This is a genomic window from Streptomyces sp. CG 926 (genome assembly GCF_003148825.1).
In the GTDB taxonomy this organism is placed as follows: Bacteria; Actinomycetota; Actinomycetes; order Streptomycetales; family Streptomycetaceae; genus Streptomyces.
The window spans coordinates 917,387-1,032,729 of the sequence record NZ_QGGZ01000001.1 but is presented as its reverse complement, the minus strand read 5'-3'; the positions used below and the strand labels follow the sequence as shown (position 1 = coordinate 1,032,729).

Genomic DNA, 115,343 nt, shown 5'->3' with positions numbered 1-115,343 from the left:
GGAGGCCGGAGCCATGACCGGGGGCCGTCCCGGTGAGCCGGCCTCGGGCGAACTGACCCTGGCCGCCACGCCGGCCGTGTTCGCCTCCCTGCAGCCGCTGCTGGAGGAGTACGGAGCCTGGCACGACTGAAAAAACACGTGGACCCCGGCCGCCCACTGGGGCGTCCGGGGTCCACGTCGTGCAGAGGCCGTGCAGAGGTCGTGCAGAAGCTCGGTTCGTGCAGAGTCGTGCAGGATTCGTGCAGAGTCGTGCGGGTGGGCGGGCCGGCCGATCGGGGGATCAGCAGGCGGGTACGGCGGCCGTGACGGGAACGCCGTGCTCGGCGGCCAGGCGCTGGAGATCCTCCAGCTCCGCCAGTTCCACTTCCGCGAGGAAGTCGTCGCCCGTCTCGCGGGCGTGCCTGAGGTCCGACTGCGTGTTCCTGATGCGCTGCAGGAGACCCGCGGTGAATGCGTCCATGGTGGGTTCGCCCCCTCTTCGTGGGTCGGCGGCGGCGTGGCTGTCCGCCGTCAGGGAGTGGATGGGGTGTGATCTCGTCCTCCCCTGCGCTCAGGGCCCAGAAACCTCGTAAGGCGAGGGAATCCTCACTTCCGCCCCGGCAGCCCCTCCACGAGCCGCCTTACAGCCGGTTTACGGCCGAAACGTGCAGGATGGGCGACGCAATACACGTGTGCCCTTCTGGGCTCGGAGGAAGGAAACGACGTGCGCGTACTCGTCGTCGAGGACGAGCAGCTGCTCGCCGATGCGGTGGCCACCGGACTACGCCGGGAGGCCATGGCCGTGGACGTCGTGTACGACGGCGCCGCCGCCCTGGAGCGGGTCGGCGTGAACGACTACGACGTGGTCGTGCTCGACCGGGACCTCCCGCTCGTGCACGGTGACGACGTGTGCCGGAAGATCGTCGAGCTCGGCATGCCCACCCGCGTGCTGATGCTGACCGCCTCCGGCGACGTCAGCGACCGGGTGGAGGGCCTGGAGCTCGGCGCGGACGACTACCTGCCCAAGCCCTTCGCCTTCACCGAGCTGACCGCCCGCGTGCGGGCGCTCGGGCGACGCACCACGGTCGCGCTGCCGCCCGTACTGGAGCGGGCCGGCATCAAGCTGGACCCGAACCGCCGGGAGGTGTTCCGCGAGGGCAAGGAGGTCCAGCTGGCGCCCAAGGAGTTCGCGGTGCTGGAGGTGCTCATGCGCAGCGAGGGGACCGTCGTCTCCGCCGAGCAGCTGCTGGAGAAGGCCTGGGACGAGAACACGGACCCCTTCACCAACGTCGTGCGGGTGACCGTGATGACCCTGCGCCGCAAACTGGGCGAACCGCCCGTCATCGTGACCGTGCCCGGCTCCGGATACCGGATCTGATGCGCGTGGCAACCACCCCGGCGCCACCGGCCGCGCCACCGAAACCGACATGGGACCCCGGCCAGCCCGAGGGTCCCTTCCCGTGGCTGCGGCCGACCATCCGGATACGCCTCACGCTGCTGTACGGCGGGATGTTCCTGATCGCCGGGATCCTGCTGCTGTCGATCATCTACCTGCTCGCGGCGCAGGCCCTGCGGCAGGGCAACGCGATCCCGTTCACGATCGTCCGCGGTCAGAACATCGAGGTCACCAGCACCACCTGCTCCGGCGTGAGCGGCACCAACCAGCCCTTCGACCAGTTCACCGCGGCGATCAACCAGTGCGTCCTGGAACAGCGCCGACACGCCCTGGACGACCTGCTGAGCCGGTCGCTGATGGCCCTCCTGGGCCTGAGCATCATCGCCTTCGCCTTCGGCTACGCGATGGCCGGCCGCGTGCTCTCGCCGCTCGGCAAGATCACCCGCACCGCCCGCCGGGTCGTGGGCTCCGACCTGACCCGGCGGATCGAGCTGGACGGGCCGGACGACGAGCTCAAGGAGCTCGCCGACACCTTCGACGACATGCTCGACCGACTGGAACGGGCCTTCACGGCCCAGCAGCGGTTCGTCGCGAACGCCTCGCACGAGCTGCGGACCCCGCTCGCGATCAACCGGACCCTGCTGGAGGTGCACCTCTCCGATCCGGGGGCGCCGATCGAGCTCCAGCAGCTCGGGAAGACCCTGCTCGCCACCAACGAGCGCAGCGAGCAGCTGGTCGAGGGCCTGCTGCTGCTGGCCCGCAGCGAGAACCAGATCGTCGAGCGCAAACCGGTGGACCTGGCGGAGGTCGCCTCGCGCGCCGTCGACCAGGTGCGCGGCGAGGCCGAGGCGAAGGGCGTGGAGATTCGCGGCGAGCGCGCGCCGGCCGTCGTGCAGGGCAACGGGGTGCTGCTGGAGCGGATCGCTCTCAACCTGGTGCAGAACGCCGTCCGGTACAACGTGCCGGAGAGCGGTTGGGTGGAGGTCGTGACCGAGGCCCAGCACGATCAGGCGGTCCTCCTGGTATCGAACACAGGTCCCGTTGTTCCCGCGTACGAGGTGGACAACCTCTTCGAGCCCTTCAGGCGGCTGCGTACGGAGCGCACAGGCAGCGACAAGGGTGTCGGACTGGGTCTGTCGATCGCGCGCTCCGTGGCGCGCGCACACGGCGGCAGGATCCAGGCGATGCCTCGGGAAGGCGGTGGCCTCGTGATGCGTGTCACTCTTCCCTTGTGAGACCCCGGCCCCGTGTTCGCTTTTGGCTGAATGCTTGCCCTGTGAAAACAACCGGCCCTGTGTGATCGATCACAGTGGTCGGTGTCGGGTCATGTGCGTTCAGTGACCCCGGCGCGGCCGGAAAGCCCGGGAAGTCCGGGTTTCCGGCCCCTCGGATGGCGGGAAATACACGGGGTGGCGTTTGTGCATGACGGCCCTCGGACCGTGTACGGTCCCGCTCGTCATCCCAGCCAATCGTCCTTCGGGCGGGCGGCTGGGTGTCGATTGAGTAACAGACCTTGATGTGAGGCAAAATCTCCGCCTCAGGTCGGGCACAAGTCCGGCCTCTCGTGCGTTACGTGCGCTGAGACACCGCTAACACCCAGAGGGGGAGAGCGAACAATGGCAACGGACTACGACACCCCGCGCAAGACCGACGATGACGTCGACAACGACAGCATCGAAGAGCTGAAGGCTCGGCGCAACGAGAAGTCGACCTCGTCCGCGGACATGGACGAATTCGACTCTGTCGAAAGCATGGAGCTTCCCGGCGCGGACCTCTCCAACGAGGAGCTGGCCGTCCGGGTCCTGCCCAAGCAGGCCGATGAGTTCACCTGCATGAGCTGCTTCCTGGTCCACCACCGCAGCCAGCTGGCACGTGAGAAGAACGGTCAGCCGATCTGTCGCGACTGCGACTGATAGGCGTCGGCCGTGGCTGGCTCCACACCCTTTCGGAAGCGACGCTTCCGGAAATCTGGTGATCCGGCGGAGACGCAGGTGGCATCCATGGATCCGGAAACGGCTCCTGGGGCTTCCGGCGGCTCCGCCAGTGCGGCGATCGCCATACCTTCCGACACCGCCTCGGCGGTGCCGTCGGAAACCGATCCCGACGAGGGGTCCCGGTACGGCTCCGGGGCTCGTCGGATGCAAGCCGTCAGAAAAGGTGTGCGCAAGGGCGGCGAAAGCGTCAAGGACGCCGTCCAGTACGTCACCGACAGGATCATCGAGAACGCACCGCGCGTTCCGGTTCGGGACCTCGCGACGCTGCGCGCGCAGTTCCCGGGCCTCGGCCCCGAGCAACTCGCCGAAAAGCTCGTCACGGGCGCCTGCGCCGCCACCTCGACCGTGGGCGCGGGAATCGGCGCCGCGGCCATGCTGCCCGTACCGCCCGCCATGCCGGCGGAACTGGCCGCCGAGATCACCGCGGTCGCGGCCATCGAACTCAAACTCATCGCCGAACTCCACGAGGTCTACGGCCGACGCCCCCAGGGCGGCGTCAAGGAGCGCAGCCTCGCCTACCTGACCGCCTGGACGGAGGAGCGCGGGGTCGACCTGACCAAGCCGACCACGCTGAACGCGGCGCTCGGCGGGCAGATGAAGCGCGAACTGCGCCAGCAGATCATGAAGCGGATGTTCCGCAGCCTGCCGAACCTCATGCCGTTCATGGTGGGCGCCGCCGTCGGCGCGGTCATGAACCGGCGGGACACCCGCAAGCTCGCCGAGAAGGTCCGTGGTGACCTGCGGAGGCGGGCCGTGGACTGGGAGACCCTGAACTCCCTGCCGCCCCTGGAGCGCCCCGTACAGCCCCTTCCCGAGGCCACCAGGATCGCACTGGAGGCCTCGGATCCCTCCGCGCACGGCTGAGGCCCCGCGCGGGGCGATCCGCCCGGACCGGGCCACCGGTCGCACCGGCCGGTCAGGCCGCCTGGTCGCGAGCGGCGAGCAGCGCCGCCACCAAGGCCTTCGGCTCGCGGGTGGAGACGTAGACGTAAGGGGTCGGGTCGGTCGGATCGGTGACCTCGACGCGGACCGCGGTCGGCACGTAGCTGCGCATCAGCATGAAGGCGCGCGTGTCCGCCTTGTACGTGCGCCAGGCACGCGACTCCTCGGCGTCCAGGATCTCGGGCTCGCCCAGGGCCGTCACCGGGATCCGCGCGTCCCCGGCCGCCAGCGCGCCGCCCACCACGCGCACGCGCGCGGACCCGTACGAGCTCACCACCAGCCCGGCCAGCGCCGTGCCCCCGACCAGCCCGACCAACAGCGGCATCGTGCCCAGCGGCAGCAGCATCAAGGCGCAGGCGAGGCCGACCAGTACGGCGATGCCCCACCAGGAGCGGGGGGCGGTCAGACGTTCGTCGTGGTGCGCGGTGGAGAGCTGCATACGGCCAAGCCTCCCACGAGGCGACCGGTGGGTAGCCGCGCGGGTAAGGTCTGCGGCTGTGAGTGGACGAAACACAGCGTTGACGCCCCCGGCCGACGCCGCCGCGCCGGTCAGGCACCCTGACGCGCCCGCCCCCGGCGAGCTCCTCGGCGCGCACTACGAGCACTGTTTCGGGTGCGGCGGGGGCCAGCCCCACGGACTGCACCTGGAGGCCCGGGCGGGCGAGGGTGTGAGCGTCACCGCCGAGTTCACCGTCAAGCCCGCGCACCAGGGCGCACCCGGTCTCGCCCACGGCGGGGTGCTCGCCACCGCGCTCGACGAGACGCTGGGTTCCCTGAACTGGCTGCTGCGCGTCATCGCCGTGACGGGGCGGCTGGAGACCGACTTCGTGCGGCCCGTGCCGGTGGACACCGTGCTGTACCTGGAGGCCGAGGTCACCGCGGTCGCCGGGCGGAAGATCTACTGCACGGCCGTCGGCCGGATAGGCGGACCGCAGGGCCCGGTCGCCGTACGTGCCGACGCCCTCTTCATCGAGGTGAAGGTCGACCACTTCATCGACAACGGACGGCCCGAGGAGATCCAGGCGGCGATGGCCGACCCGGACCAGGTCAGGCGCGCACGCGCCTTTGAGGTGAACCCCTGATGTCCCAGAGCAACCACGACTCCCACCGGCCGGTCGACGTGCTGATCCGCCGCGTCGACCCGGAGGTGCCGATTCCGGCGTACGGGCATCCCGGCGACGCCGGCTGCGACCTCGTCACCACGGAGGCCGCCGAGCTGGAGCCCGGCGAGCGCGCCGTACTGCCCACCGGAGTCTCGATCGCCCTGCCCGACGGGTACGCGGCCTTCGTGCACCCGCGGTCCGGCCTGGCCGCACGCTGCGGGCTCGCGCTCGTGAATGCCCCGGGGACGGTGGATGCCGGGTACCGTGGGGAGATCAAGGTGATCGTGGTCAATCTCGACCCTCGCGAGAGCGTCCGGTTCGAGCGTTTCGACCGCATTGCCCAGCTGGTTGTCCAGCGGGTCGAGAAGGTGCGCTTCCACGAGGTGGCGGAACTTCCCGGCTCGGCCCGGGCCGAGGGGGGCTTCGGCTCCACCGGCGGGCATGCGGCCGTGGCCGGATCCGGGGCTGGTCAGCAGGGTGGGAATGGCTACGCTTCGGTCGTTACCGACCGGGAAGGACAGTGACGTGTTCGGACGTCGCAAGAAGAACGACTCCGCCCATGACGGCGGCGCGACCGAGCAGGTCGTGGACGGCGTCGCCGAGCAGGACGACGCGGGCGAGCAGGAGAGCGCTGCCCCGCGCCGGGTGAACCTGCCGCCGGCCCCGCGGCCCGACGGCCCCTGGGACGTCTCCGAGGTGCTCGGGAACCCGGCCGACGGCCGGGTCGACCTGGGCGGCATCCTCGTACCCGGCGTCGAGGGCATGGAACTGCGCGTCGAGGTCGCCGGTGACGCGATCGTGGCCGCGACCGTGGTCCTGGGCGACAGCGCCGTGCAGCTGCAGGCCTTCGCCGCGCCCAAGAAGGAGGGCATCTGGGGCGAGGTCCGCGAGGAGATCGCCGCAGGTATCACCCAGCAGGGCGGCATCATCGACGAGGCCCAGGGCTCGCTGGGCTGGGAGCTGCGCGCACAGGTGCCCGTACCGCTCCCGGACGGGCAGACCGGCGCCCAGCTGGTCCGCTTCGTCGGCGTCGACGGCCCGCGCTGGTTCCTGCGGGGCGTCATCTCCGGCCAGGGCGCGGTGCGCCCCGAGTCGGCGGGTGTGCTGGAGCAGATCTTCCGGGACACCGTCGTCGTCCGCGGTGACGGCCCGATGGCTCCGCGCGACCCGATCGTCCTGAAGCTGCCGAACGACGCCCAGATGGTGCCGGACGGCGTGCAGACGGACGACCAGGAAGGCTCCCGCTTCGGCGGCGGCATGGGGCAGCTCGACCGCGGCCCGGAGATCACCGAGGTCCGCTGACCTCGGACGGCCCCCGCGCACAGGGGGGCTCGTCATGCGTTTCGGCCGGTGGGCCCTACTCCTTCGGGGTGGGGCCCACCGGCTTGTCGGCGCCGGCCGCGTGCCGCGTCAGGGATCCGTCAGGGATCGGCGCCGGAGCCCCGATCGGTGCGTGCGCGACGCGCACGTCCCGGAGAATGGGGCGCATGGGACGCGGCAAGCTCAGGATCTACCTCGGCGCGGCACCCGGTGTGGGCAAGACCTACGCGATGCTCTCCGAGGGGCACCGTCGGGTGGAGCGGGGCGCGGACTGCGTCGTCGGCTTCGTCGAGCATCACGACCGGCCGCGCACGGAGGTCATGCTCCACGGCCTCGAACAGGTCGAGCGCAAGGCCCTGACGTACCGCGGGGCCGCCTTCACAGAGATGGACGTGGACGCGCTCCTCGCCCGCAGGCCCGCCATGGCGCTGGTGGACGAGCTCGCGCACACCAATGTGCCCGGCTCGCGCAACGCCAAGCGCTGGCAGGACGTGGAGGAGTTGCTGCGGGCCGGCATCGACGTCGTGTCCACCGTGAACATCCAGCACCTGGAGTCGCTGGGGGACGTGGTCGAGTCGATCACCGGGGTGCGGCAGCGGGAGACCGTGCCGGACGAGGTGGTCCGCCGGGCCGACCAGGTCGAGCTGGTCGACATGTCCCCGCAGGCCCTGCGCCGGCGGATGGCGCACGGGAACATATACAAGCCCGAGAAGGTCGACGCGGCCCTGTCCAACTACTTCCGGCCGGGCAACCTCACCGCACTGCGCGAGCTCGCGCTGCTGTGGGTGGCCGACCGGGCGGACGAGTACCTCCAGCAGTACCGGGGCGAGCACGGGATCCGCTCGACCTGGCAGGCGCGGGAGCGGATCGTCGTCGGGCTCACCGGCGGGCCGGAAGGGCGCACGCTCGTCCGGCGGGCCTCGCGGATCGCCGCCAAGGGCTCGGGCAGCGAGATCCTGGCCGTCTACATCGCCCGCAGCGACGGGCTGACCGCCGCCTCGCCGAAGGAGCTCGCGGTCCAGCGGACTCTGGTCGAGGACCTGGGCGGAACGTTCCATCATGTGATCGGCGACAACATTCCCGACGCCCTCCTCGCTTTCGCCCGCGGGGTCAACGCCACCCAGATCGTGCTCGGCTCCAGCCGCCGCCCCTCGTGGCAGTACGTCCTCGGGCCCGGCGTCGGCGCGAGCGTCGCCCGCGACTCGGGGCCCGACCTCGACGTCCACATCGTCACGCACGAGCACGTCGCCAAGGGCCGGGGCCTGCCTGTGGCGCGCTCGGCGGCCCGGCTGGGGCGGACCCGGATCATCGCCGGCTGGGCGGTGGGGACGATCCTCCCCGTCCTGCTGTGCCTGCTGCTCACGCACGTCGACGCGGACCTCGGCCTCGCCAACGACATGCTGCTCTTCCTGTCGCTGACGGTGGCGGCCGCGCTGCTCGGCGGGCTCTGGCCGGCCCTGGCCTCCGCCGCCCTCGGCTCGCTGCTGCTGAACTACTTCTTCGCGCCGCCGCTGCACCGCTTCACGGTGTCCGATCCCAAGAACATCGTCGCCATCGCCGTCTTCTTCGGGGTCGCCGTCTCGGTGGCCTCCGTGGTGGACCTGGCCGCCCGACGCACCCACCAAGCCGCCCGGCTGCGCGCGGAGTCCGAGATCCTCTCCTTCCTGGCCGGCAGCGTGCTGCGTGGCGAGACCGCGCTGGACGCCCTGTTGGAGCGGGTGCGCGAGACCTTCGCCATGGAGTCCGTCGCCCTGCTGGAGCGGGCGAGCGACGTGGAGCCGTGGAAACCGGCCTGCAGCGTGGGCCCGAGCCCCGTCGCCCGGCCCGAGGACGCGGACGTGGACATGCCCATCGGGGACCACCTGGCCCTGGCCCTGTCCGGGCGCGTGCTGCCCGCCGAGGACCGCCGGGTCCTCGGCGCCTTCGCGGCGCAGGCGGCCGTGGTCCTGGACCGCCGGCGGTTGGTCGACGAGGCCGAGGAGGCCCGCCGCATGGCCGAGGGCAACCGCATCCGCACCGCACTGCTGGCCGCCGTCAGCCATGACCTCCGTACGCCGCTGGCCTCCATCAAGGCGTCCGTGAGCTCCCTGCGCTCCGCCGACGTGGAGTGGAGCGAGGAGGACCGCGCCGAGCTCCTCGAAGGCATCGAGGACGGCGCCGACCGCCTCGACCACCTGGTGGGCAACCTGCTCGACATGTCCCGGCTGCAGACCGGCACCGTCACCCCGCTGATCCGGGAGATCGACCTCGACGAGGTGGTCCCGATGGCGCTGGGCGGCGTACCGGAGGACAGCGTGCTGCTGGACGTGCCCGAGACGCTGCCGATGGTGGCGGTGGATCCGGGGCTGCTGGAGCGGACCGTGGCCAACGTGGTGGAGAACGCCGTCAAGTACAGCCCGGCCGGGGAGCCCGTCCTGGTGGCGGCCAGCTGCCTCGGCGACCGGGTCGAGGTCCGGGTCGTCGACCGCGGGCGAGGCGTGCCCGACGAGGCCAAGGAGCGGATCTTCGCCCCCTTCCAGCGGTACGGGGACGCCCCGCGCGGGGCCGGCGTGGGCCTCGGGCTGGCCGTCGCCCGCGGGTTCGCCGAGGCCATGGACGGCACCCTGACGGCCGAGGACACCCCCGGGGGCGGGCTGACCATGGTGCTGACCCTGCGCGCGGTGCCAGGCGCCCGGGCGGTGGAGCGTGCGACGGTGGGCGCGGGCGCGGGTACGACGGCGCGACCGACGGAGCCGACGGGACCTACGGAGCCGATGGGACCGGCAGGACCGACAGAACCGACGGGACCGACGGGATCGACGGGACCGACAGAACTTGATCACGACCGTGATCGGATGACGCGACAGAAGGCAGGACCTCGATGACCCGGGTGCTCGTGGTGGAAGACGAGCCGCAGATCGTCCGAGCCCTTGTGATCAACCTGAAGGCGCGCAGGTACGAGGTCGACGCCGCGGCCGACGGCGCGACCGCACTGGAGCTGGCGGCCGCCCGCCACCCCGACGTGGTCGTCCTCGATCTCGGACTGCCCGACATGGACGGCGTCGAGGTGATCAAGGGCCTGCGCGGCTGGACCCGGGTACCGATCCTGGTCCTCTCCGCCCGGCACAGCTCCGACGAGAAGGTCGAGGCGCTGGACGCGGGCGCAGACGACTACGTCACCAAGCCCTTCGGCATGGACGAGCTGCTGGCGCGGCTGCGCGCCGCCGTCCGGCGGGCGGAGCCGGCCGCCGGCTCCGGCGAGGACGAGGTGATCGTGGAGACGGCCGACTTCACGGTGGACCTGGCCGCCAAGAAGGCCGCGCGCGAGGGCCGCGACGTACGGCTGACACCGACCGAGTGGCACCTGCTGGAGGTGCTGGTCCGCAACCGCGGCAAGCTGGTCAGCCAGAAGCAATTGCTCCAGGAGGTCTGGGGGCCCTCGTACGGCACCGAGACGAACTACCTGCGGGTCTACATGGCCCAACTGCGGCGCAAACTGGAGGCGGACCCCTCGCACCCGCGGCACTTCATCACCGAGCCGGGCATGGGATACCGCTTCGAGCGGTAGTGGGCACGCCGGTAGGCTTCCTGTATGAGTGCTGAACCGCGTCCCGAGAAGCCCGCGAAGCCGGCCAGGCCTGCGGGCCGGTTCCGCCGGATGATTGAGCGGCTGTCCACCTCCCAGGAGGAGCTGCATTCGGCGGAGCTGCAGGAGGACGCAGAAGCCGCGGGGTGTACGCGGATCTGCGACTGCCACGACCGTCAGATAGTCAAGGTGACCGGAACCCTGCGTACGGTCACCCTGCGGCCGCGTGCGGGCGTCCCCGCCCTGGAGGCCGAGCTCTTCGACGGCTCGGCCGCGCTGGACGTGGTCTGGCTCGGGCGTCGCTCGATCGTGGGAATCGAGCCCGGCCGGCGCATGATCGCCTCGGGGCGCATCTCCATGACCCACGGCCGTCGGGTGCTCTTCAACCCGAAGTACGAACTCCGCCCGCTCGGACAGGAGCACTGACCGGTGACGTCATTCGACAAACCGACCACCCCGGAACCGGCCGGACCGCGCCATGCGGCCGCCCCTTCGGAGGACCAGAAGGCCGTGACCCAGGCGGCGCTCTTCGATGCCTTCGGCGGCATCCGGGGCACCGTGGAGACGATGCTCCCGGGCCTGCTGTTCGTGATGATCTACACGATCAACAAGAACGTGCAGATGTCCGCGATCGCCGCGGGAGCCGTCGCGGTCCTGTTGGTGATCGTGCGGCTCGTCCGCAGGGACACCGTCAAGCACGCCTTCAGCGGTGTCTTCGGCGTGGGCGTGGGCGTGGCCTTCGCCCTCTTCTCGGGCAACCCGAAGGGCTTCTACCTGCCCGGCATGATCTACGGCGCGGGTCTGGGCGTGGTCTTCACGCTCTCGGCGTTGGTGGGCTTCCCCCTGCTCGGCGTGATCCTGGGGCCGGTGTTCAAGGAGAACCTGTCCTGGCGCACCCGCAACCCCGGACGCAAGCAGGCGTACGTCAAGGCCAGCCTGGCCTGGGGCCTGATCTTCCTCGCCAAGTACGCGATCCTCTTCCCGCTGTACTTCTGGGGTGACGCGACGCAGCTGGGCTGGGTGCTGATCGCACTGAAGCTCCCGCCGATGGTGCTCGCGGTGTACTTCACCTGGGTCTTCCTGGCGAAGGCACCGCCGCCGATCAACGTGATCGCGGAGTGGGAGGCCAAGGAGGCCGCCGAGGCCGCCGCGAAGGCGCCCAAGGCCTGACGGCCACAGCTTGACGAGAGGGGCGGGACCGACCCAGGAGGCCGGTCCCGCCCCTTCGCGCTGCCGCGCGTGCGCAGCGGGTACGTCGTGCAGGGGCCCAGGGCCGTCCGGCAGTCCGGCGGTCGGGTCGTCCGACCGTGGGGTCCTCCGGCCGTCCGGCCGGCGAGGTGGCGAGGTGGCAGGCCGTAGAGCCGGGGAGCGGGTGCCGACGGTCACGCAGGCGGCCGGCCGTAGGGCCGACGGGCCGGGGCCTCGGCCACGCTCGTCGCGGGGAAGGCCGAAGGGGGCGCCCCGGCCGGGGCGCCCCCTTCGTCGTCGAGCAGGCCCGCAGGGCGGCCGGCCGCTAGCGACGGGCCTGGAGGAGGTCCTCCAGCTGCTCCTCACGGGCCTGGGCGGCCACGAAGAGCAGTTCGTCGCCCGGCTCCAAGGTCTCCTCCCCGTGCGGGGTGAGGACCCGGTTGCCCCGGATGATCGTGACCAGCGAGGTGTCCTCGGGCCAGGAGATGTCGCCGATCTGGGTGCCCGCGACCGAGGAGTCGGCCGGCAGGGTCAGCTCGACCAGGTTGGCGTCGCCGTGGCTGAAGCGCAGCAGCCGTACCAGGTCGCCGACGCTCACCGCCTCCTCGACCAGGGCCGACATCAGGCGCGGCGTGGAGACGGCGACGTCGACACCCCAGGACTCGTTGAAGAGCCACTCGTTCTTCGGGTTGTTGACGCGGGCCACCACGCGCGGGACCCCGTACTCGGTCTTGGCCAGCAGCGAGACGACGAGGTTGACCTTGTCGTCTCCGGTGGCCGCGATGACCACGTTGCAGCGCTGCAACGCGGCCTCGTCCAGCGAGGTGATCTCGCAGGCGTCGGCCAGCAGCCACTCGGCCTGCGGCACCCGCTCGACCGAGATGGCCGTCGGGGCCTTGTCGACCAGGAGCACCTCGTGGCCGTTCTCCAGCAGTTCGCCCGCGATGGATCGGCCCACCGCTCCCGCACCGGCGATCGCGACCCTCATGCGTGTGCCTCCTCAGGCCCCTCGGCGAACGCCGCCTCGACCTTGTCGATCTCGTCCGTGCGCATCATCACGTGGACGAGGTCGCCCTCCTGCAGGACCGTCGCCGACGTGGGCAGCATCGCCTCGCCCAGGCGGGTGAGGAACGCCACGCGGACGCCCGTCTCCTCCTGGAGCTTGCTGACCTTGTGGCCGATCCACGCGGCGGAGGTGTGCACCTCGGCGAGCTGCACCCCACCGCTCGGGTCGCGCCACAGCGGCTCGGCGCCCGAGGGGAGCAGCCGGCGCAGCATCTGGTCGGCGGTCCACCGCACGGTGGCGACGGTGGGGATGCCGAGGCGCTGGTAGACCTCGGCGCGCTTGGGGTCGTAGATGCGGGCCGCGACGTTCTCGACGCCGAACATCTCGCGGGCCACGCGGGCGGCGATGATGTTGGAATTGTCACCGCTGCTGACGGCGGCGAAGGCGCCCGCGTCCTCGATTCCCGCCTCCCGCAGGGTGTCCTGGTCGAAGCCGACACCGGTGACACGGCGGCCGCCGAATCCGGCGCCGAGCCGGCGGAATGCGGTGGGGTCCTGGTCGACGACGGCGACCGTATGCCCCTGCTGTTCCAGGGTTTGCGCGAGGGCGGAGCCCACCCTTCCGCAACCCATGATGACGATGTGCACGGCCGTCCTTCCGGCTGTCAGCGACTCGCTGGTTCCCAGCCTCATTGCATGCTCTGGTTTAACAGGGTCTCAGACCATGGCCCAAGCTACACACGGGTGGTCACCCATGGGACCTCTTGGGTCGCAGTGGTGGTGCGGGTGGGGAGGAATTGCGGCGGGATTGCGGTATGAGGGGGTGGGGGGTTCGTCAGTCTGATTTCGAACGCTTACGATCCTCTGCGTGTCCAAACTGACCGACGTGCCCAAACGGATCCTGATCGGCCGGGCGCTACGCAGCGACCGCCTCGGAGAAACACTCCTTCCCAAGCGGATCGCCCTTCCCGTCTTCGCCTCCGACCCGCTCTCGTCCGTGGCATATGCCCCTGGCGAGGTCCTGCTGGTCCTGTCGATCGCGGGCGTGTCGGCGTACCAGTACAGCCCCTGGATCGCGCTCGCGGTCGTCGTGCTGATGTTCACCGTCGTGGCGTCCTACCGCCAGAACGTCCATGCCTACCCGAGCGGTGGCGGCGACTACGAGGTGGCCAACACGAACCTCGGCCCCAAGGCCGGCCTCACCGTGGCGAGCGCCCTGCTCGTCGATTACGTCCTGACCGTCGCCGTGTCGATCTCCTCCGGGGTCGAGAATCTCGGCTCCGCGGTGGATTTCGTGATCGAGCACAAGGTGCTCTCGGCGATGGTCATGATCCTTCTCCTCACACTCATGAACCTCCGTGGTGTGAAGGAATCCGGGAAACTCTTCGCGATCCCGACCTATGTCTTCGTCGCCGCCGTCTTCGTCATGATCGGCTGGGGTGCCTGGAAGGGCATCGTCCTCGACGAGACCATGACGGCTCCCACCGCGGATCTGGAGATCAAGCCCGAGCAGCAGGGCCTTGCCGGCTTCGCGATGGTGTTCCTGCTGCTGAGGGCCTTCTCCTCCGGCTGTGCCGCCCTGACCGGTGTCGAGGCCATCAGCAACGGCGTGCCCGCCTTCCGCAAGCCCAAGAGCAAGAACGCGGCCAGCACCCTCGCCCTCATGGGCGGCCTGGCCGTCACCATGTTCTGCGGGATCATCGCCCTGGCCATGGCCACCGACGTCCGGATGGCCGAGGACCCCGCCGAGGACCTGCTCAAGGGCGGCGTCCCGGTCGGACCCGGGTACGTCCAGCACCCGGTCATCTCCCAGGTCGCCGAGGCCGTCTTCGGTAACGGCAGCTTCCTGTTCATCCTGCTGGCAGCCGCCACCGCGCTGGTGCTCTTCCTGGCCGCGAACACCGCGTACAACGGCTTCCCGCTGCTCGGCTCGATCCTCGCCCAGGACCGCTACCTGCCGCGCCAGCTGCACACCCGCGGCGACCGGCTCGCCTTCTCCAACGGCATCGTGCTGCTGGCGGGCGCGGCCATGCTGCTCGTGTGGATCTACGACGCCGACTCCACCAAGCTGATCCAGCTCTACATCGTCGGCGTGTTCGTCTCCTTCACCCTGAGCCAGATCGGCATGGTCCGGCACTGGAACCGGCACCTGAAGTCCGAGCACGACGTCGCCGCCCGCCGCCGGATGCACCGCAGCCGGGCCATCAACACCTTCGGCGCCTTCTTCACCGGCATGGTGCTGGTCGTCGTCCTCGCCACCAAGTTCACCCACGGCGCCTGGGTCGCGCTGCTCGGCATGGTGATCTTCTACGGCACGATGAGCGCGATCCGTAAGCACTACGACCGCGTCTCCGCGGAGATCGCCGCCGCCGAGGGCCCCAGCGAGGACAGCGTGCGGCCCTCCCGGGTCCACTCGATCGTCCTGGTCTCCAAGGTCCACAAGCCCACGCTGCGCGCCCTGGCGTTCGCCAAGCTGACCCGCTCGGACACCCTGGAAGCGCTCAGCATCAGCGTCGACCCGGCCGAGACCAAGGCCCTGCGCGAGGAATGGGACCGGCGCGGGATCAACGTCCCGCTCAAGATCCTCGACTCGCCGTACCGCGAGATCACCCGCCCGGTGGTCGAGTACGTCAAGGGCCTGCGCAGCGAGAACCCGCGCGACGCGGTCAGCGTCTACATCCCCGAGTACGTCGTCGGCCGCTGGTACGAACACCTCCTGCACAACCAGAGCGCGCTGCGCCTCAAGGGCCGGCTGCTCTTCACCCCCGGCGTGATGGTCACCTCGGTGCCCTACCAGCTGGAGTCCTCCGAGCTCGCCAAGCGGCGGGCGAAGAAGCGCCAGGACTGGAACGCCCCGGGCGCGGTGCGCCGCGGCCCGGTGGACACCCCGCGACCCCCGAAGGCGCCCTCCACCAAGGGCTGACCCGGCGGCAGGTTGGTGAACGGCCGGACGAGATCCACGTAAACTGGTGGGTCGGTCGTCCGGCCGTTTTCCGTTTTCGGTTTTTTGGAGTCTCCCCACCATGACGAGCGTCGAGCAGAACGAGAAGCAGTCACTGGTCGGGGAGGAGTACGAGGTCGAGGTCGGCCCCGTGGCGCACGGCGGGCACTGCATCGCCCGGACCGAGGACGGCCGCGTCCTGTTCGTCCGCCACACCCTGCCCGGCGAGAAGGTCGTCGCCAAGGTCACCGAGGGCGACGTCGACTCCCGCTACCTGCGCGCCGACGCGATCACCGTGCTCGACGCCTCCAAGGACCGTGTCGCGGCCCCCTGCCCGTACGCCGGCCCCGGCAAGTGCGGCGGCTGCGACTGGCAGCACGCCAAGCCCGGCGCCCAGCGCCGGCTCAAGGGCGAGGTCGTCGCCGAGCAGCTGAAGCGGCTCGCCGGGCTCACCCCGGAGGAAGCCGGCTGGGACGGCACCGTGATGCCCGCCGAGGGCGACAAGCTGCCGGCCGGGCAGGTGCCGCAGTGGCGCACCCGCGTGCAGTTCGCCATCGACGAGGACGGCAACGCCGGCCTGCGCAAGCACCGCTCGCACGACATCGAACTGATCGACCACTGCATGATCGCCGCCCCGGGCGTCTCGGAGCTCGGCATCGAGCAGCAGGACTGGCCGCAGATGGCCACGGTCGAGGCGATCGCGGCGACCGGCTCCCAGGACCGCCAGGTCGTCCTGACCCCGCGCCCCGGCGGCCGCCTCCCCCTGGTGGAGCTGGACAAGCCGGTCTCCGTCCTGCGCGTGGAGGAGAAGGACGGCGGGGTCCACCGGGTCCACGGCCGCCCCTTCGTACGGGAGCGCGCGGACGGCCGTACGTACCGCGTGGGCATGGGCGGCTTCTGGCAGGTCCACCCGCAGGCCGCCGACACCCTGATCAAGGCCGTCATGCAGGGCCTGATGCCGCGCAAGGGCGAGATGGCCCTCGACCTCTTCTGCGGCGTCGGCATCTTCGCGGGCGCGCTCGCGGAACGCCTGGGCGAGACGGGCGCGGTGCTCGGCATCGAGTCGACGAAGCGCGCGGTGGAGGACGCCCGCCACAACCTGGCGGACTTCCCGCGGGTCCGCATCGAGCAGGGCAAGGTCGAGCAGATCCTCCCGAAGACCGGCATCACGGAATGCGACCTGGTCGTCCTGGACCCGCCGCGCGCGGGCGCGGGCAAGCAGACGGTCCGCCACATCGCGGGCCTCTCGGCCCGCCGCATCGCGTACGTGGCCTGCGACCCGGCAGCCCTGGCCCGCGACCTCGGCTACTTCAAGGAGAACGGCTACAAGGTCCGCACCCTCCGCGTCTTCGACCTCTTCCCGATGACGCACCACGTGGAGTGCGTGGCGATCCTGGAGCCTGCTGAAAAGGGTCGCTGACCTGATGTTTCTCCGAGTGCCCGGTATCAGCTTCATATGCGTCAGGCGCGATATCTTGACGCATATTCGACACGCGTGACGCACGGACGGGGCTAATTCTGATGTGCTGGCATGCATGCTCCGCGACCGCCGAGTGAAACGCTCAGTGCTGGTCCTCGGCACCTAGAGGCGGCTGGGGCAGGGGCTGCCGAGCTATTGGCAGCCCCTCCCCATCCGCTTCTCAATAGTGACGTTTCGTGACCTTAGGTTGGTGTCCGTTGGGTGCTGCGTCAGGGGACGTAGGGACTCCAGCGCCCGAGAAAGGACCTGAGATCGTCGGCTCGTGGATGTGGGCAGCCGGGGCGGTGTGTTCAGCGGGTCGAGGCGCTCCACACGTGCTGCCGCCCATTCGGTCCATGCTTCGGCTGCGGTCCTGGCCTGACCTGGGGGCATGACTTCGACCCGGGTGCGTACGGCGCTCATGTACTCCGTGAGTCGGATGGCGTCGCGCCTTGCCGCTTCCTGCGCCTCGAAGTACCTGACGCGGTATGCCTCGGTGTACTGGACACATGCTTTCTCCATGGCGGCTTCCCACCGGATGCGCTTCTGACGGGCCACTTCTCCAAGTCCGGAACGCCTCCGCTCTTGACGATCCGGCCGCCCGCCTCCGCGAGTTCTTGCAGCAGCTGCTCCCTGAACGTCGCACGATGCTGTGAAGGAGAGCTTGGCTTTCGTGCGGAGGCCGGAGCCTCCTGTGCTCCGATGGACGTTGCGGCGCACCAGCCCGGCTCTTCCGCGGGCGCGACCCACGGGGAGGGTACGTGTGCGAACTTGTCTGGCAGACGCTGGCAGGACTCCCTGCTGCCACCCACTCAAGTACCGCAAGCTGACGTTTCGTTGACCGGCCGTTCCAGGGGTTCGCCCTCGACTTATGACTTACCTGACCTGGCGGATGATGTCAGTGATCGTGGTGCAGAGCGGGTGCTGCGAGGAGGTTCACCAGCAGGAGTGGCCAGTGACTCCATTGCGAGCGATCTGCCTGACGGAAGGGTATGTGAAGAGGTCCATGCACGGCATGAAGGTCTCGCCTTCGCGGACGCGGCTCAGGCGCTGGTGTCCACGGACGGAATGCCGACCACGGACACGTCGATGCCCTGGGCACGCAGCGCACGGGCTGCCTGCAGCAGGGAAACCTGGGCGAAGGTGAACAGGTTCGCCGTCGTCAGGTCCTTCCCGCTCTTGAGCGAGATGGCGTAGACGAGCTTCTTCGGGGTGAAGTCCTCCCCGACGGGGTGCCCCGGGCGCCGTTCCCGTACGCGCCGGACGAACTCGGCGCGCGCCTCCGCATCGAAGCGCAGGGCGTCGGCGGAGATCCTGCCCTGGGCGAAGAGGTGGCTGAGCGGAGCCGAGGAGGCGGCCCTCTTGACGTGGATGAGGGTCCCGTCCTCGGAGAGCAGGTCCGCGGCCTCGAAACCGTGCGGATGCAGGGCGGTCCGGATGAGCCGACGATCCAGGCAGAGGTAACCGTGCTTCGCCGCTTCCAGGTTGTATGCCTCCTCCGTCGCGAGGTCAGTCGTCCAGGCCGGCAGCGGACAGCCGGCCGGTGCGGTGAGCAGGATGTCGACCTCGCTCCGGATGCCCTCCAGGTACTGGTCCCCGATCTCGAACCAGCGCCCCTCGTGGTGGAAGTAGCGGCTGGAGCCGAGCGGGATCTCGGCCGTGATCCATTTGTGCGCCTTCACCTGGGAGCTCACCGGATCGGCGCCCTCCTCGTCCCGGTGCATCTGGATGTAGCCCGTGGACAGGGCTTCCAGGCGCCTGCCGGACGGGAGTCCGTCGAGCAGTCCCAGGATGTCGTCGATCGCCGGAGAGGGCATGAGGCGGCGGACGGGCCCGACCTTCACCTGGTAAGAGAGCGCGGCGTCCTCCTGGTCGAGGCAGGTCGTGGGGACGGCCAGAGCCAGCGATCCGGTATCCGTCGAGGCGCCCAGCAGATCGTCGAGACGGGCCTCCAGAACGCTGCGTCGCGGGTCTCCGCTCTTGAGCGGCCGGACACGGGCGATGGCCTCGAATTCCGGCGCGGGAGACCGGCGGGCGAGGATCGACCGAACCTGTGTGAGGTCGTGGAGCAGGTCCTCGGGCTGCGCACCGAGATGGATCTTCAGGGCGTCCGTGCCGGCGACCTGAGCCGTTCGCTTGCTGTGCTTCCCGATCGTGAGCTCAGTCGAACTCATGGTGCCGACCAGCCGGCTCACCACCTCTCCATACTCCTCGATGGGGAACGCGCGGATGTGCTGGCCCTGGGCGGCCGAGCTCCGGTCCGTGCGTCCTCTGGCGTCCATCAGGCTGTGCGTGACCTGGCGGATGGCGTCGGGCTGCGCGGCGCGCAGGACGAAGTCGAAGCCGAAGCCGGGGGAGATCCTGCTCTGGTCGAGCAGGAGGTGCCCCATGCCGAAGGTGAGAGCGAAGACGTCGTCGGCGACGGGGAGGAGCAGGGCGCACGCCGATGTGCGGTTCTCCACGGGCGGCTTCAGCCCGGTGAGGGTGTGCACCGCAGAGGTCCAGTCGGGCGGCCGGTGGTGGCCGATCACACCGTGGCACAGGAGCGCGCGGGTATCCCCGGTTGTCACGTCCTCGATGACGAAGGAGTGATCGCGTTCGTACCTGGCGTTGAGCGCGGCGCGCAGGTCCGAGGGGCACGTGCCCGTGTCGCGGAGCAGGTAGAGGGTGCTGCGCCGGGTCTTGGGGGCGGTGACACGGCTGTGGGTGATGGTCGGGTCGAGCGGCATTGAGACTCCAGGGCGGTGAGGTTAAGGCTGCGCTGCTAACGACATCCAGTAGATGTCTTCGTGAAAGCGCTGTCAAACATATATTGCCGTTCGGCTTATGGTGTATGGTGTGAGCTGTCCGCCCCGAGGAGAGGTGCCGTCCGGTCATGCCCGAGACAACAGCCCACGTGACAGCCGCGGAGATCTCCCGCATCGCCGGTGTCACTCGGGCCACCGTCAGCAACTGGCGCCGACGGCACGCCGACTTCCCCGCTCCGTCCGGCGGCACGGAGACCAGTCCGCTCTACGACCTCGGAGCAGTCCAGGTATGGCTCGGCTCACGCGGTCACACGCAGGTCGCCGACCCCCGCGAGGAACTGCGCACCGCGGTCCGCTTCCAGGCGTCCGACCCGGACCTGACGGCCAGCCGCATCGGTTTCGTCCTCACGCTTGCCCGCCGTTCCCCGGACGCGACGGCGGCACTCGCCGACCTCACGGATGCCGAGCTCGTCGTTCGCGCCGATGAGGAGGTGGCCGAGCTCCTGGCTTCGCTCCCCGGCCCGACGCCCGCGAGTCCGTTGTTCTCCGTGTCCGACGGCCCCACTTTGCGCGCCCTCCTTCGATGCGTACGGGAGGCAGGCGGTCCAGCCGCGCTCGCGGTGCTAGCGGAAAGGGAACTGGAGGACAGCGCCGCGACCGGCGTCTACGGAACCCCCGAGCCCTTGGCGCAGCTGGTCGCGGAATTGCTCCCTGCCGGGGTCGTGCGCGTGCTGGACCCGGCCTGCGGCAGCGGCGCGCTTCTGGAAGCCGTCGCGGGGCGTGGTGCCACCACCCTCCTCGGCCAGGACTCCGTACCGGTTCAGGCTCAGCGCGCCACGGTCGCGCTGAGCCTCGCAGCGCCACGGGCCGAGGTCACCGTGCGCGTCGGGGACAGCCTGCGCGCGGACGCCTTCGTCGGCCTGACGGCGGATGCCGTGGTGTGCAACCCGCCGTACGGAGATCGCGACTGGGGCCACGAAGAGCTCGCCTACGACCCGCGCTGGGCGTACGGCGTACCTGGCCGGTCCGAATCCGAGCTCGCCTGGGTGCAGCACTGCCTCGCCCACCTCGCCCCCGGCGGCTGGGCCGTGCTGATCCTGCCGCCCGCCACCGCCTCCCGCCCCTCCGGGCGCCGGGTGCGGGCGGAGCTGGTGCGCGGCGGCGCCGTGCGGGCCGTACTGGCTCTTCCGGCCGGGGCCGCACCTCCGCTACACGTGGGCTTGCAGCTCTGGGTGCTGCGCCGGCCCGAGCCGGGCGGCCCGGAGCGGGGGTCCGTGCTGTTCGTCGACGCGGCTGGGCCGGCGACGCCGGCCACCGGGGAACAGACGGCGGGCTCGCCGCGTACGGGTTCCTCCCGCGCCCCGATCGACTGGGCCGGCCTGACGGCCCGGACGCTCGCCCACTGGGAGGCCTTCACCGCCGACCCGGACGGATTCGCCGCTGAGCCCGGCGCCGCGCGGGCGGTCCCCGTCGTCGACCTCCTCGACGATCTCGTCGACCTCACCCCCGCCCGCCAGGTCCGCGTCGCCCCGGCGGACGTCGACCCGGCCGAGCTGTCCGCCCGTACGGACACCGGCCGCCGCGAGCTGACCGAAGCCGCCCGCTCCCTCCTCGACGCGGCGAACCTGACCGGCTGGAGCGAACCCGGCACATCGGCCCGGGACTGGCGTACGGCCACTGCCTCCGACCTCGTCCGGGGCGGAGCCCTGACCCTGCTCCGTGCGGTGCCGGACCCGAAGGGCGCGGAGACGAACGGTGCCCCGTCCGCCGCCATGGCCATCGCGGTCCTCACGGGCGCGGACATCGCACGCGGCACGGGACCGACCGGAGCCGTGGCGGAACTCCGCTCCGAGACCGCACCGGTGATCGCCGTCGGCGACGTCCTCGTACGGGGCATCGCGGGCGGCGGCGGTCCGATGTGCCGGGTCGCCGACGAGGGCGACGCGGGCGCGCTCCTCGGCCCCCACATCCACCTGCTCCGGCCGGACCCGGCCCGCCTGGATTCCTGGTTCCTGGCCGGATTCATCGATGCGGCGGACAACATCGCGGGGGCCTCGACGGGCAGCACGGTCCTGCACGTCGTACCGGGTCGGCTACGTATCCCCCTCCTGCCGCTGGAGGAGCAACGCCGCTACGGCGAGGCGTTTCGGCACGTCCACGAACTGCGCGCGCGGGCCCGGCGGGCGGCACGGCTCGCGGAAGAGACGGCCGCTCTGCTGACCGGCGGCCTCACGGGCGGCGCGCTGATCCCTGCCGAGGCCCTGCCCCCTGCCGACACCGGTCCGGCCTGAACCACACCTGAACTTCGCACGCATCCACCACACTTGTCCGCACCCGCGCCGGTTGGGCGGCGGGACGGTCCGGAAGGAAACCGGGGAACCCCTTGAACAGCAGTAAGCACACGGAACTGGCGAACCACGCCTGGTCCGTCGCCGACCTCCTGCGCGGCGACTACAAGCAGTCCGACTACGGCAAGGTCATCCTGCCGTTCACGGTGCTGCGCCGCCTGGAATGCGTCCTGGAACTGACCCGGGGGAAGGTCACGGAGACCGTGGCCCGCTTCGAGGGCCAGGACATCGACGCAGCCCACTTCCTGCGCAAGGCCTCGGGACACTCCTTCTACAACAGGAGCGACCTGACCCTGAAGAAGATCGCTGCCGACCCTCTGAATGCGGCGAAGAATCTTCAGATCTACGTGGCTGCCTTCTCGGAGAACGCCCGGGAGGTCCTCGAAAAGTACGAGTTCTCCCAGCAGATCAAGCGACTTGACGGCGCCGACCTCCTCTACAAGGTCATCGGCAAGTTCACCGACCTGGACCTGCACCCGGATGTCGTGCCCAACCACAACATGGGCTACATCTTCGAGGAACTGATCCGCCGCTTCGCAGAGCAGTCCAACGAGACGGCGGGTGAGCACTTCACCCCGCGTGAGGTCATCAAGCTGATGGTCAACCTGCTGATCGCGCCCGACGGGGACGCGCTCACCGTCCCGGGAGCGGTCCGCACGGTCATGGACCCGGCGTGCGGCACCGGTGGCATGCTGTCAGCGGCGGAAGAGTACATCCGGTCCCTGAACCCGGACGCCACGGTGGAGGTCTATGGTCAGGAGCTCAACCCGGAGTCCTGGGCCATCTGTCGGTCCGACCTGATGATCAAGGGACAGGATCCGGAGCACATCGCCTTCGGTAACTCCTTCAGTGATCCCGGCCACGGCCGCGAGAAGTTCGACTATCTCCTTGCCAACCCGCCGTTCGGCGTGGAGTGGAAGAAGGTCAAGGACGAGGTCGAGTACGAGCACAAGCAATTGGGCGAGGCCGGCCGCTTCGCCGCGGGCCTGCCGCGCATCAACGACGGCTCGCTCCTCTTCCTCCAGCACATGATCTCGATGATGAAGCCGGTGGACGTCAAGGGCGGTGGAGGCTCCCGTATCGCGATCGTCTTCAACGGCTCGCCGCTGTTCACGGGCGCGGCGGGTTCGGGTGAGTCGGAGATCCGCCGCTGGATCCTGGAGAACGACTGGCTGGAGGCGGTCGTCGCCCTGCCGGACCAGCTCTTCTACAACACCGGCATCTCCACGTACTTCTGGATCCTCACCAACCGGAAGGCCCCGGACCACAAGGGCAAGGTCGTGTTGCTGGACGCGCGCGACCAGTGGCAGAAGATGCGCAAGTCGCTGGGCGACAAACGCAAGGAGCTGGGCAAGCAGCACATCGCGGACGTGACGCAGCTGTACGCGGAGGCGGTTCAGGTCGCGGCCGACCCCGCCCACTCTCTTCACACCAAGGTCAAGGTCTTCGGCAACGAGACCTTCGGCTACCAGCGGATCACGGTCGAACGCCCGCTGAAGCTCCGCTTCGAGGTCACGGAGGAGACCGCGATGGCCTTGGCCGCCGCGAAGCCGATCCAGAGGCTCGCGGATGCCGACTCTTTCGTGGCTGCGGTCCGTACCCTGTTGGGCTCGTCGTGGTCCAAGAAGTCGGATGCTCTGGTCGCTTTGAAGGACGCGGTCGTCGCGGCTGGCCTCCTCTGGCCGACGGGCGCCCCCATTGCTAAGGCGGTCCGCGACACCATCGGCGTCCGCCACCCCGAAGGTGAAGTCCAGAAGATCAAGGGAGAGTCGGAACCGGACGCGGAGCTCCGTGACTACGAGAACGTCCCGTTGGGCGAGGACGTCGCGGAGTACCTGAAGCGCGAAGTCCACCCGCACGTTCCCGACGCGTGGATCGACCACACGAAGACGAAGATCGGCTACGAGATCCCGGTTACCCGGCACTTCTACGTGTATGAGCCGCCGAGGCCGCTGGCGGAGATTGACGCGGAGCTAAAGGCCCTCGAAGCGGAGATCCAGACGCTGCTGGGGGAGGTTACCGAATGACGCGTACGGTTCCACTGAAGCGCTTGGCGCGGATTCGATACGGCTTGGGCCAGCCGCCCCCGACGTCGGATGAGGGGGTTCCGATCCTGCGAGCCACCAATATTAGCCGAGGCAAAATCAGCTCGGACAATCTGATGCGCGCCCACTTGTCTGATTTGCCTCTCGATCGCGCTCCGCTTCTTGTTGAGGGTGAGATCTTGGTAGTGCGCAGTGGGGCGTATACGGGTGACTCGGCGCGCGTCCCCAGAGAGTGGGCTGGAAGTGCCCCTGGTTACGACCTCAGGGTCACGCCGCACTCGGCGGACTCCCGCTACCTTGCCTACTCTCTCCTCGGCGACGCGGCCCATGATCGGATGATCTTGGTCAGTACTCGGGCGGCTCAACCGCACCTGAATGCCGAGGAGCTTGGTGAAGTGGGCGTTTGGCAGCCTTCGGTGGAAGACCAGCGGGGCATCGCCGACTTCCTCGACGCCGAGACCGCCCGGATCGACAAGCTCAGCGCCCTTCAGCGGAGTGCCATGCACAAGCTTGACGAGCGTGAATCGGCTCAGCTTGATCTGGAAATTGATGAGCTAGTCGAGCGCCACGGTGTTGTGCCGCTTCGCCGATTCCTCTTGGGGGTTGATCAAGGCGCTAGTCCTCAATGTGATGTGGTACCGGCTGCTGATGGCGAATGGGGGGTTCTCAAAGTCAGCTCCCTAAGGCCCGGCCTGTTCAATCCTGCGGAGAACAAGAGACTTCCGGCGGAAGTTGAACCCGATCAGGCAAGCGAGGTACGTGAAGGAGACCTACTAGTTGTTCGGGCAAATACCCCCCAGCTCGTTGGTTCAACTGCTGTAGTACCCCAGGTTCGCCGGAAGCTGCTCCTCTCGGACAAAATCTTCCGCGTCCGCTTGGACGGTCGACTTGCTGCCAATTTCGTGGCAACCGTGGCGCGAGGGCGTCGCATTCGCACCCTTTGCGCGGCTGGCTCGAACGGTGCTTCCCAGTCCATGGCGAACATTCGATTTGAAGAGGTGAAGGCATGGCCGATCCCAGCGGCGAGTCTGGATATGCAAGCCGGGTTCGTGGCGCGGGTGGCGGATGGCCGAGCTGCTCTGGACAGGTTGCGCCCACGGATTGAACGCCAGCTTGTCCTCCTTGCCGAGCGCCGCCAAGCCCTCATCACCGCCGCCGTCACCGGTCAGTTCGACGTATCCACCGCCAGCGGGCGCAACGTAACGGAGGGAATCACCGCATGAGCCCCGTCCACGACGAGTCCGCCTTCGGCTCCGCCATAGTCGCCGCGCTCACCGAGCGGGGCTGGCGCGAAGCCAGCCCCGCCGGCTACCAGGCCGACCTCGGCCTGGACACCCAAGAACTCTTCGAGTTCATCGGCAAGACCCAGGCCGAGGAGTGGCACGAGCTCCGGACCATCTATGGCGACGCCAACGAGGCCCAGCGCGGCTTCGCCCGGCGCCTCGATCAGGCCATCGCCAATGACGGCCTGCTCCACGTCCTCCGTAACGGCGTCAAGGACCGCGGCGTACTCCTCCGAGTGGCTTACTTCAAGCCAAACCTGGTCCCGGACGACTCCGCCCTCGACGGCTACCGCGCCAACCGCCTCACCGTGGTCCGCGAGCTGGTCTACGCCACGAAGCAGCTCGACTGGAACCACCGCCTCGACCTCACCCTGTTCCTCAACGGCATCCCCGTCGCCACCGCCGAGCTCAAGAACCCGCTCACCGGGCAGGGCGTCGAACACGCCAAGGAGCAGTACCGCACCGACCGCGACCCCACCGAGCTGATCTTCACCCGCCGGGTCATCGCGAACTTCGCCGTAGACCCCGACCTGGTCTTCGTCGCCACCCACCTCAAGGGCAAGAACACCCGCTTCCTCCCCTTCAACACCGGCTCCGAAGGCCCCGGCCGCCCCGGCGGCGCCGGCAATCCCGCCCCCACCGCCTTCGGACAGTACGCGACCTCCTACCTCTGGGAGCAGGTCTGGGCCCGCGACAACTGGCTTGACCTCCTCCAGCGCTTCGTCCACCAGGCCAAGCCGAAGGCCAAGACCGCCGGAGGCGGCGCCGCCACCCGCACCACGATCTTCCCGCGCTACCACCAGTGGGACGTGGTCAAGAAGATCACCGCCCACGCCGCCACTCACGGCGCCGGGCAGGACTACCTGATCATGGCCTCGGCCGGCTCTGGTAAGTCCAACACCATCGGATGGCTGGCCCACCGCCTCTCCGACCTCCACGCCGACACCGACCCGCGCACCCTCAACACCGAGGCCCTGACCGCCGGACTGATCAAGCCCGGCGAGCCCGTCTTCGACAAGGTCATCGTCATTACCGACCGCCGGAACCTGGACGCCCAGCTCCGCGAAACGGTCGGCAGCTTCTCTCAGACGGACGGTCTGGTCGTCAAGATCGACGAGAGGTACGGCGCCAAGAGCGAACAGCTCGCCCGCGCCCTCTCCCGCGACACCGGCAAGATCGTCACGGTCACCCTGCACTCGTTCCCTGCGCTGCTCGACTACATTCAGCGCAACCCGACCGAGATCAAGGGCACCACATTCGCGATCATCGTGGACGAGGCCCACTCTTCCCAGTCCGGAGAAGCGGCCACCTCCGTACGCGCCGCCCTCCGCGACCTCGGCCTGGACTCCGACTCCGAGGACGCCGGCGCGACCACCCTCACCGTCACCGAACAGCTCAAGAAGAAGGCCGAAGACCGGTCGAAGGCCGCCAACCTCTCCTACTTCGCCTTCACCGCCACCCCCAAGGCCAAGACCCTCGAACTCTTCGGCACCCCCGACCAGGTCGACGGCAAGGCCGCTTACCGCCCCTTCCACACGTACTCCATGCGCCAGGCCATCGAGGAAGGGTTCATCCTCGACCCGCTGCGCAACTACGTCACGTACGGCACGTACTGGAAGCTGGTCAACCAGAACCGCGACGAGCTGGAGGTCGACCCCTCCAAGGCGAACTCCCTCCTTGCCCGGTACGCGCTCACCCACGACTCGACCGTCTCCCAGCACGCCCAGGTGATCGTCGAGCACTTCGTCGCCCACACTCGGGGCCGGCTCGGCGGGCGCGCCAAGTCCATGGTCGTGACCGCCTCCCGGCACTCCGCCGTTCAGATGGCACGCGCCATCAAGAGCTACATCCAGGACCGCGACTACCACACCAGGTATCCGGACCTGGGGGTCCTCGTCGCCTTCTCCGGCTCGCTCACCATCGACGGGGATGAGACCACCGAGCCGAAGGAGAACGGCGGAATCGCCGAGAGTGCACTGCCCAAGGCGTTCGGCTACACGCGCGCCGACGACAAGGCGGTGAAGGCCGGAGCGAAGGGGCAGCAGGAGTACAAGATCCTGGTGGTCGCCGAGAAGTACCAGACCGGCTTCGACCAGCCCCTGTTGACGACGATGTACGTCAACAAGAAGCTGACCGGCATCTCGGCCGTCCAGACCCTCTCCCGCCTGAACCGCACCGCCGAACGCAAAACGCAGGCCGACCTCGCCGTCCTGGACTTCACCAACGACGCCGAGGACATCAAGGAAGCCTTCCGCCCGTACTTCGAACAGACGGAAACCCTTCCCTCGGACCCCAACCTGCTCTACACCGCCCAGAGCCGGGTCATGTCGGCGCCGGTCATCTCCGAGGCGGAGATGGACCAGTTCGCCGCCGCCTACTTCGAGGCGAAGGAGAAGGCCGCAGGGTCCCAGGCCAAGTGGGAGAAGCTGCACGCCGAGCTGTACCGGCTCCTCTCGCCGGCCGTCACCCGCTACGAGGCCCTCCGCGACAACGACGAGGACGAGGACGACGTCAAGACGGCCGAGGACTTCCGCGCCGACCTCAACGACTACGTACGCAAGTACGGCTTCCTCGCCCAGATCGTGCCCTACCACGACCCCGACCTTGAGCGGCTGCACCTCTACGGCCGCTACCTCCTCACCAGGCTCCGCGGCCGTACCGACGGCGGCGTGGACATCGGCGAGGTGGACCTCAGTCACCTGCGGGTACAGAAGACCGGCGAGCATGACGTCTCCCTCACCCCCGAGGGGTCCGCGACGCTGCCGGGCTTCGCCGAGGGCGAAGGCGGGGCCAAGGAGGCGGAGAAGTCGCTCCTGTCGGAACTGATCGAGAAGTTCAACGCCAAGTTCGGCACGGACTTCACCGAACAGGACGTCATCCAGCCCTTCGAAGAGGCCAAGGCCGACGCGAAGGTACGGGCCGCGGCGGTCGTCAACGACGAGGACAACTTCGGGAAGGTGTTCGACAAGGTCTTCGCTGACAAGATGGCCGACCACATCGACACCATCGCCGGTCTCGGCCGCCAGTACTTCGGCGCCGACCGGAACTTTAAGTCCAGCCTCGACCGCAGCGCCCGCCGCGCCGCGTGGCGGATGATCCGCCGCGAGGAGGGCGTGGACGACGCCGCCTGACGCACGAGCCCGGGCCCGCGTACACCGTGGCGGTGTACGCGGGCCTCGTGCCGTGCTTGGCTACGCCTGGTGCCCGGCCGCCAGCTCCACGAACCCGGCCCACGCGGCCAGGCCGATGGTCAGTACGGGGCCGGTGAGCTGCTTGGAGTCCCGGACGTGCACAGCGCCGGATGCGGGGGCCACCTCGACGCACTCGCCACCACCGCCGCCGCTGTAGCTGCTTTTGAACCATGTCGATTCCGGCACCGTGGGTGCGGTGCGATGCACGCTCATCTCTCTCCCAGCAGTTTCTCGACGAAGGCCATCGACTCGCTCGGTGTTAGGGCCTGTGAGCGCAGGATGCCATAGCGGGCCTCCAGCTCACGGACCTTGCCCGTCCCGGTGTACAGGCGACTGTCGTCCTGGACCTCGGTGTAGGCGATGCGCTGGCCGTTCGCGGCGTCGATCAGATTGAACGGCCCACCCAACCCGGCGTGGTCCTCGCGCTCGGTCGGCATGACCTGGATCTCGACGTTTCGTTCTTGGCCAACGAGAAGGATCTGCTCCAGTTGGCTACGCAGCACATCCCAGCCGCCGATCGGCTTACGAAGCACCACTTCTTCGATGATGAAGCTCAACAGCGGAGCGGGGCGCCGACCGAAGATCTGCTGTCGTGCGAGGCGCGATTCAAGGCGCTGCTCAATAACGGCATCGTCGAGCAGGGGCCGTTGCATCCGGAAGACCGCCCGCGCGTACTCCTCCGTCTGAAGGAGGCCAGGGACTGCGTGCGCGGCATACACGTACATGGCCAGAGCCGACGCCTCAAGCCGCGCCGCGTCGCGGAAGAACGCTGGGTACTGCGCCCGTGCGACCTCCTCCTTCAGTACCTTCAGCATGCCGCCCGCGTCCAGTACGTCATCCGCCTTGTCGATGAACCGGGGCGGTGGAATCCGTCGCCCCTGCTCGAATGACGCCACCGACTGTGCCGCGTACCCCACCAGCTTCCCGAACTCCGGCCGCTCCAGCCCGGCCCGTGTCCGCAACAGCTTCAACTGACGCCCGAACGCCGTCACCACACCCTGACCCGGTTCGTCCTCCGGGCGCTGCCCCACAGGCTCCCGTTCGGCCTCGTCATCGTCGGTCATCGCCGTCACCCTTCAGCGCAAGTACATCGCGCCGACTCCCGCGTACAAGCCGAACGCGACGGCGCGTTACCCATGGTCACGCTACGCCACCGCAGCCCACCGTGGAGCCATGACGACCAACCCCGCCGACGCCGAGCCCACCACCCAACCCCCGCACCCCACCCACCACTTCGAGATGCGTTTCAGCTCCACCCCGCGCGGAGCCCGCCTCGCCCGCCGCCTGTGTGGCGAGCGGCTGCACGCCTGGGGCATCCCGTACGGCACCGAGACCCACGACACCCTCACCCTCCTCGTGGCTGAGCTCGCCGCGAACGCCGTCCGCCACGGCCGCGTCCCCGGCCGGGACTTCCACGTGAGGGTGACCACCACCAGCCCCACGACCGTACGCATCGAGGTCACCGACACCCGCGGCGAATGCCTCCCCGAGCCCGTCACCCGCCCGCCGGGTGCGGACCGCACCGACGGCCGGGGCTTGCTCCTGGTGGCGGCCCTCGCCAGCCGGTGGGGCTGGCACTTCCGCCTCTGCGGGGCACCGGGCAAGTGCGTCTGGGCCGAGTACGCACACGACGGCCTGAACCGAGAGGTCAAGGGCCTTTCTCGGCCATAGCCGCCAAACCTGGCCAACCTCACTGGACGGAAGATCGCCACACGCCCCAGACTGGTCCCGGCATGTCGGGCCGGCCGACACCACCCGTGTACGTACGCCGGCGCACGGACGCGCAACGGGGGCGGGGCAAGGTGTCGCAGCAGGTGATCGCCGGGAGGTACGAACTCCTGGAGGAACTCAGTCACGGTGGCATGGGCGATGTCTGGCGCGGCTACGACGCCGTGCTGGACCGGCCCGTCGCCGTGAAGCTGATCCGGCAGCAATCCGTCACCTCCCCGCAATTGGGGGAGGAGTTCGCCAAGCGGTTCCGGCGCGAGGCCCGGATCACCGCCCGGATCCAGCACCCCGGCGTCCCGCAGGTGTACGACGCGGTCCTCGACGACGCCCACGAGCGGCTGTTCCTCGTCATGGAGCTGGTCGAGGGCGTCCAACTGTCCGGCTATGTGGACCAGGCGCGGCCGTTGCCCGTCAGCTGGGCCGCAGCCGTGGCCGCCCAGGTGGCAACCGTGCTGTCGCACGCCCACGAGGTGCCGGCCATTCACCGGGACCTGAAGCCGGGCAACATCCTCGTCGCCCGAGACGGCACCGTGAAGGTCCTCGACTTCGGCATCGCGGCCATCCTGCGCACCGACGCCACCAAGCTGACCGCGACCGGCACGCCCATCGGGACCTCGCAGTACATGGCGCCCGAGCAGGTCCGCGGGGGCCGGATCACCCCGCAGACGGACCTGTACGCGCTCGGGTGCGTGCTGCACGAGCTGCTCAGCGGGCGGGTGCTATTCCAGGCGGACAGCGAGTTCCTGCTCATGTACCAGCACGTCAGCGCCGCCCCCACCCCGCTCCGGCAGCTGCGCCCCGAGGTGCCGACCGCGCTGGAGGAACTCGTCCTGCATCTGCTGCGCAAGGCCCCCGAGGCCCGGCCCGCCGACATCCAGGAGGTGTACGAGCGGCTGCGGCCCTTCCTGCCGGGAGCCGGGCAGGCACAGGCGCCAGACGAGGCCGGGCCGGCCGGCGTGCCCGACCCGACCGGGCTGTTCCGTGACCCGTACGCTCCCCGCGCCCGGGCCCGGAGCACGCGCGACGTGCAGGGCGCGCCCGCTTCGGACATCCCGGCCGCCGGGCCCCTGCCCGTCCCGGCCGAGCTGCGGGCGGACATCAAGGAGGCGTACGCGCATTCCGACGCCCTCCTGGAAGAGGAGCGGTTCGCCCAGGCCGCCGAGGTGCTGAGCGAGGTCATCGAACCGGCCGCCCGCCTGCTCGGCCCGGAAAGCCGGTCGGTGCTGGAACTGCGCACGCAGCGGGCCGCCATCCAGCTGCTCGGCGGCGACTACCGGGCCGCGCTGCCCGAATTCACCGCGCTCGCCGACGCGTACGGCCGCATCACCGGCCCCACCAGCGAACAGGCCCGCGCCTGCCGCGCTCAGGCCGCCCGATGCCGCGCCGAACTCGGTCAGGTGACCGAGGCGCTCGCCGCGCTCCGAGCGGTACTGGGCGTCGTACGGTCCGTCGACAGCGACGCGAGCGAGGAAGCCCTCGAACTGCGCCGCGACATCGGCATGCTGCTGCTCGCACAGGGCAGGGCGGCGGACGCCCGCGCCATCCTCGAACCGCTTCACGCCGACCTCGTCCTGGTCTACGGGCCCGAGGACGAGCTGACCGCGGAGATCGCCGAGGCGCTGGCCCTGATCCGCCTCGACCTCGACGGCTCCCAGGAGTCCTGATCCAGGCCAGACAGGGACGATCGTACGGAGAGTGGCCATCAGCCGCGTCAGGCTGCGGCAGATGCTGAGGGAAGGGCATGCGATGAGCGGGAAGAAGGCCGCAGGCGTCAGCGAGAGCGTTGCGCTCCAGGTACGTCAGGTGGAGCAGGCACTCCGGAGCGTGTACGTGGACGGGGGCCTTCTGCACGTGGGCGACCTGGAGGACAAGTCGCTTCAGGAACGGGAGCCGCGCCTCCTGTCGCGGGCGCTGACGGCGCAGGCCGTGCGCATGGTCACGGGCTTCAGCCCGCAGGAAGCCGCGGACACCGTCATAGACGGCATCGCCGACCAAGGGATCGACGCGATCGCCGTGGTGGACGGCCCCGATCCGCACATCTACCTCGTGCAGGCGAAGTGGAGCCAGTTCGGAAAGGCCAAGAGCGAGCGGGAGGCCGTCCTCGAACTGCTGGCGGGTCTGCGGCTCATCGACGATGAGGACTTCGCGCCGTTCAACCCGCGGGGGCGCCAGCTGGCCGAGCAGGCGAAGGCCGTCATGTCGAAGGGGCCCGTACCCGTCACGCAGGTCGTCGTACTCATGCGCACGGACGAGGTCATCGAGGGATTCCGCCATGCGCTGATCAACGGCGAGAAGGAGTTCAACCGGTTCGGCGAACTCCTGGACCACCAGATCATCCTGGCCCCCGACGTGTGGGCCTCGGTCCGCAACGACCTGGCTCCCAAGCCCGTCGAGCTCACCACGGTCCTCTTTCCCTGGTTCGCGGTCAACACCCCCTACGATTCCTACCAGGGGGTCGTCTCGGCGGAGCTGGTCGCGGAGTGGGCCGCGCACGGTTCCAACCTCTTCAACCTCAACATCCGCAACCCGCTGGGCAGGACCTCGATCAACAACGAGCTGATCGAGACGCTCACGGAGGAGCCGGCCCACTTCCTGTACTTCAACAACGGCATCACCGTCCTGTGTGAATCGGTGGAGAAGACGTACGCGTCGATGCGGACACCCCACGCCTCCCCGCTCACGCTCACGCTGCACAACGCCAGCGTCGTCAACGGTGCCCAGACGGTCCGGTCCGTGGCGGACGCGATCGCCGCGGACGAAGCGGCGGCATCCGCGCAGGTTCCCGTACGGATCATCGTGACGGGCAAGGCCGTCGACTTCGCCAAGCGGACAACCCAGGCCACCAACCGGCAGAACAGGGTGGAAGCACGCGACTTCATCACGCTCGACCCCGTCCAGGCCGCCATCCTGGAAGAGATGCGGGCCGAACTCGGACTCGACTACAGCGTCCGGCGCGGTGAACTGGAACCGCCGGAGGCCACCGGTTGCTCGGTGGTCGAGGCAGCGTGCGCCCTGGCCTGCGCGCACCCCGACAGCCAGTACGCGGCCCGTATGTCCACCACCCTCGACGTACTGTGGGAACGCGGCTCCCAGGGCATCTACGACGTGCTCTTCCGGCCCCAGCCCGGTGTGTACCTCCTGTGGAACAGCGTGCGGGTCCTGCGCGCTGTCCGCAGTGCCCTGCATGCCCTGCGCCTGCGCTACGAGGGACGGGGTGCCGCCCTTATCGACAACGGCGTGTACCTGCTCGCCCACCTGGTCTTCCAGCGCCTGGACACCGAATCGATCGACGAGCCGGATCCCCAGCTGGAATGGTCGGCCGATGCCCTCGCACGCGTGCCGGACCTGATCAAAGAGCTGCTTCCGGCCGTCGCCGCCGTCATCGACGACCTGTACGGCGAACGATCGCAGATCCGTGGCGTGTGCGCGGACGTCACCCGCTGCCGAGTGGTCGTCGGCCGGGTACTCGTCGGTGCCGCAGACCCGCAGGACCCGATCGTGCGGGACAAGTACCGGCGCGTCCCCGCGCAGCGCAAGCCCCGACGCCCCAACGCCGTCCACGTGCTCATCGATCAGGGGGTGCTGGAGGAGGGCGACCCGCTCACCCTGACCACCGCCTACCCGATGGAGGCGGAGGCCCTCCGGGACTGGCTCGCCCAGGACGAGAAGCGCTCCCGTGCGACCTGGGTGAAGCACCGGACCAAGCCCGTCCTCTGGGCGGCCGACGGCAAGCGGTACTCGCCCTCCGGACTGATCACCCACATGTGGAAGCTCGCGGAATGGGCGGAACAGCCCGTGGCGAACCAGGGCACCGCCCGATGGGTGGCTCCCACCGGCGAGACCCTCGCCGACCTGGCCTGGCGAGTCCTCAACGGGCTCGAAGAGCCGGTACCGGGCTCCGAAGACGACTGACAGACGCGGGGCGAGACTGGCCGCTCCTGCGCCCCCTCGCATCCGGTGAGGAGAACCACCGACCATGCCACACCTCGCCTTCGACATCGCCTTCTGCGCGCAGCTCCCCAAACTCCAGGGGACCGTCCGGCAGGGGGTGTTCGATGCCTGGGAGAAGTTCGAACGGCTCACCCTGGACCAGCTGTTCAAGGACCCCGGTTTGAAGCTGGAGTCCCTCGAAGGGGCTCGTGACCGGCACATCCGGACCATCCGGATCGACAGGGGCACCCGTGGCGTCGTGCTAGCGCCCGACAGCGGGGACACGTATGTCCTGTTGCGGGTGCTGCCGCACGACAAGGCCAACGCCTGGGCGGTCAAGCAGAAAGCGAGCATCAACACAGTCACCCGGGCCGTCGAGATCCGGGACATCGCCGTCCTGGAGGAACTCACCCCCGCCTACGAGCGGGTGGCGCCCGAACCCGCGCAGCGCCTCTTTGCCGCGTTCTCGGACGGGGACCTGGCCGCCCTGGGTATCGATGAGACCACCCTGCGCCAGGCGCGGGTCCTTACCACCCTTGAACAGTTGGAGGCGTTCGCGCCCTTCTTCCCCCAGGACCAACGCGAGGTCCTGGAGTACCTTGCCGCCGGATTCACGGTGGAGGACGTGTGGCGGGACGTGGTGGCCGTCAACCTGGCCGCTGCCGACAGTGAGCCTGTGAACCCGGCCGACTACGAGACCGCCATCCGCCACACCCGTACCCGCATCGCGCTGGTCACCGGCTCCGAGGAGCTCCGCGAGATCCTCGACAAGCCCTTCGACGCGTGGCGGGTCTTCCTGCACCCCTCCCAGCACAAGGTGGCCTACCGGCCCTCTTACTCGGGTCCGGCCCAGGTGACCGGGGGCCCTGGGACGGGGAAGACGGTAGTCGCCCTCCACCGCGTACGGCACCTGCTCGGCCACCTCCGCGACGGCGACCGCATCCTGCTCACCACCTACACCAACGCCCTGGTGGCGGCACTGCGTTCCGGACTCGCCGACCTGGTCGACGACGAGACGCTCCGGGACCGGGTGGACGTTCTGACCGTCGACGCGTTCGCCGGGCGCGTGGTGTCCACCTCCCGCAGGCCGTTGCGCGCCGACGAGGAAGCGAGCCGCTGGCAGCAGGCGGCCCAGGCCGCCGGCTTCACCGGCAGCCCGCAGTTCCTGGCCCAGGAGTACAGGCACGTCGTGCTCGCCCAGAACCTCCGCACGTACGAGCAGTACGAAGCCGCCGAGCGGAGAGGACGCGGCAGTGCACTGCCCCCTTCCGCCCGGCCTCCGCTGTGGCGGGGCGTGGAAGAGTTCACAGGCCGGCTCGCCGCCGACGGCCTGCGGACCTACCTCGGGACCTGTGCCGAGGCCGCAGAGCTGTTGGAGCAGTCCGGGCCGCGCTACCGTCACGTCGTCGTCGACGAGGCCCAGGACCTGCATCCTGCCCAGTGGCGGCTCCTGCGCGCCGCCGCACCGGCCCGCCCCGACGATCTGTTCATCGCCGGCGACCCGCATCAGCGGATCTACGACAGCAAGGTTTCCCTGAAGGCTGTCGGGATCAAGGTCGCGGGCCGGTCGACGAAGATGCGGAAGAACTACCGCTCCACCCACGAGATCCTGAGCTGGTCCACGGCCCTCCTGACCGGCCGGCCCTTCGCCGAGCTGGCGGACGACGCTCGCAACGAAACCCTGCTCGGCTACCGGTCCGTCCTCCACGGGAGCGGCCCCGAGACACACGCCGCCACCTCTGTGGAAGACGAACTGGACGCACTCGTCGGACGAGTCAAGGGGTGGCTGGACGAGGGCGTCGCCCCTGAGGACATCGGTGTGAGTACCCGCTTCAACCGCACCTGCGACCGGGCGGCCGAGCGACTGACCGCCGCAGGTATCCCTGCGCAGCGGCTGCGGGCCGACCGCCCCGCGGTGCCCGCCGCGGTGAACGTGGGCACCATGCACGCGTTCAAAGGCCTGGAGTACCGCTGCGTGGCAGTGGTTGGCGTCCACGACGGCGCCCTCCCCTACCCCAAGGCGGTGACGCCCGAGGAGGTCGACCGCCTCCAGCACGAGGCCGACCTCCTCGCCGAACGATGCCTGCTCTTCGTCGCCTGCACCCGGGCGCGCGACGGCCTGTATGTGTCCTGGGCGGGGGAGCCCAGCCCCTTCCTGCTTGCGGCCGAGATGTGAGGGACGTCCTGGACCGGCCCCATAGACAGTCACACGTGGTGTGCACGACAACATTGAGGAGAAAAGATGGGCGAGCTCGCGGACCGCGTGGCCCGGTTGGAACGTGAGGTCGCGGAGGCCCAAGAGGCGCTGCGAGTCATGGAGAAGGTCGACGAAGAGATCGAATGCGCCATGGAAGAGGTCGAGAGCGTGTGCGAGGCGCTCCTTAACCTCTCAGGGGAACTCGACGGAGAGATCGCCGATCACAACTATCCAGCCGTCGAACGGTGCGCCTACGAGCTATGGGGTCTGGTCGATAGCGAACAGGTTCGGCGGGCCGTCGATACAGTGGCGCTGCTGACAGCGGTTCGGGACGGAAGTTCTCTCCCCGCCGCGTCCGTAGACACACTCATCAGCCGCCTGAAGGACGTCAAGGCGTCGCATCCCACACTGCCTCAAGTGGCACTCGACCAGGAGCTTCAGGCGGCGATGGATCGGGCCGCCGGCATACGGAACGAAATCTACGACGATGGCTCATGGGACAGTGAGGACGAACGCAAGGTTCATCTTGCTGACCATCAGCGTGAGGCGAGGGAGGAAGCGATCTCCGACCGTGCCGTTCGGGCGGGCCGCTTCTTGATGGAACTCTGCGATCACCTCGCGGAGACCGTGTGGCCGGAGGTTACGGATGGCCTCCGCGGAACGGACCTCGAAAGGGTGGCGCGGGCCCTGAAGGAGGCATCCTTGGCGGGGGAGACGGCTCCGGCGGTATACAAGCTCTACGAAGTAAATCTGTCGGTGCAGTACGAGTCTGCTCCGGGTCGGGGCCGGTGCCGGGCCGGGCCCGCGCGAGGACCTCCAGCTCCGCCATGTCCGCGGCCCGCTCCGGCGCGACCTGCCCCAGGTACGAGCCGAGCGCCGCGACCGAGTCGGCGCTCAGCTGCGGATCGATGCCCACGAATCGCACGCGCCGGTCGGCGGGCACGCCGAGGTTGTGGGTGCGCATCCACTCGACGATGTCGAGCATCTCCTCGGTGCGCCACGTCCAGAAGCCCAGCCGGGCGACGAGCCGGGTCGGATCCCCGACGCCGTGGCACACGTACGCGTCCACCGCGCGGGCCGCCGACTCGCCGGCTTCCATGGCGAGCACGGTGCATCCCATGTCCCGTACCAGGAACTCCAGGACGCGGTGCTTGAGCCGGAAGAACTCCCGGGTGCCGTGGGTGGATTCACCCAGCCCCACGATCTTCACGTCCCGGAGCACCCCGCGCAGCGGTTCGAGGTCCGCGTAGGGGGCGCCCGGGTCCAGGGTGTCCAGGGTCCGGGCGTGAGCTGCTAACCACCGGTCGGCGGTGTCCGACATCGTGATGTACCCCTCTGTGCGTGTGCGTGTGCCCTACTCCTGCCCCTGCCCCTGCCACGCGGCGAGGAACGGGCTGGGCTCCCCGCTCCAGGAGACCCGCAAGGTCTCGCGCGCCCGGGTGCAGGCGACGAACAGGAGGCTCAACTCGCCCAGTCGGTCCTCCTGGTGTTGCTGAGCGTCCACCTCGACGGGTGTCAGGGCGGAAGTCAGCGGGACGACGCCGTCGCTCACACCGGCGACGGCGACGCAGCGGAACTCCAGGCCCTTCATCCGGTGCATGGTCCCGATGCTGATGCCGTCGCCCGCAACCTGCGTGCCACCGAGGAGCTTGACGGGCAGATCGGCCTGTTCCAGCGCGTGCGCGATCTCCTTGCCCAGCTGCAGGTAGCGGACGGCCACCCCGATGTCGCCCGCTTCCACACCGTCGGCCGTCCACGCGGCGATGTGCTTCGTGAGTTCCGCGATCTCCTCGGCCTTGGTGCCCGCCGCCCGCAGTTCGGGGTGCGCGCCGTTCAGTACGGATCGGTAGCCCGCCAGCGACTCGGTCCCGCCGTCCATGTCGTCCGGGTTCTCCCGGTCGAGCAGGGACGTCGACCACCGCAGGATCTCGTGCGTGGTGCGGTAGTTGATGCGCAGCCGATGGGACCTGCCGGTCACGTTCACGCCGAGGCCGCGCAGCGACACCTTGTTCCCGTAGATGCGCTGGTGCGTGTCACCGGCGATGAACAGGTCGTCCGGACCGGGCGCGACCGATGCCCGCAGCAGACGCCACTGCGCCGGATGGAGATCCTGCGCCTCGTCGATCACCACATGGCGGAACGGGCGGTCGGTACGCGGCTCCAGCAGCCTGGTGGCCTCCGCGCACACCTGGAGGAAGGTCCACTCGTCGGCCTGGCGCAGTTCCCGCGTGAACGCCTCGACGGCACGCCAGACCTGGGCCCGCCGCAGCGGGCTCAGCGCCGTTCCCCGACCGCTGCGGGACGCCTTGAGGTAGGCCTCGGGGGAGCGCAGGTCCTGGGCCAGGATCACCTGCCGCCACTCCTGGTCGAGGAAGACGTCGCCGTAGTCGAGACCGAGCCTGCGGGCGAGGGCGTTCCAGCGGGAGTTGATGTCCTTCTGGCCGGTCAGAATGGTCAGCGGCCCGCCCCGGTCCTCGCGTACGAGCTGATTCGCGAGGGCGTCGACGTTGACGACGCGGATCTTCGCGCGCAGCGCCTCGTCCGGGATGAGCAGTTCGAGTCCGTGGCGCAGGTCGGCGGCGAGGTTCCTGGTGTAGGTGGTGAGCAGCACCGATCCGTCGGGCGCGTCCTCGGGCAGCTGCCGCGCCAGATGGAGCGCGCGGTGCAGGGCCACCACGGTCTTGCCGGTGCCGGGGCCGCCGGTCACCCGGGCCGGCCCGCTGTAGGAGGGGTGGTAGGCGATGCGCCGCTGGCTGGGGTGCAGGAACACCCGCCAGGCGTCGAACGGCCGGGACAGGACCTCCAGCAACTCCTCGGGCCCGGAGAGCACGGCGATCCGGCCCTGCGAGCGGGCCATCGCGGCGGCGAGTTCGTCCCCGGCGGGTGCCTGCCGGGCCGCGGTGGCGGCGCGTTCGGCCTGAGCGGCCACGGACTCGCGCCAGACGTCCTCCGGGCTCAGCCCCGCGGCCAGCCCGGCGAGTACGTCGTACTGCTGCTCCGGAAGGATCTTGCGGAGGGCGTCGAGGTGGGCCTCGGTACTGAGGTTCCGTACCAGGGGCAGCAGATCGGGGTCGATGCCGAGGCGGGTGAGCTCCTTGTCGGCGACCTCGGCGAAGAGCCGCGCCTCCGCCACCGGCGAGGCGTGGCGCACATCGGCGGCGGCGCGCTCCAGGGCGATGTCGTCGCGCAGTTCGATGCCCTGGGTCGCCGAGTTCACCGTCGCCCGGTGGCTCAGCGCCCACGCGATGGCGTCGTCGTGCGCCATGACCTTCAGGAGGAGGAAGCTGTCGCCGGACTCCGGAGCGAGAACGACCCCGCGCATGAACTTGTTGACGCGGATGGTGCGGATCCGCGGGTCGCGGGGGTTCTCCAACTTCTCCAGGTGGAGCCCGGCATGGCGGTGCTCGCGGAACTTGTCGAAGACCTCGTGGACCCGCTTCTGGACCGTCTTCTCCAGCCGGGCGAACTCCAGGAGGAAGTCCTTGTGGATTCCCAGCGTCGCCATCTGTGCCCCCGGGTCGTACGCGTGTCGACGTTTCGACTGATCACCGTACGGCACGGGGCGACAATGGCTCGTCGGTACCGAGGGTTTGGGGAGAGGACGGGCGTGCACGCTCAGGAGACGACGTTCAGCAAGCTGGTTCAGGGGGAGCAGCAGTTCCAGGTACCGCTCTACCAGCGCACTTACAGCTGGCAGCGCGACGAACTGCGGCAGTTGTGGGACGACGTGCAGGAGCTGGTCGAGGACCGACAGGAAGGCCGCTCCGGATCAGGCCACTTCCTCGGATCGGTGGTGCTGGCGCCCGAGCGCGTCGCCGCGGGCGGGATGCGGCGTTGGCTCGTCGTCGACGGGCAGCAGCGCATGACCACCCTGATGCTCGCCTTCACCGCGCTGCGGGACCACCACCGCGGCCGGGGCTCGGCGAAGAAGGCCGCCCGCATCAACGACCTGATCCTGGTCAACTCCTACCAGGACGGGCACGACGGATACCGGCTGCTGCCGACGCAGGCGGACCGCGAGGCGTACACCGCCTGCGTGGACAGCCTCCCGAAGGCCGGCGGCGCCGGAAACGTGGGCGCCGCCTACCGCTTCTTCGTCGCCGCTCTGGCCGAGGGGACGGAGAACGGCGGGGAGCCCTGGGTGGACGCGGTCGAGTCCGTCCTCGGCGAATGCCTCTCGATCGTCGCGATCACCGCCGCCGAGGGCGACAACGTCTACCGCATCTTCGAGTCCATCAACAACACCGGAGTGGGGCTCAGCCAGAGCGACCTGCTGCGCAACTACCTCTTCATGTACCTGCCCACCAGGGGCGAGGACGTCTACCGCAAGCGGTGGCTCCCCATGCAGGAGTTGCTCGGCCCCGACCGCCTGGAGCTGCTGGTGTGGCTGGACCTCGTCGTCGGAGGGAACAGTCGGGCGCGGCAGAGCGAGATCTACCGGGACCAGAAGAAGCGCCTGGAGCCGCTCACCGGGGACGAGGCGGCACTGGAGGCCGAGATCGCCCGGTTCTCCCTGCGCGCCGACCGGCTCATGCGGATCATGGAACCCGAGCGGGAGAACGACCCCGCGCTGCGGGCGGTACTGGAGCGCCTGTCGCGCTGGGGCGGCCAGACCCACTACCCGCTGGCCCTGCACCTCCTCGACCTCGTGGACGGGGCCGTGACCACGGCCGCTGAAGCGGCGGCCGCCCTCGCGTTCGCGGAGAGCTACATGGTGCGGCGCCTCTTCGCCGGCCTGTCCACGACGGGCAGCAACCGGGTGTTCATGGAACTCCCCAAGGAGTTGGACAAGGACGGCTCCCCGGCCGAGGCCGTACGCCGCTTCCTCTCGCGCCCCCGCACCGGCGCCCGTGTCTGGCCGGGCGACGACGCGGTCCGGGAAGCCGTCCGCACCCGTCCCTTCTACAAGACCGGCCGCAGCAACCAGCGCTTCCAGATCCTGCGCCGGTTGGAGGAGAGCTACGGGTCGAGCGAGCCCGTCGACTACGACAAGGCCCCGCTCACCGTGGAACACGTGCTGCCGCAGCGCCCGGCCCAGCAGTGGTTCGACCTGCTGGCCGAGGAGGTCGCGGACGGGGAGAGCCCCGAGGAGATCCACCACCTGCTCGTGCACACCCTCGGTAACCTCACGCTCTCCGGCGAGAACGCTCGACTCTCCAACCACCCCTTCCACCGCAAGCAGGAACTGCTCGACTCCAGCGCGCTGCGGATGAACCAGCACATCGCCGCACAGGAGCGCTGGGGCCGCACCGAGATCCTCGCCCGGGCCGGGGAACTGGCCGACCGGGCCGTGCGGCTGTGGCCCGGACCCCTGGAAGGGGTCGTGCGGGCGGACGACGAATGGGCCGGCTGGCGGGAGCTGCGGGAGACCCTGCTCGCCGTACCGGCCGGGACCTGGACCTCGTACGGCGAACTCGCCGCACTGATCGGCACCAGCGCCATCGCCGTGGGCAACCACATGGCGGCCAAGAAGGGCCTGCACTGCGCGTACCGCGTGCTGACCGCCGACGGACGGATCGCCGGTGGCTTCCGGTGGACGGACGACCGGCATTCCGGTGACCCCAAGGTCGTTCTGGAGGCGGAGGGCGTGCCTTTCGACGAGAACGGCCGCGCCTCGAAGGCCCACCGCCTGAGCAGCACCGACCTCGCGGTCCTGGTCGGCCGGGAGATCCCGGAGAGTCCGGCGGGGCCACCGGCATCGCCGTCGGCCGGCGGTGACGAGGCGGCCACCCGCTTCGAGACGCTGCTGCGCGGGAACCAGACGCCGCAGGTCGTCGAGGGTGTTCTGGGCGTGCTCCGGTTCTGGGAGGAGCAGGGCGGCTACCGGGTCTACGGCAAGGCGAACGAGACCAGCTGCTTCCCGACCCTGGACGCCGGCGGCCCGAACGCGCCGCGGGCACTGTGGCCGATCGGCGTCTACCCGGTGAGCGGCACGGCGGAGGTCGTCTTCCAGTACCTCAAGCGGCGCCCGCCGTTCGACGACGAGCCGCTGCGCCGCGGCCTGATGGAGCGGTTCAACGCCATCGACGGCATCGACCTGGCGGAGGCGAAGCTCGACCTGCGCCCGTCCTTCCCGCTGGAGGTCTTCGCCGAGCACGGCGAGGAGCTCCGCTGCGTACTGGAGTGGTTCGTCCACGAGGTCGCGTTGGCGGAGGCCCGCCGCCCGATCGACGACGCTGATCCGACGCCGTTCTGACGCTGTTCTGACCCGTGCGGCCCGGCGTCTCGGCGTGCCCTTGGCGGGGGCTGCGCGCGCCGCCGGCATCGAGGGCCCGGTGCGGTTCGGACGGCGCCGAGCCCCATTCCGCGGCCTTCTTAGGTCGTGCGCGGTCAGCTCACGCGGAGCCGACGCGGGCCGGGTCCGCGGTCGAAGCGTCGCGCAGACTCTTCGGCCGCAGATCGGTCCAGTTCGCCTCGACGTGTGCCAGGCACCGCTCGCGGCTCTCCTCGCCGAACACGACGCGCCAGCCGACGGGAACCTCGGTGAAGGACGGCCACAGCGAGTGCTGTTCCTCGTCGTTCACCACGACGTAGAACCGACCGTCGGCGTCGTCGAACGGGTTGTTGCTCATGCGCTCACTCCACTTCGAACGTCAAGCCGTTCACGATGCGATTCCCGGCCGTCGATGTGCCCTCCCCGCCGTCCTGTTGACGGGGCAGCGGTACACACTGCCCTGAATCCGCGCCGCCCCGCACCGAGTTCGCAGGAATGGGCTCCCCCTCCTCCGTCACCGTGGGCGGCCTCGCGGTCGCCGTCCTCTTCGAGGCGCACATCCCGAGCTGATGACCCACCGAGCGGAAAGCCCGTACCCCGACGGCCACGAGCCGCCGGCGTGCGGGCCTTCCCGCGCTCGCGCCGCCCTACTGCGTCGGCACGGCGATCAGCACGCGCTCCTCGCGGGCGTAGAGCTGTTTCCCGTCCGGGTCCGGAGCCAGCAGATAGGCGTCCGTCTCGTAACGCCAGACCGCGCGGTGGAAGCGGGAGTCGACGGCCCGCAGACCGGCCGCGTCCATGCTGTAGACGTGCGTGGCGGTCACCACCGGGGCGATCTCGCGATTCGGATCCATCCCGTCCGGGGCGATCTCCTCCCAGCGCAGCACGCCGAAGTCGGCGCCGACGGCGATCACGCCCCGGGTGCCTTCCACGGCGTACACGACACCGTCCCGGACCGTCGGCAGGCCGTACCGGCGCTGGGCCACCACCTTGCCGACGTCGCGGTCGTTCCCGAAGGACCACGCCACCGTCCCGTCGGTGAGCCGCAGCGCCTGCAGCCGCTCCGCGCCGACATAGACGTGCTCGTGGTCCGTGACCGGTTCGTGCGGGGTCGCGCCCGGCGCCGACAGCGACACGGTCCAGCGCTCGGCGCCGCCGGCGGCGTCGTGCAGGGACACCCGCAGGGCGTCCCCCTGCTCCGCCCGCTGCCACAACAGCACCCCGCCGGCTACCGCCTTGACCCGGACCAGGGTCGGACGCCGCCGCTCGATCGAGTTCGCGGAGGGCCCGGCCGTCGGCTGCCGCCACAGCTCCTTGCCGGTCTTCAGATGGGCCGCCACCACGAACCACTGCCCGCTCCCGGCCGCCTGGGCGCAGAGGAAGACGGTGTCCTCGGCCACGCCGAGGATCTGGGAGAGCACCTGCGTACCGTCGAAGGCCGGCAGCCGCAGGAGCGGCGCCTGCTCACGGCCCGTATCCAAGGACAGCGGCACCACGGCGAGAGCCCTGTCCGCGGAGTCCGGCTTTCGGAGGCCGTACAGCATCGTGCCGTCGGTGGCCGTGCGCCAGGCGTCCGCGTACCCCTGGAAGTCCGTCAGGTACGTGCCGTTCTTCGGGGAGACTCCGGTGGTCGTGACCCTGGTGGCCATCACCACCGTGCCACTGACCCGCATCGGCACGCCGCCCACCAAGGGCCGTGCGACGTCGACCTGCCACAGGGCGCCCGGTGGCGGCTTCAAGGCGAGCGGTCCGGACTCCACCGCCTCCTCCCCCTTGCCGCGGCCGCCGAGCCAGGCCCACAGCCCGCCTCCCGCCGCGAGTGCCACCGCGCCGGCCACGCCACCACCGACGACCAGCAGCCTGCGGCGCGACACGTCACCGCTGCCGCCGCTGCCGCCACCGGCGACGACGGTGGTCGCCTCCCCGGCGGGCGCGGGCAGCCGGGGAGGCGGCTCCTGCCACACCGCCGCGGCCCGCCGGGCGATGTCCGCGAGCACCGGCTGCGGCAGCCCGTCCGCGAACGGGCCGTCACCGGGAGCCAACAGTTCGGCCAGCTCAGCCGTCGTGGGCCGGCGCGTCGGGTCCTTGTCCAGGCAGCGGGCGAGTACGGATACCAGCGCCGCCGGTACGCCGCCCAGGTCGGGCTCCGCGTACCGCACCCGGTACAGCAGGTCCGCGGCCCGGCCCCCGCCGAAGGGGCCGTGTCCGCAGGCCGCGAAGACCAGTACGCCGGCCAGCGCGAACACATCACCGGCGGGGGAGTGTTCGAGACCACCGGCCTGCTCGGGCGACATGAAGGCGGGCGTGCCCGCCGCGGCCCCGGTGCGGGTCAACCGTTCGTCGCCGAGGGCTCGCGCGATCCCGAAGTCGATGACCTTGGGCCCGGTGGCCGTGACCATGACGTTGGAGGGCTTGAGGTCGCGGTGCACCACGTCCGAGCGGTGCAACTGGCCCAGCGCCCGCGAGAGGTCCGCGCCCAAGGCGCGGACGCACGGCTCGGGCAGCGGGCCGGCGAGCCCGACCGCCTCGTCGAGCTGCGGCCCGATGACGTACTCGGTGGCCAGCCACGGCGTCGAGGCCAAGGCGTCCGCGGCGAAGACCCGGGCCCCGTAGCGGTCACCGATGACCCGCGCGGCGTCCGCCTCCAGCCGGAACCGGGTACGGAAGGTGGCGTCGGCGGCGATCTTGGCGTGCACGGTCTTGAGTGCGACCGTCCGGCCGGACGCCGATCGGGCCAGATAGACCGTGCCCATGCCACCGCTGCCGATCCGGGCGAGCAGCCCGAATCCGCCGAGCTGCTCCGGATCCTCGTGCGTGAGGGGCGAGAGCGGGGCGCGTGGGGCATGAGAGGAGCGTGGTGCGCTTGGAGCGTGCTGGGCCGGGACGGACATCGAGTCAGTGCACCTTCTGGGCCGGGGCGAACGGCCTTTGCGGGGAGGGGAGTTCGGTGGCGAGCAGCGCGGCGGACTGGGCCGCGAGCGCCGCGACGACCCGGCCCGGCAGCGGGACGGTCGCGTGGTCGAGGACCGTGCCGGCCACCGGGTGGGCGTCCTGCGGCGAGGTCGCGTCCGAACCGGGGGACACCAGCGCGCGCAGCACGTCCTGCGCCGACTGCGGGCGGGCCGTCGGATCGGACGACAGACAGGATCCGACCAGCGTCCGCAGCCCCGGCGGCAGTTCGCTCCGCTCGGGCACGGTGTGACCGGTCGACGCGTAGGCCAGGACGGCCCCCAGCGCGAAGACGTCTCCGAGCGGCCGCGGCGGTCCGCCCGCCATCAGCTCCCCGGCCAGGCACCCCGGATCGAGCCCGGGCAGCCCGGCCCGCCCCACGCCGTCGGGGGCCGCGGCCCGTACGGCACCGACGCAGGTCAGCAGCGGTCCGCCCGCGGTGACCAGGACGGCGGCCGGCGACAGCCCGGCGTGCGTCACCCCTTGCGTGTGCGCGGCGGCCAGCGCCTGCGCCAGCGCGGCGCCGAGCCTACGGACGGTCTCCTCGGGCAGCGGCCGGCCGTACGCGGCGAGCACAGCCGGCAGCGGCAGCGCCGGGGTGTACGGGGCGGCGTACCAGGGGAACCCGGCCGTGCCGCCCACCTCCGCGATGCCCAGGAACCGGGGCACGGACAGCCGCCGGGCCCCCTCGGCCTCGATCGCCCACCGGGAGGGGTCGGCGCCGATCCGCGGCACGCAGACGAGGACGGTGCGTTGCCCGTCGGCGGTGCGCCCGAGGTAGCGGCGTTCGGGAACGGTGCGCTCGGTGGAGTCGGCGTCGAGCCGCGCCAGGATGACGTACGGCCCGATGTGCGACGGGTCGTCCTGCCGAAGGCGTTCCATGCGCGGGCTCTCCCGGGTCGGTTGCTGGGCCCGAGCCTAGGCCGTGCAGGTCCGGGCGGGGGAACCGGGTGGAACCTGTGGTCCGGGCGGGGAACCGGTGGGCCGGGCGGGGAGTCGGGCGGGGAGTCTCCGCGGGTCGCCCGGCAGCCGACCTTCCGGCGCGTGCCGGAACCCCCGTGAGCGCAGGCTCATTCGATGGTGGGCATGGCCGTCAGCTTCCCGTCGTTGACGAGGAAGACGCGGTTCCCCGCGCCGGACATGCCCCACGGCCCCCGCGACTCGGCCGACCAGGTCCAGTACCGCCGGCCGCTGACGACGCCGTGGGCCGAGACGCCCCGACCGTCCCCCTGGACGACCCACAGCGTGCGGGCCTCCACGTGCGGGGGATTGTGCGGCACCGGGCCGTTCGGGCTCCGGTCCATCGCAAGTGCCCCACCGGTTTCCGTGTACACCTGGCACAGCGCCGCACCGTCCATCGCGAACACCCGCCCGCTCCACGAGGTCGCCGGGCCCCAGCCGCCCGTCCCCTTCCGCAGGGCGCCGGTGGCTTCGGTCTCCTCGTCCTTCCACACAGAGGTGCCCGTCCTGATGTCCAGGGCCGTCAGCTTCCGACCGCCGAGGTACACGCGGTCCTCCAGGACGAGCGGCCGCAGGGCGGACCTCGCCTGGTCGTCGAGCCGCCAGACCGTGGCCCCGGACGCGGTGTCGACCGCGACGACGTCGCCGTCGGCGCCGAAGACGACGAGCCGGCCGCTACCGACCGCGGCCCGCGGCCCGGGTGCCTCGACGGCCGCCGCCGTGAGCGGCACCGTCCAGCGGATCTTGCGTGCGGTGGTGTCCACCGCGCGCAGCTTCCCGCCGCGCGTCACCAGGTAGACCGCCGACTCGTCCGCGGCCAGGATGCGCCCGGTGTCGGCATCGCCCACCGACCACTCCTGCCGGCTGGTGGAAGCCTCGAAGCCGAGCAGCGCCCCGCCCGGGCCGGCGGTCGCGAACCGGTGGTCGGGAAGTCCGACGAGGCCGGCGGCCGGCCGGACGTCGGGCAGCCGCCACTTCTCCTTGCCGTCGGTCGTCAGCCGGGCCGCGAGTCCGCCACCGGCGGCGGCGAAGACGACCACGTCGAGCACGGGCAGCGGGTCGGTGACCACTCCGTCCACCGCCTTGGCCGCCACGGGCAGCGGGCCCCACAGCTCGCCGGGGGCCGTGCCGTGGCTCCCCGCGGTGATGGGGAGCGGTGCCGCATTCTCGGCCAGTCCGGCCGCCGGGATCTTGCGCGGCTCCTCGCGCAGCAGCCACCAGGCGCCCGTGGCCCCGCCCGAGGCGGCCAGTACGCCCCCGGCCGCGAGCGCGGTGCGCAGCACGCGCCTGCGGGACGGATCCGTGCCGGACCCCTGCGCGACCACGGTGGCCTGCCGGTCGGCCTCGGCCCCCCGGCGCTCGATGTCCTTGGACAGCTCCCCGGTGCGCCAGATCCGGTCCGCTCCCGGTGGTGGGGCGAAAGCGCCCGCGATCTGCTCCGGGGTCGGCCGGTGCGCGGGGTCCTTGGCGAGGCAGGGCGCGATCAGCTGCCGCAACTCGGGCGGTACGGAGTCCAGTCGCGGCTCCCCGTGCACCACCTCGTACTGAACGGCGGCCACATGGGTTCCGTCGAAGGTGCGCTGTCCGGTGGCCGCGTACGCCAGGACCGCGCCCAACGAGAAGACGTCAGCGGCCGGGCCGACGCGCTGGCCGAGCACCTGTTCGGGGGCGCCGTACCCGGGGGTGACCGGCACCTGGCCCGTGGTCGTGAGCGTCAGCCCGTGCTCGGGCCGCGCGATACCGAAGTCGATGACGCGCGGTCCCGCCGAGGTGAGCACGATGTTCGCGGGCTTGAGGTCGCGGTGGACGAGCCCGGCCGCGTGGATGTCCCCGAGGGTGGCGGCGAGCGAGGCGGCGAGCGCGCGTACGCCGTCGGCGCCGAACGGGCCGTAGCGGCGTACGGCGTCGTCGAGGGTGGGTCCGGACAGGAACTCGGTGGCGATCCAGGGCCGGCCGTCGTGGTCGTCGACCCGCGCGTTCAGCACCCGGGCGACGCCCCCGCCGGTGACCGCCTGGGCGGTCCGCGCCTCGCGCAGGAAGCGCTGGACCAGATGCGGGTCGTGCGCGAGCTCGGGCAGCAGCACCTTGACGGCCGCGGTGCGGCCACCGTCCTCCCGGCCGAAGTACACCTTGCCCATGCCGCCTTCGCCGAGGACGCCGAGTACGCGGTACGGACCGAGCCGGATCGGATCACCGATGCCGAGGGGTTCCATGTGGTGCTGCTTCCTGTTCCTGTCGTCCCGAACTCCGCCGCTCGCGGGTTCGCCCATGTCAGGGACCGACGGGCAGGCCGTTCGGTTCCTTGATGCGCTTCATGATGATCTGCGAGTTGACCTCGGTGATGCCGGTGAGGGCCGTCAGCTTCTCGATCCACAGGCGCTCGTACGCCCGCAGGTCGGCGACGGCGATCCGCAGCAGGCAGCCGGGGCTGCCGAAGAGGCGGTAGGCCTCGATGACGTCGGGGATGTCCTGGAGGGCCGCCTCGAAGGCCTCGACCGCTTCCCGGTCGCGCCGCACCTCGACCGAGACGAGCACCTCGAAGCCGCGATCCACCGCCTCGGGGGAGATCACCGCGCGGTAACCCTGGATCACCCCGTCCTGCTCCAGCTGGCGCACCCGACGCATGCAGGGGGAGGGGGTCAGTCCCACGCGTTGGGCGAGTTCCTGGTTGCTCAGGCGGCCATCGGCCTGGAGCTCGCGCAAGATATCTCGGTCAATGGCATCCATGACGCAATTATCACCCGGCGTTTATGAACGGGCTTGAGGGAAAACGCAATCACATTGCGCGTAGATCGCTCTATCATTGCTGCTTTGAGTACATATGTACGAGTGACGTACGAGTGACACGAGTGACACGAGTGACATGAGTGAAGGGCGGCCACGGCCGATGGGACGGATCGTCGTGATCAGCACCGGCGGGACCATAGCCAGCCGCTGGCAGGGTTCCGGCTTCGCAGCGGACGCCGACGGGAACGAGGTGATCGCCACCGCACCACTCCCCGAGGGCATCACCGTCGAACTCGTCGACCTGTTCAGCGTGAACAGCCCGCGTCTGACCACCGCACACCAGCTCACCCTGCTGCGCACCGTGCACGAGGTGCTCGCCGACCCCGGCGTGGACGGCATCGTCGTCACGCACGGCACCGACACCCTGGAGGAGTCGGCGTTCCTCCTCGACCTCCACCACCACGACCCGCGCCCGGTGGTCTTCACCGGCTCGCAGCGCCCCATGGGCACCGCCGACGGCGACGGCCCGGGGAACCTCTACGACGCCCTGCTCACCGCCGCGCACACGCGCGGGCTCGGCGTGCTGATCGCCTTCGCCGGGCGGGTGCACGCCGCCCGCGGCACCGTGAAGACGCAGGCCGTGGAGCTGGACGCGTTCGCCGACCCCTCGAAGGAACTCTTCGGGAAGATCGGCTTCGGCAAGGTCACCATCCTGCGCACCCCGCAGCGCCCGGCTCCGCTCCCGCTGCCCGCCATGCCGGAACTCCCGCCGCGCGTGGACGTGGTGGTGCACCACGCCGACGGCGACCCGGTCCTGCTGAACGCCGCCGTCGAGGCGGGCGCGCGCGGCATCGTCCTCGTCGGAACCGGTGCGGGCAACGCCACCCCGGAGATCGTGGAGGCCGTCCGGGCCGCCGTCGGCCGCGGGATCCTCGTCGCGCTGACCACCCGGGTCATGGCCGGGCCGGTCACCGAGATCTACACGCACGGCGGCGCGGTCGACCTCGTGGCCGCCGGAGCCGTCCCCACCGGAACCCTGCGCGCGGGACAGGCCCGTATCGCGGTCCTCTCCGCGCTGCTCGCCACGGACAACAAGGTCGAGCAGGACCGCATCCTGCGCGAGGCGCTGGGCGCGGACGGCTCGGTACTCGTCGGGGCATGACCTTCCGGGCGGCGGCGCATCGACCGCGCCGCCGCCCGGCCCGTCCTCAGTTCCCCGCGTTCCCGAACGCCGCCAGGATGCGGTCCGCCGCCGAGGTCGGGGTCACCGTGCCCGCCCGGACCGCGGATTCCAGCTCCGGCGCGAGCCCCCGTACCGCCGGGTCCGCCCGCAGGCGTTCCAGGAGCTCGTCGCGCACCATCGACCAGGTCCACTCCACCTGCTGCGCCGCCCGCTTCGCCGTCAGCCGGCCCCCCGCCTCCAGCAGGGTGCGGTGCTGCTCCAGCCGGCTCCACACCTCGTCCAGGCCGGTCGACTCCCGCGCGCTGCACGTCAGCACCGGCGGGGTCCAGGCCGCGTCCACCGGGTGCATCAGCCGCAGCGCGCCCGACAGTTCCCGGGCCGCGGCTTTCGCGTCGCGTTCGTGCGGGCCGTCCGCCTTGTTCACCGCCAGGACGTCGGCCAGCTCCAGGACACCCTTCTTGATGCCCTGCAGCTGGTCGCCCGTACGGGCCAGGGAGAGCAGCAGGAAGGAGTCCACCATCCCCGCCACCGTGGTCTCCGACTGGCCCACGCCGACCGTCTCGACGAGGACCACGTCGTAGCCCGCCGCCTCCATCACGATCATCGACTCGCGGGTGGCCTTGGCGACCCCGCCCAGCGTGCCCGCCGACGGCGACGGCCGCACGAACGCCGCCGGGTCCACCGACAGCCGCTCCATCCGGGTCTTGTCACCCAGGATGGAGCCGCCCGTGCGCGTCGACGACGGGTCCACCGCGAGCACCGCCACCCGGTGGCCGAGCCCCGTCAGCATCGTGCCGAACGCGTCGATGAAGGTGGACTTGCCCACCCCCGGCACCCCGCTGATGCCGATCCGGCGGGCCCGGCCCGCATGCGGCAGCAGTTCCGTCAACAGGCCCTGCGCGAGCGCCCGGTGAGCGGGCAGGGTGGACTCGACGAGGGTGATCGCACGCGCGATGAACGCGCGCTTCCCGTCGAGCACCCCCTTCGCGTACGCCTCGATGTCGATCTTCGGCACCGGCGCCCGCCTACAGCTCGTGGCCCAGGTCCGCGGCCAGCCGCGTCACCAGGTCGTGGGCCGCGTCCGGGATCACCGTGCCGGGCGGGAAGACCGCCGTGGCGCCCATCTCCAGCAGCGTCGGGACATCGGCGGGAGGGATCACCCCACCCACGACGATCATGATGTCCTCGCGGCCCTCCTCCGCCAGCTGCTCGCGCAGCGCCGGTACGAGGGTCAGGTGACCGGCCGCCAGCGACGAGACGCCCACCACGTGGACGTCCGCCTCGACGGCCTGGCGGGCCACCTCCGCCGGGGTCTGGAACAGCGGGCCGACGTCCACGTCGAAGCCCAGGTCGGCGAACGCGGTCGCGATCACCTTCTGGCCGCGGTCGTGCCCGTCCTGGCCCATCTTGGCGACCAGGATGCGCGGACGACGGCCCTCCGCCTCCTCGAACCGGTCCACCAGCGCACGGGTGCGCTCCACCGACGGCGACTCTCCCGCTTCGTTCCGGTACACGCCCGCGATCGTACGGATCTGGCTCGCGTGCCGCCCGTACACCTTCTCCAGCGCGTCCGAGATCTCACCGACGGTGGCCTTGGCGCGCGCCGCGTCCACCGCGAGGGCCAGCAGGTTGCCGTCGCCGCGCTCGGCGGCGTTGGTCAGCGCCCGCAGGGTGTCCTGGGTGACCGCCTCGTCGCGCTCCTCGCGCAGCCGCCGCAGCTTGGCGATCTGCTGCGAGCGCACCGAGGAGTTGTCGACCTTGAGGACGTCGATCGCCTCGTCGTTCTCCACCCGGTACTTGTTGACGCCGATCACCGGCTGTCGGCCCGAGTCGATCCGCGCCTGCGTACGGGCCGCGGCCTCCTCGACGCGCAGCTTCGGGATGCCCGCGTCGATGGCCTGCGCCATACCGCCGGCCGCCTCGACCTCCTCGATGTGCTGCCAGGCCCGGCGCGCCAGGTCGTACGTCAGCTTCTCGACGTACGCGCTTCCGCCCCACGGGTCGATCGACCGGCAGGTCCCCGACTCCTGCTGCAGCAGCAGCTGGGTGTTGCGGGCGATGCGCGCCGAGAAGTCCGTCGGCAGCGCGAGCGCCTCGTCCAGGGCGTTGGTGTGCAGCGACTGGGTGTGGCCCTGGGTCGCTGCCATCGCCTCGATGCAGGTGCGCGTCACGTTGTTGAACACGTCCTGCGCGGTCAGCGACCAGCCCGAGGTCTGCGAATGCGTGCGCAGCGAAAGCGACTTGGCGTTCTTCGGGTCGAACTGCTTGACCAGGCGCGCCCACAGCAGGCGGGCGGCGCGCAGCTTCGCGACCTCCATGAAGAAGTTCATGCCGATCGCCCAGAAGAACGACAGCCGCGGCGCGAACGCGTCCACGTCGAGCCCGACCGCCTGCCCGGCGCGCAGGTACTCCACACCGTCGGCGAGGGTGTACGCCAGCTCCAGGTCGGCCGTGGCCCCGGCCTCCTGGATGTGGTAGCCGGAGATGGAGATCGAGTTGTACCGCGGCATCTTCTGCGAGGTGAACGCGAAGATGTCGGAGATGATCCGCATCGAGGGCCCCGGCGGATAGATGTAGGTGTTGCGGACCATGAACTCCTTGAGGATGTCGTTCTGGATGGTCCCGGCGAGCTTGTCGGGGGAGACGCCCTGCTCCTCCGCCGCCACGATGTAGAGCGCGAGGACCGGCAGCACCGCGCCGTTCATCGTCATCGACACCGACATCTTGTCCAGCGGGATCCCGTCGAACAGCTGCCGCATGTCGTAGATCGAGTCGATCGCCACGCCCGCCATGCCGACGTCGCCCGTCACGCGCGGGTGGTCGCTGTCGTAGCCGCGGTGCGTCGGCAGGTCGAAGGCCACCGACAGGCCCTTCTGGCCGGACGCCAGATTGCGCCGGTAGAAGGCGTTCGACTCCTCGGCCGTGGAGAAACCGGCGTACTGCCGGATCGTCCAGGGCTGGTTGACGTACATCGTCGGGTACGGGCCGCGCAGGTACGGGGCCACACCCGGGTACGTCCGCAGGAAGTCCAGGCCCTCCAGGTCCCGACCGGTGTAGAGCGGCTTGACGCCGATGCCCTCGGGCGTCTCCCACAAGAGGTCGGCGGCCGCGGTGCCGGTGGACTCCTTCACCGAGGCCCGCCACTGCTCCTCGCTCACCCCGGCGGCGGCGGAGGCGGGGTCGAGCGCCAGCTCGGAGAAATCGGGGATGCTCAAGACGGCACTCCCATCCGGTCGAGTACGGAGGACAGTACGGCGACGGCGTCACAGCCGGCGAAGACGTACTCGTCCACGGAAGCCTCAGCGGTGCCCGGCCGGCCGGCGAGGAAGACGGTCGTGGCACCCGCCGCGCGCAGCGCCTCGGACACCGCCGCGGCCTGCTCCTCGTACAGCGCGTCGCTGGAGCAGAGCACGGCCATGCCGTCCGCCCCGCTCGCGGCGTAGGCCTCGGCGGCCGTCGCCGGATCCACCGACACCGGATCGTGCACGGGCTCGATGCCGCCCGCCTGGAACAGGTTCGAGGCGAAGGTGGCGCGCGCGGTGTGCGCGGCCGCCGGGCCCAGCGCGGCGAGGAAGATCCTCGGCCGGGCGCCGGTCGCCGCGAGGTGCGCGTCGCTGCGGGCCCGCAGGGCCTCGTAGGCCTCGTCACGCCGTACGCGCGGCAGTCCGCCGGTGGGTACGGCGGGCGCGGGCTCGCGGACGACCGGCTTCTCCGAGAGCAGCGGGAACTCGCTGACGCCCGTGATCGGCTCGCGCCGCTTCGCCAGCTTCTTGGAGCGCGCGGCCCAGGTGGCGGCGAGCCGCTCGGCGACCAGCCCGGACCGCAGGGCGGCGGCCTGGCCGCCGGCCTTCTCCAGGGTCTGGAAGAACCCCCAGGCGGCGTGGGCCAGTTCGTCGGTGAGGCGCTCCACGTAGTACGAGCCGCCGGCCGGGTCGATCACCCGGGCCAGGTGCGACTCCTCCAGCAGGATGGTGGAGGTGTTGCGGGAGATCCGGCGCGCGAAGGCGTCGGGCAGGCCGAGCTCGCTGTCGAAGGGGAGCACGGTCACCGAGTCCGCACCGCCCACACCGGCGGCCATGCAGGCCACGGTGGTGCGCAGCATGTTCACCCAGGGGTCTCGGCGGGTCATCATCACCGGCGAGGTCACCGCGTGCTGGAGCTGGGCACCCGCCTCCGGGGCCCCCGAGGCCTCGGCGATACGGGCCCACAGTCGGCGCGCGGCGCGCAGCTTGGCGATGGTGAGGAACTGGTCCGCGGTGGCGGCGTAGCGGAACTCCAGCTGTCCGAGCGCCGCTTCGGTGCTCAGCCCCGCCTCGGTGAGGGCGCGCAGATAAGCGACACCGGTGGCCAGGGACAGGCCCAGCTCCTCGGCGGCGCTGCCACCGGCCTCGTGGTACGGCAGCGCGTCCACGGTCAGGGCGCGCACCCCGGGCCAGCCGGCGGCGGCCTCCACGGCCAGCTCGACAGCACCGGCCGCGTCCAGTGCCTCACCCGTGCGGGCCTCGTGGCCCAGCGGGTCGGCGCCCAGCGAGGCCCGAGCGGCCTCGGGGGCCACCGCGCTCTCGGTGAACAGACGCAGCAACGCGCGCGCGGCCTCGGCGTATTGGGCTCCGGCGTCCAAGGTGATGGCGGCGAGGTCCAGGTAGACCCCGTCCAGCGCCCGGGCGAGGCCCTCGATCGGGAGACCGTTCCGGCCCACGGTGAGCCAGAGGGAGGTGACCCCGTTCTCCAGATCGGCGAGGGCCGCCTCGTTCACGCGTACCGGGTCGGTACCCGCGAGGCGCTGGCGCACGTCCCAGCCGTTCGCGGTGGTGCCTTCCGGCCTGCCCCCGCGGACGAACGGGGCGAAGCCGGGGAAACCGGTGTCGGGTGCCGCCCCGTCGGGCGGCGCGGTGTACAGCGGGCGCGTGGTGAGCCCGTCCTCGATTGGGGTGGACAACGCGTCTTCTGCGGCCTCGCCGGAGACTTCCTTGCCCGACTTGCGCAGTACGCCTTCTACAAGGCGCTGCCACTGCTCATGCGTCGCGTCAGGGAACTCGGCGGCCAGGGAGAGCCCGTCGTCAGGCAGGACCGTCATGGCTCGAATGTAGGGGAGCACGCTCAAGTGGCACCATACCGATGGGTGTGATCTCCCCCTCTCGGGCCCCACCGAAGGGGTCCTGGAACACCCGGCTGAGCAGCACGGTTGCCGCCGCCTCGGGAAGGACGGCCGGACCCGCGTGCGGTACGACGATCCGCTCGGGGTCGTCGCAGACGTGCGAGAGCTCCATCGCGGCGTCCCGGATCTCCTCCAGGTACGCCTCGTCCAGGACGCTCGCCGACTCGGTCACGACCATCACCGCCGGATTGAAGACATCCAACAGAAGAGCCGCCGCGCGGCCCACCGCGCGGGCGCGCTCGCGCAGCAGCCGGTCGGCGCGCGGATCGCCGGCGGCGGCCGCGTCCACCAGCAGGTTCACCGAAGGGTCCGGCACGATGCCCCGCCGCACGGCCTCGGCGCCGAGCGCGGTGTCGGACGCGGTCGCCTCCAGGCAGCCGGTACGGCCGCACGCGCACGGGGCCTGCGAACGCGGCACCGGCAGATGAGCCACGTCACCGGCCGCAGCGCCCGGCCCTTGGTGCACGGTCCCCTCGATCCCGAAGGCGGCGTCGACGACCCGGCCGACGAACAGGTGCACCAGGCTCCGGCGGGCCTCGGGGCGGCCGAAGAGGATCTCGGCCCGTGCGACGGCCCGGGCGTGGTTGTCGACCCGCACCGGCAGCCCGAGCGCGGCGGACAGTTCGGCGGCGAGCGGCTTGCGGGTCCAGCCGAGCGCGGGGTGCCGTACGACGATTCCCTCGTCCGGGTCGACCCAGCCCCCGAGGGCCACGCCGACACCGAGGAGCGGCCGCCCGGAGTCGTACGCGTCGAGGAAGCGGCGCAGTTCGGTGGCGATCTCGGTGGACAGCCCGCGCGTCGGGCGCCCCTCGTGCGAGAAGGCCCGCCGGGCGAGCAGCTGCCCGCGCAGGTCGACGAGGCTGAACGTCGAACGCGGCACCCCGATGTGCAGTCCGGCGGCGACCGGCCCGCCGACGGCCCCGGTGTGCAGATCCAGCGGGATCCGCGGCCGCCCCACCCCGCCGCCGGGCCCGGGCAGCTCGCGCAGCAGCCCACCACGGAGCAGCCCGGTGGTCTGCCGGGACACGGCGGCGGGACTCAGCCCGCACAGCGGCGCGATCGCGCTGCGCGCGACCGGCCCGTGGTCGAGCACCGTCCGCAGCACGGTGGCGGCATTGGCGGCGGCCCGGCTGTCACCGGCCATACGCGTCACGCGGTCTCCTCGGGGGCTGGGTGTGTGCCCCCGATCATGCCGGGTCCCCTGCGGGGGGCTCGGTGGGGAGCCCCGGCCCGGGCTGGCCCCGGGCCGTCCCCGGCCGTCCCCGGCTGGATCCGGCAGGGGGCGGCCCGGGTGGGGTGGCTCCTGGCTGTGTGCCGATCGGCGAGACGAGCCACGGTGTGTCGGGGCGCAGGAGCGTGCCTGCCGGCCGGATCCGGCAGACCGTGACCTTGGGACACGCCCCAGGCGGCGCGGGCCTGCGCGGGCGGCCGTCGAAGCGCCGCAGGCCGCAGCCGGGGTCGACGCGCCGTAGGTGCGGGGCGCCCGGGCCGAGCCGGCCGCCGGTAGGTCGGGAGCTTCGTGCGGTGCGGGCCTGCGGGGGCGGCGGCCGAGGCCGACGTGCCGTAGGCGCAGGCCGCTCCTCAGGCCGCCGAGGCTGAGCCGGCCTGCCGGAGGCTGGGGCTTTGGGGCACCCCGGGTGGCTGCGGCCTGCGTCGGCCGTCGCCGGGACGGAGTCGGCCCCCGGAGGCCGGGCCTCTCGGGCACGCTCCGGGTGTGCGGGCGCGGGGCGGCGGGGTTGGGTCGGCCCCTCGGGCGGTGGGGGTGGATCCCGGCGAACGCGTGGCGGCCGCGTTGCGGGGCCATGAAATCCGGCCACGCTTTTCGGCCGTCCGGGTGGGTCGGTGGGCGGGTCCGGGTGTGGAGGAAACCGCAGGTCGTACGTGGTCCGCGGGGTGGACGTCGAGGCGGTCGAGGGGTGCACTCGGTGGCCGCGGTCGGGGGTTGACCCCCGCCGGGGCCGCTGACACGCTCCGGGACATGTCCGCGAACGCACTCCTCGCCCCGCGGCTCCACACCACCGGCCTCTGTACCGAGCCGGGCGCGTGTCCGGGCCGCTGTCCGGCCCTCGGCCGAGTCTGACCCGCCGCGCCTGACCCCGTCGAACCGGCGCCCCGGCCGACTGGTCCACCCGGTCCCGGCCTCCGTCGGTGACGTGGGTCCCGCCGGGCCACGCCTGCCCGACCCCCTCCCGTCCGGTGGTGCACCCCCAGGGGTGGTGCACCACCGGGACGCCTGAGGGGCCTCCACGGCCTCGGGCGCCCGGCTCCGCGCCACCTCGTACCCACACCGCCGTGCATCCGTACCCGCACCACCGTGCATCCGTACCCGTACCCGCACCCGTATCCGCTCGGCGCAGCGCAGCGCCCGGCTGCTCCGTCGCCATTTCTTCCGCTGCGGAAATAATCCCGCGGCCCCGACCCAGGGAGCCCTCATGGCCACTGCCACCACGACCGCCGCCACCACCACTGTCACCAAGATCGGCGGCCGCATCGGAGCCGAGATCGGCGGCGTACGGCTCGGCGGCGACCTGCCCGCCGGCACCGTCGCCGAGATCCGGGCCGCCCTCCTCGCCCACAAGGTCGTCTTCTTCCGCGGCCAGGACCACCTCGACGAAGCCGCCCATGAGGCATTCGCCCGACTGCTCGGCGCCCCCGTCGCGCACCCCACCGTCCCCTCCGCGGACGGCCGCTACGCCCTCGGCATCGACTCCCACCACGGCGCCCGCGCCAACCAGTGGCACACCGACGTCACCTTCGTCCCCGCCTACCCCGCCTTCTCCATCCTCCGCGCCGTCACCATCCCGCCGTACGGCGGCGACACCCTCTGGGCCAACACCGCCGCCGCCTACAGCCACCTCCCCGCACCGCTGCGCACCCTCGCCGACAGCCTGCGGGCCGTCCACTCCAACGAGTACGACTACGCCGCCCTCAAGCCCGACGCCCTGCCCGAGGCCTTGGCCCAGTACCGCGAGGTGTTCACCTCCACGAAGTTCCTCACCGAGCACCCCGTCGTCCGCGTCCATCCCGAGACCGGCGAACGCACCCTGCTCCTCGGCAACTTCGTCCAGCGGATCAACGGCCTGACCGGGCAGGACTCCCGTGCCCTGCTCGACCTCTTCCAGTCGCACATCGAGCGCCCCGAGAACACCGTCCGGTGGCAGTGGCGGGCCGGCGACGTCGCGATCTGGGACAACCGCGCCACCCAGCACTACGGAGTGGACGACTCCGACGACCACGAGCGCACCCTGCGCCGGGTCACCGTCGACGGCGACATCCCGGTCGGCCCCGACGGTGAGCCCTCCCGCCTGATCAGCCCGGAGGTCGTCCCGAACCCGGCCTTCGGCATCGCCTCCGGCTCCTCCACCTCCGCGACCTCCGCCTGACCCCACCCGCTCCCCGTACGAGTCCCAAGGAGCCCCCGTGCCCCACCTGCTCGCCATCACCGGCAGCCCCTCCGCCCACTCCCGTACCGCCGTCGTCGCCGACCACGTCGTGCGCCGCCTGTCCCACTCAGGCTTCGAGACCGCCCACCTGTCCGTACGCGAGCTTCCCGCCGCCGACCTCCTCGCCGCCCGCCGCGGCGAACCCGAGATCCGCCGCGCGCTCGAAGCCGTCGCCGAGGCCGACGGCCTGATCATCGCGACCCCGGTCTACAAGGCCTCGTACACCGGACTGCTCAAGGCCTTCCTCGACCTGCTCCCGCAGGACGGCCTCGACGGCAAGACCGTCCTGCCGCTCGCCACCGGCGGCAGCCTCGCCCATGTCCTGACCATCGACTACGCGCTGCGCCCCGTGCTCGCCGCCCTCGGCGCCCGGCACGTCACCGCCGGCCGGTTCGTCCTGGACTCCTCCGTCGAGCGCGGATCCGGCCCCGACCGGCTGCGGCCCGAGGCCGAACTGGACCTCTACCAGGCCGTCGACGAGTTCGCCGCGGCGCTGCGCTCCGCGCCCCCGGCCGATGTCACCTCCGCCGACGTCACCCCCTCCGCCGTCTCCGCTGCCGCCCTCACCGCCACCCCGTAACCCCCGCCACCACGCGACCGAACCGCACCGACAAGGAACCGTCATGCCCGCAGCGTTCACCACGACCACCACCTCCCGACGCCAGTTCCTCGCCCTGCTCGGCATCTCGGCGGCCGCGGTGAGCTGCGGCACGGCCACCGCGGGCGGCGGCGGCCTCGGCGCGCAGATCAAGACCCTGAAGTACCAGGGCTCGGTCGGCGCCGTCACGCTTCCCGAACTCGCCGCCGACCTCGGCTATTTGGAGGACCTGAAGCTGGAGTGGGTCGGCAACACCATCAGCGGCCCGCAGGACATCCAGTCCGCCGCCACCGGACAGACCCACTTCGGCGGAGCCTTCAACGGCGCGATCGTCAAACTCGCCTCCGGCAAGGCCCCCATCAAGGCCGTCATCTCCTACTACGGCGTCGACGAGCAGTCGTACAGCGGCTACTACGTCCTGGAGGACAGCCCGATCCGCTCCGCCCGCGACCTCCTCGGCAAGAAGGTCGGCATGAACACCCTGGGCGCGCACTCCCAGGCCGTCCTCGACATCTACCTGAGCCGCAACGGCCTCGCCAAGGCCGACTCCGCCAAGGTCGAGTCGCTCGTCGTGCCGCCGGTCAACACCGACCAGGTGCTGCGCCAGAAGCAGATCGACGTGGGCGTGCTGGGCGGGATCCTGCGCGACAAGGCCGTGGCGGCCGGCGGGATCAGACCGCTGTTCAGCGACTTCGATCTGCTCGGCAAGTTCAGCGCCGGCTCCTACGTCATGACCGAGCGCTTCATCAAGCAGAACCCGGACACCGCACGGACCTTCGTCACCGGCGTGGCCAAGGCCATCGAATGGGCGCGCACCACCCCGCGCGAGGAGGTCATCGCCCGGCAGACCGAGATCGTCAAGAAGCGCGGCCGCAACGAGGACACCGCGACCCTGCAGTACTGGCGCTCGTACGGGGTCGCCGAGCAGGGCGGCCGGATCGAGGACAAGGAGTTCCAGCTCTGGCTGGACTGGCTCGGCGAGCGCGGCGACATCAAGCAGGGACAGCTGAAGCCGGCCGACCTCTACACGAACGAGTTCAACGGCTTCGGGAAGGGCTGATCCGCCATGGCGAAGATCGTGTTCGAGGAAGTGACCAAGACCTTCCCGACGAAAGACAGGAAGAACAGGAGGAACAGGAGGAACAAGGAGCAGTTCACCGCACTCGACGGCATCGACCTGGAGATCGAGGCGGGGGAGTTCGTGGTGGTCGTCGGCCCCAGCGGCTGCGGCAAGTCCACCCTCCTGGACCTGCTCGGCGGGCTGACCCGGCCGTCGTCCGGACGGATCCTGCTCGACGGGAAGCCGATCACCGGGCCGGGCCTGGACCGAGGCATCGTATTCCAGCAGTACGCCCTGCTGCCCTGGCGCACAGCGCTCGGCAACGTCGAGTTCGGACTGGAGGCGACCGGCGTCCCGCGCCGTGAACGGAGTTCGAGGGCGCGGGAGTTCCTGGACCTCGTCGGCCTCACCGGCTTCGAGGACCGGCACCCGCACGAACTCTCCGGCGGTATGCGCCAGCGCGTGGCCATCGCCCGCTCGCTGGCCTACGACCCGGACGTACTGCTGATGGACGAGCCGTTCGCCGCCCTCGACGCGCAGACCCGCGAGTCCCTCCAGGACGAGCTGCGACGCATCTGGCAGCGCACCGGAAAGACCGTCGTCTTCATCACGCACGGCATCGAGGAGGCGGTCTACCTCGGCCAGAAGGTGGCCGTCATGACCTCTCGCCCCGGTCGCGTCAAGGAGATCGTCCCGGTCTCCTTCGGCGCCCGCGGCGACGGTTTCCAGGGCGAGGACCTGCGCTCCAGCCCCGAGTTCGCCCGCTATCGCCACGAGATCTGGACCCTGCTCCACGACGAGGTGGCCCGCGCCCAGCAACTGGAGAAGGAGGAGGCCACCGTATGACCACCGACATCACCACCCCCGCCGACGCCCCGGCCGACCGGCAGACGGTACGCGAAGCGGTACGGCAGGACACGGCGCCCGCGGCTGCGGAGGTCGCCGGCCGGGAGCCCCGCCGGACGCGGTCCGGTGTCCCGTCGCTGCTGGTACGCCGGCTGCGCGGGGCCGGCCGGGCCGCCTCGGCAACGGCATCCGCCCCCACCGAGGCGGCCGAAGCCCCTGCGACTTCCCGGGACCCGGAAGCCGCGCAGGCCACGCGGGCCGCGGCCGCGCCACAGGTTCCCGCAGTTCCCGCAGCTCCCGCGGCTCCCGCCTCCGTCGACCGGCGCGGGACGCGGACCGTCACCGGAGCGGATGCCGCGCTCGCGCCGCAGGTTCCCGCCTTCCCGGGCGCCGGTCGGGGCACCGCCCACGGCCGCCGACACGCCCCGTCCCCCCTCCGGAAGGCCGCCGGGGCGCTCGGCCGGGGGCTGCGCGCCACCGTCCTGCGCTCGGCGGCCCTCGTCGCCCTGCTCGTCCTCTGGGAGACCGCACCCCGCCTCGGCCTGGTCGACGCCACCTTCCTGCCGCCGGTCAGCGAGGTCGCCACGGCCTGGTGGGACCTCCTGGGCAACGGCCAGCTCGGGCAGCACACCCGGGCCAGCCTCGCCCGCTCCTTCGGCGGCTTCGCCATCGCCGTCGTCGTCGCGGTGCCGCTCGGCCTGCTCATCGGCTGGTACCGGCCGGTCGCCGCGTTCCTCGGCCCGCTGCTGGAGGTGTTCCGCAACACCGCCGCGCTGGCCCTGCTCCCGGTCTTCGTGCTGCTGCTCGGCATCGGCGAGACCTCGAAGGTCTCGATCGTCGTCTACGCCTGCCTCTGGCCGGTCCTGCTGAACACCATCAGCGCGGTGGGCAACGCCGATCCCACCCTCGTCAGGCTGGCCCGCTCGATGGACCTGTCCACCCCGAGGCTGTTCCAGAAGGTGATCCTGCCCTCCTCCGTACCGGCCGTCTTCACCGGCATCCGGCTGGCCGGCGCGGTCTCCATCCTGGTCCTGGTGGCCGCCGAGATGATCGGCGCCAAGGCCGGCCTCGGCTACCTGATCAACGCCTCGCAGTACAACTTCGCGATCCCGCAGATGTACGCGGGCATCGTCACCATCTCCGCCGTCGGCGTGGCCTTCAACCAGCTGCTGGTCACGATCGAACGCCGGCTGAGCACCTGGCGCGTCCCCGCCTGAGCGCCCGGCCCGGCCCCTCCGCGTCCCCGCCCGACGCCCGCGCCCTCCGGGCCGCCCCAGCACGCAACGCCACCGAACACAGGGAACAGCCATGACCGCGAACCGCACCCTCCACCTCAACGCCTTCCTGATGAACGCCGGTCACCACGACGCCGCCTGGCGCCACCCCGACAGCCGCCCCGAGCTGATCACCGACCTGCGGTACTTCCAGGACCTGGCCCGTACCGCCGAGCGCGGACTGCTCGACTCCATCTTCTTCGCCGACGGAGTCGCCCTCTGGGGCAAGGCCCGTCACAACGCCCTCGGCGGATTCGAGCCGCTCACCCTGCTGTCCGCCATCGCCGCCGTCACCGAGCACATCGGGCTCATCGCCACCGTCTCCACGACCTTCAACGAGCCCTACAACCTGGCCCGCAAGTTCGCCTCCCTCGACCACATCAGCGGCGGCCGGGCCGGCTGGAACATCGTCACCTCCGGCACCGTCGACGAGGCCCGCAACTTCAACCGCGACGAGCACCTGGAGCACCACCTGCGCTACGAGCGCGCCCGCGAGTTCCTCGACGTCGCCACCAAGCTCTGGGACAGCTGGGAGGACGACGCGATCGTCCTCGACAAGGAGCGCGGCATCTACGCCGACACCGACAAGCTCCACCCCGCCGCCCACCGCGGCGAACACTTCGGCGTCGCCGGGCCGCTCAACGTCCCGCGCTCCCCGCAGGGTTACCCGCTGCTCGTGCAGGCCGGTTCCTCCGAGGACGGCAAGGAGTTCGCCGCCCGATACGCCGAGGCCGTCTTCACCGCCCAGCAGACCCTCGCCGACGGCCAGACCTTCTACAAGGACCTCAAGTCCCGCCTCGCCAAGTACGGGCGCGCCGAGAGCGACCTGCTCGTCCTGCCCGGCATCGCCCCCGTCATCGGGTCCACCGAGGCCGAGGCGAAGGCCTTGGAGCAGCAGCTCACCGATCTCCAGGTGCCCGAGTACGGCCTCGCCCAGCTCTCCGGCATGCTGAACGTGGACCTCACCGGACTGCCGCTGGACGGCCCGCTCCCGGAGCTGCCCGAGGAACGCGACATCAACGGCAACAAGAGTCGCTTCACCCTCGTCGCCGAACTCGCCCGGCGCGACGGCCTCACCCTGCGTCAGCTGATCGCCCGCCTGGGCGCGGGCCGGGGCCACCGCGTCTTCGCGGGTACCCCCGAGCAGATCGCCGACCAGCTCCAGGAGTGGTTCACCCAGGGCGCCGCCGACGGATTCAACATCATGGCGCCGGTCCTGCCGACCGGACTCACCGCCTTCGTCGACCACGTCGTGCCGATCCTGCAGCGGCGCGGTCTCTTCCGCACCGAGTACACCGGCGCCACCCTGCGCGAGAACTACGGCCTCACCCGGCCGGTCAACCGGCACACCCAGGAGAGCGTGCCGGTCACGTCCTGAGCGGGTGCGCGCCGCCGGAGCACCGTGCTCCGGCGGCGCGCCCGTGTGTCGCGGGGCCGGTCGGTCGGTCGGCCGCCCGGACGGCAGCCGGACGACCGGACGACCGGACGGTCAGACGGTCAGGACGATCTTGCCGCGGGTACGGCCCGCGGCGCTCAGCTCCCAGGCCTTGGCGGCCTCGGCGAGCGGCAGCGCGTGTTCCACGTTGACCGTGAGCTTCCCCGTGTCGGCCAGTTCCGCCAGGAAGGTCAGGTCGGCGGTGTCCGGGCGCACCCACAGCTGGTGGGCGCCCTTGGCGGCCGCTTCGTAGTCGGCGATGGAGACCACCCGGTGGCGTTCCTTGACCAGGGACTGCAGCGTTCCGATGATGTCGTCGCCGTAGAAGTCCAGGCCCGCGTCGATGCCTTCGGGTGCGAGCTCGCGGATCCGGTCCGCCAGCCCCTCTCCGTACAGCACGGGCTCCGCGCCGAGGGAGCGCAGGTAGTCGTGGTTGTGCGCGCCCGCCGTGCCGATGACCCGCAGGCCGAGCGCGACCGCGATCTGTACGCCCAGGGATCCGGTGCCACCGGCCGCGGAGTGGATGACCACGGTCTCCCCGGCCTTGAGGCCGACACGGGTGAGCGACTGGTAGGCGGTGAGGCCGGCCAGCGGGATGCCCGCGGCCTGTTCGAAGCTCAGCTCGCGGGGCTTGCGGGCGAGGGTGCGGACGGGGGCGGAGACCAGCTCCGCGTACGTGCCGAGTTCGACCCACTCCTTGCGGACGTAGCCGTAGACCTCGTCACCGACGGCGTGGTCGAAGGTGTCCTCGCCGACCGCTTCGACGACTCCGGCCACGTCCCAGCCGGGTATCACCGGGTAACGGACTTCGAGGATCGGGTCGAGGTATCCGGCGGCGAGCTTCCAGTCCACAGGGTTGACCCCGGCGGCCTTGACGCGGACGAGCACCTCGCCGGGCCCCACCTTGGGCTGCGGTAAGTCGACGAGTTCGAGCGTGGCGGGCGTTCCGTATGCGCTGTATGCGATGGCCTTCATGATCGTCCCCAACCTGGGTCCGAGGCCGCTTATTCCGGCCCGTCAGGCCGGCAGGGTGTTGGGGTGCGAGCTCCGCCGGGCCGCGCTGAAGAGCGCCTGGATCTGCGTACCGGCCTGCTCGACGTCGTCGAGGGGAGAGGGGAAGGGCAGCCGTACGTCGCGGTGGCCGCGCCGTTCCTCCAGCCGCAGGGTGATCCCGTACCGGTCCATGGCGACCGGCAGTGCGCGGAGCACGGCGGCGGTGGGCAGCGGCCGGACCAGCCGCAGCAGCAGGGTGACGAGGTCGTGGTGGTCGTCGAGGAGGTGCGTGAGCATGCCCGCCTCGTACGGGGACAGCGGGTCGGGGCAGGCCGCGTCCAGCTCGTCGAGGCCGACGTGCGCGCGGCCCTGCGAGGTCTCCAGGACGGCCCGGTCGAATTCCATGCAGGTGGAGTCGGCGCCGGAGCCTTGGGCCAGGTCGGAATAGGGGGTCAGCAGGCGGCCCAGCACGGTGACGCGGGCGCGCACCCGGTCCCGTACGGGGGTGGGGGCGATGTCCGTGAACTCCAGCCGGATCGTGGGCCGGATCTCGGACTCGCCGCCGGGCTCGGCGGGGTGCAGGTGAAGCCGGCCCATCGGGTCGCTGCCGTCGAGGTGGCGGACCTCGGAGCGCAGTCCGTCGGTCACCACGGTCATGGAGTGCGCGGCGGTCAGGATCGACCGGATGCGCTCGGCATCGGTGGGCCGGTCGGCCGGGGTGGCGGGGGCACCGATCAGGCGCATGCGGATCTCTCCTCGTCCGAGTGACTTAGGTATGCCTAACCTAACCTATCTGGCTCTCCGAGAGTACCCGGGACGCTCGTGTCGTTGTTGGGCTGAACGGGTGAAACGCGAGAGGATGGGGGGATGCACATGAAGCGCACGGCCGAGGCGGCCCGGTGAGCAGGTACGACGTCACCGACGAACAGTGGGAGGGGCTCGCGCAGGTGGTCCCCCTGCGCAGTCGCAACGAATGGCCCTCCCGGGTGGACCACCGCACGATTCCCACGGCGCCCGGGGCGTCGGCGGCGGAGCAGCGGCGCTTCGTGGTGATCAGAGTTCAGATCTTCGCGGACGCGCGGGAGGTGGCGGAGTACCTGATCGCGCAGATCCCGGTCCTGCTCGACCTCACCGGGGCGGACAGCGAAGTGGCCAAGCGGATCCTGGACTTCAGCAGCGGCGTGGTCTTCGGCCTGGGCAGCGGGATGCACCGGGTGGACCGGAACGTCTTCCTGCTCGCGCCGGTGGGGACCGAGGTCGAGGGAATCGCGGCCGCGGCCGTCCCCCGATCGTAGGAAGGTCCCCGCGAGGGAACGGTTCGCCGGGGCCACGGGGGGTCCGGCGGGCCGTACCGTCCCGCGCATGGACGCCATTTCGGACGCGACGGCGGTAGGCGCGCCCACCGCCGTCGCGTTAGCCGACACCCCAGCCGATCCCGTTCCTTCTGTCGATCCCGTTCTCCCCGTCGCTCCCGTTCCGCCTGCCGTTGCGGTTGTCGACGACGCTCGGGCGGCCCAGGCCGCTGCCGCCGTGTCACCCGGAGCCTCGCCCGCGCCTCCTGCCGCCGGGGTGGCGGAAGGCGCCGCCCCGGTCGTGCCCGCGCAGCGGTATCCGCGGCCCGTGGTCACCGAGCTGCGGCTCTCCGCCTTCGGTCCGCACCGCTCGGCGGTCTTCCCGCTCGGCCCCCTCACCCTCTTCGCCGGGCCCAGCGGCAGCGGCAAGTCCCAGGCCCTGGCCGCCTACGAGGCCCTGGCCGCACTGGGTTCCGGAGCCACGCTGGAGGCGGCCTTCCCGGATCCGCGGGCCCGCATCCCCGACCGGGCCGTCCCCGACGCGCAGCGCCGGCGCGGCTTCCGGCTCGGCTGCACCGTGGACGGACCCGCCGGCCCGGTCCGGCTCGACCTCGCCGTCCAGGCCGAGCCCACGCTACGGATCGTCGGCGAACGGCTCTCCCAGGACGGGCAGATCCTGCTGGCCACCGCCCTGCGCGACCCCGGCCGACGCTCGGTCCAGGCCGCGTGGCTGACCGGCGGCGCCGTCGGTGTCACCCGGGCCCCGCTGCCCGACGACCGGCTCGGCACGGCGCTGCTCCCGCTCCGCGTCGCCGGTTCCACCGCGGGCCAGCGCCAGGTGCTGGCCGCCGCCGAACAAGTGGTCGTGGCCCTGCGCGCGGTGTTCCCGTGCGACCCCCGCCCGGACCGGATGCGGGCCGCCGTCGCGCCGGGCGAGGGCCGGCTGCTGGGCGACTGCGCCAATCTGGCCGATGTGCTGCGCCGGACCCGTAGCGAATGCGGCACCCGCCACGCGCTGTTGGCGGAGGCAGCCCGTACCGGTTGCGCCGGGGCCGTGGCAGGGCTGGATGTACGGACTCCCGGGGGCGGCGGCCTCATCGAGGCGGTGCTGGACCGGGGCACCGGCCGGCCCGCGACCGAGCTGGCCCGGCTGGGCGCGGGCGAACTCCACTTCCTCGCGCTGGCGCTGGTCCTGCTCACCGGGCCGGGGGTGCTGGCCATGGATCCCGCGGCCGAACTCCTCTCCGCGCGGCAGGCGCTGACGGTGCTGGCCGACGGCTTCGACCGGGGCCTCGACGGGCGCCAGAGCGCCGAGTTGCTGCGGCTGGCCCAGCTGTCCTGCGGCCGCGGCCACATCCGGCTCGTGGCCGCGGTGGGGGAGTCGACCGCGGCGGCCGCCCGCCACCTCCCGGGCGTCGCGATGGTAGACCTGAGGGCATGAACGAGACGCACCGCTCCGAGGAGCGGCTGGACCGATTGCAGCGCCGGCTCGTGCGGTTCGCGGCCGCCCGCGGCTGGGAGCCGTACCACACACCCAAGAACCTGGCGGTTGCGCTCAGTGTCGAGGCAGCCGAACTGGTGGAAATCTTCCAGTGGTTGACGCCCGAGCAGTCGGCGAAGGTCATGGAGACCCCGGAATCCGCCCACCGCGTGGCCGACGAGGTGGCCGACGTGCTCGCGTATCTGCTGCAGTTCTGTGAGGTTCTCGGGGTGGATGTGCTGGATGCGCTCGCCGCGAAGATCGAGAGGAACGAACTCCGCTTTCCCGTGCCGGATACATCGACACCGGATCGTCACTCTTCGGAGTGATGGGCTCATCCACAATCACATTTGTGTCCACATTTTCCGAATACCCCTGGCTTTACTGACTCCTTGCCCTCACGCTGGGTAGTGGTGAGGATGGCGGGATGTCGTGCGGACGGGGGACGGCATATGGATGCGGTACGGCTCATCGCGGCCGGCCGGCACGCGCTGGCACAGAGTGGGGTCGCGTGGGACATCGTGGGCGAGGCCTGGCAGGCCCAGGCGCTCGCGCAGGGCATAGGGAGCTATCTGGCGGTCACCGGGCCGCCGGAGCTGAGATCGGAGGCACGGGGACTGGGGGAAGCGGGAGGGAGAGGCTGCGGGGTGCTCGACCGGGCGGCCCTGCGCGGAGAGGGCAGCGCGCCCGAGTATCCGCCGAGAGCCGCGCAGTTGAGCGAGGTGTCGGACGTCCGGCAGGCGATGCTCGGACTCCAGGCGCTGCTGGGTGAAGTGGGGATAGCCCTGGTCGGGGTGGCCTGCGGGACGGACGACGAGGCCCTGTACTGGCAGTGCATAGAGTCGATCGACGCGGCCGACGAGTCGAGCGACCGGGTGCGGGCGATCCTGCGCCGCATGGTGGTCCGTGAGCGAGGTTCCGCCTCGGGCGTGGCCTGAGCGCGCCACGGATGGGGTCCCGCCGCGCTCGGCGGGACCCGCCTGGTCAGGAGGACCGGGAGGACGGACGCTCGCCCTCGGGGGTGCGGTCCGTGGAGGCCTGGAGGTCGGCGTCGAGCTGGGACAGGTCGGCGTTCAGCGCCGCCATCAGTTCTTCCATCTGCTGCAGCAGGCCCTTCGGCGCGCCGTCCCCCTGGGCGGGTACCGCAGGCTCCTGACCTGCCCGGTCGTGTGCTGCGTGCGCTGCGTGCGCTGCCTGTCCGGTCGGTCCGGTGTGTCGGTGGGTATCCGGCACGGCCTCGTGGGACATGGCGGCCTCCTCGGCCCTGGCCCTCCCAAGGCGGAAGGGGGCGGTGGACGCACCTGCGGGACGCCGCCGGCGCGCGGGCCGGGCGGTCCGGCTCCGTCCGAGCAACGATCACCGTCCGGGCCGGTCACTGGCGCGCCGGGGCGTGGGCCGTCCGGTTGACGAAGATTCACCCTGCCGGGGCGGGAAGTGCAGGATGGAGGGTATGGATCTTCGCATTTTCACCGAGCCCCAGCAGGGCGCGAGCTACGACACCCTCCTGACCGTCGCCAAGGCCACCGAGGATTTGGGCTTCGACGCGTTCTTCCGCTCCGACCACTATCTGCGCATGGGATCCTCCGACGGCCTGCCCGGCCCCACCGACGCCTGGATCACCCTGGCGGGCCTGGCCCGGGAGACCAAGCGGATCCGCCTCGGCACCCTGATGACGGCAGGAACCTTCCGGCTGCCCGGAGTCCTCGCCATCCAGGTGGCCCAGGTCGACCAGATGTCCGGCGGCCGCATCGAACTGGGCCTCGGCGCGGGCTGGTTCGAGGAGGAGCACAAGGCGTACGGGATCCCCTTCCCGACGGACCGGATGTCCCGGCTGGAGGAGCAGCTGGCCGTCGTCACCGGCCTCTGGGCCACCGAGGCCGGCGCCACCTTCGACCACGCGGGCAAGCACTACCGGGTGGAGAACTCGCCCGCGCTCCCCAAGCCCGCCCAGGCCAAGGTCCCCGTCCTCGTCGGCGGCCACGGAGCCAAGCGCACCCCGCGGCTCGCCGCCCGCTACGCGGACGAATTCAACATGCCCTTCGCGTCCATCGCGGACAGCGAGCGGCAGTTCGCCCGGGTCCGGGAAGCGGCCCAGGAGGCCGGGCGAGGGCCTGACGACCTCCGCTACTCCAACGCCCTCGTCGTGTGCGTGGGCAAGGACGACGCCGAGGTCGCCCGCCGGGCCGCCGCCATCGGCCGCGACGTCGACGAACTCAAGGCCAACGGCCTGGCCGGTTCGCCGGCCGAGGTCGTGGAGAAGATCGGCGCCTACGGGGCCGCCGGTGCCTCCCGCGTCTACCTCCAGTTGCTCGACCTCCACGACCTGGACCACCTGGAGCTGATCTCCGCCCAGGTGCTGTCCCAGGTCCGGTAGGAAAGGGGAAAGCCGTGCCCCGCGCGTCCGGCCCGCTCGCCGAAGCCCTGGCCCACCGGGCCGTACTCCTGGACGGCGGGCTCAGCAACCAACTCGCCGCCCAGGGCTGCGACCTGTCCGGCGATCTCTGGTCGGGCCGGGTGCTCGCCGAGCACCCGGACCACGTGGCGGCCGCCCACACGGCGTACGCCCGGGCCGGCGCCGAGGTACTGATCACCGCCAGTTACCAGGTCGGCTACGAGGCCTTCGCCGCCCACGGCCACGACCGTGCCGAGACCACCGCCCTGCTGCGGAGCAGTGTGCGCCTGGCCGCCCGGGTGGCCGAGGCCGCCGACCACGAGGTGTGGGTGGCCGCCTCCGTGGGCCCGTACGGAGCGGTGCTCGCGGACGGCTCCGAGTACCGCGGCCGGTACGGGCTGAGCGTGCGCGAGCTCGCCGCCTTCCACCGCCCCCGCATCGAGGCCCTGCTCGCCGCGGGCCCCGACGTCCTGGCCGTGGAGACGATCCCGGACACCGACGAGGCCGAGGCCCTGCTCACCGTCCTCGCGGAGACCGGCGCGCCCGCCTGGCTCTCCTGGACGGTGGCCGCCGGCCGTACCCGGGCCGGCCAACCCCTCGACGAGGCCTTCGCCCTCGCCGCCGCCTCCCCGCAGGTCATCGCGGTCGGCGTCAACTGCTGTGATCCGGCCGATGTCCTGCCCGCCCTCGAAGCGGCCGCCTCGGTCACCGAGAAACCGCTGCTGACCTACCCCAACGACGGCTCCGTCTGGAACGCCACCACCCGCACCTGGCACACACCCGAAGCCCCCGCCCCCTGGCCCACCGGCGCCTGGCGCGCCACCGGAGCCCGCCTCATCGGCGGGTGCTGCCGCATCGGCCCCGACCGGATCGCCGACCTGGCCGCGGCTGTTCACGGAAGGTGACCGTCACAGCCATCCGATGTGCCGCAGCACGGGGACGAGGCGCGTGACGGCGTACAGCACGGCAGGCGCGGCCTCGACGTCGTCGTCCAGCAGGGCGCAGAGCTGTCGCCTCGTCCGCCCGGGGTCACCCAGGAGTGCCTCCTTGCTGCCGATCTCGACGACGCCGTGGTCGTGCACGACCCGCAGCCGATCGGCCCCGCACAGCGCGCCGAGCTCACCGACCCCGGTCGGCCTGCGCCACTTCGGCCAGTCGCCGTCCCCCGGAAGCACGGACCAGGCGGTCATCCACGTCCGGCCGTCGTCGGTCCGGTACACGCCGGCGCGCCGCCGGTCGTGAAGCTTCGCCAAGGCCCTGGGCATCTCCGGCAGCACATCAGGCAGGTGCATCCGCACGTCCCGTTCGCCGTTCCGCCACCGGATGTCGCGAACGGTCAGCTCGGGGCGGCCGTCGACCGAGAGGGCCCGGTCCGTGGCGGTCCCCGAAGAGATCAGGCCCGAGCAGGTCTCTGCCGGTTCGATCGCCGTCTGCCGCGCGGGCGCGAGCGTGAGCCGCTCGCCGAGCGATATCGTCAAGGGTTCCCCCGGTCGGTCGGTCGACGGTAGGTGAGTCGACGAAGTGTTGCGCACCGGCGTCCGCGTGGTGCCCCGGTAGCGGAAATTCCCTGGTAGGCGGGGAGGACCGCGGACGATAATCGGCCGTGTGTTCCTGACGATCTCCACCACCGGCTCCCCTGAACGACCCGCCACCGACCTGGGCTACCTGCTGCACAAGCATCCCGGGAAGACGCAGGCGTTCTCCACCTCCCACGGCACCGCCCACGTGTTCTACCCCGAGGCCTCGGCCCAGCGGTGCACGGCGGCCCTGCTGCTGGAGGTGGACCCCGTCGCGCTCGTGCGGCGCGGCCGGGGCAAGGGCCGGGGCGGGGCGCCGGACGCCGCGCTCGCGCAGTACGTGAACGACCGGCCCTACGCCGCGTCCTCGCTGCTCGCCGTCGCCCTCAGCGGAGTGTTCCGTACCGCGCTCAAGGGGCAGTGCGCCACCCGCCCGGAGCTGCCGGAGCAGGTCCGGCCGCTGCGCGTCGAGATCCCGGTGCTGCCCGCCCGCGGCGGCGCCGAGCTCGTGCACCGGCTGTTCGGTCCGCTCGGCTGGGACCTCGTACAGGCCGACGCCGTACCGCTCGACGAGCAGTTCCCGGAATGGGGGGACTCCCGCTACGTACGGCTCGTCCTGGAGGGCGAGCTGCGCCTCGCCGACGCGCTGCGGCAGCTCTACGTCCTGCTGCCGGTCCTGGACGACGCCAAGCACTACTGGATCTCCCCGGACGAGGTCGACAAGCTGCTGCGCGCCGGAGACGGCTGGCTGGCGGCCCACCCCGAGCACGCTCTGATCACCTCCCGCTACCTGGCCCGGCACAAGCGGCTGACCCAGGACGCCATCGAGCGCCTGGAACTGGTCCGCCTCGCCGAGGCCGACGGCAGTGAGGTCGAGGAGATCGACAACGCGGTCGACGAGACCCGCGACACCGAGGAGCGGCCCGTGCCGCTCGCCGTGCAGCGGCGCGAGGCGATCCTCGTCGCCCTGCGGTCCGCAGGCGCGCAGCGGGTGCTGGACCTCGGCTGCGGCCAGGGGCAGTTGCTCCAGGCGCTGCTCGGGGACCCGACGTACACCGAGATCGTCGGCATGGACGTGTCCGTACGGGCCCTGCAGATCGCGGCCCGCCGGCTGCGGCTGGACCGGATGGGCGAACGGCAGAGCGCGCGCCTGAAGCTCCTGCAGGGCTCGCTCGCCTACACCGACAAGCGGCTGGCGGGCTACGACGCGGCCGTGCTCAGCGAGGTCATCGAGCACCTGGACCCGGAGCGGCTGCCCGCGCTGGAGTATGCGGTGTTCGGCTCGGCCCGCCCCCGTACGGTCCTCGTCACCACTCCCAACGTCGAGTACAACGTGCGCTGGGAGACCCTGCCCGCCGGGCACGTCCGCCACGGCGACCACCGCTTCGAGTGGAGCCGCGAGGAGTTCCGCGCCTGGGCCGACGAGGTCGCGCGGCGCCACGGCTACGGGGTGCGGTACGTGCCCGTCGGCGACGACGACCCCGAGGTCGGCCCGCCGACCCAGATGGCCGTCTTCACCCAGCACGACGGCATCGACACCACCGCGGCCACCGACACCGCCGCGGCCACCGACACCGCCGCGGTCACCGACACCGCCGCGGTCACCGACACCTCCGCGACGACGGACACCACCGAGCCCGCCGCCACCGACACCGGCGCGGCGACCGACACCACCGAGACCCCGAAGGAGGGCGAGGCAGCATGACCGGTACCGAGACCCCCCGTACGCGCACACTTCCCGTCACCGACCTGTCCCTCGTCGTCCTGATCGGGGCCACCGGATCGGGCAAGTCCACCTTCGCCCGCAAGCACTTCAAGGCCACCGAGGTCATCTCCTCCGACTACTGCCGGGGCCTGGTCTCCGACGACGAGAACGACCAGAGCGCCAGTCGCGACGCCTTCGACGTCCTGCACTACATCGCGGGCAAGCGCCTCGCGGCCGGCCGGCTCACCGTCGTCGACGCCACCAGCGTCCAGCCCGACGCCCGCCGGCAGCTCGTCCAGCTCGCCCGCGAGCACGACGTCCTGCCCATCGCCATCGTCCTGGACATGCCCGAGCAGGTCTGCGCCGAGCGCAACGCCACCCGCCCCGACCGGGCCGGCCTGCCCCGCGCGGTCATCCAGCGGCACCGCCGCGACCTGCGGCGCTCGCTGCGCGGCCTGGAACGCGAGGGCTTCCGCAAGGTCCACGTCCTGCGCTCCGTCGAAGAGGCCGAGAGCGCCGAGGTGGTCCTGGAGAAGCGGTTCAACGACCTCACCCACCTCACCGGCCCCTTCGACATCGTCGGAGACATCCACGGCTGCTCCTCCGAGTTGGAGACCCTGCTCGGAAAGCTCGGCTACGAGGACGGGGTCCACCCCGAGGGCCGCACCGCCGTCTTCGTCGGCGACCTCGTCGACCGCGGACCCGACAGCCCCGGCGTGCTGCGCCGCGTCATGGGCATGGTGAAGTCCGGCAACGCCCTGTGCGTGCCCGGGAACCACGAGAACAAGCTCGGCCGTTATCTGAAGGGCTCCAAGGTCCAGCGGACCCACGGCCTCGCCGAGACCATCGAGCAGTTGGAGGGTGAGCCGGAGGAGTTCGTCGAGGAGGTGCGGGAGTTCATCCGCGGCCTCGTCAGCCACTACGTCCTCGACGGCGGCAAGCTGGTGGTCTGCCACGCAGGCCTGCCCGAGAAGTACCACGGCCGCACCTCCGGCCGGGTCCGCTCGCACGCCCTCTACGGGGAGACCACCGGCGAGACCGACGAGTTCGGCCTGCCCGTGCGCTACCCGTGGGCCGAGGACTACCGGGGCAAGGCCGCCGTGGTCTACGGACACACCCCGGTCCCCGACACCACCTGGATCAACAACACCATCTGCCTCGACACCGGTGCCGTCTTCGGCGGCCGGATGAGCGCCCTGCGCTGGCCCGAGCGCGAACTGGTCGACGTACCGGCCGAGAAGGTCTGGTACGAGCCGGTCAAGCCGCTCGTCGCCGAGGCCCCGGGCGGGCCCTGGGGGTCCCCCCGGACGGAGTCTGGGGGTGGGCGCCCGCTCGACCTGGCCGACGTGCACGGCCGCCGGGTCGTGGAGACCCGGCACCTGGGCAACGTCAACGTGCGCGAGGAGAACGCGGCGGCGGCCCTGGAGGTCATGAGCCGCTTCGCCGTGGACCCCCGGCTCGTCCCGTACCTCCCGCCGACCATGGCGCCCACGGCCACCTCCCGCGAGGACGGCTACCTGGAGCACCCGGCCGAGGCCTTCGCCCAGTACCGCAAGGACGGCATCGCCCAGGTGGTGTGCGAGGAGAAGCACATGGGCTCCCGCGCCACGGTCCTCGTCTGCAAGGACGCCGACGCGGCCCGGACCCGCTTCGGCGTCGACGGCCCGACCGGATCCGTCTACACCCGCACCGGGCGGCCCTTCTTCAAGGATCCGGCGATGACCGAGGAGGTCCTCACCCGGCTGCGCTCGGCGATCACCGACGCCGGCCTCTGGGAGGAGCTCGACACCGACTGGCTGCTGCTCGACGGTGAACTCCTGCCCTGGTCGCTGAAGTCCACCGGCCTGCTGCGCAACCAGTACGCCGCCGTGGGCGCGGCCTCCGGCGCCGTCTTCCCGGGCGCCATCGCCGCCTTGGAGGCGGCCACCGCCCGGGGCGTCGAGACCGGCGAGCTGCTGGAGCGCCAGCGCGGCCGGGCCGCCGACGCGGCCGCCTTCACCGACTCCTACCGGCGCTACTGCTGGACCACCGACGGGCTGGAGGGCGTACGGTTCGCGCCGTTCCAGCTGCTGGCGGTGGCCGGGCGGTCGCTGGCCGCGGTGCCCCACGACGAGCAGCTGTTCTGGCTGGACCGCCTGGTCGCCGCGGACGAGGCGGCCGGTACCGGGCTGCTGCGCCGCACCGGCCGGATCCTGGTGGACACCGCGGACGAGGACTCCGTACGGGCCGGCACCGACTGGTGGCTGGAACTGACGGCCGCCGGCGGCGAGGGCATGGTCGTCAAGCCGCTCCAGGCGTACGCCAAGGACGGCAAGGGCCGACTGGTCCAGCCCGGGGTCAAGGTGCGCGGACGCGAGTACCTGCGGATCATCTACGGCCCGGAGTACACCCGCCCGGACCACCTGGAGAGGCTGCGGGAGCGGTTCCTCGGGCACAAGCGCTCGCTCGCCCTGCGCGAGTACGCGCTCGGGCTGGAGGCGCTGGACCGGCTGGCGGCCGACGAGCCGCTGTGGCGGGTCCACGAGGCGGTCTTCGCGGTGCTCGCCCTGGAGTCGGAGCCGGTCGACCCCCGCCTGTGAGCCGAAGCCGGTACCGCCGCGGGACCGGGCCGCGTCAGCACGGCCCGTAAAGGAGTGGCCCCCGTACGGCCTCGAATTAGGTCGTATGGGGGAACTTTCACGGAGAACTCCGGGAAACCCACCGGCGGGATCGTTCATCCAGGGCAGCGGAATGTCCGCGACCCTGGAAGGACGGAACGTCACCTATGAAGATGACCGCGCGCGGAAGCATTGCGGCGCTCATGACCTGTATGGCTGCGGCCGGTGCGGCCACCCCGGCCATGGCCCAGTCGGTGCCGGTCGGTGTCCCGCTGGACGCCGTGAAGACCACGCTGGGCGTGGACGTCCCGCGCGTGGACACCGGCGTACCGGTGCCGGTCGCTGGAGCGCCCGAGTCCCCCCGCTTCCACAAGGGGAACATGCTCCCGACCCCACTGCTCCCCTCGGTCCCGATCGGCACCGAGCTCGGCCGCACCCTCGTCACCTCCCCGGTGCCGAACCTGCTGGGCAAGCCGGAGACGGACGGCAAGGGTTCCGTCGAGGCGCCGGCCACCGATCTGCTCGCCCGGACCCCCGGTCTGGTCGCCGGCGGTCTGCTGACGATGCCGGACGCCTCCAACTCCGGGGTGCCGAACCTGACCATGCCCGAACTGGGCCTGACCGCACCGGAGCTCACCGGCGCTCCCTCGGCGCTTCTCGGCCTCGCCACCCCTCGCTGAGCGGACGCCGGGTCAAAAAGCCGTTCGGTCTGGGAATGTGTACGGCATGGGATTCCATGTCGACTCCGAGACCGGGCGGCTTCGCCGCGTCATCCTCCACCGGCCCGACCTGGAGCTGAAGCGGCTCACACCGAGCAACAAGGACGCGCTCCTCTTCGACGACGTGCTGTGGGTGCGCCGGGCCCGCCAGGAGCACGACGGCTTCGCGGACGTGCTGCGGGACCGGGGCGTGGAGGTCCACCTCTTCGGTGACCTCCTGTGCGAGGCCCTCGACATCCCGGAGGCGAGACACCTCGTACTGGACCGGGTCTTCGACGAGAAGGAGTACGGGCCGCTCGCCACGGACCACCTGCGGTCGGTCTTCGACGGGCTGACCTCGGCCGAGCTGGCGGAGGCGCTGGTCGGCGGGATGACCAAGCGGGAGTTCCTGGAGCGGCACGCCGAGCCGGTGTCGGTGCGCTTCCACGCGCTGGACCTGGACGGTTTCCTGCTGGGCCCGCTGCCCAACCACCTCTTCACCCGGGACACCTCCGCCTGGATCTACGACGGGGTGTCCATCAACGCGATGCGCTGGCCCGCCCGGCAGCGCGAGACGGTCCACTTCGAGGCGATCTACAAGCACCACCCGCTCTTCACCACCTCCGGCGCCTTCCACTACTGGTCGCAGGGGCAGTCCGACTATCCCTCGACCATCGAGGGAGGGGACGTCCTGGTCATCGGCAACGGGGCGGTGCTGATCGGGATGAGCGAGCGGACGACCCCGCAGGCGGTGGAGATGCTGGCGCGCGGCCTGTTCGCAGCCGGTTCGGCGACATCCATCGTGGCGCTCGACATGCCCAAGTCGCGGGCGTTCATGCACCTGGACACGGTGATGACGATGGTCGACGGAGATACGTTCACGCAGTACGCGGGGCTCGGCATGCTCCCCTCCTACACGATCGAGCCCGGCGGCGGCCCGCACGAGCTGAAGGTCACCGACCACCCCGAGGACCACATGCACCGGGCCATCGCCGGGGCGCTCGGTCTGGACTCGATCCGGGTGCTGACCGCGACGCAGGACGTGCACTCGGCGGAGCGCGAGCAGTGGGACGACGGGTGCAACGTGCTGGCCGTGGAGCCGGGGGTGGTGGTGGCGTACGAGCGGAACGTGACGACCAACACGCACCTGCGCAAGATGGGTATCGAGGTGATCGAGATCCCGGGCAGCGAGCTGGGGCGGGGCCGGGGCGGGCCGCGCTGCATGAGCTGTCCCGTCGAGCGGGACGCGGTCTGAGGCGGCCGGATCTGGGGGAGAGGGCCCGGACCTGGGGGAGAGGTTCCGGGCCCGGGGAAAAGACCCCGGGCCCGGTCTGTATATCAATACAGAGGATCGTATAGACTTCCACCATCCCCTGTCACCGTGACGCTGGAGCGACCCCATGGCCACCGACCTCGCCGGCCGTAGTTTTCTCAAGGAGCTGGATTTCACGGCCGCCGAGTTCCGCGGTCTGGTCGAGCTGGCCGCCGACCTGAAGGCGGCCAAGAAGGCCGGGGTCGAGCAGCGCCACCTCCAGGGCAGGAACATCGCGCTGATCTTCGAGAAGACCTCGACGCGGACCCGCTGCGCCTTCGAGGTCGCCGCCGCGGACCAGGGTGCGCACACCACCTACCTGGACCCGGCCGGCTCCCAGATGGGACACAAGGAGTCGGTCAAGGACACCGCCCGGGTGCTCGGCCGGATGTTCGACGGGATCGAGTACCGGGGTGACAGCCAGCAGGCCGTCGAGGAACTCGCCACCCACTCGGGCGTCCCCGTCTTCAACGGCCTCACCGACGACTGGCACCCGACCCAGATGCTGGCCGACCTGCTCACCATGACCGAGCACACCACCAAGCCGCTCGACCGGATCGCCTTCGCCTACCTCGGCGACGCCCGCTTCAACATGGGCAACTCCTACCTCGTGACCGGTGCGCTGCTGGGTATGGATGTACGGATCGTCGCGCCCCGGGCCTACTGGCCCGCCGAGTCGGTGGTGGCCGAGGCCCGGGCGCTCGCGGCGGAGAGCGGCGCCCGGCTCACCCTGACCGAGGAGGTCACCGAGGGGGTCGTCGGCGCGGACTTCGTCGTGACCGACATCTGGGTGTCGATGGGGGAGCCCAAGGAGGTCTGGGACGAGCGGATCGCGGCCCTGTCGCCGTACGCGGTGACCATGGACGTGCTGCGCGCCACCGGGAACCCGGACGTGAAGTTCATGCACTGCCTGCCGGCCTTCCACGACCTCGGCACCAAGGTGGCCCGGGAGATCCACGAGCGGCACGGGCTCGACTCCCTGGAGGTGACGGACGAGGTGTTCGAGTCGGAGCACTCCATCGTCTTCGACGAGGCCGAGAACCGGCTGCACACCATCAAGGCCGTGCTCGTCGCCACCCTCGGCCGACCCGGCCGAGGTGACGCATAGTCATGCGCGGGTGGGCCCGGTCCGCTGCGCGGGCAGGGTGAACCACACGGCCTTGCCGTGCGGGGTGCGGCGGTGGCCGCAGTCGGAGCTCAGGCTCCGGATCAGCAGCAGGCCGCGGCCGTGCTCCTGCCACGGGTCGGGTCGGCCGGCGTCCGGACGGGCCGACAGGTCGCCGGGCGGGCAGGGGTCGCCGTCGTGGACCTCGACCTGGCAGCCGTTCGCCAGCAGTTCCACGACCAGCTCGATCGGGGCGCCGGAGCTGGTGTGCTCCACGGCGTTGGCGACCAGCTCCGCCGTCAGGAGCTCCGCGGTGTCCCGGTCGGCGGGTGCGTCGGCGTCGGCCAGCGCGGTGCGGACGAGGGCGCGGGCGAGGGGTACGGCGGCCGCGGTGTGGGGCAGGGCGATCCGCCAGGCGGAGGCGTCGGGCAAGGAAGGTGCATCCGTTCCGGGGTCGGGGGGTCGGCTTCGGGCTCGGATCGGGGTCGATGGCGAGGTCGGGGTCAGGGCCGGGGTCGGGGTCGGGGTCGGGGTCGGGAAAGTGAACATCCCACTTTCAACGATACGAAGTCGAATTCTCATTCCGTGGCCGCCCCCCGGATCCTCGATCCGCCCCGCGACGCGAATTTGTCGCGCTTCTGTGACGGCAGTCACGATCTGGTGATACCGTCGGTGAGGTGAGCCCCTTCATCGGTTCCACACCAGCGACCGAACGGTGGCACCACCTCCGGGTCACCCGGCAGGACGGCGTCGCCACCGTCACCTTCGACCGCCCCGAAAAGCTCAACGCGCTCACCTTCGGCGCCTACGCCGACCTGCGCGATCTGCTCGGCGAACTGTCCCGTGAGCGCTCCGTACGCGCCCTCGTGCTCGGCGGCGAGGGGCGCGGCTTCTGCTCCGGCGGAGACGTGGACGAGATCATCGGCGCCACCCTCGCCATGGACACCGCCCAGCTCCTCGACTTCAACCGGATGACCGGCCAGGTGGTCCGCGCCCTCCGCGAATGCCCCTTCCCGGTGATCGCCGCCGTGCACGGGGTGGCCGCCGGAGCCGGCGCCGTCCTCGCCCTCGCCGCCGACTTCCGGATCGCCGACCCCACCGCCCGCTTCGCCTTCCTCTTCACCCGCGTCGGCCTCTCCGGCGGCGACATGGGCGCGGCCTACCTGCTGCCCCGGGTCGTCGGCCTCGGCCACGCCACCCGCCTGCTGATGCTCGGAGAGCCCGTACACGCGGCCGAGGCGGAGCGGATCGGCCTGCTCAGCGAGCTCACCGAGGAGGGCAAGGCCCACGTACGGGCCGCCGAACTCGCCGCGCGCCTGGCCGCGGGCCCCGCCCTCGCCCACGCGCAGACCAAGGCGCTGCTCACCGCCGAGCTCGACATGCCCCTGGCGGCGTCCGTGGAACTGGACGCCAACACCCAGGCCCTGCTGATGCACGGCCAGGACTACGCGGAGTTCCACGCCGCCTTCACCGGGAAGCGGCCGCCGGAGTGGAAGGGCAGGTAGCCACATGACTCCTGGTGCCATGCGGGTCGCCGTCGTCGGCGGGGGACCGGGAGGGCTCTACGCCGCCGCGCTGCTGGCCCGCCAGGGCCACACGGTGGAGGTCTGGGAGCGCAACGCCCCGGACGACACCTTCGGCTTCGGCGTGGTGCTCTCGGACGAGACCCTCGGCGGCATCGAGCGGGCCGACACCGTCGTCCACACGGCCCTGAGCGCGGAATTCGTGCGCTGGGACGACGTGGACATCGTGCACCGCGGCCGGCTGCTGACCTCCGGCGGCCACGGCTTCGCGGCCGTCGGTCGGCGCCGGCTGCTGGAGATCCTGCACGAGCGCTGCGCCGGCCTCGGCGTCCGCCTCCGCTTCCGCTCCGAGGCCCCGGCCGTGGCCGAACTCGCCGCCTCCTACGACCTGGTGGTCGCGGCCGACGGGGTGCACAGCGCGATCCGGGAAGCCGGCGCCGCGCACTACGGGCCGACGCTGACCGGCGGACGCTGCCGCTACATCTGGCTCGCCGCCGACTTCGCCTTCGACGCCTTCCGCTTCGAGATCGCGGAGACCGAGCACGGGGTCATGCAACTGCACGCCTACCCCTACTCCGCCGACGCCTCCACGGTGATCGTCGAGATGCGCGACGAGGTGTGGCGGGCGGCCGGCTTCGATTTGTGCGACGAGGACGAGGCCGCGGCCCGCTGCGCCAAGATCTTCAGCGAGGCCCTGCGCGGACGCCCGCTGCACGGCAACCGCTCCACCTGGACGCAGTTCCGTACCGTCGTCAACGAGCGCTGGTCGCACGAGAACGTCGTCCTGCTCGGCGACGCCGCGCACACCGCCCACTTCTCCATCGGATCCGGCACCAAACTGGCCGTGGAGGACGCGCTCGCGCTTGCCGAGGCGGTGGGCGCCGCCCCCGGCGACGTCCCGGCCGCCCTCGCCGCGTACGAGGCGGCACGCCGTCCGGCGGTCGCCAGCACCCAGCGGGCGGCGGCGGCGAGCCGGCAGTGGTTCGAGGAGATCGCCGGATACGTCGACCAGCCCGCCCGGCAGTTCGCCTTCAACCTCCTCACCCGCAGCCGCCGGGTCACGCACGACAACCTGCGGCTGCGCGACGCACGCTTCACGCGGGCGGTCGAGAAGGACTTCGGCTGCCCCGACGGCACCCCCGCGATGTTCACCCCCTTCACCCTGCGGGGCCTGACCCTGCGCAACCGGGTCGTCGTCTCACCGATGGACATGTACTCGGCCCAGGAGGGCGTGCCGGGCGACTTCCACCTCGTCCACCTGGGCGCTCGGGCCCTCGGCGGCCCCGGCCTGGTGATGACCGAGATGGTCTGCGTGTCCGCCGAGGGCCGGATCACCCCCGGCTGCGCCGGCCTCTACACCCAGGAACAGGCGGCCGCCTGGAAGCGGATCGCCGATTTCGTCCACACCTCGGCGCCCGGCACCGCCCTCGGCGTCCAGCTCGGCCACGCGGGCCGCAAGGGCTCGACCCGGGTGATGTGGGAGGGCATGGACGACCCCCTGCCCGAGGACAACTGGCCGCTGGTGGCCGCCTCCGCGCTGCCTTACCGGCCCGGTGTCTCGGCGCTCCCGCGCGCCCTCGGGCGGCACGACATGGACGCGTTGCGCTCCGAGTTCGCGGCCGCCGCCGTCCGCGCCGCCGACGCGGGGTTCGACCTGCTCGAACTGCACTGCGCCCACGGCTATCTGCTCTCCGGGTTCCTGTCCCCACTGACCAACCACCGTGACGACGAGTACGGCGGCTCCCTGGAGAACCGGCTCCGATTCCCGCTGGAGGTCTTCGACGCGGTCCGCGCCGTGTGGCCCGAGGACCGCCCGATGACGGTCCGCCTCTCGGCCACGGACTGGGCACCCGGGGGCACCTCGCCCGAGGAGTCGGTACGGATCGCGGCCGCCTTCGCCGCCCGGGGCGCGGACGCCATCGACGTCTCCACGGGTCAGGTGGTCGCGGACGAGGCCCCCGAGTACGGGCGCTCGTACCAGACCCCGTACGCCGACCGGATCCGGGGCGCCCTCGGTGTACCCGTCATCGCGGTCGGTGCCATCTCCTCCTGGGACGACGTGAACTCCCTGCTCCTGGCCGGCCGTGCCGACCTGTGCGCGCTGGGCCGCCCCCACCTCTACGACCCCCATTGGACCCTGCACGCGGCAGCCGAGCAGTCCTACGAAGGCCCGGGCGCGCCCTGGCCGGCCCCGTACCGCGCGGGCAGCCGCCCCCCACCGACGGGACGCGGCTAGCCCGTGTCATCCCGATCAGGACGCGACGATCTCGGTGCGGTCCTCGACCGGGGTGTAGCCCAGCCGGAGGTAGACGCCGTTGCTCGTGGGGTTGGCCAGGTCCGTGAAGAGCAGGACCTCGGCGGCGCCCGTCGCGTACGCCGCTTCGCTCGCCGCGTGCGTGACCCCGGCGGCGTAGCCGCGGCCGCGGTGCTCCGGCGGGGTGTAGACCGGGCCGATGCGGGAGGCCGAGCCGATGGCTCGGAAGAAACCGGCCAGTGAGACGGGGACCCCGGCCCGTTCCCACAGCAGGGCTCCGCCGTAGGAGATCCGGTCGCGCAGCACGGCCTCGGAGGCGCTGCCCGGCACACCCGACTCGGCCTTGAAGGCCGTGACCCACTCCAGCAGCAGCGGAAGGTCGGCCTCGGTGGCGGGCCGGGCCCGCCCGGCCGGGGCTGGGTCCGGGGCGGCCAGTGCGGCCAGCCGGTACAGGCGCAGCTCCTCGGCGGTCCGGGTGGGCCGACCCCAGGTCTCTGCCAGCACCCGGGCGTCCGCGCGGCGGGCATTGAGCGCGCGGACCCCGGCGAGCAGCGGCTCGGTGGTGAGCGCCGCCCCCAGCGCGCGGACCGCCTCCTCGGGCAGCGCGCCGAGATACAGCGGGAACGGCGGGGTGCACAGCAGGCCGCCGGCGACGGCGCCGTCGGATCCGGTCCACCAGCCGAAGAAGGGGGTACCGTCGCCATAGGTGTCGGTACCGCGCCGCGCCAGACGGTCGGTCACGGTCAGCAGGACGGTGTTGGGGACAGGCCGGGCGGCCAGGGCAGGGCCCGCCGCGCGCACGAAGGCCGCCAGATCTGTGGTGAAGGTCCAGTTCATGTCCCATCGTGACGCGGCACGCGCCCCGCCCGCACCCGGATTTCCGCCCCGGACCCGGTCCGCGAGGCGCTTCCTACCGGGGCAGACCGTCCCGCCACCACGGCGGCACGTTGTCCGGTCCGGCCCGGCCCGGCCCGGCCCGGGCCCGGTCACGGTCACGGTCGCGCGAAGCGCTCCCCGGCGGCGCGCAGCCGTTCGTGCAGCTCGGCGAAGACGGCCGCCGCCCGGTCGCCCGGCCAGTTGGCCGGGAGCAGTTCCCGCGGCAGGCCCGGGTCGGCGTACGGCAGCCGGCGCCAGGTGTCCAGCGCGAGGAGGTAGCCCCGGTAGGCCTCCTCCGGGGTCGGCTCCGGGCCCGTCCGCAGGGCGCGCAGGACGGGTTCGTGCAGGTCCAGGAATTCCTCGTGCTGCTTGGCCAGGGCCGCCAGGTCCCACCAGCGGGCCACCGCCTCGGCGGCCGGGGCGAAACCGAGGTGGGCGCCGCGGAACAGCTCCACGTACGGCGTCAGGTGCAGCCGCTCCAGGGTGTGCGCGGTCTCCTCGGCCAGCCGGGCCGGGGCGATCCACACGCCCGGCGCCACCGCGCCGAAACCGAGCCGGGCCAGCCGCGAACGCAGCAGGTGCCGCTTGTTCCGCTCCTGTTCCGGGACCGAGAACACCGCCACCAACCACTCGTCCGACAGCCGCGGGCTGCCGTAGATCCGGCGGTCGCCGTCGTCCAGCAGCTGCCGGGCCTCCTCGGAGAGCCCGTACGCCGCCGAACCGTCCGCCGTGCGTTCGGGCAGCAGGAAGCCGCGCCGCTTCAGCCGGGACACCGACGAGCGGACGGACGGGGCGTCCACGCCGGCCGCGCCCAGCAGGCGGATCAGCGCGGCCACCGGGACCGGCCCCTCGAAGGCCCGCCCGTAGGCTCCGTAGAACGTGACGATCAGGGATCGCGGAGTGTGCTGCTCGACCACGGTTTCACTCTAGATCCTGTGGGGCGGGTCGGGTCGGGCGTCGGGATCACGCAGCCGGAACCGCTGCAGTTTGCCCGTCGCGGTACGCGGGAGGGCGGGGAGGAAGACGAAGGAGCGCGGGCACTTGTGCGGGGCCAGCTCCGCCCGCATGAAGGTACGCAGCACCTCCTCCGTCAGCACCGCGCCGTCGCGGGCCACGGTGTACGCCACCACGATCTGCCCGCGTCGCTCGTCCGGGAGGCCCACCACCGCCGCCTCCACCACGTCCGGGTGGCGCAGCAGCGCCTCCTCCACCTCGGGGCCCGCGATGTTGTAGCCCGCCGATACGATCATGTCGTCGGCCCGGGCGACATAGCGGAAGTAGCCCTCCGGATCGCGGACGTAGGTGTCACCGGTCAGGTTCCATCCGTCCCGTACGTACTCGCCCTGCCGTGGATCGGCCAGATAGCGGCAGCCCACCGGGCCGCGCACGGCCAGCAGCCCCGGCTCGTCGTCCGGGACCGGCCGGCCGGCCCGGTCCACCACCCGGGCCTCCCAACCCGGGACCACCCGACCCGTCGTGCCGGGCCGGATGTCCTCGTCGGCGGCGGAGATGAAGATGTGCAGCAGCTCGGTCGCCCCGATGCCGTTGATGATGCGCAGGCCGGTCCGCTCGTACCAGGCCTGCCAGGTGGCGGCGGGCAGGTTCTCCCCCGCCGAGACGCAACGGCGCAGCGCCGACAGGTCGTACATGCCCACGTCGTACGGGCCCAGCGCGTCCAGCATCGTCCGGTACGCGGTGGGCGCGGTGAACAGCACCGTCACCCGGTGCTCCGCGAGCGCGGGCAGCAACCGGCGCGGCACCGCCTCCTCCAGCAGCAGCGCCGAGGCCCCGGCGCGCAACGGGAAGACGACCAGCCCGCCGAGGCCGAAGGTGAAACCGAGCGGGGGGCTGCCCGCGAAGACGTCGTCGGGGCGGGGCCGCAGCACGCTGCGGGAGAAGGTGTCGGCGACCGCGAGCAGGTCACGGTGGAAGTGCATGCAGCCCTTGGGTCGACCGGTGGTCCCGGAGGTGAAGGCGATCAGGGCGACGTCGTCCGCGGAGGTCGGGGCGGCCGGGAACGGCTCGGGGTGCCTCTCGGCCAGCCGGAGCAGATCGTCCGGGGCGGTGCCCCCGTACACGGTGATCCGCAGCCCCGGCACCTCCGCCTTGACCAGGTCGTCCAGCACGTCCGCGTGGCACAGCGCGTGCCCCACCCGGGCCATCGCGCACACCGTGGCCAGCTCCTGCGCGCGCTGCTGCGGCAGTACGGTGACCGCCACCGCGCCCGCCTTCATCACCGCGAGCCAGCAGGCCGCGAGCCAGGGGCCGGTGGGTCCGCGTAGGAGCACCCGGTTGCCGGGGACCACGCCGAGGTCGGCGACGAGGGTGTGGGCCAGGCGGTCCACCCGCTCGCGCAGGCCTCCGTACGTCCACACCTCGCCCGTCGAGCTGCGGAAGGCCGGGCGATCGGCGCCGGCCGGACCGAACCGGGCGATCGTGGCGTCGAGCAGCTCGGCCCCGCAGTTCAGGCGGTCCGGATAGGCCAGTTCGGGCAGATCGAAGACGAGCTCCGGCCAGGTGTCCGCGGGTGGCAGATGGTCGCGGGCGAAGGTGTCGATGTGAGCGGAAGGCTTGAGGTCCAAGGCGGGTCGCCCCCCTTGCAGCGGTCCGGGGTGGGGTGGAGCCGGCCGTGCGGTAGTTCTCCCGGCCACGCCGGAAGGTCCTTCCAGGAGCGTATCGTGATGGTGACGGCAGTCAACAGGACGCGATAGATGCGGGGATATTCGGATGACCGGATTCGCGCTCGGGGTGGACCAGGAGGAGTGGTGCGGGCAGTTGCGCGCACTGGCGGCGGAGCGGCTGCGGCCACTGGCCGAGAAGGGGGAACCGGGGCGGGTCAACCGGCCGCTGCTGGCGGCGTTGGGCGAGCTGGGCCTGCTGGAGCGGGTGTTCGCCTCGGGCGCGCTGGAACTGTGCCTGCTGCGGGAGTCCCTCGCCTACGGTTGCACGGAGGCCGAGACGGCGCTCGCCCTGCAGGGGCTCGGGGCGTACCCGGTGCTACGCGCGGGGAGCGAGCGGCAGCGGGAGCGCTGGCTGCCGGGAGTACGCGCCGGGCGGACGGTGGCCGCCTTCGCGCTGAGCGAGCCGGGGGCGGGCTCGGACGCGGCGGCACTGGCCCTGGCGGCGACCGCCGATCCGGCGGCCGATGGCGATGGCGATGGCGATGGGGATGGCGACGGCCGTGGCTGGCGGCTCAGCGGTGAGAAGTGCTGGATCTCCAACGCCCCCGAGGCGGACTTCTACACCGTGTTCGCCCGAACGGGGGAGGGGCCGGGGGCGAAGGGGGTCTCGGCGTTCCTGGTCCCGGCCGACCGCCCCGGACTCTCCGGCGCGGCCCTGGACATGCTCTCCCCGCACCCCATCGGCTCCCTCACCTTCGATGGGGTACCGGTCGGCCCGGGGGACCTGCTCGGCGAACCCGGGCGGGGGTTCCGCGTCGCGATGGACACCCTGAACCTCTTCCGGCCGAGCGTCGGCGCCTTCGCGGTGGGCATGGCCCGGGCCGCGCTGGACGCGACGCTCGCGTACACGGCGGACCGGACCGCCTTCGGCGGAACGCTGAGCGACCTCCAGGCGGTGGCGCACCGGGTGGCCGAGATGGCCACCCGTACGGAGGCGGCCCGGCTGCTGGTGTACGCGGCGGCCGGAGCCTACGACCGTGGCGCGGGGGACGTACCGCGCCGGGCGGCGATGGCGAAGCTGCTGGCCACGGAGACGGCCCAGTACGTGGTGGACCACGCGGTCCAACTGCACGGCGCGGTCGCCCTCCAGCGCGGCCACCTGCTCGAACACCTCTACCGGGAGGTACGGGCACCGCGGATCTACGAGGGGGCGAGCGAGGTGCAGCGCACGATCATCGCGAAGGAGTTGTACGCGGGGGCCGCGGGAGCCGCGGGCGCGGCGGGGATGGCGGGGGTGACGGCGCGATGAGCCTGGACCGGATCAACCCGGCGGAGCTGTCGCCCGCGACGGGCTTCTCGCACGCGGTCGCGGCGACCGGAAGCCGGCTGGTGTTCCTGGCGGGCCAGACCGCGTTGGACGGCGCGGGCAAGGTGGTCGGCGAGAGCCTGCCGGAGCAGTTCGAGACCGCCCTCGCCAACCTTCTGGCAGCCCTCGCCGCGGCGGGGGGCACGCCGGCGGAGCTGGCGCGGGTGACGGTGTACGCGGTGGATGTGGCGGCGTACCGGACCCACGCGGCCGAACTGGGCGGTATCTGGCGCAGGTTGGCGGGCCGCGACTATCCGGCGATGGCCGTCATCGGCGTGGTGCGGCTCTGGGACGAGGCGGCGCTGGTCGAACTGGACGGGGTGGCGGTCCTGCCGTAGCCGGGCCGCCGGGGCGGTGGTGCCGGGGCGCTGCCCCGGGCCCCGCGCCTCGATCGCCGGCGGGGCTGGGTTCGGCTGCGCGTACCCGGTGGCTCCGCCGGGGATCGCTTCGGTGTGCGGCGGTGCCCCGGCGGAGTGTCTCCTCGGCTCGGCGCGTGCTGGTTCGTCTCGGTTGTACCCGGTGGTCGCGCCTCGTCCTGCGGGACACTCCGCCGTGTCCCCGCCCCACGGCAGCGCTTCGACAGTGCCCCGAGACGGCCTAGCTTGTTCTTTATCTTTCGGCGTCGTCGACGCCGAAGGTTGGGCAGGCAGCCGCGTGACCGTTGATCTGCGATGCATCACAGCGCTGTGACCTGGCAAGATGCTCACATGGAAACTGGGTTCCCCTGGGGTTCTACACCGACCGTCGATCTCCGCCTGTGGCGTGCTGACGCGATCGTGCTGTTCGACTGGCTGATGAGCACCGACCTGAACGCTGTACCGATCACGCACCCGGCTCAGAAGCAGGCTCTCGCAGACCTGCTGGCACGCCTGGAGGAGGTGGACATCGTCGAGTCCACCAGTGAAGAGATCGCCGCAGCCCAGGGCGAAGTGGCCAAGAACATGGGCTGGTAGGGACTCGCTCGAGGTTCGGGTCCCCTCGAAGGGCGCCTCGAACTACGTCGCTCACATGGAGAATCCCCGGACGTGGGGGCGGCCTTCGTCTGATCATGTGCTCCGACCAAGATGCACGTGATGACGGGCGTTCTTCTTGCCGGAGGCCCGGGTGATGGGCGAGGCGCCGGCGTAAGCCTTCAGCCCGCGGGCGTCGGCGAATCGCCGTCGGTCGTCTCCGATCTCGGCGAGCACCCGGGCGCCGAGCTGCTCAACCACGCCGGATGTCTCTGGGCGTTCTCCGCGATCACCGCCTCGCCCGGCGCCAAAGCCCACTACCGGCGGCGACGCGATGTCACGCTGACTGGCACGCTGCCGCACAGCGCAACCCGTTCAACGGTTCGACGAACTGGCGGCCTTTCCCGTTCGTCGCTGCTGGCTCCCTTCCCGACTGGGACGCTGACGAGGAGGCGATCGATCGGCGAGTCAAACAGCTCGAAGCCATATCGGCGCCCGTCACCCCCGACGTTCCGCTGCCTCCGGTGGGCTGGGCACGTACTCTCCTGGCGGTGGAGATTGTCTTCGTCAGCGACCTCGCGGGCTCCGGCGTTGAATGGCCGACGACCACAGGGATCTCCGACGAGTCGACGATTCGCGCCCTGCGGTCGATCCAGCGAAAGCCGCGCATCGGGCCGGCACAGCTAAGGCGCCACCGGTCGCGGCCGACAGAGCCAGGGTAAGCGCGGCAGCTGCGCCGAATCGAGTCAGATTGATGGTCATCAGCCCTCATCTCAACCTCGTTGACGATCTTTCAAAGTGCTGCATAGCCTGCCCCCTCTTCGAACTGACGCACCATTGCCTCCCGCCTTGGCGCGCTATGACCTAGCTCAGAAAGCACGTCCTTTGAGATCCAGATGCTTAACCACACTCGCTCTCAGCATCGCGACCGTCTTACTCGGCAGCACTGCCGCTGAGGCCTCGGGAACTCCGGCCCCGACCGCCTCGGTGCCGGTCACCGCTCCCGCCCTTCCCTTAGCCGCGCCAGGGTCTTCGCCCGGCCCCACCCCCGCCCCCTCTGCGCCGCCACGGCCTGCTCCGTCACCGCCTCCCACGTCCGCATCTCGAACGTTCCCTGTACGCGCAGAGATGGCCCCGTAGCGGGCCGTTGTCGACCCACTGCACGGTTCAGTGTCCGAGGTAGCTGTTGAGGTAGGTGCGGGCGGCGGCCTTGCCGGTGCCGAGTCCGGTCGCGATCTGCTGGATCGGTACCCGTTGGGCGGCGAGTTCGTCCGTCGCGTCCTGGCCGACCCGGGCTCGTTGAGCTCCGTAGGGAGGGGGACGGCGGCGTCCTGGATCACCGACAGGTGGGCGCCGCAGTCCGAGATCGGCCCGGACAGGTCGATGTCCGCCTCGTACAGCGGCTTGTCGTGGGGCAGGGTGGTGCAGTCGAGCGGGTACTCGGCCATCCCGCGCCGGCCACAGGAGCAGCTGCGCCTCAAGACTGCGGTCCTGGGGAGGCCGTACCGTCCGTCGTAGACACCTCAGGGCCCTCACTCGTCAAGTCGCACGGTCAAAGCCGCTGTGTAGCCTGTCGATCTGTTCGAACGAGCGAAGGGGCGCGGGTGGACATCGAAGAAACGCATGCTGCGATCCGGCTCCCTGAGGGGAACTGGTGGGACTGGGACGTGGTCGCCTGGGACGGTGGGGAGTTCAGACTTGCTGCCGGCCACGACCTGGCTTACCACCACGGCCTGGAACTGGTCTTCGGCGATCCGTTCTTCGTCTCCTGCCCGTCCGCGTTCTACGATCCGACCTTCCGTGCACCGACGGCGGACGAGCTCCTCAGAGTCACGCGTCAGGTCGGCGAAACGCCGCCCGTCGTCATCGCCTTTGAGGCCGACGCGGGCGGGCAGGAGCCGATCTCGTGCCTGATCGCAGCTGAGCGGTTCGATGTTGTCCAGGAATCCGTCCTGCGGTACTGGCGCGAGGGTGCAGGCTCGGATCAACGCTTCGCCCCCTGGGTGCGGTCCCCGGATCAGCAAGCGGTCTCTGGCTAGGTGGCCGCTGTGCCCATCTCGGAAGGTGGGCTGGAAAGGCCGGCTCCTCGTTATTGCTGGTCCTGCTGGAGGCAGCGGTAGAGCTGGCCGATCATGCGGTAGAAGAGGTTGGGCCGGGCGGCGGCGTGCCATTCTGCTTGGTTGTCGCGGCGGCGCCGGTAGGGGGCTTTGGCGACGGGTGAGGCGGATCGCGGAGAACGCCGGCCGGGCAATCGGTGAATGCGCGGAGCCCCATCGGGCCCCCGACGGTCAGGTCGGCGCCGGCCCGGGCAGCAGCCACGGGCACGACGGCTCGCCCAGATCGAGCCGCGCGGCCTTCCCACTACTCACCCCGGCCGACCGGCAGCGCCTGGCCGACGCCCGCCGAGCCACCGCCGCCGGCTCCCGTTCGACCACCGGTAAAAAGAGCCACCGGCTGCACATCGTCCCGCCGCCCTCCCCCAGCGCAGCCACCCGCAAACCGTCACGCCTGATAGCACAAGTTCTGTTGCGGTGGGTCGGTTGATGCGTGGGGCCGGCCCCAAGTCGATGCATCCGAGCGCTACACCCAGGTGTAGTTCGTGTCGGTGACGGCGTATGGGGCCGTGTTGGTGACGGGGCGTGTGGATCGGCGAGGGCGGGGCCGATGGGCGGGAAGATAGGCAGCTCGGCGGTCTTTCGGTAGTCGATCCACTCGATGACGCCGACTTCGTGGCTGGCGTCGGGGAGCTCGTCCAGCTCCTGTTCGGCGAGGGTCTCGCGGATGTCGGGGCTGATGTGGAAGCGGTAGATCAGGTGGCGCTTGCGCGGCGGCGGGGTCGGACCCGGGCGGGTCACACGCTGGTCGACGACCCACATGAGGTCCCCACCCTCGGCCGCCGTCGTGTCCAGGCCGAGCTCTTCGGTGAGCTCGCGAATTCCAAGCCTTCGTCAGAGCGACTGGAGCCAGGCGAGCAGCCAGGTGATCAGTGTGGCGCCCGCGGCACCGGCGGCGCCCAGCAGTGACTGGAGCAGCAGTCGGCGCACCAGCCGGTTGAACCGTTGCCGCCGGTGCGGGGGGCACGGTGCGGCGGGTTGCGGTGACTTGCGCTCTCCGGCGCCGTCGTCGAGCCGTTCCATGTGTCTGTGTCTCCTACCTGGACAGGGCTCCTTCGAGCCGCTCATTCCATCTTGAGCGAGCCAGGACTTGGGACGGCGGCGTTGGGTGTTGCCGGTGCAGACGGCACCCCCTCGCCGGGGGCGGGGGTGTTGCCGTCCGCAGCGGCAACACGTGCAGCGGCCGCAGTCGGGTCCCAGCCGGGATACTGGACGTTCGATCGGATCGGCAGCGTCTGCGGCGAGGTTGTTGAAACATGGAGCGCACGGCACAACCAGCTCGTCTGTCACCTCTGAAGGAAGGCCTTCCGCCCGAGAAGCGGGTCTTTGCCGAGGACCTCCGCGGCGTGTTCCTCGCGCTGGGCGTCAGCGTCCGCCGCTATGCGGCACGCCGGCACATGGACCCCAGCACCGTCACCCGCTATCTGGGTGGAGAGCGCGTCCCCCCGTGGGACTTCGTCGCCGGGGTGCTTGCCGATCTGCGCGAGGTGGATTCGCCGGTCACGTTCGAAGCCGAGACGGGTCTGCGCTCCCTGCATTGGAAGGCGCTGAAGTGTCACCGCAGCGACAGCGAGAAACAGACTCTGCAGGATCGGCTGGCCGAGGCGGATGAAGAGACCCGCCGCATACGGACCCGCCAGCGTGCCCTGGAAGAAGCGCTGATGGACCGCACCCAGCGCCTGGCCGAGGCCCAGGGGCGCTGCCGACAGCTCCAAGTGGACCTTGAAGGCCAGCGGCTCGCCCGCCGGAGCGACCTCGAGCTGTGGCAGGGTGAGTTCGACGAGCTCGAGAACGAGTGCCGCGATCTCGGGCAGCAGGTGGGCTACCTCCGGGAGGCACTGGCCGTTGCCCGCGCGGAACTGATCGCGGCCGAGGAGCAGTGCCATCACCTGGAAACCCAGCTGGAACAGGCCCAGGACCTGGAGGCGCATCCAGTCGGCCGGATCTCGTTGATGGCCCTACTGGAAGAGACCGACCGCAGCGCCTCGGTGGCCGAATTGATCACGGTCGTCGCCGATCTCGAATCACGGACCCAGCGGGCGATGGCGAGCGAACTGGTGGCCTCGGTCAGCCGTTCCCGGGAGGTCCAGGAGGTCGCCGTGCTACTGGCGGGCCTGCAGAGCGCCGGCTTGCACGCACACGCCGAGGCCGCCTTGCCCGCAATGGTCATGACGCGTTCGGTGGAGGAGACCTGCGCGCTGATCGTGAGCCTGCACCACGCGGGCCTGGAAGAACACCTGGTCCAGTTACTTCGTGCCTCGGTGCAGCTGCACACCTCGCGCGACATAGCCTTACTGGTCCGCAGCCTGCATGCGAGCGGCTTACGGGAGCAGGCCGCGACGCTCCTCGGTGCCGCCTGCGCCACCAGGCCGCTGCCCGACGTGGTGCCCATGCTCACCTGGCTGGCCGGCACAGGGCTGGACGTGACGGTCGTCTCCGCCATAGAAGCGGTCGCCGTCGAACGCACGGTGCACGACATCGTGACCCTGAGCTGCTCCCTTACGGAGGCGGGGATGCACCCCGTCAAGAGCGTGCTGCACACTGCGGCCGCGACCCGTCGGTCCGCGTACGACGTGGCTGCCCTGGCTGAGGCCCTCTCGCGTGCAGGGTTGTACAGCGATGCCGAGACCGTGTTCAGCGCGACGCAGAACCAGACAATCGAGCATCTGCTGGCTCTCGTCTCGGCACTGCAGGCCATGGACAAGCATCATGTCGCGACCGCCGTCGTCAACCATGCCATCGCCTCCCGTCCAACGGCCGACACCCGGGTGCTGATCACGGACATGCACGCCATGGGCCGTCACCAGCAGGCTTCGGAAGCACTGATCACCGCCTTGCAGAGCGTGCCTCCCGCGGACCTCTCGCAGCTCTTGTACGGCTTGGACCGCACCCACCCCGGCGCGACGGTCCTGCTGGAAAGGGCGGCCCGGACCGCCGGCTACAAAGAAGCCGCAGCGGTGGTCGCCGGTCTGGAGAGGAACGGGCTGACGGAGTACGCACGGACTGTCTTCACGTGCACCGTTCGTGGCAGGCCCACCGGCCATGCGGCCTGGTTCCTGATCCACCTGAACCAGGCCGGGTCCGCTTTCACCGGCAGTCCCTTTCTCTTGGCCCAAGCGCAGAGCGGTCCGCCCGCCGGAATGGCACCGCTTGTGCTCGCCCTGGGAGCTGCGGGGCTGCACGCGGAGCTGACGTGTCTGCTGCAGGCGCTGGTTTACCGGGATGCGGAGGAGATCGTGCTTCTCCTCAAGCAGTTGGAACGGCTCGGTGGGGCCACCGGCGCGGAGCACGAGGCAGTGGGCAACCGCATCATGACCACGACTGCGGCGGCCAGACAGGAGCCCTATCAGGTCGTGCTGGTGCTGGCGCTGGAGGCGGCCGGGCTCTCCGCCAACGCGGCCGCGCTGGTTTCGGCAGCCACCGCAAGTAGGGGCCGGAGCTTCACCGATGCCTTGCGCAAGGAACGCTTCAAGCATCACCAGAGAGTGCTCTCCCGAGCGTTCTGGCAGCGCACGGAGCCCCGCGTCGAATGAACCAGCGGGCCCGCGCAGCAGCGCACCGCGCAGGCGGGCGACTGCTGCCCTTCCGCACCGGGAGCGGCTGCTCCCGAAAAGCCGGCTCGCCGTTGGCCGGGACGCAGACCGGACTGGTTGCCCCGTCTCCTGCATGAGGTGTCAGTGCCCCGCGACAACCGGCCAGTTCTGCGTCCGATGCCCCGGTGGCGTGGCTGCGAGTCGAACTTCGCATGCCGAAAGCCGGATCCGTGAAACTCGGTGATGCCCGAGTGCAGTGCTCTGCGCAATGACGAGCTGGGGCGACGGCTTCTTCCCGGTGAACGCCGACAGGGATTCGTCGGGTGACCTACTCGCAGGGCGAGTGCGCTTCGCCCACACGCCCTGAACAGCACCCAGAACGCGTGGCAGGGTGCGTAGCACCGTCCCCCGGTGAGCACTTTTCATGCGCACGCCGACAGGCCGGTGGAAACGCCCGAAAGGGGTCTGGCCGAGATACGGGCTAAAGGGGCAATGAGGTGATCTTGAAGTCCCTGTGACTGTTTCAGCTCTGCCGTGGCGCTATTGCCCTCCCCCGGTTGGGAGTTGGCTTTTAGCATTGCTGTTCATGGCTTGCATGTTCTGTGGCGCCCAGGGGCCCATGTCGAAGGAGCACATTCTTCCGAAGTGGCTGAGGAGGGAGTTCCCCGAGTACACCGACGCGCCTACGCACCAGCGCACGATCAACGAGAACGAAGGTCGTGATCCTCATGGCCCCCGGGTTGCCTACCGTCGGGATGAGACGAAGAATGGGCTGTTCAACGATCAGGCCCGCGTAGTGTGCACAGGCTGTAACAACGGGTGGATGTCGCAGCTGGAGAAGCGGGTTCGGGAACCGCTTTCGCAGATGATCCGGGGTCTGCCGGTGGTGCTCACAGGCGAGCGGCAGGCTCTGGTGTCGTTGTGGGTGGTCAAGACGCTCATGGTCTCGTACCGGGGGCCTCAGCTCGGGGGCCGGCCGACATCGGAGATCATCCTCCCGGTTGATCCGGAGAGCCTGTACCGGGACGCCGCGCTGGGGCCCACCATGGTGGTGTCCGTGTCGTTCTACGAGCCGGAGACGTCTCCAGGAGAGCTGGTGTACGCGGAGTCGTTCACGCGGATGGAACACGAGCACGGCCTGTACAGCTACGTGGCGTCGTTAAAGCTCGGCCATTTCGTGGCGCAGCTGGGGCGGGCCCCGGACGGGGTACGCCCCCCGTTGGGTCTGGCGCCGTATCTCCTGCCGGACCGTGTGGCGCTCCTGTGCCCGGGGGCGGCTTCGGTGAACTGGCCGCCGGCCAAGCCGGTGTACGGACGCGCGGGGTGGGAGAAACATGTGACGCTGCCGGAGCGAATCGGGTACTAGCTTGATCTTTAACGTCTGGGTCGTTGGTCAGCCGCTGAGCAGGGTCGAGGGGATCTCAGGCCGCGTGGGACCATCTCGGCATGCGCCTGATAGCTGACGGAGCCACGCCGACCTCGCGGTTGGTACTGGTCAAGGATCTTGAGATCGGCAACCGATATGCCTTCGAGCTGGCGAGCCCGCTCTTCCTGGCTGTTGGTGATCGAATCGCTTTCGAAGATGGCAGGCTTGTTGTCGTGCGGGCCGGTGGAGAGCGGCTGTCACCGGCCGGCGACTGGTCAACTCGTTGCGGACCCAGATCTCTGCGCCGGCGGTAGCAGGCGTTCCTCGAACGGCGTGTCGTACTTGATCACTCGGTTCGGTATCCGCCGTACGCGGAAACGACCTTCGTCCGAACGTGTGCTCCGACCAAGGAACACACACGTCCAGCACGAAGGCCGTGAGGATGACTCTGCTGCATCACGATGCCCGGCGACAGCCGTTGGCTGAACTGTCCCGGTTCCGGGGCGAGTTCTATGCCTGTCTCACCGCTGGTTCGGATGCTCAGTTCGAGCTGGCCGACGCGGTTCAGTGCGGGGACGGGCCGGTGAGGTCGTTGCCCGAACTGTCGCTGGTGGGCGAACACCGCCGTGGACACGGAGGACTCTACGCCGCGCTCGCCCAAGGCCGAATCGACGCGGACCGGATGCGACGGACTCCGGCCTCGGCGCCGCTGCCGCGGGCGGCGGACGGCCGGCCGGTCCTGGCCGTCGATGTCACCTGCCGGCTTCGGCCCGCCGCCCACACCTCGCCGCAGCGGATCCTGTGTCACACCTACGGCCGGGGCAAGGACCAGCACATCCCCGTTCCCGGGTGGCCGTACTCGATTGTCTGCGCGCTGGAGCCGGGCCGCAGCTCATGGACCGCCCCGCTGGACGCTCGACGTCCGGCACCCGGGGACGACACCGCCACCGTCACCGCCCGACAATTGCGCGAACTGGTCGAGAGACTGATCACCGCAGGCCAGTGGTGGACCGGTGACCCGGAGGTCCTGGTCATCGCGGACGCTGGATACGACGCACCACGCCTGGCCCACATTCTGCGGGACCTGCCGGTGAAGGTCCTGGCCCGGATGCGCTCGGACCGCGTCCTGTGCAGGCCGGCCCCGCCGCGGCGGCCTCACACCATGGGCCGACCGCCCCGGCATGGCGGCGAGTTCGTCTTCGGGCAGCCCGACACATGGGGCACCCCGGACACCGAAACCGTCACCGAAACCCGCCTCTACGGAACCGTCCGAGCACGCTCGTGGGACCGGCTCCACCCCAAGCTCACCCACTGCTCTTCCTGGGCAGCAGCCGACGGCACCCTCCCCATCGTCGAGGGGACCGTGATCCGCCTGGACATCGATCACCTGCCCAGCGGAGCGACCCCGAAGCCGGTCTGGCTCTGGTGGTCCGGCACCGACGCAGACGCAGCGGACACCGACCGGCTCTGGCAGGCATACCCGCGTCGTCTCGACATCGAGCACACCTTCCGCCTGTTCAAGCAGACCCTCGGCTGGACCTGCCCGATGATCCGCACCCCCGAGGCGGCGGACCGCTGGACCTGGCTGATCCTCGCCGCCTATACGCAACTGCGACGGGCCTGGCCACTCGCAGCCGACCGGTGTCGGCCATGGGAGAAGCCCATCGCCTCGGACAGACTCACCCCGGCACGTGTCCGCCGCGACTTTCGGCACATCCGCCCCAAGGTCGTCTGCCCGGCCGAAGCACCGAAACCCACCCGCCCCGGACCCGGACGACCACCCAGTCGAAAGAACCCCCGGCCCACCCCACGCCACGACGTCCACACACCCAGCAGAGCGGACACTGCAGCGTCCGGGAAGCCGAAGTCGACCACCCCACGGCCCCGCCGCACAGGTTGAAGATCAAGCCAGGGCCTGTTGCGAAAGTGACTGATGGTGCGGGGTGTTGTTCAGAGGCTGCGGATGGCCTCGGCCAGGTCGGATCCGTAGGAGGCCCAGCAGATCACCGAGCCGTCATCGTCGAGCTGCCCCATGAACCACTCACCGTCGTCCCTCACGAGGCACAACTCGTGGAACGCAAGAATCACATCGGGCCGAAGCGGCTCGTAGTCGCCCTGACCGGCCACCTCGACGACTACGAGCCGATCGGAGGAGAAGGAGAGCTGGGCGGCGCTTGGGTCTCCGGAAAGAGCGCGCACGCGCTCGATCGTCCATCCGGCGGGGAGTTCTGAGTTCACCGGCGCATGGTCCCAGCAGGGCGACCGTCACAGCCACTCGTTAAGGAGGACAGTCGTCTGGTGATCGCGTCGGCCCGGCCGGCGCCGGGCAACAAGGCCGACGCCCACGTGTGGCGGGAGTCGGGCCTGCCGGCCGCGGCGGCCGGGTCGACGGTGATCGCGGACGGGGCCTACCTCGGCACCGGCCTGATCGTCCCGCACCGCAGAAGGGCCGGACGTCCCCTCCTGCGCGGCCAGGAGGAGGACAACGCCGAACACCGACGCGTCCGTGCACGCGTCGAGCACACCTTCGCCCAGGCCGTCGCCGCCATGCACAACCTCGCCATGACACGGTGAAACAGCAGGTCAGGCGCCGCTTCGGCCTGCCGAAGCCCGACCTTCTGCAACACCCTTCAGTGCCGTGCGCGGAGACGGCGGTACTCGTCCGTCCGGACGCCGGCCACGCCCCAGTTCTCCAGCTCCACCTCGTCGATGAGGACGAACGTGGTGGCCGGATCCTTGTCGAGGACCCGGACCAGCAGGTCGGTCACACCCGCGATGATCTCGGCCTTCTGTGCGGCGGTGGCGCCTTCACGGGTGATCCTGACATTGACGTACGGCATGGTGAGGGTGTCCTTCCGGTGGGGAGGGGGAGTGGGGTGTCGGCTCAGGCGCGGCCGGTGACGTGGCCGCCGTCCACGCGCAGGGCGTGGCCGGTGACGAAGGTGGCGCCCGCGAGGTAGAGCACCGCCTCGGAGATCTCCGGGACCTCGCCGACCCGGTTCAGCAGGGCGAGCCCGCCGAAGGCGTCCACGTCCGAGCCCGCGTGCAGCGGGGTGCGGATGATGCCGGGGGCCACGAGGTTCACGCGGATGCCGTCGGCGGCGAGTTCGGCGGCCAGGCTGGTCGTCAGCGCGTGCACCCCCGCCTTGCTGACCACCGGCGCGGAGGACGGGAAGCCCGCCAACGCGTGGTCCACCAGGACGGTGCCGATGTTGACGATGCTGCCGCCCCGGCCCTGGGCGCGCAGCGCCCGTACCACGGCCTGGGTGGTGAGATAGGTGCCCTTGAGGTTGCCGGTCAGGAAGCCGTCGAGCTCTTCCTCGGTGACCTCGGTGAAGGGCTTGGGGGCGAAGGTACCCGCATTGTTGACCAGGACGTCGATGCGGCCGAACCGGTCGAGGGCGGTACGCACGAGGGCCTCGCCCGTCGTCGGCTCGGCGATGGCGCCCGCGACCCACGCGATCCGCCCGGGGTGGCCGAGGGCGGCCGCGGCCTTGGCGAGGCGGTCGGCGTCCCGGCCGTTCAGGACGACATTGGCGCCGCTCGCGAGGAAGGCGCGGGCGATGTCCAGGCCGATGCCGCTGGAGGAACCGGTGACCAGAGCGGTCGTGGTCGTGGTGTCGTCGATGTCGGTGTGCGTGTCGGTCATGGCGCTGTGCCTCTCGTCGATGTCGTCCGTCGGGGTTCCGACCGGCTGACACCACGAACCTAGGAGCGCCCAACTCATAACACCACGACGAAGATTGGATGGTGTGATAATCCTGGGTTATGGATGTGGACCTGCGTGACCTGGAGCTCCTGGCCGCCACCGCCGAGGCCGGTTCGCTGACCGCCGCCGCCGAGCGGCTCTACGTGAGCCAACCCGCCCTCAGCCAGCGGCTCACCCGGCTGGAGGCCCGCCTCGGCATGCCCCTCTTCGACCGCAAGGGCCGCCGCCTGGTCCCCAACGCCGCGGGTCGCCGACTGCTGGTCGCGGCGCGCCAGGTCCTCGGCGAACTGGACTCGGCGGCCCGGGACCTGCGCGAGATCCGTGACGGGCGCGACCGGCGGGTTCGCTTCACCGCGCAGTGCAGTACGACCTTCCCGTGGCTGCCGCCCGTGCTCCGCGCCTTCCGTGAGCGGGCGCCGGACATCGACGTGCGCATCGAGACCGTCGCCGACGACGCGCCGATCCCCGCGCTGCTCGCCGACCTCGTCGACGTCGCGCTGGTCACCAAGCCGGACCTGCAGATGGACCGGGTGTCTCTGACCAGACTGTTCGAGGACGAGATGGTGGCGGTGGTGCCCGCCGGCCACCCGTGGGCCTCGCGGGCGCACCTGACCGCCCGTGACTTCGACGGGGCCGATCTCGTCCTCTACGACTTCTACGACCAGAAGCGGATCCCGTCGCTACCGCTGCCGATCCCCGTCGGGTCCCGGCCGGCCCGGATCACCACCATGCCGGTGGTGACCGATCTGGTCATCGAGATGGTGGCCGGCGGCCAGGGCGTGACCGTGCTGCCCAACTGGGTGGCCGCCCCCTACGCGGCCTCGCACGGCCTCGCCCTCGTCGGCATCGGCGCGCAGCCCCTGACCCGCACCTGGTTCTGTGCCACCCGCACCGGACCGCGCCCGCCCCATCTGGAGGCGTTCGTCGAGGAGCTGACCGCCCGGCTCGCCACCCCGCACAGCGGTCAGGGGGGTGGCTAGTGCCGTGACCGGCAAGGTCCACCGGGTCGCGACGCCCGACCCGGCGCACCTTTCCGGCCACGGCACTAGGGAGCGTCCAGCAGCCGGCCCATCCAGTCCTCGATGCCGGACACCGTGCGCGGGAGGCCGCCCGACATCAGGCGGGCGCCGTCCGACGTGATGACCAGGTCGTCCTCGATGCGGACGCCGATGCCCCGCAGCTCCGCCGGCAGGGTCTCATCGTCCGGCTGGAGGTACAGGCCCGGCTCCACCGTCAGGACCTGCCCCTCCTCCAGGACGCCGTCCAGGTAGGTCTCGGCCCGCGCCTTCGCGCAGTCGTGAACGTCCAGCCCCAGCATGTGGCCGCTGCTGCACAGCGTGTACCGCCGGTGCAGGTCGCCCTCCGCGTCCTTCAGGACGCCCCACTCCGCCAGGCCCTCCGCGATCACCCGCATGCCGGCCCGGTGGAAGTCCCCGAAGCTCGCCCCCGGGCGCAGCGCCGCGATGCCCGCGTCCTGGGCGGCCAGGACCAGTTCGTACACCTGGCGTTGGACGGAGGAGAAGCGGCCCGACAGTGGGAGGGTGCGGGTGATGTCCGCCGTGTAGAGGGTGTCCGTCTCCACGCCCGCGTCCAGGAGCAGCAGTTCCTCGCCGTTCAGCCGGCCGTCGTTGCGGATCCAGTGCAGGGTGCAGGCGTGCGCGCCGGACGCCGCGATCGTCTCGTAGCCGGTGCCGTTGCCCTCCGCCCGGGCGCGCAGGCCGAAGACCCCCTCGATCCAGCGCTCCCCGCGCGGATGCGCCATCGCGCGCGGCAGGGCCCGTACGACGTCCTCGAAGCCCGCCGTCGTGTGGTCGACGGCCAGTTGGAGCTGGGCCACCTCCCACGGGTCCTTCACCAGGCGCAGCTCCGACAGGGCGGAGGCGAGTTCGGCGTCGGAGGTCGCGTTCCGTCCGGCCGGTGAGCCGAGCCGGTCCAGGTGCGCGCAGCGGATGCCGGTGAGGCGTTCGGCCTCCGCGAGGTCGGGCCGGCGGCCCACCCAGAACTCCCCGTACCGGCGGTCCCGGTAGAACTCCCCGTCCCCGCCCACCCGCGGCGAGCGCGGCCGTAGGTACAGGACGGCCTCGTGGTCGTGCGGGCCCGACGGCTCCATGACCAGGACGTGGCCCGCCTGGTCCTCGCCGGTGAGGCCGGTCAGCCAGGCGTACGCGCTGTGCGGCCGGAAGCGGTGGTCGCAGTCGTTGGAGCGGACCTTCAGCTCCCCGGCCGGGACGATCAGCCGCTCGCCCGGGAAGCGGGCCGACAGTCGCGCCCGGCGGGCCGGGGTGACGTCGTGGCCGGGGACGCGGGCGGAGTCGGGCAGCGGGCTCGCGGCCCAGTTCCCCGCCATGAACCGGGACAACTCCGGCGAGACCGGGCGGTCGTGACTGCCCGTGTTGAGGCGGGTGGAGGCGTCGGTCACGAGGGCTCCCTCAGGAAAGAAGTGAACTGGTGGGCGCACAGGGGTTGTCAGTGCAATTTCACATTACTATGTTACAGCTCACACCGCGGCACGTTAATCCCCGTCAAACGCCGTGTGACGCAGGGCAGTTCACGCACCACCCCCCACCTCACCTCTCCAATCAGGAGTTCTCGGTGCTCAAGCACAGAGCTGTGCGCTCTTCCCTTCTGGCCTCCGCCGTAGCCGTGACCCTCCTCGCCACCGCGGGACAGGCCGCCACGCAGGCCGCCGAGTCCGCGGCCCCGGCCCCCTTCACCGGCGCACAGGCCGCCCCGGCCGCCCCCGCCCCCGGCCCCACGGGGAACCCGTTCGACGAGGTCGACCGCCTGGCCGACGCGAAGGACAACACCCCGGCGCCGGCCCCGGCCCCGGGCGGGCAGAAGATCACCGGGCAGGTCCCGGGCGCCGCGACCGCCACCGCGCCCGCCGACGACCTGCAGAAGCGCGGCAGGACGGCCAAGGCGGCGCCCACCGCCAAGAGCGTCGCCGCGGGCGTCCCCTGCACCCTCGACGGGATCACCGGGCTCACCCCCGAGCAGTTCGCCGACTTCCTCGCGGACCAGGCCGTGCTCGCCGACGGCTGTCTGCGCGGCCTCATCTGGACCTGGGACGCCCGCCTGACCCCGGTCATGTCGGACGCGCACGTACAGGCCGTCTCCCGCCGGATATCCAGCCTGGCCGCCGCCCACGACGGCCGTAACTCCTCCCACCTGGAGGAGATGTTCACCTACCTGCACGCGGTCGCCTACCACGACTACTCGCGCCCCGAGATCGACGTCACCGACGCCCCCACCGTCGACGCCATGCGCCGCGCCATCGCCGACTTCGGCGCCGCCGCCCACACCTTCGACGCGACGCCGTCCAACGCCCGCACCCTGCGCGAGGCCCTCTACGCCGGCAGCGCGCCCGGTCTGCGCCAGCACCAGCTCGGCCTCATCAAGAAGGTCCTGGCCACCATGGACCCGGCCCACCCGGCCACCCACCTCGACGCCGGCTGGGGCGGCGCCGTACTGTCCGCGCTGTCCGTCTCCTACCTCGGCGTCTACCCCGGCAACCAGGACGCGGCCTTCCACTCCGCCGTGGCCGCGGACGCCTCCTACCGCGACGCCTTCAAGGCCTTCGCCGGATACACGCACCTCAAGGACACCACCAACGCCTGGGTGGTGCGCGACGCCCTGAGCGAGTACGCCCGCTTCGGCCAGGTCGAAGGCCTCAAGGACCGCGTCGTCGCCGACCTCGGTGCGATGCTCGGCCCGGTCCGGGCCGCCTTCGGCGACGGCAGCGAGCCGTGGGCCAAGCTCGTTTCCTGGCTCAACGTCTACGAGGCCTGCAAGCCGTACGGGGTGTGCAAGGAGGACATCGAGAAGCAGCTCTTCCCCTACACCTACTCCTACGACAACGGCGCCATCAAGGTCCGCACCGCCCTGGACCGGGCCACGGTCGACCAGCTCTACTACGCCAGCAAGCAGGTGAAGGCCCAGTACCACCGGGTGCTCGGCACCGACCAGCCGCTCGCGGGCGACCCCAACACCACGCTGAACATCGTGCTCTACGCCTCCCGCGCCGACTACGTGAACTACCACCCGATCCTGACCGGTTACGACACCAACAACGGCGGCATCTACATCGAGAACGGCGCCACCTTCTACACCTACCAGCGCCGCGTCCCGCAGGACTCCTCCCTCACCCTCGAGGAGCTCTTCCGTCACGAGTACACGCACTACCTCAACGGCCGCTACGCCGTACCCGGCTTCTTCGGCCAGGGCGAGTGGTACGAGAGCGACCGCACGACCGCCATGGACGAGGGCACGGCCGAGTTCTTCGACGGCGCCACCCGCGACAACGGCATCGCCGTCCGCAAGTCCCTGGTCAAGAGCATCATCAGCGACACGGCCGGCGGCGGCCCGCGCATGAGCGTCGAGCAGCTGCTGAACGCCACCTACGACGGCGACGGCTTCCGCTTCTACAGCTACGCGGGCACCTTCTTCGAGTTCCTGTGGGCCGAGAAGCCCACGCTGCTGCGCGAGATGTACACGCACCTGCGGGCCGACGACGTGGCGGCCTACGACGCCTGGCGCTTCCGGATGGGCGCGGACACCTACCTCCAGCGCGACTACGACCGCTTCCTCGACGCGCAGATAGCCAAGGTCGACCAGCTCTACGTGCCGAACACCTCCTTCACCCCGAACGAGCGGCTGCGCGACGCGGCGCTCGCCTCGGTGAAGTCCTCGTTCGCCACGGCCACGTACAACACGCCGGACTGCGTGGAGAACGGTGACGCCGGCAAGCGCCGCTTCACCTGCACCGGTCGGATCACCGCGAACCTGAAGAACTGGCGCAACGACGACCAGGTCTTCAAGGACATGTCGGAGACGGTCGACTACTTCATCCTCGACCGGGCGGGCACGGCCTCCAACAACCTCGCCGACATGAACTGCTCCTTCGGCCCGGTGGAGATCTGGACCAACAAGGTCGCGGGCACGTCCGGCTACAGCTGTGAGGGTCCCCTCCGCAGCTGATCGGCGCAGGCCCGGCGGCGGACCGGTCCCGCATCCGAGGGGGGTGCGGGACCGGTCCGGGTGCCTGGGCATGCTCTAAAGAATGTGACATATTACTGCCGTGCTCAAGAGACACTCCCTGGACGCCGTGATCATCGGCGCCGGCGTCGTCGGGGCGGCCTGCGCCTACTACGCGGCCCGCGCCGGACTCTCCGTCGCCGTGGTCGACCGGGGCCCCGTGGCGGGCGGCACCACCGGCGCCGGTGAAGGCAACCTGCTGGTCTCCGACAAGGAGGCCGGACCCGAACTCGACCTCGCCCTGCTGTCCACCCACCTGTGGACCGAACTCGCCGCCGTCCTGCCGGGGGAGATCGAGTACGAGCCCAAGGGCGGGCTCGTCGTCGCCCCCGACGCGACCACCGTGAAGGCCCTACGGCACTTCGCCGAGGGCCAACGAGCCGCCGGCGTCGAGGCGGTCGAGGTGGCGGCGGACGCCCTGCACGACCTGGAGCCCCACCTGGCCCCCGGCCTCGCGGGCGGCTTCCACTACCCGCAGGACGCCCAGGTCCAGCCCGCCCAGGCGGCGGCCCGGCTGCTGGCCGCCGCAGCCGCCTCCGGTGCCCGGGTGCACCTCGGCGAGGAGGTGAGCGAGGTCCTGCTGGACCGCGGCGCCGTACGCGGCGTGCGCACGCCGCACCGTGAACTCCTGGCCCCGGCCGTGGTGAACGCGGCCGGCACCTGGGGCGGTCGCATCGCCACGCTGGCCGGGGTCACCCTGCCCGTCCTCCCGCGCCGCGGCTTCGTCCTGGTGACCGAACCCCTGCCGAGGGTGGTCCGGCACAAGGTCTACGCCGCCGACTACATCGCGGACGTCGCCAGCGGCTCCGCCGCCCTGCAGTCCTCGGCGGTGGTCGAGGGCACCCCGTCCGGCCCGGTCCTGATCGGCGCCACCCGGGAGCGGGTCGGCTTCGACCGTACCCTCTCGACGGAGGCCCTGCGCCGGCTGGCAGGCCAGGCCGCGGCACTCTTCCCGGTGTTGGCGGACGTCCGGGTGATGCGCGCCTACCACGGCTTCCGCCCCTACCTGCCCGACCACCTCCCGGCGATCGGCCCGGACCCCCGGCGCCCCGGGCTGCTGCACGCCTGCGGTCACGAGGGCGCGGGCATCGGCCTGGCCCCGGCCACCGGAGCGCTGATCGCCGCCGCCCTGACGGGGGCCGAACCGCCGCTTCCCACGCACCCGTTCCGCCCGGACCGCTTCGAGGGCGGCGAGCAGGGCCCTGCCGACGCCGGGGGCGGGCCGAGGTGAGGCCCGCGACGCCACACGTGATCCGCCTCGGCGACCCACGCGCCGACCGGCGCCCACCACACCGACCCCGGCCCGCCGGCACCACCTCGAGGAGGACCCTTTGATGCGCAGCCCCCGCTCACTCGTAGGCGGCAGCCCGGCTTCCCGCTTCACGGTCGACCTCGACGGCCGGGAACTGCCCGCGCAGGAGGGCCAGAGCATCGCCGCCGTGCTCTGGGGCGCGGGCATCCTCGCCTGGCGGACCACCAGGGAGGGCGGCGCCCCGCGCGGCGCGTTCTGCGGGATCGGCAGCTGCTACGACTGCCTCGTCACGGTCAACGGCCGCCCGAACCAGCGCGCCTGCCTGCTCCCGGCCCGACCGGGGGACTCCGTCACCACCCAGGAGGGAACCGGCCATGCCGACCTCGCCGTCTGAACCCGCGGGTCGCGTCGGCCGCGCGCATCCCACGGATCAGTCAGGTCCTGCCGCCCTGTCGACACCTGCGGCTGCCGTCGGGCCGGGGCCCGCCGACGGGCCCGCGCCGACGGCTGATCTCGCCGTCGTCGGGGCCGGTCCGGCCGGGCTCGCCGCCGCCGTCACGGCCGCCGGCCTCGGGCTGCGGGTCACCCTGCTGGATGCGGGCGACCGGCCCGGCGGGCAGTTCTACCGCCACCCCGCACCGGGACTGGGCGCGGCCCGCCCCGAGGCGCTGCACCACGGCTGGCCGGAGTTCGCCACCCGCGAAGCCGCCCTGCGCGCCCACGTCTCGGCGGGCCGCATCACCTACCTCCCGCTCCACCACGTGTGGACGGTGGCACCGGGCCGGGCGGCCGTGACGCACCGCGGGTCCGCCGCCCCCACCGCCGAATGGATCCTGCACGCCGTCGCCGGTCACGCCCCCGAGGAGCGGGCCGCCGCCGTGACGGCCCGGGCGGTGCTCATCGCCACCGGCGCCTACGAGCGGCAACTGCCCTTCCCCGGCTGGACCCTTCCCGGCGTGGTCGGGGCCGGCGGGGCGCAGGCGATGCTCAAGGGCGGGTTGGTCCTGCCGGGCGAGCGGGTCGTCGTCGCCGGCAGCGGGCCGCTGCTGCTCGCCGTGGCCGGGTCGCTCGTCGTCGCCGGAGCCACCGTGCCGGCCGTGGTGGAGGCCGCCGCCTACACCGCGTACGCGGGTCAGGTCCCCGCCCTGCTGCGCAACCCCGGCAAGTTCGTGGAGGCGGCCGGCTACGGCGGGGCGCTGGCCCGTCATCACGTCCGGCTGCTCACCCGGCACGCCGTCACCGAGGCGCACGGCACCGACCGGGTCGAGGCCGTCACCGTGGCCCGGCTCGACCGGGACTGGCGGCCGCTGCCCGGCACCGCCCGCCGGATCCCCTGCGACGCCCTCGCCGTCGGCCACGGGCTGGTACCCCAGCTGGAACTCGCCACCGGCCTCGGTTGCGAGACCCGCCCGTCCGTCGACGGCACGGTCGCCCTCGTCCTCGACGCCGAGCAGCGGACCTCGGTACCCGGCATCTGGTCGGCGGGGGAGACCGGCGGTATCGGCGGGGCCCAACTCGCCATGATCGAGGGTGAGCTGGCCGCGCACTCGGTGGCGGGCGCGCCGCCCGGGGCCCGCCTCACCCGCCGCCGGGCCCGGCTGCGGGCCTTCGCCGACGCGATGGCCACCGCCCACCGCCCCGGCGAGGGGTGGACCGGCTGGCTCCGGGACGACGCCGTCGTCTGCCGCTGCGAGGAGGTGCCGGCCGGGCGGATCCGCGAGGCGACGGACGACCTCGGCGCGCGGGACGCCCGTACGGTCAAACTCCTCACCCGGGCCGGTATGGGCTGGTGCCAGGGCCGGATGTGCGGTCCGGCCGTCGCCGCCCTGGCCGGGGAGGAAGCCGCGCCCGACCGGCGGCCGCTGTCCTGTCCGGTTCCGCTGCGCCACCTCGCCGAACTTCCGCCCGCCACGCACTGATCGGGGTGCCGAGGCCCTTGTGGCCGCACCTCACCCGCTAGTAAAATGTCACACACCACACTAGGGAGCTCTCACATGACCCACGCGCACACCCCCGCGCCCCGCACCCGTCCCTGGCACGGAATCATGGTCGCCACCGCGCTCCCGCTGCGCGAGGACCTCAGCGTCGACCACGACGCGTACGCCGAACACGTGGCCTGGCTGATCCGCAACGGCTGCGACGGCGTGGTCCCCAACGGCTCCCTCGGGGAGTACCAGACCCTCACCGACGAGGAGCGGGCGCGTGTCGTGCGTACCGCCGTCGAGGCGGCCGGCGACGGCGCCCGCGTCATGCCCGGCGTCGCCGCCTACGGCAGCGCCGAGGCCCGCCGCTGGGCCGACCAGGCCGCCGAGGCCGGCGCCGGCTCGGTACTCCTGCTGCCCCCCAACGCCTTCCGCGCCGACGAGGACGCGGTACGCACCCACTACGCCGAGGTCGCCCGCGCCGGGCTGCCCGTCGTCGCGTACAACAACCCCATCGACACCAAGGTGGACCTGACCCCGGACCTGCTCGCCCGGCTGCACGCCGACGGCTCCATCGTCGCCGTCAAGGAGTTCAGCGGGGACGTGCGCCGCGCGTACGAGATCGCCGAGCTCGCCCCCGGCCTCGACCTGCTGATCGGCGCCGACGACGTCCTCCTCGAACTCGCGCTCGCGGGCGCCGTCGGCTGGATCGCCGGCTACCCCAACGCGCTCCCGAACTCCTGCGCCCAGCTCTACCGGGCCGCCGTCGCCGGAGACCTCGACACCGCCCTGCCGCTCTACAAGTCCCTGCACTCGCTGCTGCGCTGGGACTCCAAGACCGAGTTCGTCCAGGCCATCAAGCTCTCCATGGACCTCGCCGGTCGCCCCGGCGGCCCCACCCGCCCGCCGCGCTTCCCGCTCACCGGCGAGATCGAGGCCGCCGTCCGCGCCGCCACCGAGAAGGCCCTCGCCGAGGGCCTCAACTAGTCCTCCGGGGGACCGCACATGCGCACGCGTCACGTCTACCACGCGGTGGACTCGCACACCGAGGGCATGCCGACCCGGGTCGTCACCGGGGGAGTCGGGGTGATCCCCGGCGCCACCATGGCCGAGAAGCGGCTCCACTTCATCGAGCACATGGACCACGTCCGGACCCTGCTCATGTACGAGCCGCGCGGGCACTCCGCGATGAGCGGCGCCATCCTGCAGCCCCCGACCCGTCCGGACGCCGACTACGGAGTCCTCTACATCGAGGTGTCGGGCCTGCTCCCCATGTGCGGGCACGGCACCATCGGGGTCGCCACCGTCCTCGTCGAGACCGGCATGGTCCCGGTCGTCGAGCCGGTCACCACCGTCCGGCTCGACACCCCGGCCGGGCTGGTGAGCGTCGACGTCCGGGTCGAGGACGGGGCGGCCACCGCCGTCACCCTCACCAACGTCCCCTCCTTCGCCGTCGGGCTCGACCTCAAGGCCGAGGTCCCCGGCTTCGGCGCGGTCACCTACGACCTGGCCTACGGCGGCAACTTCTACGCCTTCGTCGAACTCGACGCCCTGGGCCTGCCCTTCGACCGTGCCCGCAAGGACGACCTGATCGCCGCCGGGCTCGCGGTGATGGACGCGATCAACGCCGGGCCGGACCGGCCCGTCCATCCCGAGGACCCCGCCATCGCCGGGGTCAAGCACGTCTACCTCGCCGCTCCCGGCTCCGACGCCCACCGCTCCCGGCACGCCATGGCCATCCACCCCGGCTGGTTCGACCGCTCGCCCTGCGGTACGGGGACCAGCGCGCGGATGGCTCAGCTGCACGCCCGTGGCCTGCTGGAACTCGGCACGGACTTCGTCAACGAGTCCTTCATCGGGACGGAGTTCACCGGCCGGCTGATCGCCGAGGCCACCGTCGGCGGGCGTCCGGCCGTGGTCCCCACCGTCACCGGACGGGCCTGGATCACCGGTACCGCCCAGTACTTCCTCGACCCGACCGACCCCTTCCCCGGAGGGTTCCTGCTGTGATCACCGTCCGCACGGTGGACTACCACACCGCCGGCGAGCCCTTCCGGATCGTCGACAGCGCCGCCCCGGGAATGCCGCCGGTCCCCGGGGACACCGTCGCCGAGCGGTGCGCCACGGTCATCGGCCCGGGAGGTTCCGGGACCGCGCCGCGCCGGGGCGCTTTGGACGACGTACGGCGCCTGCTCGTGCAGGAGCCGCGCGGGCACGCCGGGATGTACGGGGGGTTCGTGGTCCCGGCCGACGACGACGGAGCCCACTTCGGCGTGCTGTTCTGGCACAAGGACGGCTACTCCACCGCCTGCGGCCACGGCACCATGGCCCTCGGGGTCTGGGCCGTGGACACCGGCCGGGTCGCCGCCCCGGACGACGGGGACGTCCCGGTGCGCATCGACGTACCGTCCGGGCGGGTCACCGCCACCGTCCACCGCGCCGGGGGCCGCACCACCGGGGTCACCTTCCGCAACGTCCCGGCGGTGGTGGGCGCCCGTAAGGTGCCCGTCGCCACCTCGTTCGGGCTCGCCGAGGTGGACATCGCGTACGCCGGGGCCTGTTACGCCGCCGTCCGCGCGCGCGACCTCGGCCTGGACGTATCCCGGGCGGCGCTGCCCGCCCTGGTGCGGGCCGGCCAGGAGGTCCGGGCGGCGCTGGCCACCCACCCCGCCACCTGGCACCCGGACGGTCCGCTGCTCTCCGGTGTCTACGGGGTGATCCTCCACGAGGAGCTGCCCGACACCCCCTTCGGACCTCACCAGCGCAATGTCACCGTGTTCGCGGACGGGCAGATCGACCGCTCGCCCTGCGGCTCGGGAACCTCGACGCGGCTCGCACTGCTGGCCGAGGACGGGCGGCTCGGGCCGGGCGAGGACCTGCTGCACGAGTCCGTCACGGGCACGGTGTTCACCGGGCGGATGTCGGACGGCGGGGTCACCGAGGTCACCGGCACCGCCCACCGCACCGGCGAACACACCTTCGTGGTGGACCCGCACGACGCGCTCGGCACCGGATTCCTGCTGTGACGGGCATCCCGCAGTTCGGGGCGGGGCGGATGGCCGACCTGATCGGTCCGGCGGCGGCCGCCGACGCCGTGGCCGCCGCCCTGCTCGGCGGCCTCGACCCGGAGAGCTGCCCGCCGCGTTCCGCGATCGAGGTGCCCGGCGGCGGCGAACTGCTGCTGATGCCGGCCGCGTCCGGCGCGTACGCCGGGGTGAAGATCGCCGGGGTCGCGCCGGGCAACCCGGCCCGCGGGCTGCCCCGGATCACCGGCTCCTACCTCCTGCTGGACGGGCCCACCCTGCGCCCGCTGGCCCTGCTCGACGGCGCGGCGCTGACCACCCTGCGCACCCCGGCGGTCTCCGCCCTGGCGCTGCGTCACCTGGCGCCGACGGGTCGCCCGTTGCGGCTGGTGCTCTTCGGCTCGGGGCCACAGGCGTACGGACATCTGGAAGCGACCTCGGCCGTACGGGAGTTGGCCGAGGTGGTGGTGGTCGCACGGGACCGGGGGCGGGCGGAGGAGCTCGCCGCGTACGCCCGCACCCTGGGCCCGGCCGCTCGGACCGGCACCCCGAAGGAGGTGGCCGACGCCGATCTGGTGATCTGCTGCACCACGGCGCGGGAGCCGCTGTTCGACGGGCGGCTGGTCGGGTCGCACGCCACCGTCGTCGCGGTCGGCTCGCACGAGCCGACGGCCCGGGAGACGGACACCGCCCTTGTGCGACGGGCGGCGGTGTACGTGGAGTCCCGGGCGGCGGCCCTGCGCGAGGCGGGGGACCTGCTGGTCCCGGAGGCCGAGGGAGCCATCGGACCCGGTCATATCAGCGGCACCCTCGCCGACCTGGTCGGCGGTCGGATGCCGGCGGGCGGGCCGCGGAGTTGTCCACAGCTCTTCAAGAGTGTGGGCATGGCCTGGGAAGATCTCGCTGTGGCGGTCGCGCTGTACGAGGCCGCCGGAGTGTGAGCAGCGCAACGTGACATTGTACGCTGTTCCTCTCCTCGTCGGTGGTGTACGGGGGTCTCGGAGGAAATGCAATGGGTGACCTGAAGCAGCACAGTCTCATCAAGGCCCAGGAACGCCTCCGCGACCAGGTCGGCCACGCCCTGCGAGCCGCGCTGATAGCGGGTGAGCTGCGCCCCGGAAGCGTCTACTCCGCACCGGGCCTCGCGGCCGAACTCGGCGTCTCGGCCACCCCCGTCCGCGAGGCCATGCTCGACCTGGCCCGGGAAGGGCTGGTCGAGCCGGTCCGCAACAAAGGCTTCCGGATCACCGAGGTCAGCGAGCGCGACCTGGACCAGTTCACCGAACTGCGCACGATGATCGAGGTGCCGACCATCGGCCGGATCACGAAGATCGCCACCGCCGAGCAGTTGGAGGCGCTGCGTCCCGTCGCCGAGGAGATCGTCACCAGCGCGCGCGAGCACAACCTCATCGGTTACCTGGAGGCCGACCGCCGCTTCCACCTCTCCCTGCTGGCCCTCGCGGGCAACGACCGCCTCGTGGAGACGGTCGGCGACCTGCGCAAGCGGTCCCGGTTGTACGGCCTGACCGGCCTGGACGAGGCCGGCAAGCTGGTGTCCTCGGCGGAGGAGCACATCGAGCTGCTCGACCTGATGCTGAGCGGGGACGCCGAGGCGGCGCAGGAGTGCATGCTCCGCCACCTCGGCCATGTGCGCTCCCTCTGGGCCCAGGGCCGCGACGAACCGGTCGGTCGCGTCCCCGGAGGCCTGGGCTCGGGCGTCCAGTAGGCCGGAGGATCCCCTGGGCCGGACAGGTTCCCGGACGATCAGCAGGGCGCGCGGCCGCCGTCGCGGGTCGGCCGCGGCCGGTCCCCCGTGATGATCGCCGCCTCCGGGCGTGGTACCGGGGTGCCGTCGGGCAGCAGCGGCACCGGCGGGTCCACCACGGTGCCCACCGCACCCGCCGCGTCGCTCGCGGCCGCCGCCGTGACCCGACCCCGGGGCTGCGGGGACAGTACGGCCGTCTCCCGCACGTACGCCACGAAGCTCTCGAAGTCCCGCTGGTGCCGGTAGGGCTCCTCGAACGCGGAGAGGGCCGGATAGCCGTCGCTCGCGAGCAGCGTGTACGAGGGCGCCGCGAGCCGGTACCGGCGGCCGAGTTCCAGCGCGACGCCGTCGACGAACACCTCCGCGGGGTGCACCCGGTCCCCGACCGGGCCACCCGCGTCGAAGCTGTAGCGCACGTTCCGGGAGACGGCCAAGGGCGCGAAGCGCAGTTCGCCGCTCTCCGTCGTCGTCCACTGTTCCTCCAGCGCGTCGTGGATCTGCTGCCCGCTCACCCACGCGCTGACGATCGGATCGCCGAACCCGAGGGCCCGCCAAGCGCTGCCGAAGGTGACGGCGCCGCCCGAGGCGGGGTCGAGGACGAGGTCCCCGGCGATGATCGTCTGGCCGACCCGGGGCGCCGCGGCGACCACGGCGAGCTCGGCCGGGACGTTGGGGTGGATGTTGGCGTCGTTCTCGGGATCGGTGGGCCTGCCGCCCGCCCACAGCGCCCAGTCGGCCGCCAGGTTGCCCATGGTGCTCTCGCCGGCCGTGTTCCGGGCGCGCAGGAACGAGCCGGTCTGCCGTCCGATCGGCATCCGGTCACGCTCGGCGGCCTGCCCCGCCCAGTAGGTGACGACCTCCAGCAGCTCCGGATGCGGTGCGATGTCACGGGTGTTGGGGTGATTGGTGGAGATCGTCAGTTCCCGGATCACCCGGCCGGTGAGCGGGTCGAGCCGCAGGTTGATCTCGTTGATCACCTGGCCGTAGCAGCCGGCCTCGACGAAGGGGCGGGGGACGCCGTTCGGGTCGGGGACCATCATGTTGAACCGGGTGTGCCAGTGCCCGGTGACGATCACGTCGATGTCCGGGGAGACCCGTAGCGCGAGGTCGAGGGCCGGCCCCGAGGGGTCGACGCCGCTGTTGAAGTCGGCTCCCGCCACCGCCCCGTCGTGCAGGCTGAGCACGATCGCGTTCACGCCTTGGCCCTTGAGCAGCGCGGCGTAGCGGTCGGCGGTGGCGACGTCGTCGAGGGTGGCGAGGCCCGGCTGGAAGGAGCCGGGGAAGCGCTCGCTGCCCACGGCGGTGAGGTGGATGAACCCGATGGGCAGCTCCCGGCCGTCGGCGGTGCGTACCCGCTCGATGTTGTAGGCGGGCAGGACCGTCTCCCCGTCCTGGCCCCGGACGAGGTTGGCGCTGTAGTGGCGGAAGTCGGCACCGTGGAAGCGCAGGCCGGAGGAGTCGGTGAAGGAGGTGTCGCGGCCCTCGACGGGGAAGGGGATGCCCTGCTCCATGTGGCGTCGGAGCATGGCGGGCGACTTGTCGAACTCGTGGTTGCCGGCCGTCGCGAAGTCGAGCCCCATGCGGTTCAGGGCTTCGATCGTCGGCTCGTCGGCGAAGGCGGCGGCGTCGAACTCCCAGCCGGAGAAGGAGTCTCCGGGGCTGAAGAAGAGGGAGTTGGGGTGCCCGTCGCGGAGCCGTTCGAGGTGCGCGGCCAGGTACGCGACGCCGCCGACGGTGTAGTCGATGCCGCCGTTGCCGACGATGACGGAGTTGCTTCCGGGTGCGCCTTGCAGGAAGCCGTGCAGGTCGGTGATGTCGAGGAGCTGGACGTCGACGTACTCGACGGCCGTGGCGGCGTCCCGGGCGGCGTCGGTGGCCCGGGCGGGGACCCCGAGCGCGAAGGTCGCCGCCACGGCCCCCATCGCGGTGAAGAAGTCCCGCCGCCCCGGCTCCGGCCGCCCTGGCTCACGTCGCCCCGGCTCAGGCAGCCCCCGCCGCGGCGCCTCCCGTAGCGCCGTGTCCCGCCGCACCGAACTCCTGCTCCGCTGCGTGGCCTTGGCCGTGGTGATCACATCGGGCATGTTCCCGCCCGCCGGGTCGGCTGTCGTGCCGACGCGCCGCCCAGGCCGTTTTGGACACGGCTGGATAACGGCGGCACCAACCCCTTGTCAGTGCAATTTCACATTACTATGTTACCGGTCACATCCTAGAGCGCGGCCCTTCACTGGAGTGACCCATGACCAAGCGCACCCAACTCGCCCTCGCCACCGCACTGGTGGCAGCTCTCGCACTCGGCGCCTCGGGCTGCTCCGACACCAAGAAGGGCTCCGCCGGCTCGGGCGGCAGCAACCCCGCCGCAGCCAACGACGGCAAGATCCTCGGCGGGACCCCGGTCAAGGGCGGCACCCTCACCGTCCTGTCCAACCAGGACTTCGCGCACCTCGACCCCGCCCGCAACTGGACCATGCCGACCATGGACTTCGGCACCCGGCTGCTCTACCGCACGCTCGTCACCTTCAAGGCCGAGCCCGGCAAGGCCGGCAGCGAGCTGGTCCCCGACCTCGCCACCGACCTCGGCACCTCCTCCAACGGCGGCCGCACCTGGACCTTCACCCTCAAGGAGGGCGTCAAGTACGAGGACGGCAGCCCGATCAAGGCCCAGGACGTCAAGTACAACGTCGAGCGCTCCTTCAGCCCCGACCTGACCGGCGGCCCCGACTACGCCGCCCAGTACCT

The 115,343-nt window shown here is 71.3% G+C and carries 94 protein-coding genes and 3 pseudogenes (2 of these 97 running past the window's edge); 64 read left to right on the top strand and 33 right to left on the bottom strand.

Translation table 11 applies throughout. The features are described from left to right. Positions 1-130, top strand: the 3' end of a protein-coding gene (locus BCL76_RS04255; RefSeq protein WP_375137877.1) for an inositol monophosphatase family protein. It extends 674 nt beyond the left edge of the window; 130 of the gene's 804 nt are visible here — the last part of the coding sequence; its start codon lies beyond the left edge, outside the window; the stop codon is at positions 128-130. Between the two features lie 150 nt (positions 131-280). Here BCL76_RS04255 and BCL76_RS04250 read toward each other — a convergent pair whose 3' ends face one another. Beyond that, positions 281-460: a hypothetical protein gene (locus BCL76_RS04250; RefSeq protein WP_030765877.1), complete on the bottom strand. Its 180-nt coding sequence runs from the start codon at positions 458-460 to the stop codon at positions 281-283. Between the two features lie 243 nt (positions 461-703). Here BCL76_RS04250 and BCL76_RS04245 point away from each other — a divergent pair, with 243 nt between their 5' ends. The 4 genes from BCL76_RS04245 to BCL76_RS04230 all read left to right on the top strand — a co-directional run bounded on the left by BCL76_RS04245 (position 704) and on the right by BCL76_RS04230 (position 4,233). Then, entirely contained in the window at positions 704-1,357 is a 654-nt protein-coding gene (locus BCL76_RS04245; RefSeq protein WP_030008767.1) for a response regulator transcription factor, read from the top strand. Positions 1,358-1,362: 5 nt separating this feature from the next. Then, complete coding sequence (locus BCL76_RS04240; protein ID WP_109778340.1) at positions 1,363-2,610, top strand: sensor histidine kinase; 1,248 nt, start codon at positions 1,363-1,365, stop codon at positions 2,608-2,610. Between the two features lie 381 nt (positions 2,611-2,991). After that, a complete protein-coding gene (locus BCL76_RS04235) occupies positions 2,992-3,288 on the top strand; it encodes a DUF4193 domain-containing protein (protein ID WP_030008769.1) in 297 nt (98 codons plus the stop codon). A gap of 12 nt (positions 3,289-3,300) precedes the next feature. Next, the gene (locus BCL76_RS04230) at positions 3,301-4,233 is read left to right on the top strand and encodes a hypothetical protein (protein ID WP_109778135.1); all 933 of its coding nucleotides are present in this window, start codon (positions 3,301-3,303) and stop codon (positions 4,231-4,233) included. 52 nt (positions 4,234-4,285) lie between these two features. Here BCL76_RS04230 and BCL76_RS04225 read toward each other — a convergent pair whose 3' ends face one another. Further along, complete coding sequence (locus tag BCL76_RS04225) at positions 4,286-4,750, bottom strand: DUF3093 domain-containing protein (RefSeq protein WP_109778134.1); 465 nt, start codon at positions 4,748-4,750, stop codon at positions 4,286-4,288. Between the two features lie 58 nt (positions 4,751-4,808). Between BCL76_RS04225 and BCL76_RS04220 the strand changes: the two genes are divergently transcribed. The 7 genes from BCL76_RS04220 to BCL76_RS04190 all read left to right on the top strand — a co-directional run bounded on the left by BCL76_RS04220 (position 4,809) and on the right by BCL76_RS04190 (position 11,469). After that, positions 4,809-5,393 carry a PaaI family thioesterase gene (locus tag BCL76_RS04220; protein ID WP_030765862.1) on the top strand — a complete coding sequence of 195 codons (585 nt, stop codon included), beginning with the start codon at positions 4,809-4,811 and terminating at the stop codon, positions 5,391-5,393. Beyond that, positions 5,393-5,938, top strand: coding sequence for a dUTP diphosphatase (dut, locus tag BCL76_RS04215; protein ID WP_030008773.1), 546 nt, complete (start codon positions 5,393-5,395; stop codon positions 5,936-5,938). Before BCL76_RS04220 ends, dut begins: the two co-directional genes overlap by 1 nt. 1 nt (position 5,939) lies before the next feature. Continuing rightward, positions 5,940-6,716 carry a DUF3710 domain-containing protein gene (locus BCL76_RS04210; protein WP_109778133.1) on the top strand — a complete coding sequence of 259 codons (777 nt, stop codon included), beginning with the start codon at positions 5,940-5,942 and terminating at the stop codon, positions 6,714-6,716. Positions 6,717-6,901: 185 nt separating this feature from the next. Then, the gene (locus tag BCL76_RS04205) at positions 6,902-9,598 is read left to right on the top strand and encodes a sensor histidine kinase (RefSeq protein WP_109778132.1); all 2,697 of its coding nucleotides are present in this window, start codon (positions 6,902-6,904) and stop codon (positions 9,596-9,598) included. Beyond that, complete coding sequence (locus BCL76_RS04200) at positions 9,595-10,281, top strand: response regulator (protein WP_109778131.1); 687 nt, start codon at positions 9,595-9,597, stop codon at positions 10,279-10,281. The genes BCL76_RS04205 and BCL76_RS04200 overlap by 4 nt, the downstream gene beginning before the upstream one ends. Before the next feature lie 24 nt (positions 10,282-10,305). Next, positions 10,306-10,725 (top strand): OB-fold nucleic acid binding domain-containing protein, encoded by a 420-nt coding sequence (locus BCL76_RS04195; protein ID WP_078626234.1) that lies wholly within the window; start codon positions 10,306-10,308, stop codon positions 10,723-10,725. Between the two features lie 3 nt (positions 10,726-10,728). Continuing rightward, complete coding sequence (locus BCL76_RS04190) at positions 10,729-11,469, top strand: DUF3159 domain-containing protein (protein ID WP_109778130.1); 741 nt, start codon at positions 10,729-10,731, stop codon at positions 11,467-11,469. Between the two features lie 343 nt (positions 11,470-11,812). On the opposite strand, the gene BCL76_RS04185 is transcribed toward BCL76_RS04190, so the two are convergent. Together BCL76_RS04185 and BCL76_RS04180 are read right to left on the bottom strand one after the other, a co-directional pair. After that, positions 11,813-12,475 (bottom strand): potassium channel family protein, encoded by a 663-nt coding sequence (locus BCL76_RS04185; RefSeq protein WP_030765850.1) that lies wholly within the window; start codon positions 12,473-12,475, stop codon positions 11,813-11,815. Then, the gene (locus tag BCL76_RS04180; RefSeq protein ID WP_030385679.1) at positions 12,472-13,140 is read right to left on the bottom strand and encodes a potassium channel family protein; all 669 of its coding nucleotides are present in this window, start codon (positions 13,138-13,140) and stop codon (positions 12,472-12,474) included. Before BCL76_RS04180 ends, BCL76_RS04185 begins: the two co-directional genes overlap by 4 nt. 220 nt (positions 13,141-13,360) lie before the next feature. Here BCL76_RS04180 and BCL76_RS04175 point away from each other — a divergent pair, with 220 nt between their 5' ends. Continuing rightward, a complete protein-coding gene (locus BCL76_RS04175) occupies positions 13,361-15,415 on the top strand; it encodes an APC family permease (protein ID WP_109778129.1) in 2,055 nt (684 codons plus the stop codon). Positions 15,416-15,515: 100 nt separating this feature from the next. Continuing rightward, a complete protein-coding gene (locus tag BCL76_RS04170; RefSeq protein WP_109778128.1) occupies positions 15,516-16,853 on the top strand; it encodes a class I SAM-dependent RNA methyltransferase in 1,338 nt (445 codons plus the stop codon). 1,082 nt (positions 16,854-17,935) lie between these two features. Here the strand turns inward: BCL76_RS04170 and BCL76_RS04160 are convergent. Further along, positions 17,936-19,621: a DUF6119 family protein gene (locus BCL76_RS04160; protein WP_109778127.1), complete on the bottom strand. Its 1,686-nt coding sequence runs from the start codon at positions 19,619-19,621 to the stop codon at positions 17,936-17,938. Positions 19,622-19,767: 146 nt separating this feature from the next. Here BCL76_RS04160 and BCL76_RS04155 point away from each other — a divergent pair, with 146 nt between their 5' ends. The 4 genes from BCL76_RS04155 to BCL76_RS04140 all read left to right on the top strand — a co-directional run bounded on the left by BCL76_RS04155 (position 19,768) and on the right by BCL76_RS04140 (position 28,446). Further along, complete coding sequence (locus BCL76_RS04155; RefSeq protein ID WP_181382421.1) at positions 19,768-21,930, top strand: N-6 DNA methylase; 2,163 nt, start codon at positions 19,768-19,770, stop codon at positions 21,928-21,930. A 92-nt stretch (positions 21,931-22,022) separates the two neighbouring features. Further along, complete coding sequence (locus BCL76_RS04150) at positions 22,023-24,014, top strand: type I restriction-modification system subunit M (RefSeq protein ID WP_109778125.1); 1,992 nt, start codon at positions 22,023-22,025, stop codon at positions 24,012-24,014. A gap of 353 nt (positions 24,015-24,367) precedes the next feature. Further along, complete coding sequence (locus BCL76_RS38445; RefSeq protein ID WP_146228315.1) at positions 24,368-25,255, top strand: hypothetical protein; 888 nt, start codon at positions 24,368-24,370, stop codon at positions 25,253-25,255. Beyond that, a complete protein-coding gene (locus BCL76_RS04140) occupies positions 25,252-28,446 on the top strand; it encodes a type I restriction endonuclease subunit R (RefSeq protein WP_109778123.1) in 3,195 nt (1,064 codons plus the stop codon). The genes BCL76_RS38445 and BCL76_RS04140 overlap by 4 nt, the downstream gene beginning before the upstream one ends. 60 nt (positions 28,447-28,506) lie before the next feature. Here the strand turns inward: BCL76_RS04140 and BCL76_RS04135 are convergent, their stop codons facing one another. Next, complete coding sequence (locus tag BCL76_RS04135) at positions 28,507-28,719, bottom strand: DUF397 domain-containing protein (protein WP_109778122.1); 213 nt, start codon at positions 28,717-28,719, stop codon at positions 28,507-28,509. Beyond that, positions 28,716-29,570, bottom strand: a complete 855-nt coding sequence (locus BCL76_RS04130) for a helix-turn-helix domain-containing protein (RefSeq protein ID WP_109778121.1) — start codon at positions 29,568-29,570, stop codon at positions 28,716-28,718. Before BCL76_RS04130 ends, BCL76_RS04135 begins: the two co-directional genes overlap by 4 nt. A 109-nt stretch (positions 29,571-29,679) precedes the next feature. Between BCL76_RS04130 and BCL76_RS04125 the strand changes: the two genes are divergently transcribed. The 4 genes from BCL76_RS04125 (at position 29,680) to BCL76_RS04110 (ending at position 36,340) form a co-directional block, all read left to right on the top strand. Then, on the top strand, positions 29,680-30,177 hold the full coding sequence (locus BCL76_RS04125; protein WP_109778120.1) for an ATP-binding protein: 498 nt from the start codon (positions 29,680-29,682) through the stop codon (positions 30,175-30,177). Positions 30,178-30,320: 143 nt separating this feature from the next. Next, complete coding sequence (locus tag BCL76_RS04120) at positions 30,321-31,898, top strand: serine/threonine-protein kinase (RefSeq protein WP_375137876.1); 1,578 nt, start codon at positions 30,321-30,323, stop codon at positions 31,896-31,898. Between the two features lie 82 nt (positions 31,899-31,980). Beyond that, complete coding sequence (locus BCL76_RS04115; RefSeq protein ID WP_109778119.1) at positions 31,981-34,146, top strand: AIPR family protein; 2,166 nt, start codon at positions 31,981-31,983, stop codon at positions 34,144-34,146. A 64-nt stretch (positions 34,147-34,210) separates the two neighbouring features. Beyond that, on the top strand, positions 34,211-36,340 hold the full coding sequence (locus BCL76_RS04110; protein WP_109778118.1) for a UvrD-helicase domain-containing protein: 2,130 nt from the start codon (positions 34,211-34,213) through the stop codon (positions 36,338-36,340). Between the two features lie 661 nt (positions 36,341-37,001). Here the strand turns inward: BCL76_RS04110 and BCL76_RS04105 are convergent. Both BCL76_RS04105 and BCL76_RS04100 read right to left on the bottom strand, forming a co-directional pair. Next, positions 37,002-37,682, bottom strand: a complete 681-nt coding sequence (locus BCL76_RS04105; protein ID WP_109778117.1) for an erythromycin esterase family protein — start codon at positions 37,680-37,682, stop codon at positions 37,002-37,004. A gap of 33 nt (positions 37,683-37,715) precedes the next feature. After that, complete coding sequence (locus BCL76_RS04100; RefSeq protein ID WP_109778116.1) at positions 37,716-39,866, bottom strand: 3'-5' exonuclease; 2,151 nt, start codon at positions 39,864-39,866, stop codon at positions 37,716-37,718. Between the two features lie 102 nt (positions 39,867-39,968). Here BCL76_RS04100 and BCL76_RS04095 point away from each other — a divergent pair, with 102 nt between their 5' ends. Beyond that, positions 39,969-42,557, top strand: coding sequence for a GmrSD restriction endonuclease domain-containing protein (locus BCL76_RS04095; protein ID WP_109778115.1), 2,589 nt, complete (start codon positions 39,969-39,971; stop codon positions 42,555-42,557). A gap of 139 nt (positions 42,558-42,696) precedes the next feature. Here BCL76_RS04095 and BCL76_RS04090 read toward each other — a convergent pair whose 3' ends face one another. The 5 genes from BCL76_RS04090 to BCL76_RS04070 form a co-directional block, all read right to left on the bottom strand. Then, positions 42,697-42,933, bottom strand: coding sequence for an MbtH family protein (locus tag BCL76_RS04090; RefSeq protein WP_109778114.1), 237 nt, complete (start codon positions 42,931-42,933; stop codon positions 42,697-42,699). Positions 42,934-43,222: 289 nt separating this feature from the next. Then, complete coding sequence (locus tag BCL76_RS04085) at positions 43,223-45,466, bottom strand: protein kinase domain-containing protein (protein ID WP_109778113.1); 2,244 nt, start codon at positions 45,464-45,466, stop codon at positions 43,223-43,225. 4 nt (positions 45,467-45,470) lie between these two features. Beyond that, positions 45,471-46,406 carry a serine/threonine protein kinase gene (locus BCL76_RS04080; RefSeq protein ID WP_109778112.1) on the bottom strand — a complete coding sequence of 312 codons (936 nt, stop codon included), beginning with the start codon at positions 46,404-46,406 and terminating at the stop codon, positions 45,471-45,473. A gap of 188 nt (positions 46,407-46,594) precedes the next feature. Further along, positions 46,595-48,697, bottom strand: a complete 2,103-nt coding sequence (locus BCL76_RS04075; protein WP_109778111.1) for a serine/threonine-protein kinase — start codon at positions 48,695-48,697, stop codon at positions 46,595-46,597. A gap of 58 nt (positions 48,698-48,755) precedes the next feature. Beyond that, positions 48,756-49,211 (bottom strand): Lrp/AsnC family transcriptional regulator, encoded by a 456-nt coding sequence (locus BCL76_RS04070; protein ID WP_109778110.1) that lies wholly within the window; start codon positions 49,209-49,211, stop codon positions 48,756-48,758. A gap of 160 nt (positions 49,212-49,371) precedes the next feature. On the opposite strand from BCL76_RS04070, the gene BCL76_RS04065 reads away from it, so the two are divergent. Then, positions 49,372-50,373: an asparaginase gene (locus BCL76_RS04065; RefSeq protein WP_109778109.1), complete on the top strand. Its 1,002-nt coding sequence runs from the start codon at positions 49,372-49,374 to the stop codon at positions 50,371-50,373. A 46-nt stretch (positions 50,374-50,419) separates the two neighbouring features. Here BCL76_RS04065 and meaB read toward each other — a convergent pair whose 3' ends face one another. Genes meaB through BCL76_RS04045 form a run of 4 tightly spaced genes read right to left on the bottom strand, consistent with a single transcriptional unit; the run spans position 50,420 to position 56,696 of the window. After that, positions 50,420-51,409, bottom strand: coding sequence for a methylmalonyl Co-A mutase-associated GTPase MeaB (meaB, locus tag BCL76_RS04060; RefSeq protein WP_109778108.1), 990 nt, complete (start codon positions 51,407-51,409; stop codon positions 50,420-50,422). A gap of 10 nt (positions 51,410-51,419) precedes the next feature. Next, positions 51,420-53,609 (bottom strand): methylmalonyl-CoA mutase, encoded by a 2,190-nt coding sequence (gene scpA, locus BCL76_RS04055; RefSeq protein ID WP_109778107.1) that lies wholly within the window; start codon positions 53,607-53,609, stop codon positions 51,420-51,422. After that, on the bottom strand, positions 53,606-55,471 hold the full coding sequence (locus tag BCL76_RS04050) for a methylmalonyl-CoA mutase family protein (protein WP_109778106.1): 1,866 nt from the start codon (positions 55,469-55,471) through the stop codon (positions 53,606-53,608). The genes scpA and BCL76_RS04050 overlap by 4 nt, the downstream gene beginning before the upstream one ends. Beyond that, positions 55,455-56,696: an ROK family protein gene (locus BCL76_RS04045; protein WP_109778105.1), complete on the bottom strand. Its 1,242-nt coding sequence runs from the start codon at positions 56,694-56,696 to the stop codon at positions 55,455-55,457. Before BCL76_RS04045 ends, BCL76_RS04050 begins: the two co-directional genes overlap by 17 nt. A gap of 1,288 nt (positions 56,697-57,984) precedes the next feature. Here BCL76_RS04045 and BCL76_RS04040 point away from each other — a divergent pair. The 6 genes from BCL76_RS04040 to BCL76_RS04015 all read left to right on the top strand — a co-directional run bounded on the left by BCL76_RS04040 (position 57,985) and on the right by BCL76_RS04015 (position 64,151). Then, on the top strand, positions 57,985-58,935 hold the full coding sequence (locus BCL76_RS04040) for a TauD/TfdA dioxygenase family protein (protein WP_109778104.1): 951 nt from the start codon (positions 57,985-57,987) through the stop codon (positions 58,933-58,935). Between the two features lie 37 nt (positions 58,936-58,972). After that, entirely contained in the window at positions 58,973-59,575 is a 603-nt protein-coding gene (gene ssuE / locus BCL76_RS04035) for an NADPH-dependent FMN reductase (protein WP_109778103.1), read from the top strand. 43 nt (positions 59,576-59,618) lie between these two features. Then, positions 59,619-60,653 (top strand): ABC transporter substrate-binding protein, encoded by a 1,035-nt coding sequence (locus BCL76_RS04030; protein WP_109778102.1) that lies wholly within the window; start codon positions 59,619-59,621, stop codon positions 60,651-60,653. Between the two features lie 6 nt (positions 60,654-60,659). Further along, positions 60,660-61,499 (top strand): ABC transporter ATP-binding protein, encoded by an 840-nt coding sequence (locus tag BCL76_RS04025; RefSeq protein ID WP_109778101.1) that lies wholly within the window; start codon positions 60,660-60,662, stop codon positions 61,497-61,499. Further along, positions 61,496-62,716 (top strand): ABC transporter permease, encoded by a 1,221-nt coding sequence (locus BCL76_RS40465; protein WP_375137875.1) that lies wholly within the window; start codon positions 61,496-61,498, stop codon positions 62,714-62,716. The genes BCL76_RS04025 and BCL76_RS40465 overlap by 4 nt, the downstream gene beginning before the upstream one ends. 91 nt (positions 62,717-62,807) lie before the next feature. After that, on the top strand, positions 62,808-64,151 hold the full coding sequence (locus BCL76_RS04015) for an LLM class flavin-dependent oxidoreductase (RefSeq protein WP_109778100.1): 1,344 nt from the start codon (positions 62,808-62,810) through the stop codon (positions 64,149-64,151). Positions 64,152-64,262: 111 nt separating this feature from the next. Here the strand turns inward: BCL76_RS04015 and BCL76_RS04010 are convergent, their stop codons facing one another. Together BCL76_RS04010 and BCL76_RS04005 are read right to left on the bottom strand one after the other, a co-directional pair. Then, complete coding sequence (locus BCL76_RS04010; protein WP_109778099.1) at positions 64,263-65,183, bottom strand: NADP-dependent oxidoreductase; 921 nt, start codon at positions 65,181-65,183, stop codon at positions 64,263-64,265. Positions 65,184-65,225: 42 nt separating this feature from the next. Next, the gene (locus tag BCL76_RS04005) at positions 65,226-65,945 is read right to left on the bottom strand and encodes a DUF2470 domain-containing protein (RefSeq protein WP_109778098.1); all 720 of its coding nucleotides are present in this window, start codon (positions 65,943-65,945) and stop codon (positions 65,226-65,228) included. A 155-nt stretch (positions 65,946-66,100) separates the two neighbouring features. Between BCL76_RS04005 and BCL76_RS04000 the strand changes: the two genes are divergently transcribed. The 4 genes from BCL76_RS04000 to BCL76_RS03985 all read left to right on the top strand — a co-directional run bounded on the left by BCL76_RS04000 (position 66,101) and on the right by BCL76_RS03985 (position 68,911). Further along, complete coding sequence (locus BCL76_RS04000) at positions 66,101-66,496, top strand: cell division protein SepF (protein ID WP_030012729.1); 396 nt, start codon at positions 66,101-66,103, stop codon at positions 66,494-66,496. Between the two features lie 298 nt (positions 66,497-66,794). Beyond that, the gene (locus tag BCL76_RS03995) at positions 66,795-67,934 is read left to right on the top strand and encodes an ATP-binding protein (protein WP_309136792.1); all 1,140 of its coding nucleotides are present in this window, start codon (positions 66,795-66,797) and stop codon (positions 67,932-67,934) included. After that, positions 67,931-68,302: a nucleotide pyrophosphohydrolase gene (locus BCL76_RS03990; RefSeq protein ID WP_109778096.1), complete on the top strand. Its 372-nt coding sequence runs from the start codon at positions 67,931-67,933 to the stop codon at positions 68,300-68,302. Before BCL76_RS03995 ends, BCL76_RS03990 begins: the two co-directional genes overlap by 4 nt. Before the next feature lie 123 nt (positions 68,303-68,425). After that, positions 68,426-68,911: a DUF6099 family protein gene (locus BCL76_RS03985; protein ID WP_109778095.1), complete on the top strand. Its 486-nt coding sequence runs from the start codon at positions 68,426-68,428 to the stop codon at positions 68,909-68,911. A 46-nt stretch (positions 68,912-68,957) separates the two neighbouring features. On the opposite strand, the gene BCL76_RS03980 is transcribed toward BCL76_RS03985, so the two are convergent. Beyond that, entirely contained in the window at positions 68,958-69,221 is a 264-nt protein-coding gene (locus BCL76_RS03980) for a hypothetical protein (RefSeq protein ID WP_109778094.1), read from the bottom strand. Positions 69,222-69,423: 202 nt separating this feature from the next. Here BCL76_RS03980 and BCL76_RS03975 point away from each other — a divergent pair, with 202 nt between their 5' ends. Both BCL76_RS03975 and mmuM read left to right on the top strand, forming a co-directional pair. Further along, a complete protein-coding gene (locus BCL76_RS03975) occupies positions 69,424-70,347 on the top strand; it encodes an LLM class F420-dependent oxidoreductase (RefSeq protein WP_109778093.1) in 924 nt (307 codons plus the stop codon). A gap of 14 nt (positions 70,348-70,361) precedes the next feature. Beyond that, a complete protein-coding gene (gene mmuM, locus BCL76_RS03970) occupies positions 70,362-71,270 on the top strand; it encodes a homocysteine S-methyltransferase (protein ID WP_109778092.1) in 909 nt (302 codons plus the stop codon). Between the two features lie 3 nt (positions 71,271-71,273). Here the strand turns inward: mmuM and BCL76_RS03965 are convergent, their stop codons facing one another. Further along, on the bottom strand, positions 71,274-71,843 hold the full coding sequence (locus tag BCL76_RS03965) for a hypothetical protein (RefSeq protein WP_109778091.1): 570 nt from the start codon (positions 71,841-71,843) through the stop codon (positions 71,274-71,276). 127 nt (positions 71,844-71,970) lie between these two features. Between BCL76_RS03965 and BCL76_RS03960 the strand changes: the two genes are divergently transcribed. From BCL76_RS03960 to argF, 5 genes are all read left to right on the top strand, one after another. Continuing rightward, complete coding sequence (locus tag BCL76_RS03960) at positions 71,971-73,587, top strand: 3' terminal RNA ribose 2'-O-methyltransferase Hen1 (protein WP_109778090.1); 1,617 nt, start codon at positions 71,971-71,973, stop codon at positions 73,585-73,587. Then, entirely contained in the window at positions 73,584-76,166 is a 2,583-nt protein-coding gene (locus BCL76_RS03955) for a polynucleotide kinase-phosphatase (protein ID WP_109778089.1), read from the top strand. Before BCL76_RS03960 ends, BCL76_RS03955 begins: the two co-directional genes overlap by 4 nt. A gap of 221 nt (positions 76,167-76,387) precedes the next feature. Next, complete coding sequence (locus BCL76_RS03950) at positions 76,388-76,864, top strand: hypothetical protein (protein ID WP_258309279.1); 477 nt, start codon at positions 76,388-76,390, stop codon at positions 76,862-76,864. Positions 76,865-76,910: 46 nt separating this feature from the next. Continuing rightward, positions 76,911-78,137 (top strand): arginine deiminase, encoded by a 1,227-nt coding sequence (locus tag BCL76_RS03945; RefSeq protein ID WP_109778087.1) that lies wholly within the window; start codon positions 76,911-76,913, stop codon positions 78,135-78,137. A 145-nt stretch (positions 78,138-78,282) separates the two neighbouring features. Next, positions 78,283-79,302, top strand: a complete 1,020-nt coding sequence (gene argF, locus BCL76_RS03940) for an ornithine carbamoyltransferase (RefSeq protein ID WP_109778086.1) — start codon at positions 78,283-78,285, stop codon at positions 79,300-79,302. Here the strand turns inward: argF and BCL76_RS03935 are convergent, their stop codons facing one another. Beyond that, entirely contained in the window at positions 79,303-79,731 is a 429-nt protein-coding gene (locus BCL76_RS03935) for an ATP-binding protein (RefSeq protein WP_258309278.1), read from the bottom strand. A gap of 245 nt (positions 79,732-79,976) precedes the next feature. On the opposite strand from BCL76_RS03935, the gene BCL76_RS03930 reads away from it, so the two are divergent. Beyond that, on the top strand, positions 79,977-80,804 hold the full coding sequence (locus BCL76_RS03930; RefSeq protein ID WP_030712961.1) for an enoyl-CoA hydratase family protein: 828 nt from the start codon (positions 79,977-79,979) through the stop codon (positions 80,802-80,804). A gap of 4 nt (positions 80,805-80,808) precedes the next feature. After that, entirely contained in the window at positions 80,809-83,058 is a 2,250-nt protein-coding gene (locus tag BCL76_RS03925; protein ID WP_109778084.1) for a bifunctional salicylyl-CoA 5-hydroxylase/oxidoreductase, read from the top strand. A 15-nt stretch (positions 83,059-83,073) separates the two neighbouring features. On the opposite strand, the gene BCL76_RS03920 is transcribed toward BCL76_RS03925, so the two are convergent. The 3 genes from BCL76_RS03920 to BCL76_RS03910 form a co-directional block, all read right to left on the bottom strand. Next, the gene (locus BCL76_RS03920) at positions 83,074-83,913 is read right to left on the bottom strand and encodes a GNAT family N-acetyltransferase (protein WP_109778083.1); all 840 of its coding nucleotides are present in this window, start codon (positions 83,911-83,913) and stop codon (positions 83,074-83,076) included. Positions 83,914-84,068: 155 nt separating this feature from the next. Continuing rightward, positions 84,069-84,869, bottom strand: a complete 801-nt coding sequence (locus BCL76_RS03915) for a PaaX family transcriptional regulator (RefSeq protein ID WP_109778082.1) — start codon at positions 84,867-84,869, stop codon at positions 84,069-84,071. A gap of 9 nt (positions 84,870-84,878) precedes the next feature. After that, positions 84,879-86,534, bottom strand: coding sequence for an AMP-binding protein (locus BCL76_RS03910; RefSeq protein WP_109778081.1), 1,656 nt, complete (start codon positions 86,532-86,534; stop codon positions 84,879-84,881). Between the two features lie 145 nt (positions 86,535-86,679). On the opposite strand from BCL76_RS03910, the gene BCL76_RS03905 reads away from it, so the two are divergent. The 3 genes from BCL76_RS03905 (at position 86,680) to BCL76_RS03895 (ending at position 88,892) form a co-directional block, all read left to right on the top strand. Continuing rightward, complete coding sequence (locus tag BCL76_RS03905) at positions 86,680-87,882, top strand: acyl-CoA dehydrogenase family protein (protein ID WP_109778080.1); 1,203 nt, start codon at positions 86,680-86,682, stop codon at positions 87,880-87,882. Further along, positions 87,879-88,277, top strand: coding sequence for a RidA family protein (locus BCL76_RS03900; RefSeq protein ID WP_109778079.1), 399 nt, complete (start codon positions 87,879-87,881; stop codon positions 88,275-88,277). Before BCL76_RS03905 ends, BCL76_RS03900 begins: the two co-directional genes overlap by 4 nt. Positions 88,278-88,646: 369 nt before the next feature. Next, positions 88,647-88,892, top strand: a complete 246-nt coding sequence (locus BCL76_RS03895; protein WP_109778337.1) for a hypothetical protein — start codon at positions 88,647-88,649, stop codon at positions 88,890-88,892. 129 nt (positions 88,893-89,021) lie between these two features. Here the strand turns inward: BCL76_RS03895 and BCL76_RS03890 are convergent. Continuing rightward, positions 89,022-89,153 (bottom strand): annotated as a pseudogene (locus BCL76_RS03890) (transposase); the annotation flags it as partial. Between BCL76_RS03890 and BCL76_RS40605 the strand changes: the two are divergent. Next, a pseudogene (locus BCL76_RS40605) lies at positions 89,142-89,269 on the top strand (IS110 family transposase); the annotation flags it as partial. The pseudogenes BCL76_RS03890 and BCL76_RS40605 overlap by 12 nt on opposite strands. Positions 89,270-90,493: 1,224 nt before the next feature. Next, positions 90,494-90,928, top strand: coding sequence for a hypothetical protein (locus tag BCL76_RS03880; protein ID WP_109778077.1), 435 nt, complete (start codon positions 90,494-90,496; stop codon positions 90,926-90,928). 909 nt (positions 90,929-91,837) lie between these two features. Here BCL76_RS03880 and BCL76_RS03870 read toward each other — a convergent pair. Further along, positions 91,838-92,026: a hypothetical protein gene (locus BCL76_RS03870; protein ID WP_109778076.1), complete on the bottom strand. Its 189-nt coding sequence runs from the start codon at positions 92,024-92,026 to the stop codon at positions 91,838-91,840. A gap of 233 nt (positions 92,027-92,259) precedes the next feature. Here BCL76_RS03870 and BCL76_RS03865 point away from each other — a divergent pair, with 233 nt between their 5' ends. The 4 genes from BCL76_RS03865 to BCL76_RS03855 all read left to right on the top strand — a co-directional run bounded on the left by BCL76_RS03865 (position 92,260) and on the right by BCL76_RS03855 (position 97,802). Continuing rightward, on the top strand, positions 92,260-94,536 hold the full coding sequence (locus tag BCL76_RS03865) for a hypothetical protein (RefSeq protein WP_146228314.1): 2,277 nt from the start codon (positions 92,260-92,262) through the stop codon (positions 94,534-94,536). A gap of 619 nt (positions 94,537-95,155) precedes the next feature. After that, positions 95,156-95,902: a hypothetical protein gene (locus tag BCL76_RS03860; protein WP_146228313.1), complete on the top strand. Its 747-nt coding sequence runs from the start codon at positions 95,156-95,158 to the stop codon at positions 95,900-95,902. An 80-nt stretch (positions 95,903-95,982) separates the two neighbouring features. Beyond that, complete coding sequence (locus tag BCL76_RS38440; protein ID WP_146228312.1) at positions 95,983-96,216, top strand: hypothetical protein; 234 nt, start codon at positions 95,983-95,985, stop codon at positions 96,214-96,216. Between the two features lie 128 nt (positions 96,217-96,344). After that, the gene (locus BCL76_RS03855) at positions 96,345-97,802 is read left to right on the top strand and encodes an NF041680 family putative transposase (protein ID WP_109778073.1); all 1,458 of its coding nucleotides are present in this window, start codon (positions 96,345-96,347) and stop codon (positions 97,800-97,802) included. 50 nt (positions 97,803-97,852) lie between these two features. Here the strand turns inward: BCL76_RS03855 and BCL76_RS03850 are convergent, their stop codons facing one another. Further along, positions 97,853-98,140, bottom strand: coding sequence for a hypothetical protein (locus BCL76_RS03850; protein WP_109778072.1), 288 nt, complete (start codon positions 98,138-98,140; stop codon positions 97,853-97,855). A gap of 45 nt (positions 98,141-98,185) precedes the next feature. On the opposite strand from BCL76_RS03850, the pseudogene BCL76_RS03845 reads away from it, so the two are divergent. Further along, positions 98,186-98,476, top strand: a pseudogene (locus tag BCL76_RS03845) (transposase family protein); the annotation flags it as partial. A gap of 56 nt (positions 98,477-98,532) precedes the next feature. Here BCL76_RS03845 and BCL76_RS03840 read toward each other — a convergent pair. Both BCL76_RS03840 and BCL76_RS03835 read right to left on the bottom strand, forming a co-directional pair. Further along, complete coding sequence (locus tag BCL76_RS03840) at positions 98,533-98,742, bottom strand: tautomerase family protein (protein ID WP_109778071.1); 210 nt, start codon at positions 98,740-98,742, stop codon at positions 98,533-98,535. A 44-nt stretch (positions 98,743-98,786) separates the two neighbouring features. After that, on the bottom strand, positions 98,787-99,551 hold the full coding sequence (locus BCL76_RS03835; protein ID WP_109778070.1) for an SDR family NAD(P)-dependent oxidoreductase: 765 nt from the start codon (positions 99,549-99,551) through the stop codon (positions 98,787-98,789). 119 nt (positions 99,552-99,670) lie between these two features. Here BCL76_RS03835 and BCL76_RS03830 point away from each other — a divergent pair, with 119 nt between their 5' ends. Further along, positions 99,671-100,591 (top strand): LysR family transcriptional regulator, encoded by a 921-nt coding sequence (locus tag BCL76_RS03830; RefSeq protein ID WP_109778069.1) that lies wholly within the window; start codon positions 99,671-99,673, stop codon positions 100,589-100,591. Between the two features lie 65 nt (positions 100,592-100,656). On the opposite strand, the gene BCL76_RS03825 is transcribed toward BCL76_RS03830, so the two are convergent. Then, the gene (locus BCL76_RS03825) at positions 100,657-102,030 is read right to left on the bottom strand and encodes an aminopeptidase P family protein (protein ID WP_181382420.1); all 1,374 of its coding nucleotides are present in this window, start codon (positions 102,028-102,030) and stop codon (positions 100,657-100,659) included. A 173-nt stretch (positions 102,031-102,203) separates the two neighbouring features. On the opposite strand from BCL76_RS03825, the gene BCL76_RS03820 reads away from it, so the two are divergent. From BCL76_RS03820 to BCL76_RS03780, 9 genes are all read left to right on the top strand, one after another. Next, on the top strand, positions 102,204-104,588 hold the full coding sequence (locus tag BCL76_RS03820; protein ID WP_109778068.1) for a collagenase: 2,385 nt from the start codon (positions 102,204-102,206) through the stop codon (positions 104,586-104,588). A 100-nt stretch (positions 104,589-104,688) separates the two neighbouring features. Next, complete coding sequence (locus BCL76_RS03815) at positions 104,689-105,876, top strand: NAD(P)/FAD-dependent oxidoreductase (RefSeq protein WP_109778067.1); 1,188 nt, start codon at positions 104,689-104,691, stop codon at positions 105,874-105,876. Positions 105,877-105,979: 103 nt separating this feature from the next. Next, positions 105,980-106,291, top strand: a complete 312-nt coding sequence (locus BCL76_RS03810; RefSeq protein ID WP_030760814.1) for a (2Fe-2S)-binding protein — start codon at positions 105,980-105,982, stop codon at positions 106,289-106,291. Continuing rightward, a complete protein-coding gene (locus tag BCL76_RS03805) occupies positions 106,272-107,816 on the top strand; it encodes an FAD/NAD(P)-dependent oxidoreductase (RefSeq protein ID WP_109778066.1) in 1,545 nt (514 codons plus the stop codon). The genes BCL76_RS03810 and BCL76_RS03805 overlap by 20 nt, the downstream gene beginning before the upstream one ends. A 75-nt stretch (positions 107,817-107,891) precedes the next feature. Further along, a complete protein-coding gene (locus BCL76_RS03800; protein WP_109778065.1) occupies positions 107,892-108,806 on the top strand; it encodes a dihydrodipicolinate synthase family protein in 915 nt (304 codons plus the stop codon). Positions 108,807-108,824: 18 nt separating this feature from the next. Next, positions 108,825-109,829 (top strand): proline racemase family protein, encoded by a 1,005-nt coding sequence (locus BCL76_RS03795; protein ID WP_109778064.1) that lies wholly within the window; start codon positions 108,825-108,827, stop codon positions 109,827-109,829. Continuing rightward, entirely contained in the window at positions 109,826-110,845 is a 1,020-nt protein-coding gene (locus BCL76_RS03790) for a proline racemase family protein (RefSeq protein ID WP_258309277.1), read from the top strand. Before BCL76_RS03795 ends, BCL76_RS03790 begins: the two co-directional genes overlap by 4 nt. A gap of 29 nt (positions 110,846-110,874) precedes the next feature. Next, positions 110,875-111,783 (top strand): ornithine cyclodeaminase family protein, encoded by a 909-nt coding sequence (locus BCL76_RS03785; RefSeq protein ID WP_109778334.1) that lies wholly within the window; start codon positions 110,875-110,877, stop codon positions 111,781-111,783. Positions 111,784-111,854: 71 nt separating this feature from the next. After that, entirely contained in the window at positions 111,855-112,568 is a 714-nt protein-coding gene (locus tag BCL76_RS03780) for a GntR family transcriptional regulator (protein WP_030760795.1), read from the top strand. A gap of 38 nt (positions 112,569-112,606) precedes the next feature. Here the strand turns inward: BCL76_RS03780 and BCL76_RS03775 are convergent, their stop codons facing one another. Continuing rightward, positions 112,607-114,529 carry a bifunctional metallophosphatase/5'-nucleotidase gene (locus BCL76_RS03775; RefSeq protein ID WP_109778063.1) on the bottom strand — a complete coding sequence of 641 codons (1,923 nt, stop codon included), beginning with the start codon at positions 114,527-114,529 and terminating at the stop codon, positions 112,607-112,609. Positions 114,530-114,843: 314 nt separating this feature from the next. On the opposite strand from BCL76_RS03775, the gene BCL76_RS03765 reads away from it, so the two are divergent. Then, positions 114,844-115,343, top strand: partial view of an ABC transporter substrate-binding protein gene (locus BCL76_RS03765; protein ID WP_109778062.1) — the start only. It continues 1,243 nt past the right edge of the window; only the first 500 of its 1,743 coding nucleotides appear in the window; it begins with the start codon at positions 114,844-114,846; the stop codon falls past the right edge of the window.

Bases quoted from the DNA above. Each gene is read 5' to 3' on its own strand.
- BCL76_RS03835 (WP_109778070.1), bottom strand. From the start codon at position 99,551: ATGACCGACACGCACACCGACATCGACGACACCACGACCACGACCGCT.
- BCL76_RS03800 (WP_109778065.1), top strand. From the start codon at position 107,892: ATGACCCACGCGCACACCCCCGCGCCCCGCACCCGTCCCTGGCACGGA.
- BCL76_RS04075 (WP_109778111.1), bottom strand. From the start codon at position 48,697: ATGGAACCCCTCGGCATCGGTGATCCGATCCGGCTCGGTCCGTACCGC.
- BCL76_RS04030 (WP_109778102.1), top strand. From the start codon at position 59,619: ATGCCCGCAGCGTTCACCACGACCACCACCTCCCGACGCCAGTTCCTC.
- BCL76_RS04100 (WP_109778116.1), bottom strand. From the start codon at position 39,866: ATGGCGACGCTGGGAATCCACAAGGACTTCCTCCTGGAGTTCGCCCGG.
- BCL76_RS03780 (WP_030760795.1), top strand. From the start codon at position 111,855: ATGGGTGACCTGAAGCAGCACAGTCTCATCAAGGCCCAGGAACGCCTC.
- BCL76_RS03920 (WP_109778083.1), bottom strand. From the start codon at position 83,913: ATGAACTGGACCTTCACCACAGATCTGGCGGCCTTCGTGCGCGCGGCG.
- BCL76_RS04170 (WP_109778128.1), top strand. From the start codon at position 15,516: ATGACGAGCGTCGAGCAGAACGAGAAGCAGTCACTGGTCGGGGAGGAG.
- BCL76_RS38440 (WP_146228312.1), top strand. From the start codon at position 95,983: ATGCGCCTGATAGCTGACGGAGCCACGCCGACCTCGCGGTTGGTACTG.
- BCL76_RS03905 (WP_109778080.1), top strand. From the start codon at position 86,680: ATGACCGGATTCGCGCTCGGGGTGGACCAGGAGGAGTGGTGCGGGCAG.
- BCL76_RS03945 (WP_109778087.1), top strand. From the start codon at position 76,911: ATGGGATTCCATGTCGACTCCGAGACCGGGCGGCTTCGCCGCGTCATC.
- BCL76_RS03775 (WP_109778063.1), bottom strand. From the start codon at position 114,529: ATGGGGGCCGTGGCGGCGACCTTCGCGCTCGGGGTCCCCGCCCGGGCC.
- BCL76_RS04185 (WP_030765850.1), bottom strand. From the start codon at position 12,475: ATGAGGGTCGCGATCGCCGGTGCGGGAGCGGTGGGCCGATCCATCGCG.
- BCL76_RS04140 (WP_109778123.1), top strand. From the start codon at position 25,252: ATGAGCCCCGTCCACGACGAGTCCGCCTTCGGCTCCGCCATAGTCGCC.
- BCL76_RS04110 (WP_109778118.1), top strand. From the start codon at position 34,211: ATGCCACACCTCGCCTTCGACATCGCCTTCTGCGCGCAGCTCCCCAAA.
- BCL76_RS04135 (WP_109778122.1), bottom strand. From the start codon at position 28,719: ATGAGCGTGCATCGCACCGCACCCACGGTGCCGGAATCGACATGGTTC.
- BCL76_RS03795 (WP_109778064.1), top strand. From the start codon at position 108,825: ATGCGCACGCGTCACGTCTACCACGCGGTGGACTCGCACACCGAGGGC.
- BCL76_RS04225 (WP_109778134.1), bottom strand. From the start codon at position 4,750: ATGCAGCTCTCCACCGCGCACCACGACGAACGTCTGACCGCCCCCCGC.
- BCL76_RS04195 (WP_078626234.1), top strand. From the start codon at position 10,306: ATGAGTGCTGAACCGCGTCCCGAGAAGCCCGCGAAGCCGGCCAGGCCT.
- BCL76_RS03900 (WP_109778079.1), top strand. From the start codon at position 87,879: ATGAGCCTGGACCGGATCAACCCGGCGGAGCTGTCGCCCGCGACGGGC.
- BCL76_RS03980 (WP_109778094.1), bottom strand. From the start codon at position 69,221: ATGTCCCACGAGGCCGTGCCGGATACCCACCGACACACCGGACCGACC.
- BCL76_RS03990 (WP_109778096.1), top strand. From the start codon at position 67,931: ATGAACGAGACGCACCGCTCCGAGGAGCGGCTGGACCGATTGCAGCGC.
- BCL76_RS03840 (WP_109778071.1), bottom strand. From the start codon at position 98,742: ATGCCGTACGTCAATGTCAGGATCACCCGTGAAGGCGCCACCGCCGCA.
- BCL76_RS03895 (WP_109778337.1), top strand. From the start codon at position 88,647: ATGGAAACTGGGTTCCCCTGGGGTTCTACACCGACCGTCGATCTCCGC.
- argF (WP_109778086.1), top strand. From the start codon at position 78,283: ATGGCCACCGACCTCGCCGGCCGTAGTTTTCTCAAGGAGCTGGATTTC.
- BCL76_RS04160 (WP_109778127.1), bottom strand. From the start codon at position 19,621: ATGCCGCTCGACCCGACCATCACCCACAGCCGTGTCACCGCCCCCAAG.
- BCL76_RS40465 (WP_375137875.1), top strand. From the start codon at position 61,496: ATGACCACCGACATCACCACCCCCGCCGACGCCCCGGCCGACCGGCAG.
- BCL76_RS03925 (WP_109778084.1), top strand. From the start codon at position 80,809: ATGACTCCTGGTGCCATGCGGGTCGCCGTCGTCGGCGGGGGACCGGGA.
- BCL76_RS04070 (WP_109778110.1), bottom strand. From the start codon at position 49,211: ATGGATGCCATTGACCGAGATATCTTGCGCGAGCTCCAGGCCGATGGC.
- BCL76_RS04105 (WP_109778117.1), bottom strand. From the start codon at position 37,682: ATGTCGGACACCGCCGACCGGTGGTTAGCAGCTCACGCCCGGACCCTG.
- BCL76_RS03865 (WP_146228314.1), top strand. From the start codon at position 92,260: ATGGAGCGCACGGCACAACCAGCTCGTCTGTCACCTCTGAAGGAAGGC.
- BCL76_RS38445 (WP_146228315.1), top strand. From the start codon at position 24,368: ATGATCTTGGTCAGTACTCGGGCGGCTCAACCGCACCTGAATGCCGAG.
- BCL76_RS04130 (WP_109778121.1), bottom strand. From the start codon at position 29,570: ATGACCGACGATGACGAGGCCGAACGGGAGCCTGTGGGGCAGCGCCCG.
- BCL76_RS03830 (WP_109778069.1), top strand. From the start codon at position 99,671: ATGGATGTGGACCTGCGTGACCTGGAGCTCCTGGCCGCCACCGCCGAG.
- dut (WP_030008773.1), top strand. From the start codon at position 5,393: ATGTCCCAGAGCAACCACGACTCCCACCGGCCGGTCGACGTGCTGATC.
- BCL76_RS03950 (WP_258309279.1), top strand. From the start codon at position 76,388: ATGACCTGTATGGCTGCGGCCGGTGCGGCCACCCCGGCCATGGCCCAG.
- BCL76_RS04010 (WP_109778099.1), bottom strand. From the start codon at position 65,183: ATGAAGGCCATCGCATACAGCGCATACGGAACGCCCGCCACGCTCGAA.
- BCL76_RS03955 (WP_109778089.1), top strand. From the start codon at position 73,584: ATGACCGGTACCGAGACCCCCCGTACGCGCACACTTCCCGTCACCGAC.
- BCL76_RS04155 (WP_181382421.1), top strand. From the start codon at position 19,768: ATGCCCGAGACAACAGCCCACGTGACAGCCGCGGAGATCTCCCGCATC.
- BCL76_RS04200 (WP_109778131.1), top strand. From the start codon at position 9,595: ATGACCCGGGTGCTCGTGGTGGAAGACGAGCCGCAGATCGTCCGAGCC.
- BCL76_RS03870 (WP_109778076.1), bottom strand. From the start codon at position 92,026: ATGGAACGGCTCGACGACGGCGCCGGAGAGCGCAAGTCACCGCAACCC.
- BCL76_RS04065 (WP_109778109.1), top strand. From the start codon at position 49,372: ATGGGACGGATCGTCGTGATCAGCACCGGCGGGACCATAGCCAGCCGC.
- BCL76_RS04050 (WP_109778106.1), bottom strand. From the start codon at position 55,471: ATGACGGTCCTGCCTGACGACGGGCTCTCCCTGGCCGCCGAGTTCCCT.
- BCL76_RS04040 (WP_109778104.1), top strand. From the start codon at position 57,985: ATGGCCACTGCCACCACGACCGCCGCCACCACCACTGTCACCAAGATC.
- BCL76_RS03860 (WP_146228313.1), top strand. From the start codon at position 95,156: ATGTCGAAGGAGCACATTCTTCCGAAGTGGCTGAGGAGGGAGTTCCCC.
- BCL76_RS04250 (WP_030765877.1), bottom strand. From the start codon at position 460: ATGGACGCATTCACCGCGGGTCTCCTGCAGCGCATCAGGAACACGCAG.
- BCL76_RS04025 (WP_109778101.1), top strand. From the start codon at position 60,660: ATGGCGAAGATCGTGTTCGAGGAAGTGACCAAGACCTTCCCGACGAAA.
- BCL76_RS04090 (WP_109778114.1), bottom strand. From the start codon at position 42,933: ATGAGCAACAACCCGTTCGACGACGCCGACGGTCGGTTCTACGTCGTG.
- BCL76_RS04085 (WP_109778113.1), bottom strand. From the start codon at position 45,466: ATGTCCGTCCCGGCCCAGCACGCTCCAAGCGCACCACGCTCCTCTCAT.
- BCL76_RS04080 (WP_109778112.1), bottom strand. From the start codon at position 46,406: ATGGAACGCCTTCGGCAGGACGACCCGTCGCACATCGGGCCGTACGTC.
- BCL76_RS04115 (WP_109778119.1), top strand. From the start codon at position 31,981: ATGAGCGGGAAGAAGGCCGCAGGCGTCAGCGAGAGCGTTGCGCTCCAG.
- BCL76_RS03785 (WP_109778334.1), top strand. From the start codon at position 110,875: ATGGCCGACCTGATCGGTCCGGCGGCGGCCGCCGACGCCGTGGCCGCC.
- BCL76_RS03810 (WP_030760814.1), top strand. From the start codon at position 105,980: ATGCGCAGCCCCCGCTCACTCGTAGGCGGCAGCCCGGCTTCCCGCTTC.
- BCL76_RS04205 (WP_109778132.1), top strand. From the start codon at position 6,902: ATGGGACGCGGCAAGCTCAGGATCTACCTCGGCGCGGCACCCGGTGTG.
- BCL76_RS03805 (WP_109778066.1), top strand. From the start codon at position 106,272: ATGCCGACCTCGCCGTCTGAACCCGCGGGTCGCGTCGGCCGCGCGCAT.
- BCL76_RS04005 (WP_109778098.1), bottom strand. From the start codon at position 65,945: ATGCGCCTGATCGGTGCCCCCGCCACCCCGGCCGACCGGCCCACCGAT.
- BCL76_RS03855 (WP_109778073.1), top strand. From the start codon at position 96,345: ATGACTCTGCTGCATCACGATGCCCGGCGACAGCCGTTGGCTGAACTG.
- BCL76_RS04045 (WP_109778105.1), bottom strand. From the start codon at position 56,696: ATGGCCGGTGACAGCCGGGCCGCCGCCAATGCCGCCACCGTGCTGCGG.
- BCL76_RS04015 (WP_109778100.1), top strand. From the start codon at position 62,808: ATGACCGCGAACCGCACCCTCCACCTCAACGCCTTCCTGATGAACGCC.
- BCL76_RS03975 (WP_109778093.1), top strand. From the start codon at position 69,424: ATGGATCTTCGCATTTTCACCGAGCCCCAGCAGGGCGCGAGCTACGAC.
- BCL76_RS04125 (WP_109778120.1), top strand. From the start codon at position 29,680: ATGACGACCAACCCCGCCGACGCCGAGCCCACCACCCAACCCCCGCAC.
- BCL76_RS04235 (WP_030008769.1), top strand. From the start codon at position 2,992: ATGGCAACGGACTACGACACCCCGCGCAAGACCGACGATGACGTCGAC.
- BCL76_RS03985 (WP_109778095.1), top strand. From the start codon at position 68,426: ATGGATGCGGTACGGCTCATCGCGGCCGGCCGGCACGCGCTGGCACAG.